Here is a 115,343-nt window from a genome sequence, read left to right as displayed (position 1 = left end):
GAAAGCGATCAGCAATAACTGTATGCGGCGATCATCGGTGATACCGGTCAGGCTGTCCTGCAATACAGAGAATGAACCGTTTTCTATGGTCAACTGGTGCAGGAAAATAATATTCAACACGATCCAGCCAATGGGCAGCAGACCAAATGCCGCGCCAAAACCTGCCGCATTCCATGCCAGCCCGGCAGGCATGCCGAAACCAAAAATCGACACTGCTAACGCGCTCGCTAAACCAAGACCCGCAGCGTAATGCGCCTTCATATGACCAAATGCAATACATCCCAGCATCACAACCACAGGTATCGCCGCCATGAGGGCGGACAACCATATATTGCCTAGCGGGTCGTAAACCTGACTCCAGACCATTTCTATCTCCATTGTTTTAAAAGCGCGTGCGGACAATTGCCGCTATAGCGGCGATAGTACGACAGGAAGCAGCTCAGTTTTCGCGTTGCACAGATGAAATGATTTTCAACTATTGTTGAATAATTCGATGCTTTCCTTAAAACAGAATTGCGCTTTAGTTAAAGCTGCCTTATTTGATGCGGCAACGTTGCACACCGCAAAACCGTAAAAAGCAACAACGCGATGCCGCGCTGACGTTATAGTGCGCGGCCAAAGTGCCGTATATGCCTGCGGCAATTGACGTGATCGCGCTAACCGGGGCGGCTTCAGAACAATTTTTCTTTTCAGGTTAATATCTTTCGCACAGCTGCTCACCCGTTTGCAGCTTTCCCCCAAAAAAACCACCGGAGATCACCATGCAACTTGAAAAAGACTGCCGCAGCCTGATCGGGCATACGGATGTTGATGAAGGCATCAATCGCAGAAATTTTATTCAGACAGCAGTCGGCGTCGGCTTTGCGGCAGCAGCACTGCCCGTGTTTGCGCAAAGTGTGATTAAAACCGATACCAAAGGCTTGAGTGCAGGTGTGGTTTCGCTCGACATCAATGGTCAGAAAGTACCGCTCTACTATGCGCAGCCAGAAGGTAAAAGTAATCTGCCGGTGATACTGGTGATCTCGGAAATATTTGGCGTGCATGAGCATATCGCGGATGTGGCGCGGCGCTTTGCGAAACTGGGTTATCTGGCTCTGGCACCGGAATTATTTGTCCGTCAGGGTGATGCCAGCAAATATACTTCGATTGCGGAACTGATGAAGGAAGTCATTTCCAAAGTACCGGATGCACAAGTCATGAGCGATCTGGATGCTGTGGTTGCCTGGGCGGGCAAGAATGGAGGCGATTTGCAACGTCTTGGTATCACCGGTTTCTGCTGGGGCGGGCGCATCACCTGGATGTATGCGGTGCATAACCCTGCCGTCAAAGCGGGCGTCGCCTGGTATGGTCGCCTGAGCGGTGACGCCAGCGCACTCACGCCCAAGCACCCTATGGATATCGCTGCCAGCCTGAAAACACCGGTACTCGGTTTGTACGGGGCGAAAGACACGGGCATCAGCGTGGAATCAGTCAAGAAAATGGAGGCGGCGCTGGCGCAAGGCCATAGTCACTCTGCGTTCAACATCTATGAAAATTCCGGTCACGCTTTTCATGCAGATTATCGGGCTAGCTACGTGGAAGCTGATGCCAAAGATGGCTGGAGCCGTTGTGTCGCCTGGATGAAAGCCAACGGCGTCGCCTGATTGCTGCTGTAAAAACACGGGGTGCCATCAATATTATGAGTATTGAGGCAACCCGCAAAAGCATGCGTGCATTTGCGTAAATCGCCAGCCTGTGCTTTAATTTGCAACCTGGTTGCAAATTATCCCCGAGGCTCAAAATTCACTCCACGCTGTTATCCATCCTTTTTACCACCGCGATTGCCGGGGTATTAAGTATTTCTGCCGCTGCCATTTTTTCATTTTCACTGCTGACCAAAATGGTCGAGCGCATGGTCAGCCTGTCTGTCGGCATCATGTTGTCGACATCCTTGTTGCACGCATTACCAGAAGCGTTTGAATCAAAAGCCGATACGCGTTCTTTATTCGCCTGTTTGCTGGCGGGCTTACTTGGATTTTTTCTGCTGGAAAAATTTGCTGTTTTACGCCATTCACATCATCACGAGGGCGATGGACATCATCACGAACACGGCCATGATGCACACGAAGCAGGCAAAGCTGGCTGGATGATACTGGTCGGCGATGGCATGCATAATTTTACCGACGGCATCCTGATCGCAGCAGCATTTCTGGCCAATCCTGAATTAGGCTTTGTCACCGCATTTGCCATTATTGCGCATGAAATTCCGCAGGAAATCGGTGACTTCATTGTTCTGCTGAATGCCGGATTCAGCCGCATGCGTGCCTACATGTACAACCTCGCCTGCAGCATGATGGGCGTGCTGGGCGGCGTGATCGGTTACTTCACACTGGAACGTGCGAGCAATCTGATTCCGTATGTATTAGTGATGGCATCGTCCGGCTTTATTTATATTGCCGTCAGCGATCTGATGCCGCAAATGCAGCGCCGCGCAACGATGCGGGAAACGATAATACAAGTGATACTGGTCACCATGGGAATATTGCTGGTGCTGTTTGTCACGCGCCACAGATAAAACACAGCGGGCATAAAAAAAGGAGCTGAATAAGCTCCTTTTTTTATGCCTTAAACTGAGTTAAACGGTACAGCCATGCATCAACGCGCAACCGGACGCGACGCATCGGCGCACCATTCACTCCAGGAACCCGGATACAAGGCTGCACCCGGTAATCCGGCCACTTCCAGCGCCAGCAGATTATGGCAAGCCGTCACACCGGAACCACATTGCATAATCGCTTTGCCTGGATCCGGCAATAACGCCCGCCATTCAGCGTTTAACTCAGGCGCTGTTTTAAAACGGCCATCGGCTTGTAAGTTATCTTTGAAAAAGCGATTCAGCGCACCGGGAATGTGTCCACCGACCGGGTCTATCGTTTCATTTTCACCGCGATAGCGATCTGCTGCACGGGCATCAATCAGCTTGCATTCCTGAGTGTCTATATTTGCCAATACCTGATCCACATTCACTTGCCCGACTAGCGACGTCTGAACGCAGATATTACCTGGGCGTACAGAAGGCAGCGCCGTTGTCACCGGCAATTGCTGTGCTGTCCACACCGGGAAGCCCCCATCCAATACGGCCACCGCCGCGTGTCCGACCCAGCGCAACATCCACCATAAACGTGCCGCAAACATTCCGCCCTGCGCGTCGTAAGCGATGACCTGACTGTCATGATTAATCCCCAGATCGCGCAAAGTCTGAATAAACGCCTCTTTCTCTGGCAACGGGTGACGACCGCGGAACACACCGTTGGCGGATAATTTAGGTGCGGATAAACGCTGATCGAGATGAACAAATTGTGCGACTGGCAAATGCCCCACGTCGTATGCTGTCTGGCCTGCATCCGGATTCATCAGATCATGGCGGCAATCCAGCACGATCCAATTATGGCCTGCATCGCTGCTGAGTTGGCTGCTGAGTTGGCGGGCCAGATCTGCAGCACTGATCAAGGTGGTATACATCGTCTTCTCCTAAAAAATACATCGCGGACAATCAGGTAATTTTATTCTGAACAAATCGCATCTCTGTGAATCGGTGACCGGTCTGCTCTGGCATTATAAAAAGTGGCAATTAAGCCGCTGCATAAAATCACAGCGATGCCGACCCAGCTTAACCATGCCAGACTCTCATCCCATAACAACATATCCCACAAACTGGAAAACACGATGCCCACGTATTGCAGATTCGCCGTCACCAGCGTATTACCAAGGCGATAAGCACGGGTCATCGCCATCTGCGCTGAAGCGGCGGTAAGGCCTATCGCCAGCAGCAAGAATATGCCGCGGCTATCCAGATGATGCCAGACGATTTCTTGCGCGGAGGCTTGTGCGGATTTAGCAATCAAAGTACCGAGCACACCAGCAATTGCACAAGTCATGGAAAAATAAAATACCACGCGGTATTCCGGCTCACCCATCAATCCCATTTTTCTGACTTGCATATACGCCCATGCGGCCAGCATGCCAGAAACCAAGGCGATAATGCCACCCACCACCTGATCCGCATGTATGCTTGGACGCAACAACAGAACCACGCCGATGAACCCCAGCAAAATGGCGACGATAGGTTGCCAGGTCAGGCCGCGCTGCTTATGCCACCATGCACCGATCAGCATCATCGCAGCGATCCATATCGGTGACATGTAATTCAGGGTAACGGCCATCGCCAACGGCAACTTACCGATAGAGTAAAACCATAACCATAAGGCCAGCACACCCACCGCACCGCGCACCAGATGCTGAGACGGCATCGGTGTCTTCAAGGTCCCGCCCTGAATTCTGGCCAGCATGGCAATCATCAGCATGCCGATCAGGCCGCGATAAGCGACGATTTCAGATGTCGAATAATCCGTTGAGGCCAGTTTGACGCAAACACCCATAATGGAAAACAAAAAACTGGCAAGCAACATCCACAAAGACTGCATAAAGACCTGACTCCAAAAGACAGGGGAGGCACGCGCCTCCCCTCTTCAACTATCTGAACGACCTCAGATTTCTATTTTTTTCCGGTACCACTCATGGAAATGCTGCATGCCGTCTTCCATTGGTGACTGATAAGGCCCGACTTCGTTTTCACCGCGATCCAGCAGGATTTTACGACCGGCATCCATGCGTACACCAATTTCATCATCCTCGATACATGTCTCCATATAGGCGGCACGTTCAGCTTCGATGAATTCGCGTTCGAATAAAACGATTTCTTCCGGATAGTAAAACTCGACCACATTTCTGGTCTTGCCGGTGGCAGTCGGCCACAGCGTGGAAACGACCAGCACATGCGGATACCATTCGACCATGATATTCGGATACAAGGTCAGCCAGATTGCACCGTACTTAGGTGGCTCGCCGTTGCGGAATTTCAGCACCTGCTCTTGCCAGATTCTGTATTTCTCGGAACCGGATTTCAGCAAACCACTGTTCACACCGACAGTCTGCACACTGTAATCTTCGCCGAATTCCCAACGCAGATCGTCACAGGTGACGAAGCTACCCAGGCCAGGATGAAATGGTTCGACGTGATAATCTTCCAGATAGACTTCGATGAACGTCTTCCAGTTGTAATCGCATTCGTGAACCTCAACGTGATCCAGCATGTAGCCAGTAAAGTCGAGATCTTTGGTGACGCTGAGCTGCGCCATGCGCTCCATGACGTTGTAACCATTTTGCTCAAACAGCAAGCCATTCCAATTCTGCAATGGCGTGCGCTTCAGATTCATGCAAGGCGTATCTGAAAAATGCGGAGCACCGATCAGTTCACCTTTGAGATCATAGGTCCAGCGATGCAGCGGACAAACAATATTATTTGCATTGCCGCGGCCATTAAACATCAGCGCCTGACGATGACGACAGACGTTAGACATCAGCTCGATACCCTGAGCGCTGCGGACCAGCATGCGCCCTTCGTTTTCGGACGCTAAAGTTGCGAAGTCACCGAGATTCGGCACCATCAACTCGTGACCGACGTAACGAGGACCAGAATGGAACAAGTCTTTGATTTCGCGCTGTAACAGCGTTTCATCAAAATAGACATGCACCGGAAGTTGCGCGTCAGAACGCGCGAGTGTAGACAAAGAAGCCAGATCGGACATCCCCACCCCCCAAATTAATTTGCACCAACCTAAGAGAGAAAGAATCCACAAAAACCTGTTTTCGCACGGGGTTTCAATCCACGCGAAAGTTCAAACGATCAAACGACTTGAAGAGGAAATTTTGGACAGAACCGCGGATTATACCTGAATCGTCGCAGGTTCGCCCCGCAAGCAATGATTTCCTGAGAAAAATCAAATAATTAAACCAATACGGCGCACGTCTCAACGCAGACCGCTCTCATCGGCAAACAAACAACATCGATGCTTTTTAGATTAGATCGTCTAATTTCACTCTTTCACCGCATCAAAAACGCTAGTTACCACCCTCCTCACTCTGAAGAAAATTTGCTGCAAGTGCAAATATATGAAGAAAATTATTAATTACATTAACCAAGTCCAACTTTTATGCTGCATAGCAGCTTGTCTTCACCTTTCTCTGAACTTAGCCTGATTCTGGCTGATTTGACCAGAACTCGGAGAAGTTCAGTGCAAACACGCTCCCATCCGGTTTCATTTGAATTAACTTATTCGAAAGAATCAACATGAAAAAAACACTGATAACAAAGCTGATGGCGATTTTGTTTGCCATCTGCGCCCTGCCTGCTCAGACATGGGCGGCAGGGTATACGGAGACAAAATATCCTATTGTGTTAGTCCATGGTTTATTTGGATTTGACAATATTGGCCCGGTTGACTACTGGTACGGTATTCCATCGGCCCTGCGCTCAGACGGTGCGCGCGTGTATGTCACGCAAGTCGCGGCGGCCAACAGTACAGAAGTGCGCGGTGAACAATTGCTGACGCAGGTTAAGCAAATTCTTGCAGTCACTGGTGCCAGTAAAGTGAATCTGATCGGTCATAGTCACGGCGGTCCAACGACCCGCTATGTGGCATCGGTCAGGCCAGATCTGGTCGCATCAGTCACCTCAGTCGGTGGCGTCAACCGGGGCTCCGCTGTGGCAGATATTATTTTGGGCATCGCGCCGCCGGGCTCTGTGACGAACAGCGTGCTTGTTTCCGTGACTAACGGTCTGGCAAAAGTCATCAGCTTCTTGTCGGGTCAGCCTAATTTATCGCAAGATGCACTGGCTGCAGCCAATTCCCTCAGCACCGCTGGTTCGCTGAAATTCAATAGCAAACATCCGGAAGGCGTACCGACCACTGCTTGTGGTGAAGGCGCATATCAGGTCAACAATGTTGCGTATTACTCGTGGAGCGGCGCAAAACCGTACACCAATGTTCTTGACGTCGTTGATCCGGCCTTATCACTGACCTCGCTGGCCTTTGGCGGTAGCAAAAACGACGGACTGGTCAGCAGTTGTTCATCCCATCTCGGCAAGGTTATTCGTGATGACTACGCGATGAATCATCTTGATGAAGTGAATCAGACCATAGGCCTGGTCAATATTTTTGAAACGAATCCGGTGACGATATACCGGCAGCATGCAAATCGCCTGAAAAATAGCGGCTTGTAAGCAGAAACACCAGCGCTGAAGATTTTCTGAATATACCGGATCGGGATTTTATGAAAACAAGAAATCTGACTTTTCTGGCAGCGACGCTCAGTCTGATCGTCGCCTCTTTTTTTCTGATGTCGAAACAAGCTAGTCACGAAGAGCAGGCCATCATGCTGACGCCACAAGACCGCATGTTTTCATTCGTACGATCGATGGAAGGCACCAGCGTAGATGGACAAGCGACACAAGCAGACGATGGAAATCTGGTCGTCAACGCTGAATTACGACTGATGTTTGATTATTACCTTGCTGCGACTGGCGAGAAAAGCATTCCGGACATTAAACGCGAAATCGAAAACGTACTCAATCAGAAACTCAAGCCGCATGCAGCAGCGCAGGCAAAAGAATTACTGGCACGCTACCTTGGGTACAAGCAGGCATTACTCGATCTGGAGAAAAATACCGGAGCATCAGCGACAAGACACACAAATAACATGAGCAACGACATGATCTCAGCGATGCAGAACCGTTGGCAAAGCATGCAGAAATTGCGTTTGCAATTTTTTAGCACTAAAGACAATCAGTCGCTGTTTGGCTTTGATGATGCTTACGATATGGATGCACTGGCACGATTAGAGATTAGTCAAAACCCTGCCTACAGCGATAAACAAAAACAGGAAAAACTCCAAGCCCTGGACGCCACAATGTCACAGGAACTTCGCGAAGCGAAGAACGCACCATACCAGATCATACGGCTGGAAGAACAGGCGCAGCAATTACGTTCCAGCGGTGCGAGCGAAGACGACATTTACCGGATGCGGGCAGCCGCTGTCAGTCCTGAGGCAGCCAACAGACTGGCCGATCTGGACAGGGAAGAAGCAGAATGGAAAACACGGATCGCAAACTATCTTGAGCAAAGAAGGCAGTTGCTGAGCAGGGATGAAAATAAAAGTACGACTGACAAAATCGCGGCACTACAACAATTACGGGATCGGTATTTCAGTATTCAGGAACAAAATCGCCTGGCGGCGTATGAGTAAATATATCTGATGAAACTGGTTCCACCTCAGCCTGAGCAGCAATCAATCAGGCTGCTGGCTCGCCTTCCAGCTGTGCGTCCGGCGAATCCGGCAACGTCGCCAGCGCTTCTTGCAATGCGCGATCAACGACTTTATCTAACTGTAAAATCTGAGCACGTTTTTCACGGAACGCCTGTTCCAGATTTTTTGCGGAGACAGAAAAACTTTTTTCTTTTTCACTCGCGGTAAAAATATACAGGCTGCGCATAGGGCTGACCCATGCAAGCCTGACTCTGGCTATCTGCGCATTCTCCTGGGTGAACTCTATCCAGATACCACGTTCCAGCTGATGCACAACATCGACAAATTCATCGTCAGTGGTAAGCTCTTCTTGCGAGGCATTTTTCTCAGCTTCGGCACGTTTTTCCAAGCGACGTTCGGTCGCTTGCTGCGCAGCTTCAACGGCAAGTTCCAGTTGTCTGTCTGGCGACAACTCTAACGGTGCGCGCACGATAGACGCGTGGCACTCAGAAAGCTCAGCAAAAAACTGTACGCGATCGGCATCTTCCCATTTAATCAGACTCAGCCATTTATTCAGACGTGCCAGAATCGCCGGCAGACGATTTAATAATTCCTGCCGGTCTTGCAAGGTGAATTTTGGCTTCACGCTCCAGATCAGGTCATCCATCGTCTTGATCGCATCTTGCACCGCATGTGGCTTTTCATCTCTGACACTGTAAGCCAGCGTCAATACCTTAATCCACCGGCTTTCAAGGAAAGTTTCGACAAAAGCCACGACCTCGCCAGAACCAACACGAATCGCGACTTCCTGATTCGCATGTATGCTCGCCTGCTTAATTTTTTCCTTGCGGATCGCACTCTTGATCGGTGCTTCTAATGCTTGCGCATTTGCCTGCTCTTCTTTTTCGATGAAAGATTCAAGATCAGTAACAACCTCGTCAAACAAGGCAATTTCCTGATCAAACTCTTGCGACACTCGTTCGACATTGCGCTTCATCGTCTGGAACAGAGGATCTTGTGCGCCTTTGTTCTGATCCAGGGACAAACTGTAACGGGACAACAAATCAATCAGGCGACGTGCCGGATGCTGATCTTTAAAGAAAAATTCTTTATCAATTAATGCCGCCTTTAATACCGGTACCTGCAGAACGGAAATCAGTTCTTTTACCGGTGCGGGAATTGCCTGATTACGAAAAACATTATCAAAGACCTGCGACAACAAATCGAGCGTATGTTTTTCAACGCCTGTCGTCGCTACGTCTGCAACATGTTCGCGCATTTGCGACAAGCGCATTACCTCGCCTGCGCCAGACATCATCTGATTGAGTTTCAGATTCTGTTGAAATTCTGCCAGATGCTGAAACAGGCGGGACTCAGCAGGATTGGATGTAAATCCGGGATGGTCAGAGTAATTTCCGTTACTGCGCGGTGCTTGTTGCTGATGCTGTGCACCGGAAAAATAACGCTTCAGCTTTTGCGCTATGTCTTGTGAATGACTTTCCTGTTCCGCGTTTTTAGCTTCCGTTTCGTCATCCACCGCGGTGGACGTCTTGTTTTGATTGCGACGAATTTTGTAAGAATCCTGCAAATCAGGCAGGATTCCTTTCTTCACCAGAGCCGAATTAATCTCGTACAAAATCGGCTCAAGATCAAACAAAATATCTGCACGTAACAAAGGCAGTACCATTTCATGCGTTCCCACCTCAGGATCAAACTGACACCATGCTGAGTACAAAGCATTCAGCAAAATATCCGGGCGGAACGGATTCTGGGCAATACTTAATGTTTCTCGTCCAAGCAAATGCGACAGCCGCATGTTTAATGCCGCATATTGCTCTGCGCTATCAAGTTCTATTGTGCGGCTGACTCTGCTGAGAGCCAGCTTTTTATCCATTTCTTCATAACTGATCAGACTCAAATCTGCATCCGGCGCCGTACTTACTCTGTTTCCAGATTGCTTGGGTGAAATCAGCAGATCCACTTCCTGGCGAAATGCTTTTTCTACATCGGCAGACGATAAATGATAAAACGCGTACGCATTTTTTTTCAGTATCTGCCCGGCATTGAAACTCAGATTTGCTTCGCGCGAATCCATGCTTTGCTCAGACATCGCCAGGAAAGCATTCGACAAACGTGAAGAAAATGCATCCAGTTGCGACACAACCAGATGCGTTGCCAGCGGAATCAATCCACGCAACACGTCCTCAGCGGCGGCAGAGCCCGTCGCTGTTTTTACGTGTAATGGATGAAGACCGCTCATAATTGAAAAGAAAACCTTATCAGATGCAACAAATGTAGAAAATGAGACTCATATTTACGGCACTCAATAGTGGAAGTTGAGGAATTGCGCGTATCACGGATGAAATCTGATTATTTCAACAAGATCAGTGACTTACGATGCAATATACAGTCAATAAAAAGGCCATTGAGCACACTATATACGCATATTTTCCACATGGAAATGTTTTGAATGCAATTTCAGATTGCGTTCAGTATAAATCCCTACTCGCAAGCACACCGGTTTCCCAACTGAAACAATTATTTCAAATTGTAAGTAAACATCGGGACTAAAAAAGCAGAATCACCGCCAAGCTGACTTGTTTGCTCTAAAATAGAACGTTACATTTCTTTTTTGCGTAATTTCACGCGCTGTTAGTCATTAAATATCAATATGCCTAAAAAAAACGCTGGCGCAAACCAGCCGGATCCCGCCAACACGCCAGTCTCTTTTGAGGCAGCAATGAATGAACTAACCGGATTGGTGGCAAAAATGGAAGCCGGGGATCTGCCGCTGGAAGCCTCTGTCATTGCTTATCAGCGTGGCGCTGAATTAATTCAATTTTGCACTTCACAGTTGGATAAAGTGGAGCAACAAGTCAAAGTATTGGAAGCCGGAATGTTGAAATCTTTCCATGCAGACAATGGGGATGAGGATCTCACATGAGCCAACAATTCCGTGTCTGGATGCAACAAAAACAGGATCAATGCGAACGTGCGCTAGCGGCTTTCATCCCGCAAGCCTCCGTTGTTCCGCGTCATTTGCACGAAGCTATGCGTTATGCCGCGCTGGATGGTGGTAAGCGCGTTCGCCCATTACTGGTCTATGCAGCCGGACAATTATTCGATGCGCCGCAGGAAGCGCTGGATCGCGCTGCCGCCGCAGTCGAAATGATTCACGCCTATTCGCTGGTACATGATGATATGCCATGCATGGATGACGATGCGCTGCGCCGCGGCAAACCGACCGTCCATGTAAAATATGACGAAGCAACCGCCTTGCTGGTTGGCGACGCGTTGCAAGCACAGGCGTTTCTGGTTCTTTCCGAAGGAAATAGCAGTGCAGAAACCAGACTCGGACTGGTGCGCCTGCTTGCCCATGCTTCCGGCTCGGTCGGCATGTGTGGTGGTCAGGCCATTGATCTCGCCAGCGTTGGTCTGGCGCTGACACGCGAACAGCTGGAACAAATGCATCGCTTAAAAACCGGCGCTTTGCTACGGGCTTCGGTACTCCTGGGTGCCTCCTGCGGCAAAACATTAAATCCGGAAGAAACTGCTGCGCTGAATACCTATGCTGCTGCGATCGGTCTGGCGTTTCAGGTCGTCGATGACGTGCTTGATGCGACGGCTGACTCTGCAACACTCGGCAAAACAGCTGGTAAAGACGCCGCGGACAATAAACCGACGTATGTCAGCCTGCTGGGTCTGTCTGCATCGCAGGAATTAGCCCGGCAACTCTGCCGCGAAGCACACGGCGCGCTGGATTCTTTTGGCGAAAAAGCACAACTGCTCCGGGATCTGGCTGATCTGATCGTGCAGCGACAAGCATAACTAGCATCTAACTATGACGAATTTACTGCAAAAAATTAACTCTCCTGCCGATCTGCGGCTGTTGTCGCGCCATCAGTTAGCGCCGCTGGCCGATGAATTGCGCCAATACGTGATTGATTCCGTTTCCAAAACCGGCGGGCATCTGTCGTCCAATCTTGGTACGGTAGAGCTGACATTGGCGCTGCATTACGTATTTAATACACCTGAAGACCGTTTGATCTGGGATGTTGGCCATCAGACTTATCCGCACAAAATTCTGACCGGCCGACGTGATCGCATGCACACTTTGCGTCAGTGGGAAGGCATCTCCGGCTTCCCGCGCAGAGATGAAAGTGAATACGATACCTTTGGCACTGCGCATTCATCGACTTCAATTTCTGCGGCATTAGGTATGGCTCTGGCCGCCCGCACGAAAGGTGAAGACCGGCATGCGGTCGCCATTATCGGTGACGGTTCCATGACGGCAGGCATGGCATTCGAAGCTCTGAACAATGCCGGGGTGCATGAAGACATCAATCTGCTGGTGGTGCTGAATGACAACGATATGTCGATCTCGCCTCCGGTCGGTGCACTGAACCGCTATCTGGCACGTCTGATGTCCGGTAAGTTTTACGCAGCAGCGCGCAACGTCGGTAAATCGGTACTGCCTTCACCTGTGCTGGAACTCGCCAAACGCTTTGAGGAACATGCAAAAGGCATGCTGGTGCCAGCGACCATGTTTGAAGAATTCGGTTTCAATTACATCGGCCCGATTGATGGCCACGATCTCGAATCACTGATTCCGACACTGCAAAATATCCGGCAACTCAAAGGGCCGCAGTTTTTGCATGTGGTCACCAAAAAAGGTCAGGGATATAAACTGGCGGAAGCCGATCCTGTGTTGTATCACGGCCCTGGCAAATTTAATCCTGCCGAAGGCATCAAACCAAGCACGTCCGCGAAACAAACCTATACCCAGGTTTTCGGGCAATGGCTGTGCGATATGGCCGCCAGCGACCAGAAACTGGTCGGGATTACGCCGGCCATGCGTGAAGGCTCAGGCATGGTGGAATTTGAAAAGCAATTTCCTAAGCGCTATTACGATGTCGGTATTGCTGAGCAACATGCGGTGACATTTGCCGCAGGTCTCGCTTGCGAAGGTCTGAAGCCGGTTGTGGCGATTTACTCGACCTTCCTGCAACGCGCTTACGATCAGTTGATCCACGACGTCGCCCTGCAAAATCTGGATGTGACCTTTGCACTGGACCGCGCCGGGCTGGTTGGCGCCGATGGCGCCACCCACGCTGGCAATTACGACATTGCCTATTTGCGCTGCATTCCTAACATGGTCGTGATGGCTGCTTCTGATGAAAATGAATGTCGCCAGATGCTGACGACCGGGTACAACTACCCCGGGCCTGCCGCCATTCGCTACCCGCGCGGTGCCGGTATCGGCGTCAAACCGGATACTGAATTGAGCAGTCTGATTATTGGTAAAGGCGAAGTCAGACGCGAGGGCAACAAGATCGCAATTCTGGCCTTTGGCTCTATGCTGCAACCATCGCTCCACGCCGCTGACATTCTGGATGCGACCGTGGCGAATATGCGTTTCATCAAGCCGCTTGATGTCGAATTACTGAAAACTCTTGCTGACTCGCATGATGTTCTGGTGACCGTAGAAGAAGGTTGCAAAATGGGCGGCGCCGGATCGGCCGTTGCCGAAGCGATGGCCGAAGCTGGCATCTGCAAACCTTTGCTGATCCTTGGTTTGCCGGACAAGTTTATCGACCATGGCGATCCGGCATTGTTATTGAGCCAGTGTGGTCTCGACAGCAATGGCATCGTGCAGGCGATACGCGAACGCTTTAAACTCAGCGCCACATCAACACCAGCGCAAGCAGCCTGATTACCGGCACCGGCGCGATCAACGAAAAATGGCTACCGCACGGTAGCCATTTTTTTGCCTGATGGAGATCGGCGGCTGGCGAAAGACGCCTATTGAGGCAAACCGAAGCCGCTGAGATCCTAAATATACTCCCCCGAGTATATTTTAAGCCCCTTTATTTACGCTGAGAATAAGGGTATTTTACGACATACTCCCCTAAAATCAGGCAGCCGCCCATTCACGCGAGGCTTGTCCGGAATAACTGACGGGCGCGTTCTGCGCATCGTCAAACGTCACAATCTCGTACGCATCCGGCTGTGATAACAGCACCCGTAACAACTGATTATTCAATCCATGGCCGGATTTGTGTGCGGTGTAGCTAGCCAGGAAAGGATGTCCGATCAGATACAGATCACCGATGGCATCGAGTATTTTATGGCGCACGAATTCATCGTCAAAACGCAGACCGTCTGAATTCAGTATCCGGTATTCGTCCATTACGATCGCATTTTCCATGGAACCGCCACGGGCAAGGCCGATACCGCGCAGCATTTCTACATCCTGCATGAAACCGAAAGTGCGCGCTCTGGCGACATCTTTGACAAACGAGACTTTTTCAAAGTCGACCTCTGCTGTCTGCACAGTGCCATCCACTGCGGGGTGATTGAATTCGATAAAAAAATGCAGTTTGAAACCGTTATAGGGTTCCAGTCTCGCCCATTTTTCAGCGGCCCCTTTGCCCTCGCGGATTTCCACGGGTTTCAATACGCGGATAAATTTCTTGGCAGCATCTTGCTGTTGCAATCCGGCTTCCTGTAACAAGTAGACGAACGACGATGCGGAGCCATCCATAATCGGAATTTCTTCAGCGCTGACATCGATATACAAATTATCGATACCGAGTCCTGCACAGGCAGATAACAGATGCTCGACCGTAGAAACCCGTTCGTCACCGTTGGACAAAGTTGACGCCATGCGGGTATCGCCGACACCGGTTGCGTTGGCAGGAAAAACTAATGGCGGGGTCAGATCCGTACGGGTAAAAACAATGCCGGTATCCACCGGTGCCGGGCGCAAAACCAGCTCGACCTTGGTACCGGAATGCAGGCCCACGCCTATGGTTCTGACTTCTTGTTTGATAGTGATTTGCTTTAACATCTTCGTATTATAACGAGTCACGCCAAGCCGATGTGCTGGCGCTGTCATTCGCTGTTGCAAAAACAGATAAGCCGCAAACGAACGGTAAAAAAATCATTTATATAAAAAAACAGCGCCAGCCAGAAATGGCGGCGCTGCTCTCATGGAAACTGAAAATTAAGCGAGTTGCGCTAACAAGGTTTCCACATTGGATACTTCAAATTTTCCGCCAGCTTCCACGTTCAGTTGCTTGACGACACCGTCAACTGCCAGCAAAGAATAACGCTGGGAACGAATACCCATGCCAAATTTACTGAAATCTGCATCCAGACCCAGCGCTTTGCTGAATGCAGCATTACCGTCGGCCATCATACGCACGACGCCGGTGGCTTTCTGATCGCGGCCCCACGCACCCATCACAAATGCGTCGTTCACGGAAACACACCATATTTCATCAACGCCTTTGGCTTTTAATTCGGCAGCGTGCGCGATGTAGCCAGGAAGATGTTGTGCCGAACAAGTTGGCGTGTATGCACCTGGCAGACCAAAAATGGCAATCGTTTTTCCTTTGACCAGATCAGCAACCTGGAAAGTATTCGGGCCAATACTGCAACCTTCGCCAGCAACCTCGACAAATTCTGCCAGGCTGCCTGCCGGTAACTGTTCGCCAATTTGTATGCTCATCATCATTCCTTTCGTTTAATTCAAATAATTAACTATCTTGCGATAGCCCGGGACGCCAGACCAATCCGGCGATCAAGCTCGCAGTATGCCTGAGCTGTCGAAAAGCTGCTGACGCCGTCCCAAAGTCAATTCAGGAAAACCAAAGTTGTAAAACTTTTTACATTTTTATAGGTAATTTCCCAACAGTAAGTTCTGCAAATGTAATGCAGATGCTAGGATAGCCCAATTAATTACTTAAATATCAATAATTCGGACTGGTAATTCCCATTACATGGAGGGGTGCATACAAATGAAGCAATCCAAGGCAAATGGCAGTATTCACAGGAAATATCTTGCAAGCGCACTGATCAGCATCGGCGTCAGTTACGGGCTTTCTGGTTGTGGCGGTGGCAGCAGTGCACCGGCGGTGGTCGCGCCACCCACACCACCAACCGTCAGTATCGATGTTTTCGGCGCGCGTGGCGCGCTGTTAACCGCAATCGTCAGCAGCACGGACTGCGCCACGACGCCAACAGTCAGTTGGCAAAATTCTTCTGGCGTTGCGGTGGGCAGCGGCACCAGCATTCAGGACACACAACCCAATTCCATTCTGACTGCGACGGCAAGCTGCTCAAGCGCTACTGCCAGTCAGAAGCTCGCAGCGAATTCTGTGCACACTGCACTTTCCGCTTTTGCGGTACTACAAAATGGCAGCGCCGTGGCCTGGGGCAATCCGGTCTGGGGCGGACAAACCAGCACCGCTGCGGCAATCACGGGCATTTCTCAGTTATACGCGTCCGAGCGCGGCTTTGCAGCGCTGCTCAGCGACAATACACTGAAGGCCTGGGGCAGCAGCTATGTCGCTGTCACCGATCCGAATTTAGTCTATCCGGCAACAGGCGCGATCGCTACCAGCCCACTGACCAACATCGCTACCGTCATGCCAGGCAGACTCGCCTATTTCGTGACAAAAAAAGATGGTTCGATTGCTGCCTGGGGAAATTTCCGTGGCGTGACCGATGGCGTGGACGGCTATATCGGTGATGCGAAAACTGGTCTCAACCCTGTCACGCTGGCGTTGCTGACCGACGTCAAAGCGCAGGCTTCGACCGAAGGTGCATATGCCTTACTGAAAGGCGACGGTACTGTGGTGACGTTTGGCGATCAGGATGCGGGCGGGAACTCGTCAGCAGTTCAGCCCTTACTGGTTGGCGTAACGCAGATCGTCGGGAATAACTTTGACTTTGTCGCCTTGCGTAAAGATGGCAAGGTAGTGACCTGGGGTTACGGCTACGCGGCAAAATCAGGCGATGCTGAAATTAATCCAACGCTGGCAGACATCTCGAAACTTTATGTCAGCGGTAATGCGGCGGCGGCAGTATCCAACACCGGAGCCGCATTTGCCTTTGGTTTTACACCCCAGATTGAAGCAGCCGATTCCAGTTCACTGACAGCATCACTGACCAACGTCAGCAATATCTATTCAACGCAAACGGCATTTGCCGCATTGCGAACTGATGGCACCGTTATCAGTTGGGGTGATCTGCCACGGATGGGAAATAGTCTGAATGCCGTTCAGTCTTCCCTGACGAACGTAAAATCAGTACAGGCGACAGAATATGCATTCGCTGCACTGAAAGGCGATGGTACGGTCGTCAGTTGGGGCGATCCGGAACTGGGCGGGGACAGCAGCGCAGTGAAAGCGCAGTTAACCAACGTTGTTGCTCTCAGTGCCAACAAATATGCATTCGCCGCACTGAAGTCAGATGGCAGCGTGGTGACCTGGGGTATGAAAACGAAAGGCGGCGACAGCAGTGCGGTCGCGGCAAAATTAACCAATGTCCGCGCCATTTATGCCACTGCATATGGTGCGTTCCTCGCGGTGAATAAAGACGGCAGCTTCGTTACCTGGGGCGATCAGTGGGCTGGCGGCGGAACCGCTCCGGCAACATTGACAAAAATCCCTTACATCGGCTGACATCAGCGTCATCCGTCGCATCAATGCCATGAATAGAAATGGAGAACATCGTATGAAATTTTTCGCTTTCAAAGCAAAACCTCTGATCGCAGCCATACTCGGCACCATGATATCTGCGTCAGCGCACTCCACCGTCAGAGAGCAGGACAACACGACAGCCACGCCCCGCAGAGAAGCAGAAAATCTGACCCAGATCATAGTGAAGTACCGCAATGAACGCAGCAATGCAAACGAAGCGGCCAGCCTCAGCGGCAATAAAGCGGCGCTGGCACAAGTGCAGACACAAAGAATATCGACACTACAATCAGTTGCCAGAACTTATAACGCCACATTTGCATTAAAGCGTCAGATCGTTACCGGCGGCTGGGTGTATCGCGCAAATACTGCGTTAAAACCTTCGCAAATGATGGCACTCGCTGCGAAACTGCAAGCAGCCGACCGCTCTATCGAATATGCAGAACCAGATTACATTCTGCGCCCGGCGTATACCCCGACCGACCCGCTATTTACCTCGCAATGGGATATGCAGGAAAGTGCCACACAGCCAGGCGGTCTGAATCTGTCTGCCGCCTGGGATATCAGTAAAGGTGACAAAGTCACCGTTGCCGTCATTGATACCGGCTACCGTCCACATCCGGATCTGCTGCAAAATCTGATCCCGGCACCAGGCGGAAGCGCAAATCAGTATGGCTACAACTTTATCAGCAAGGCCTCGACAGCCCGCATTACGTTGCCAAAGGATGTGAGCAGCGCGCGCGGTCCGGATGCGATTGACCTCGGTGACTGGGTAGAAAAAACGGATACAGATTGCCCGTCTCACGCACAAGATAGCAGTTGGCATGGCACACATGTGGCAGGCACAATTGCAGCGGCAGCCAACGGTACCGGAATTACCGGTGTCGCACCGAACGCCCGGATCTTACCGTTAAGAGCCCTGGGTAAATGTGGTGGAGAAACTTCAGATATTGCCGATGCCGTCGCCTGGGCTGCAGGTTTGCATATCGAAGGCGTGCCGGATAATACCAACAAAGCGAATGTCATTAATCTCTCTCTTGGCGGTACACATGCCTGCAGTAAAACAAATGCAGCAGCCTATCAAAGTGCGATCGCGAATGGAGCAGTGATTGTTGTTGCTGCCGGCAATGAAGCGCTTGACGCGCGCCTGTCGAGTCCGGCGAACTGTCCGGGTGTGATTACCGTCGCATCAAACTCGATCACCGGTGGTCGCGCAAGTTATTCAAATTACGGAGCGACCGTCAGCGTCACCGCGCCGGGTGGAGGTTTTACGACAGCGGCAGACAGAATCCTCTCAACACTGCCAAGCGGAAAAACCGTCGCGACGGATGACACCACGTATGGTTTGATGGCGGGTACCTCGCAAGCGACACCGCATGTGGCAGGTGTGATCGCGCTGATGATGGCAGTCAATCCTAAACTGACGTCCGCGCAGGTGCGCAGCATACTGATCAAAACCGCGCGCCCGGCGCCGGCAAACTGTCCTGGCTGTGGAGCCGGTATTGTTGACGCGGCTGCAGCCGTCAAAGCGGCCAGCGGAAACTAAAAAATAACGCCCCGGATGTATCGGGGCATACCTCGATTAATTTTGCCAAAAATTAAAAAAGCCCGCATTGTATGCGGGCTTTTTTAATGAGTACGACAGATAAATTAGTCTGCCTGCTTACGCAAAAATGCTGGAATGTCGTACGTTTCCATGCCATTTTTTTCCAACGCACGCACCGTGTCTGACGCAGATTCGCGACGCCATACTGCAGGCTTGCTCAATCCGTCAAATGCTGGTGCAGCGCTTGCCATACCATTCGACACTGTCGTTGTAGCCATCGCCGCAGCCATCATCGGCTCATTATTGGTACCGGTACGCAGCATCGGTGTTTGCACCAGCTGAATATTTTTCTTACCACGTCCCAGTCCTGTCGCAACGACCGTCACACGGATATCGTCACCCATGGTGTCGTCGTATGCGATACCTTGAGCAATCGATGCATCCGGTGCTGCGAATGCGCGCACAGCTGCCATGACTTCTTTAATTTCTTTACCTTTAAGGCTGCGGCTGGCAGTCACATTCACCAATACACCACGCGCACCGGACAGATCAATACCATCCAGCAAAGGTGATGCGACAGCTTGTTCGGCTGCAATGCGTGCGCGATCAACACCGGATGCTGTCGCCGTACCCATCATTGCTTTACCTTGCTCACCCATGATCGTTTTCACGTCATTGAAGTCAACGTTGATATGACCCGGTACATTGATGATTTCAGCAATACCGGCGACGGCATTATTCAGCACATCATCCGCATGTTGCAGCCATTCGATCATGCTGTCGTCTTCATAAATCTCTTCGAGTTTTTCGTTGAGAATGATGATCAGCGAATCGACGTGCTGGGTCAGCGCATCCAGACCTTCATCGGCGATGTCCATGCATTTCTTACCTTCGTAAGAAAAAGGTTTGGAAACCACCGCCACGGTTAAGGCACCAAGCTCTTTCGCCACTTGTGCCACGACTGGTGCTGCACCGGTACCGGTACCACCGCCCATACCGGCAGCGATAAAGACCATGTGTGCTCCACGCAATGCGTCTTCAATGCGGGCTCGTGAATCTTCTGCCAGCTTACGACCGACTTCCGGTTTCATACCAGCACCCAAACCGGTTTCACCGATTTGAATCACGTTATGCGCTTTGGATTGCAGTAATGCTTGCGCATCCGTATTTGCAGCGATGAATTCAACGCCGCAAACACCTTTATTGATCATGTGCTGAACAGCATTGCCGCCGGCACCACCCACGCCAACCACTTTGATTACAGTACCTTGTGTGGCGTTATCAACCATATCGAACTCCATCATGACTCCTCCAGATAGGCAGTTACCAGTCGCTAATGATCACAAGATGTGACGACTAGCGACTAATAACTGTAGATCAAACCATTATAAAATGAGTACACCAATTACGATACAAAAAGCTACTTAAAAATTCCCCAAAAACCACTCTTTCATGCGCTGCCAGACTGCTTTTGCTGAACCTTCCTGCCTTGTCACAAGATGACCGCGCAAATACTGCTTCTTCGCTTCCAACAACAACCCTAAAACAGTGGCGTAACGCGGACTTCTGACAACATCAGCAAGTTGTCCGCTGTACGCTGGCATCCCTAATCTCGTTGGCTTTAAAAATATATCTTCAGCCATCTCAACCATGCCTGGCATCGCTGACGATCCACCTGTTAAAACGATGCCTGATGAGAGCACATCTTCATAACCGGATTCACGTACCACCTGATGCACCAGCGCAAATAACTCTTCAACACGTGGTTCGATCACTGCCGCCAACGCCTGGCGTGACAACGAGCGCGGACCACGATCACCCAGCCCCGGCACATCCAGCGTATCCGCCGGATCAGCCAGCACTTGTTTGGCAACACCGAAACGCACTTTGATTTCTTCCGCTTCCGAAGTCGGTGTGCGCAAAGCCATCGCAATATCATTCGTGATCTGATCACCTGCAATCGGAATCACAGCCGTATGACGAATCGCGCCTTCACTGAAAACCGCCACATCTGTCGTGCCGCCGCCAATATCAATCAGAACAACGCCGAGTTCTTTTTCGTCTTTCGTCAGCACCGCTTCTGCCGAGGCCATCGGTTGCAGAATCAGATCGGATACTTCCAGTCCACATCGGCGCACGCATTTCACAATATTCTGTACAGCAGAAACTGCGCCGGTCACGATATGTACTTTGACTTCGAGGCGGATGCCGCTCATACCTATCGGTTCACGTACATCATCCTGACTATCGACAATGAATTCCTGAGGCAAGGTATGCAGCAGCTGCTGATCTGTCGGAATGTTGACCGCTTTTGCCGTTTCGATTACGCGCGACACGTCGGCGGCGGTGACTTCCTTATCTTTAATCGCCACCATGCCGCTGGAATTAAAGCTGCGGATATGACTACCTGCAATGCCGGTATAAACACGACTGATCTTACAATCCGCCATCAGCTCGGCTTCTTCAAGCGCACGCTGTATCGATTCGACGGTCGCCTCAATATTCACGACCACGCCTTTTTTCAGGCCTTTCGATTCGTGCTGTCCCAGGCCGATCACTTCATGCCTGCCATCCGGCATGACTTCAGCGACAACCGCCACCACTTTGGAGGTTCCGATATCGAGACCAACGATCAGATTTTTTGCGTCTTTTGTCATGTCTTTCCACTTGCTTTTGTTTGCTTTTTCAATCCCATGGAACTGTGGCTGGATTTCAACGCCAATCCATTTGGATAACGCATATCTACACTTTGAATACTATCTTCCAGACTCGATATCAATTGCGGATAAACCGTCATCAATTTATCCACTCTATCCTGCAAAGTCTTACCGTCCTGCACCCTGCCCAACTCTACCTGCATACCATTATTTAACTTGACGCTCCATGCATACCGACTGGAATATTTCACTTCGTCCGGTTCAAGATTAATTCTGGAAAACCATTTTTTAAATTCCTGATACTGCGTCAGCACTTCTTTTTCACTGCCATCAGGGCCGCTCAGGTTAATCAGATCAGCGTCTTCTTCTGCTTCGGCAAGATTGGCGGTAAACACATCACCATTCACAGAAATCAAACGACCGTCATCCCCCCAGGTGCCCAATACAACATGCTCGTCCAGTTTCACAATCAGCTTATTCGGCCACTCTCTCTGAATACTCGCTTTTCTTACCCATGGAACGCTTTCGAAAGCACCGCGTACTGCATCCAGATTCGCCGTAAAAAAATTTCCTCTGATTCGTGGAATGGCTGAATTTTTAATCGTCAACGCATTCACGTGTTTTAAGGCTTGCGAACTCATGCCTTCCACCCGGATCGAGGCCAATGTGAACATCGGGCGTTGTATCACCCACCAGACACCAGACATCATCAGAATGAACAGCACCATGCCGAATAAGGCATTTGCCGTGTTGTTCATCAGTTTGACGTCATGCCACATCAGTTATTCCTTTTTTACTTTGTTTCAGTACGGATTTTCAAGCGCGCAGTTTTTAAAATTTCAACGCACAGATCCTCGTAACTCATCCCGGTTGCTTTGGCAGCCATCGGTACCAGTGAATGCCCTGTCATACCTGGCGAGGTATTAATTTCCAGCAAAAATGGACGCTGATCCGAATTACGTACCAACACGTCTATCCTTGCCCAGCCTTCACAATCTAATGCGCGATAAGCCTCCACAGCCATTTGCTGAATCGCTGTTGTCAGTACCGCATCCAGTGGTGCGGGACAAAGGTATTGCGTATCGTCGGTAAAATATTTGTTCTGATAATCATAGTTACCATCCGGTGCAACGATTTCAATGATGGGCAACGCATAAGCCTGCTCACCTCTGCCGAGCACGGCAACAGTGAATTCACGCCCTTCAATAAATTCCTCCGCCAGCACGACTTCATCAAACTGCGCGGCAAGCGTATAAGCCTGCTGCATTTCAGCAGCAGTATTGACTTTAGTAATTCCTATCGTCGAGCCCTCGTGTGGCGGCTTCATGATCAGCGGCAAACCCAGGTTCTGGGTAATCGCTGCCAAATCAGATTGCGCGTTCAACACAGCGTAGCCCGGCGTGCTGATGCCATGGGTTTGCCAGATGCGCTTCGTAAAAATTTTGTCCATGGCAATCGCAGATGCCATGACACCGCTGCCGGTATACGGAATATTTAACTGTTCCAGCACACCTTGCATACTGCCGTCTTCACCATATCGACCATGCAATGCGATAAACACGCGATCAAATTTTTCAGCAGCTAATTCCGCAATACTGCGTTCAGCAGGATCGAAGGCATGCGCATCAACACCCTTGCTTTTCAGCGCTGCCAATACGCCGCTGCCAGACATGATGGAGATATCGTGCTCAGCAGAACGCCCGCCAAACAAAACGCCAACTTTACCTAAAGATTTATAATCAATTTCGCTCATGATTTTGTATCACTTCATTTATTTTGCCTGTGCCAGTTTTGCCGGCACTGCACTGATAGATCCTGCACCCATCACAATCAACACGTCACCATCTTTTAGGACGTGTAACAAGCTTTCCGGCATCTCTTGTATTTCCTCAACAAATACCGGCTCTATTTTTCCCATCACCCGCAAGGCGCGTGCCAGTGAACGTCCGTCAGCGGCGAGTATCGGCGCTTCGCCTGCGGCATACACTTCCGCCAGCACGGCAGCGTCAGCTGTAGAAATGACTTTAACAAAATCCTCAAACAAATCCCGCGTCCGGGTATAGCGGTGCGGCTGAAATGCCAGGACTAAACGACGTCCCGGATAAGCGCCACGCGCGGCCGCCAGGGTTGCTGCCATTTCGACAGGATGATGACCATAATCATCTACCAGTGCGAAACTGCCGCCACCGGCCAGAGTGATTTCACCATAGCGGGTAAAGCGACGACCCACACCATTGAATTCGCTCAATGCTTTTTGTGTCGCTTCATCTGCGACGCCGACTTCACGCGCGATCGCAATCGCAGCGCAGGCGTTCTGAACATTATGCATACCAGGCTGATTTAAACTCACTCGCATATCAGCATAACCGTCCTGTACCACGGTGAAATGCATCTTGCCATCGGCAGCAATCGCGTCAATCGCGCGGACATCTGCATCTTCCCGAAAACCGTAAGTAACGACCGGCTTAGAGATAAACGGCATGATTTCACGTACATTCGAATCATCTACGCACAACACAGCAACACCATAAAATGGCAGGCGCTGCGTGAATTCGATGAATGCCTGTTTCAGTCGCGCAAAATCATGCCCATAGGTTTCCATGTGATCGGCATCGATATTCGTGATGACTTCTATCACTGGCAACAAATTCAGAAATGAAGCGTCCGACTCATCCGCCTCGGCAACGATGAAATCGCCACTTCCTAATTTAGCATTGGCACCAGCACTGTTAAGGCGTCCACCAATCACAAACGTAGGATCAAAACCACCTTGCGCCAACACGCTCGCCACCAGGCTGGTCGTCGTCGTTTTCCCATGTGTGCCGGCAATCGCAATGCCGCTCTTCAGACGCATCAACTCTGCCAACATCAGAGCGCGTGGCACGATAGGAATGTGCTTCGCTCTGGCAGCGATCACTTCCGGGTTATCTGCTTTCACTGCCGTTGATGTCACAACCGCGTCCGCTCCTGCAATATTTTCCGCCGCATGCCCGATCTTCACGTCTGCACCGAGGCTTGCGAGACGCTGCGACGCAGAGTTGCTACTCAGATCTGAACCTGAAATGGTGTATCCGAGATTGAGTAAGACCTCGGCGATACCGCTCATGCCTGAGCCGCCAATACCGACAAAATGAATATGTTTAACTTTATGCTTCATGCTAATGCTTCCAGAATTTTTGCAATGTTTGCATTCGCTTCGCGTTGACCGAGTGCATACGCTTTCTCTGCCATCTGCAAACATTGGTGGCGATCAAGTGCCTGTAATTTTTCAGCCAACAGTGCTGGTGAGAGTTCTGATTGCGGCAGATAAACTGCGGCCTGCTGATGTGCCATCCACGTGGCATTTTCTTTTTGATGCGACGTACTGGACGCCATAAAAGGCACGAGCATGCTGGCGACACCTGCTGCTGTTAACTCCGAGACCGTAATTGCGCCGGCGCGGCAAATCACCAGATCTGCCTCGGCATAACGCCGCGGCATGTCGTCGATAAAATCGAGTATCTCGGCCTGCACACCGGCTTGTGCGTAATTCGCCTGCAAAGCATCAATATTTTGTTTGCCTGACTGATGAGTTAACGTCGGACGCTGCGCTTCCGGAATCAATGCCAGTGCTTTTGGCAGACAATCATTCAACACTTTTGCGCCAAGGCTACCGCCGACAACCAGAATACGTAAAGCACCTGTACGCTGCGCATAACGCAAAGCAGGTGCGGGCAAAGCAGTAATTTCCTGGCGTACAGGATTACCGGTCAAAGCAATTTTTCTATCAACGGATAAACGCTCAGACGGCAGTCCAAATAACAGTTTGCTGGCAAATGGTTTCAACGCTTTATTCGACAACAACAATACGGCATCTGCATTCATCAGTACCAACGGCGTACCACGCAAGGCCGCGACAACACCGCCTGGTACCGTCACATAGCCGCCCATACCAAGCACAACATCAGGACGACGCTGACTGAAAATACGTGCACAGTGGAAAAAACTGGCGATCAGTTTGTATGCCCCGGTCACGCTGTGTTTCCAGCCTTTACCTCGCAAACCGGTGAAGTCCAGACTATCCATAGGAATTTGATGCTTAGGCACAATCTGGCACTCCATGCCGGTCATGGTTCCGAGCCAGGACACTTCCCAGCCGCGTTCCCGCATCAATTCTGCAATTGCCAGTCCCGGGAAAATATGACCACCAGTACCCGCGGCCATAATCATGAGTTTTTTCGAAGAGGTTGAAGTCATAAGCGGCCTCCACGCATCAAAACGCGATTTTCATAATCGACCCGCAGCAAAATAGCCAGTCCCACACAATTAATTAACACACCAGAACCACCATAGCTCATCAACGGCAAAGTCAGACCCTTGGTTGGCAACAATCCGAGATTCACGCCCATATTGATAAACGCCTGTACACCAATCCAGATGCCGATTCCCTTCGCGGTCAGACCGGCAAAAGTCTGATCAAGTGCGATCGCTTGTCTGCCAATTTCAAATGCGCGTTTGATGATCCAATAAAACAATAAAACGACGACAGTCACACCGACGAAACCCAGCTCTTCACCGATCACGGCCAACAGAAAATCCGTATGTGCCTCGGGTAGGTAATGTAATTTTTCAACGCTGGCACCCAAGCCGACACCAAACAACTCGCCACGCCCGAACGCAATCAGCGAATGCGTCAATTGATACGCTTTGCCAAGCGCATGATCATCGTCAAACGGACTCAGGTAGGCAAAGATACGTTCGCGGCGCCACGGCGACAGCAAAATAACCATCGTGAAAATACCCACCAGCGTTGCGGCAATACCACCGAACCAGATGCCATTAATCCCGCCCAGAAAAAGTATGCCCATCGCAATACAGACAATCACACCGAAAGCGCCAAGATCGGGCTCCAGCAGCAGCAACAATCCCACGACGCCCACAGCTGCCAGCATAGGAACGAAGCCTTTGGTCAGCTTGTGCATATATTCTTGTTTACGCACCGTATAGTCAGCGGCATACAGCACCATGAATAACTTCATGAACTCGGATGGCTGCAAATTAAATACCTTGAATGAAAGCCAGCGTTTCGCGCCATTCACACCCTTACCAAGTCCTGGGACCAGAACCGCGACCAGCAAAATCAAAGTGAAGACGAACAAATACGGCGCCAGTTTTTGCCAGGTCAAAACGGGCATACGAAATACCAGTGCAGCTGCGATAACCGAGACCAATACAAACATCGCCTGGCGCACCAGAAAATGCGAATTCTTATAGCTCGCATATTTAGGTGAGTCTGGCAGAGAGATCGATGCCGAATACACCATGACCATGCCGAATAACATCAGTATCATGGTGACCCATACCAATGGCTGATCGTAGTTCATCATTTTCGAGCGGTTCACCAGTTGCGTCTCCGGACCCGGAGCCGAAAATGGCAGCCATCGCTGTATTGGCAGGAGCAATTGCTTCATCAGCAAATCTCCCCGCGTGACAATGCTACTTCACGCACTGCATCAGCAAAGACCTCGGACCGGTGCGCATAGTTACGGAACATGTCCAGACTCGCACAAGCAGGGGACAGCAGAACAATATCGCCCTCTTTTGCAACATCTGCCGCCGCCTGCACCGCAAGCTCCAGACTGTTAAATTCCTGAGTCTCAACCTGCGTTGTAGAAATCGCCTGACGAATATCGTCCTTCGCTTTACCGATCAACAATACACTCTTCGCATATCGTCCGACCACATCTGCCAATGGAGAAAAATCCTGTCCCTTGCCCTCACCACCCGCAATCAGAATGATACGTTTGTCGAATCCGTCAGCCTGCTGCCCCAAGCCTTTTAAGGCGGCGACAGTTGCGCCGACATTCGTTCCTTTACTGTCATCGATGTAATCAACACCGCCAACACTATTGATGAGTTCAACCCGGTGCGGCTCGCCTTTATATTCACGTAAGCCGTGCAGCAAAGGCGCAAATGAAAGACCTATGCCACGACATAATGCCAGTGCTGCAAGCGCATTCGCTGCATTGTGCTGCCCGCGAATCTGCAAAGCGTCCGTTGGCATCAGTCGCGTGATCATGCACGGAATTTCTTCTGCTTCTTTTTTCTTCCGACGACTGGTGACGACGGGTACATCTTCCGCCGCAACAGAAACCGCCAACCAGCCCATTCCATGTTCATTCAGCAGACCAAGATCACCGATATGCTCTGGTGCATCAACACCAAAACTGATTACCGCCGCCTGTGGCTTCAACATAGACATCACCAAAACGTCGTCACGATTCAGGACTTGTATCGTTGTCTCACCGAAAATCCTCGCTTTATCAGCGCAATAGGCTTGCATGCTGCCATGCCAGTCGAGGTGATCCTGGGTGATATTAAGCACGGTCGCCACATCCGCATTCAGACTGAATGTCGTGTGCAACTGAAAACTGGATAATTCCAGCACCCATACTTGTGGCAGAACGTCTTGTTCCATCACTTCGTACAAGACATCAAGAACTGCCGGACTGATATTACCAGCGACACGGGTTGATAAACCAGCGCGTTCGCACAATAAGCCAACCAGACTGGTCACTGTAGTTTTACCATTCGTACCGGTAATCGCAATCACTTTTGGCTGATAAGCACGCTCTTCTTTCAGCGTCAGCAAGGCTTGCGCAAATAACTCGATCTCGCCCCACAGCGGGATATTCTGCGCAGCAGCCGCCGGAATGATGTCACGCAGTTCGCGCGCGGGAGCAAGACCGGGGCTGACTGCCACAAAATCTATATCGTTCAGCAATTCTGCAGAAAACTCACCGCAAATGAACTCAATCTGATCGCTCAAAACGCGTAACGCCGTTAAACGTTCCGGTGCAGAGCGGGTATCCGCAACACGCAGACGAGCCCCGGCACGCAACAACCAGCGTGCCATTGCGAGACCGGATTCTCCCAGTCCCAGGACTAATACGTGTTTTTCAGAAAAATTCATAAACCCTTACTTCTGCCAGAAAATAACAAAACCAGACTTCAACGTAACTTCAGTGAAGATAAGCCAACCAATACCAGCAACATCGTGATGATCCAGAAACGCACGACCACCTGCGTTTCCTTCCAGCCTTTTTTCTCAAAATGATGATGCAGAGGTGCCATCAAAAATAAACGGCGGCCCTCACCAAATCGTTTTTTAGTAAATTTAAAGTAAGACACTTGCAAGATAATCGACAGTGTTTCCGCGACAAAAATGCCGCCCATAATGAACAGAACGATTTCCTGTCTGACGATTACCGCTAGCGTGCCAAGCGCACCACCCAGCGCCAATGCACCGACGTCGCCCATAAACACCTGCGCCGGGTGAGCGTTAAACCACAGGAATGCGAGACCGGCACCGGTCATCGCGCCGCAGAAAATCAGCAATTCACCTGCCCCCGGGATATGCGGAATCAACAGATATTTCGAGTAACCGATATGTCCGGACAAATAGGCAAACAAACCTAATGCTGTACCAACCATAATCACTGGCATGATGGCAAGGCCATCGAGTCCATCCGTGAAATTCACTGCATTACTGGTGCCGACAATCACGCAATACGTCAGTGCGATAAAGCCCCAGACGCCGAGTGGATAGCTGATCGATTTAAAAAACGGCACAATCAAATCTGCCTTCGGCGGTAAATCCATACTGAAACCCGATTGCACCCACGCAAACAGCAATTCAAGAATCTTGGAATTACTTGGTGCCGATACCGAGAATGCGAGATAAAACGCAGCAGCAATACCGATCAATGATTGCCAGAAATATTTTTCGCGCGAACGCATACCTTCCGGATCTTTGTAGACTACCTTGCGATAATCATCAACCCAACCGACCGCACCGTAACCAAGAGTCACGATCAACACGACCCAGATGAAGCGGTTACTCAAGTCAGACCACAGCAGCGTGGACACCGCAATCGAAATCAAAATCAACACACCGCCCATCGTTGGTGTACCGGACTTCACCAGATGCGTTTCCATGCCATACGAACGCACGGCCTGACCGACTTTCAGGCGAGTCAGCATACGGATCACCGCTGGCCCGGCAAAAATGCCGATCGCTAACGCGGTCATGGTCGCAAATACTGCGCGGAACGTGATAAAACCGAAGACGCGTAGCAGCCCCAGATCCTGTTTAAAAATTTCTGCCAACCAGAGCAACATGCTAATGAGTTCCTGTTATTTTTTGTTGTGTTGAAGTGCCGTCGTCCGCCGCCAACAAATGGCTGACAACGCGTTCCATTTTCATGAAACGTGAGCCTTTGACCAGTACTGTCTTTTCCTGATGAATACCGCTGTCTAAGGCTCTGAATAAATCCTGTATATCGGTGAAATAGTGTGCCCCGGCATATGCCCTTGCCGTATGGGCGACCAGATCACCAAGTAAATACAGCTCTGTAATACCCTGAGCTTTGGCATATTCGCCGATCTCTTTATGAAACTGAGCGCCGTTTTCGCCCACTTCACCCATGTCACCCAGTACCAGAACAGTAGCTCCGCCGATCTGCGTCAGCACATCGATTGCGGCACGTACAGAATCCGGATTGGCATTGTAGGTATCGTCAATCACCATCGCGCCACAGCTGGCTTGCTTACGCTGCAAACGGCCATTCACCGGGCTGAAATTCTCCAGGCCAGCAACGATTAATTCGTCAGAAATTCCTATCGCGTGGCAGCACGCGGCGGCAGCGAGCGCATTCAATACATTGTGCTGACCGGCTGCCTGCAAATGAACCTCAGACGAGCGGCCTGCTATATGCATGTTGACTTCACTACCGAATGGGGTCGCCACAAAACTGGCATGGACTTCGACATCGCTGTTTAAGCCAAAGCGTATGACCTTACGTTGGCCGCGTTCTGCCGCATATTGCTGCCACAAAGAACAATATTCATCCTCTGCAGGAATAACAGCAACACCGTCATCTGGCAGCGCTCTTATAGCTGCACCATTTTCTTCAGCGACAGCTTTCACCGTCTGCATAAACTCCTGATGTTCACGCTGGGCGTTATTAACCAAGACGACTGTCGGCAGCGCAACTGAGGCCAGCAAGGCAATTTCCCCGGGATGATTCATACCCATTTCTATCACTGCTGCCCGGTGCGATGGGTTGAGACCAAGGATAGTCAGCGGTACGCCGATTTCATTATTCAGATTGCCGCTGGTCGCTAAACGACATTCGACACCAAAAGCCACGCTCAGAATCGATGAAATCATTTCTTTAACGGTCGTTTTACCGTTACTGCCAGTCACCCCGATGACAGGCAACATAAATTGTTGTCGCCAGTATCGGCCGATTTCAGCTAATGCCAGTTTGGTATCCGGCACGATCAGTGCAGGTAAAGTGAAATGTTCCGGAATCCGCTCTGCCACGACGGCGACTGCGCCTGAATTGGCAACCTGCGTGAGGAAATCATGGGCATCAAAATTTTCACCACGCAAGGCGACAAACAAATCCCCCGCCTTAATTTTGCGGCTATCGGTGGTTAAACCTGTGACCGCTGCGTCCGCTGTCATGGTCGCGGATGTCAGCACTGGCTGCAATTGTTGAAGAGTAAAATGCATCAGCTACCTCTCTTCATGTTGCCGCTGGTTGCCACGGTTGCCAGCGCAAGCGCAGCATGTTCTTCATCTGAAAATGGCCATTTCTTACCATTGATATCCTGATAGGTTTCATGGCCTTTGCCTGCCAGCAGTACCACATCCTGATCACCAGCGTGTTTAATTGCGTACAAAATTGCGTTTGCCCGGTCTTCGATGATGTGGGGAGTTTTACTCATCCCTGCCACAATCTGCCCGATGATATTTGAGGGATCTTCGCTGCGCGGATTGTCGCTGGTGACAATCACGTGATCCGCTTGCTCCGATATCCGTCCCATCTGTGGACGCTTGCCTGGATCTCGATCACCGCCACAACCAAAGACACACCATAGTTGTCCACTGCGCTCATCCGCGACGAGGCGCAAAGCTTCAAGAGTCTTTTCAAGGGCATCCGGTGTGTGGGCGTAATCAATCACGACCATTACATGTCCGGCAGTACCGGCTAATTGCATGCGACCTGGCACCGGCGGTAATTTCTCTATCAGCGCCAACGCTTTCGGCAAAGGAATTCCTTTGCTCAGCAGAACAGCGAGGACGCCAAGAATGTTGCTGACATTAAACCGGCCTATCAGTTGTGTTTTCACCAGACCGGAGCCAAACGGCGATTCGAGATGAAAGCTGGTTCCGGCATGCGTTGTTTTCAAATTACTGGCGCTCAGTAAAGCAGTACCTTCGTAACTTGATTTTTCTAGGCTGTAAGTCATCAAACGCACGTCTGGCCGTGCCTGCTGCAAATGCGCTAAAAGTTGAAGCCCGAACACGTCGTCGAGATTGATGATGGCGGTCGTCAAACTATTCAAGTCAAACAAGCGTTGTTTGGCGGCGGCATAGGCATCCATATCACCGTGATAATCAAGGTGATCGCGTGTCAGATTAGTGAATAAAGCGACGTCAATATGTAAGCCATTCAGCCGCCCCTGATCCAGACCAATGGAGGATGCTTCTATCGCCAGCACCTCTGCACCATTCTTCTGCATCACAGACAACTCGCGTTGCAAACTGATTGCGTCTGGCGTTGTAAAGCCCGTTTCTGATAACTGTCCTAATACACCCTGATGATAAATGCCGATTCCCAGTGTGCCTATCACTGCGGTGTCACACTTTTCCATTGACAGCGCTTTTGCCAGCCACTGACTGCAGGATGTCTTACCGTTGGTGCCGGTCACAGCGACGCTGAACATAGCCCGATCTGGATTGCCATACCACTCGTTGGCGATCAACCCGAGTTGCTGAGATAAATCCGGCACTGCAAAATGCGGAACAGAAATCCTCTCATCCCACACGAAAGTGTCGCCATCCGCAACGTCATATACAACTGCAATTGCGCCACGAGCAAGCGCATCAGGAATATATTTGCGGCCATCACCATGATGCGTGCGGGCAGCAAAAAACACATCGCCAGTAATGATTTTTGCCGAATTCGAGCACAACTGTGCGTCAGGTGCGACTTTCCGCAGCCAGTTAACAATCTCGTTAATGGATATTTTTTTATTGGTCATTACATGCTCTCCTGCACGCTATTGTCAGGAATGATGCTGGTGACAGATGAATCAGGTGGCACGTTCATAGAGCGCAATACGTTCGCGGTGATTGCAGCAAAAACCGGGGCGGCGACGATACCGCCAAAATGACCGCCAGCGCTTGGTTCATCAATCATCACAGCAACGATGACTCGTGGATTCGATACCGGAGCAAAGCCAATAAAGTCGCCGACATATTTATTCACGTAGCGACCACCTTCTATCTTATGTGCAGTACCGGTTTTTCCGGCAACGCGATAGCCGGGCACACGCGCCTGCGTTGCGGTACCACCCGGCTGTGTTACCGATTCCATCATGACGCGCAATTGCTGCGCTGTTTTGTCGGAAATGACCCGCTGCGCTGCCGGAGCATCACTAGTTTTTTGAAATGTGATCGGTATCATGTCGCCGTTGCGCGCAAAAATCGTATACGCACGCGCCATTTGCAGCAAGGACACCGACAGTCCATGGCCGTAGCTCATCGTCGCCTGCTCGATGGGCCGCCAATTTTTATAATTACGCAAACGACCGGCAACGGCACCGGGAAAACCAATTTTCGGCTGCTGACCAAAACCTAAGGTGGTAAACAACTCCCACATTTCCTTAGGTGGCATTTGTAACGCCATTTTGGCGACGCCGATATTCGAGGATTTCTGGATAATCTGCGCAACGGTCAGCACAGATTCTTTATGGGCGTCATGAATTACAGCAGGGCCTATCGTCATATAACCCGGTGCGGTCTGAAATACGGTATCCGGAGTAACCCGTCCGGTCTCAAGCGCCAGTGCAACGGTGAAGGGCTTCATAGTCGAACCCGGCTCGAACGTATCGGTAATAACGCGATTACGCAACTGCGCACCGGTCAATACCGAGCGGTCGTTCGGGTTATAGCTGGGCAAATTCACCAGAGCCAAAACCTCTCCGGTGTGTACATCAAGCACAACGGCGCCGCCAGCTTTTGCCTTGTGTTTTTCTACTGCATCTTTTAAATGGGTGTAAGCAATATACTGAATCTTACTATCCAGCGACAAGGTCAGCTCTTTGCCATCATGTGGTTCACGAATAGCACGGATATCTTCAACGATGCGACCAAGGCGGTCTTTAATGACGCGACGGCTACCCGTTTTGCCTGCCAGATTTTTTTCCGAGGCAAGCTCAATTCCTTCCTGCCCGATATCTTCCACATTCGTGAAGCCGACGACGTGTGCCATGACTTCCCCCTCAGGATAAAAACGCTTGTACTCTTTGCGGGTTTCAACACCAGGAATAGCAAGCGCCTGAATTTTGTCGGATATTTGCGGTTCTACCTGCCGCTTCAGATACACAAACTGGCGATCAGAATCGAGTTTCTTACGTAACTCAGCCTCACTCATATCGAGTAAGGCTGCGAGTTGTCGGATTTTATCTTTGGGCGCTTCCAGAACATCGTCGGGGATCGCCCATATCGCCTTTACTGGTACCGATGACGCCAGCACCTGACCATTCCGGTCTGTGATTTTTCCGCGGGTTGCCGGTAGCTCTAATGTGCGGGCATATCGATTAGCTCCCTGCTTCTGCAAAAAATCCGTCGTCATTCCCTGCAGCCACAAAGCACGGGCGATCAGCGCAAAAAAAGCGCCGAATAATAAAAATAAAACCAGCCGGGAACGCCAGATAGGCAATTTCACTTCCAACACCGGATTGGAAGAAAATGAAACACCGCGTGAAGCAGCTGTGCGCGACATGTTCCCAGCACGGCTCATTTCAGCTCCGCCGCTTTCAGATATTGGGTACGCGCCGGCGTGACCGGCACCATGTTCAGTTCCTTGCTCGCGGTTTCCTCAATGCGCGAGTGTTTACCAAAAGTGGATTGATCCAATTTCAATTGGGTCCATTGCAATTCATATTGTTTGCTGAGACTTTGCTCACGCTCGAGCTCAATAAACAAACGTCGAGCCTGATACTGAGAATTAATCAGAGACAAAGCGCAAGCGATCAATGCGATTGCCAGAAAAAAGTTCACGCGCGTGATCATTTCAGCACCTCTGGCAAACGTTCAGCAATACGCAAGATCGCCGAGCGCGCACGAGGATTAGCAACCACCTCGGCTTCAGAAGGCTTAATCCGGTTCAGTAAACGCATTTGTGCTTGCGGTAAATCGACGTGACGGATAGGCAAGCGCCGGTCTGGCTGCTCAAGTTTCACTTTAGAAGCAAAAAACTGCTTCACTATCCGGTCTTCCAGAGAATGAAAACTGATCACTGACATTCGCCCGAAAGGAGAGAGCGCAGCAAAAGCAGCATCAAGACCTATCTCGAGATCTTCAAGCTCCTTATTGACGAAAATCCGTATAGCCTGAAAGGTGCGAGTTGCCGGGTCCTTGCCCTTCTCGCGAGTTTTGACGGCGTGCGCGACAAGTTCGGCGAGTTGTCGGGTTCCAGTAATGGACTCCGTTTGCCGGCGAGCAACAATCGCCTTTGCAATCTGAAAAGCAAACCGTTCTTCCCCATAATTTTTTATCACCTCCCTGATTTTTTCTTCTTCTTCCACTGCCAGCCATTCAGCAGCAGACATGCCACGACTGGTATCCATCCGCATATCAAGCGGACCGTCTGAGCGGAAACTAAAACCACGGCTCGCGTCATCCACTTGCGGTGATGAAATACCCAGATCCATCAAGATACCGTCCACTTTACTGACGCCGAGTTCTTCGAGCGCAGCGGTCATTGCCGCAAAACTGTCATGCACAATATGAAAACGGGGATCGCTGATTTCAGCTGCACTGGCAATCGCCTGCGCATCTTTATCAAAAGCAATCAGACGACCTTTCGGTCCGAGCTGTTGCAGGATCAGGCGACTATGCCCACCTCGCCCGAACGTGCCGTCAATGTAGATACCATTTGTCCGTTCACCGGCTATGCCGAGTGCATCCACTGCCTCATTCAAGAGCACAGTTGTATGGGTATATTCTGTCGCCTGCTGTATCGTCATTGCCCGCGATCAGAAAGTAAAATTGTTTAATACATCAGGAGCGCCAGCCGCTTTCGCGTTGGCTTCATTTTCGGCAAGCTTACCGGCATCCCATATTTCAAAATGGCTACCCATGCCCAGCATCATGATGTCGCGCTGAATACCAACGGCATTACGCAGCTCTGGTGCCAGCAAAATACGGCCAGCACTATCCATATCGACGTCAAATGCATTCCCCAGAAAAATACGCTTCCAGTCACGCGCCTGGATAGGCCAGGCGGCGATTTGCTCACGATGAGATTCCCAGGTCGGACGCGGAAACAGCAACAGGCACCCGTCAGGATGGCGGGTCAGGGTGATGTGACCCTCGTATTGTTCGCTCAGGGCATCACGATAGCGGGCAGGAATTGACATTCTGCCTTTCGCATCGAGATTGAGTGCGGATGGACCCTGGAACACGCTTTTACCTTTTACCTGGACTTGGATTGATATGACTCAGTTTGCGAAGATAAATGAAAATTAGGGATTTATCCCACAAAATTACACTTTCTCACACTGTTTCCCACTTTAGAGGATGCTATCAACATGGTCAAGTGAAATTACTCAGAAAAACAGCAGTTTCTTTAATGAAGTCAATGACTTAGCGCAACTATCGAGAAAGTTAATTTATTCAAATAACTGAATAAAATTAATGAGTTACGGAAGATAGTGAAAGTGGCTTGTAATACGCGGAGGAATAAAGAGCTTAAAATCCTGCGTCATTGGATCTCTTAGGGTAATTTTGAGGATGTTGCGACCGTGTTTGCCGACGTTCGCCTTCATTTCCAGCGACAAAGATGAAATGAGAGAGATCACAAGTAAAGATCGCCTTTTGAATAAGGCGATGACTTTAATTCACTTGCTGTTGCAGCAGTTGAAGAAATTCTTTTGCAGGCACCGCTTTACTAAAATAAAAGCCCTGATATTCGTCGCACTTAAAGTCAGTCAGAATTGCCAGCTGCGTCTGCGCGTCGACACCTTCAGCAATAACTTTTAGTCCCAGGGTGTGCGCCATCGCGACGATGGCTAATACGATCGCGGTGTCATTCGGGTCATCCGGGATATCTTTGATAAATGAACGATCCACCTTCACACTATCAACAGGAAATCGTTTCAGATAAGCCAGGGAAGAATAACCGGTACCGAAATCATCGATGGAAAGGCTGAAACCCGCCGACCTGAAGCCATCCATCAACACTATCGCCTGCTCACGGTTATGCATCACCATACTTTCCGTGATCTCAAATTCAATGGCATCGGCAGGCACCCGCCAGAAATCGACGATACCCTTAATTTCATCTAAAAGCTGAGGATCATTGAATTGCGAGCCTGATAAATTAATTGCAATCCGCCCAAAATCACTGTCCATCTGACGGAAGCTCAGCACATCGCGACAGGCAATATCGAGCACGAGCATGCCGAGCCGGCTAATTAAGCCCGTCTCTTCCGCCAATTCAATAAAATCTCCGGGATAAAGAATTCCACGCTCAGGATGATCCCAGCGAACCAAAGCTTCGGCTCCGACGATCTTTCCGGTCTGCAGTGAAATCTTAGGCTGATAATACACAACAAATTCCAGTCTCTCTAAAGCCTTACGCAAACGAGCCTCAAAAGCTAACTGCTCAATTGTGTGCGTATTCATTTCAGATGCATAAAACTGGTAATTATCCTTGCCCTTATTTTTGGCTCTGTACATCGCAATATCCGCATTTTTCAGCAGAGTTTGCGCATCGTGTCCATCTGCAGGGAAAGTGGCAATACCAATGCTGGCGCTGAGTTGACATTCCTGACCATGAATTTCAAATGGTTGCGATGCTTCGAATAACAGTTTGTCCGCGACGTCCCCCAAATCACGTGGGTCACTGAATTGATCAATCAGCAAAATAAACTCATCACCGCCAACTCTGGCAATAATGTCCGATTCCCTTAAGACCTGTCGGAAACGTTGAGAAATACTGCGCAAGACACGATCACCTTCATCATGACCAAAGGTGTCGTTAATATTCTTAAATCGGTCCAGATCGAGAAAAAGCACCGCAAGCTGACAGTTGTTTCGCTCCGCCAGTGCCAAAGCTTTGGCGAGATGCTGATGATATAAAAAACGGTTGGGTAAACCAGTAAGCTCGTCATAATGCGCAAGTTGCAGTATTTTTTTCTCGGAGCGGCGACCTTCAATCGCGATCGTGGCGATCTCGATCATGATGCCAATCAAACTCATATCGTCATCGCTTAATTCTTGCGATTCCGCCAGTAACACCGTGAAACTGCCTAATATGTGGCCATGCTTATCCATCAACGGCCATGCACTGCCAGCATTTATTTTACCCAACGCTTCCAGATCGTTGACGAACTGCATCGATGGCGCTTGCTGAAAATTACTGAGCTGCACCGGGCAGGCGACTAATACAGCTTCGCTCCAAATCCCACTGCCATGCGCAACCGGCATATCGACGATCTGTTTCGATAATATGTCAGGAAAACCGCGTCCGACACTTTGAATAAAAGTTCTCTGATCATCGGCCAGTAACTGAATTCCCACACACCAGAATGGCCGTAATTTTTCGACAAAATCACAGACTGAGCTCAGAATAAACAGCGGATCTTCATTCGCACCGATCAGTTGCAACAGATGATTCTGTGCCTCCAGCAATTGTTCTGAATATTTCTGGGCGCTGATGTCTCTCTCGGTACAAAACAACAGCCTCTCGCCATTTAACTCAACCAGGCTGAGAGTCACCTCGTTGTACAGGGTATTTCCCTCTCTCTCCATGATCGATTCAAAACGCTGAGGAACACCATCAAAAGCACGTTCGATGAATTGATCAATCAAGGTATCACCGTCAGTTTGCGACGTGCCCGGCATCGCTTGCAATATGGATGAAAACTCACCCGCTTTGTGACCGACGATATCGGCGACACTGCTAACGCCAAACAACCTGACGGCAGCGGGATTGCAATCGACATAACGATGATCCTGATTAATCAGCAAAATCGCATCTTCTGCGCCGCTAAACAGCAACCGATATCGCTCCTCACTTGCCTCTATCCGGAGGCGGGAGTGATTTAACTGCTGCACCTGCCTTAACAAGAGCCAGATCAAAATGAGGATAAGAATAAGCGTCGCTGATGTGTACAGCATTTTATGCCTGACCCTGTTCTTCCAATCAGACAAAATATTTTCGACATTGCGTGCATATAACAGCGTCAGTGGGAATCCTGCGACTTTCCGGTAGGTATACAAAAATTCACCGCTGCCGTCCTGTAATGCACCACCATAAAGCGATCCCTCTCTGGAGCCATCGACGATCGCCGACAATAAAGCTGGCTGCTTAAGACTACGATTAAAAATATAATTATCAGCTGGTGCCCCGGTCAGGACGATTCCGTTCAAATCATGAAGTGAGACCGATGCCACGCTGCCGCGTGCAACCAATTCATAAAATTCTTGTAGATAGTTGAGGCGCATTTGCACTTCAAGAATGCCAGCACGCTGGCCATTCAGCCCCATCACGTTTCTCGCAACCGGTAATATCCACTGATCAGAACCTGTCAACTTGATCGCGGCCCCCACTCTTAATTGCGTATCGGCGGGATTACTGATGAGCGATGTCACATGCAACTGTGGCGATAACGGTGGTGTTGCCAGAAGCTGCTGAGATGAGCTATCGATAAAATCAGAAGCAATATGCCGCCCCTGTGTATCAAACAGCGATACCGCACTCAATAACTGCGAATGGTGACGTTGATTCGCTAAAATCTGTTCCGACGTGCTTTTCTGGGTATCTTTTTCAGGCGGGTAAGTAACGACCTGTTCACTGATCGCATCCATCAACTGAACAACTTCACTTAATGCGCGATTGGCATGCTCTTCAAGAATACGGACGGTGAAGTAACTATCCTGCTGGGCGTCAGACAAGGTCAGATTTTTATCTTCGGCAATCGACCACCAGCTCTGCGCCACAATGATGGCAAGAATCAGACAAGTGCAAAAGGCAAATATCTTCAGGGGAATAATCCGTTCTTTATTTTTGCCTCGGTTTTCCATGAGTCTGGAATAATTTATCGTTAATAGGTATTCAGAACAGGCGTTTGCAATTCTCAGACAGGATATTAGCCAGCAAGCTGTGCATATAAACCGGATTGTATTGCGGCAAGTGAGTGTAACACCAGTTTTTTTGAATTAGTCCGATTTACAACAAACAGAAGCGCAATCGCGTAATGCTGCAAAAAATGAACATGGTGCGGTATCTGGAGTTGTGTCAGAGATGATTCTGACAGATAGCGGTCGTCTGCGCCTGGCGACGACCAATGGAAAAAGAAGTAAAGCAGGCCGGTAGGCCGGATTCTGTTACGGTCTTTCATATTGCTATGACCGACTATGACAATCATTCCTCTAGGCGATGGATTGCTCCGCCGCTCAAGCTTTCTACCCGCACGCTCCGCGAGCCACCTCAACGCGTGCCTATTTGAAATTGCTCCGGGTGGAGGTTACCGCGTTTCACCGTAACTTAATACGCTCGTCTCTGTGGCCCTATTCCTCGTCTTATACCTTGCGGCTTTCAACGTACGGCCGTTAGCCGTCACCCTGCTCTATGGAGTCCGGACCTTCCTCCCGTCACCATATTGCTATGGCAACCAGCGATTGTCTGGCCTGCTTCGGGCGCTATTTTACTCTACTCACCCGCAATTCGTTCGCAATTCGTCGTGACTCATCAATAGCGCTGCAAATTCGGCAAGCTTTCTGTTAGCGTATGGTTTTTCCTTTTTAGCTATTACTGTCATGTTGAAATCTCGCTCGGGTGGTCAGTTAATTGTCGATGCTTTGCAAATTCACGGTGTCGATACTATTTTTGGTGTACCCGGCGAGAGTTACCTGCCAGTGCTGGATGCGCTGCATGACAGCGCGATACGCTTCATCATTAACCGCCAGGAAGGTGGTGCGGCATTTATGGCCGATGCCTATGGCAAGATGACCGGCAAGCCCGGTATCTGCTTCGTCACGCGCGGGCCGGGTGCCACCAATGCCTCGATAGGCGTGCATACCGCGTATCAGGATTCGACACCGATGATCTTATTCATCGGTCAGGTCGGCAATGATTTTGTGGAGCGCGAAGCCTTCCAGGAAATCGATTACCGCCGCATGTTTGGCCCCATGGCGAAATGGGTGGCACAGATAGACCGCGCCGACCGTGTACCTGAATACATTGCCCGTGCCTTCCAGGTCGCCACCAGTGGCCGGCCCGGCCCAGTGGTGCTGGCACTGCCGGAAGACATGCTGGCCCAAACGGTGGAAGTGGCAGATACCCTGCATTACACGCCGGTACAAGCTTATCCTTCACCAGCACAACTGGGCCAGCTGCGCAGCATGCTGGAGGCGGCTGAGCGCCCCGTGCTGATTCTGGGCGGCAGCGGCTGGGATCAGACCGCCTGCACGCAGCTGCGTGAATTCGCAGAACTGAATCATTTGCCGGTCGCCTGCGCTTTCCGTTTTCAGGATTTGCTGGACAATGCGCATCCTAACTACATCGGCGATGTCGGCATCGGCATCAACCCACAACTGGCAAAACGCATACAGCAAGCCGATCTGGTGATCGCGATCGGCCCGCGTCTGGGTGAAATGACGACCGGCGGTTATACCCTGCTCGAAGCGCCGCTGCCAAAACAAACTCTGGTACATGTACACAGTGATGCGCTGGAGCTGGGGCGCGTGTATCAGGCACCACTGATGATCAACAGCGGCATGAAGGAATTCGCGCATGCGCTGTCGGAACTGGGCAAACAGGGCAAGTTAGAAAGCGCCCCCCGCTGGCAGCACAGCGTGGCGGAAGCCAAAGCAGAACTGCACGCCTGGCAGCAGGAACCCGCCATTTTTGCCAAAGAAAATGCGCCGCTCAATCTGTGGCAAGTGGTGCAGAACATTATGCAGCTGGCACCGACGGACAGCATCATCACCAATGGCGCAGGCAATTACGCGACCTGGGCTCATCGCTACTTCCGTTATGCCGGACTGCGCACCCAGCTGGCACCGACGTCAGGCGCGATGGGTTACAGCGTGCCTTCCGGCATAGCGGCCAAACTCATCGCACCGGAACGTTGCGCGATCACATTTGCCGGTGATGGGGAATACATGATGAATGGCCAAGAGCTGGCCACCGCCGTGCAGTACCGCGCTGGCGTCATCATTATCGTATTCAATAACGGCATGTATGGCACCATACGCATGCATCAGGAACGTGAATTTCCGGGACGTGTGTCCGGCACGGAATTACGCAATCCTGATTTTGCCGCACTGGCCCGCGCTTATGGTGCGAGTGGAGAAACCGTCCTGACGACAGCTGAATTCGGCCCTGCGCTGGAACGCGCTCTAAAGCATACGCACGATCACCAGTTACCGGCTGTGATCGAACTGCGTTACGACGGCAATCTGATCACCCCGGGCGCCACGCTGGAAACTCTGCGACAAACAGCACGTAATGCGGGAAAATGATCAGTACTGACCAGATCCGTTTCAGATAAATTAAATTCCTGCATTTATCGCCATTGGCGCAGATGATTTTCGCTTAACACACATGACACGTCCCCAAATTCCCAGAAGTATCTGGATCCTCGGTTTCGTCAGCATGCTGATGGATATTTCTTCAGAAATGATTCATAGCCTGCTGCCGATGTTTATGGTTGGAACCCTGGGGATCAGTGTGTTTGTGGTGGGCGTGATTGACGGTATCGCCGAATCAACGACCTTGCTGGTTAAAGTATTTTCCGGTGCACTCAGTGATCGTCTCGGAAAACGCAAAATGCTGGCGGTGTTTGGCTATGGGATCAGTGCCTTCTCCAAACCTCTGTTCGCACTTTCGCAGGGGATGGGGCTGCTGTTAACCGCCCGCCTTCTCGACCGTGCTGGCAAAGGTATCCGTGGCGCTCCGCGCGATGCACTCATTACGGATATTACGCCGGAAGAAATCCGTGGCCAAGCCTTTGGCTTAAGACAATCGCTGGATACGATAGGTGCCGTCGCCGGACCACTGCTGGCTACGGCGCTGATGCTGCTATGGGCAAACGATTTCCGCCATATTTTCTGGCTTGCAGTGATACCGGGTCTGGGTGCAATGTTGCTGCTGTTTGTCGGTGTGCAAGAGACGGATACCAGACCGCAAACCAGCCTTGGCAACCCACTCAGCAAGCACAATCTGAAACGGATGGGGCAGGAATACTGGTGGGTGGTTTCTCTCGGATGTTTGTTTACGCTCGCCCGATTCAGCGAAGCATTTCTGATTTTACGGGCACAACAATTATCCGTTCCTGTCGCGCTGGTGCCACTTGTGATGGTCGCCATGAACCTCGTCTATGCGGCGACAGCTTATCCATTTGGCAAATTGTCAGACCGACTATCTCATCGCCATATGCTCGCTGGCGGATTAGTCATACTGATTGCCTCTGACCTGATACTCGGATACAGCCAGAGCTGGAGTGGATTGTTAGCTGGCATCACGCTCTGGGGCATACATATGGGAATGACGCAAGGCCTGCTGGCAAGTATGGTTGCCTCCAGTGCACCATCCGATTTACGCGGCACGGCATTTGGCTTTTTCAATCTGGTCAGCGGTATCGCATTATTGCTAGCCAGCGTGGTAGCGGGTCTTTTGTGGGATCAGTTGGGTTCCACTTTTACTTTTTATACCGGCGCAGCATTTGCCACCGTCAGCCTGATTGGTTTATTGGTGCATTCAGCTCGCAACGCGCCGTTACTGTCTGAAAAAAAATAAACGTAAACATCGGATCCCCCCAAAAAAATCAGTCGGTGTCATCCCCACCGGACCGACCAGATAACACACCATGCAAGCGTTGCTTGTACTTTCGCCGTTCTGCCCGCGCCGGTTGAGATGCGCCATGCGCCCCGCCTTTACGCTGTTTCACTAATACAGCCAAAGGATTGCGCGGTTTTGGCAATTTGACTCTGATCTTCATCGATGAACTTCCCTGAGAAATGACCGGGGTGTTAGTGGCATACGTCTCGCCAGCACACACCTTACGAATAGCAGCACCTGATTAAATAGTGAGCAAACCAATGTTCGGTAGTGCGACTCTACTGCACGGAAGCAAATAAATAAACACAACTGAGATTTGTTGCCGTTAAAATTCGTGTCGGAAATGTGCTGCTGCACTTTCTCTTCGCTTCACTCTCCCGCTTTGCTGATGGCCGCGTGGTTGTATGAGTTGCGGTTTTCAGTACCTGTTTTTCTTTTGATTTTCGCGCATAAAATTCATGTTCAAAAAGTTTATTTTCGCGTTAGCGTTAGTGCTATCGTCGTCTGCCAGTTTTGCCGCCCCGCCATTTTCAGAATGTCGCCAATTTTTTTCCAGAGGACAGATTCCCGTTATCCCGCATGAAACCGAACTCAATGCACGGGCATTGTGCTATTCATCGTTCGCGATCCTTCATTCGGCCAAAAGCCACACACCGATTTATGTCGCAGAAAAACTCAACCGGCAAACCATCATCGATGCGAAAGGAAACGAAAGAACGAATCGTTTTTTTGCCGACGCCCGTTTGCCTCGCGCTGAACGCGCTGAACTGAGCGATTACAAGAACTCCGGCTATGATCGTGGTCACATGGCGCCGGCAGGAAATATGGCAACACCGGAGGCAATGGCGCAGAGTTTTTCTCTTGCAAACATGGTTCCGCAAGCACCGGAAAACAATAGAAAGACCTGGGCGTCGATAGAAAATGCGACGCGTAAATATGCGATGCGTGCCCGTGGTGATGTCTATGTCCTGACTGGTCCGGTATTTGAAGCCAGGCCGACAACGATAGGAGAGAATAAAGTCTGGGTACCCAAATATCTTTTCAAACTGGTCTATGACCCGTCAGAAAACAAGAGATGGGCTTACTGGGTCGAAAACATCGACAACACAAAAGCAGGAAAACCGATCACCTATGAAGAACTGGTCAAACGCACAGGCATACAGTTCTTTACTGAGAGAATGTAAGCGCCAAAATAAAACAGCCCGTTCAGTTAAATGAACGGGCTGTTTGCGAGTTGCTTTATGAGTTGATTTATAAGCTGATTGGTCAGCTGAGTCATCAATTGAACTGACTGAAATCCGGTTTGCGTTTCTGGAAAAAGGCCATGAATGCTTCTTTGGCTTCTGGGCCATTCAGCATCGCCGCAAAATGTTTATTCTCTTCCAGCATTTTTGCATTCACTTCGGCAGGCTGATTCGCTTTCATCAGACGTTTAGTGACGCGTATCGACGCTGCGGGTAAAGCCACAATTTTTGCAGCGACTTGCTGCGCATACGGTAACAACTCGTCCAGCGGTAAGACTTTGTTGACAAATCCCATCTCCAACGCTTCCTGCGCGCTAAACGGTTCACCCAGCATCAATTTCTCAGCGGCACGCTGATAGCCGACGATTTTCTGGAAAATCATACTGGAAGCAAATTCCGGGCATAAACCCAATTGCGTGAATGGCATGGATAACTTCGCATTATCGGCAAGATAAATCAGATCACAATGCATCAGCAAGGTCGTACCGATGCCGACGGCTGCACCGGAAACAGCAGCAATTACCGGCTTGCCCGATTCATTCAATGCCTGCATGAACTGATAGACAGGAGGTACAACCTCTGGTGAAGCAAGTGAAGAGGCATTTTTCATGAAGTCTTCAAGATCATTACCGGCAGTAAAAATTTCTGGCTTACCGGTAATCAGAATCGCCCGCACGGCATTGTCGCTCTCGGCGTCACGCAATGCGTCAGCCATCGCCTGATACATTGCCGCGGTAATCGCATTTTTCTTTTCAGGGCGATTGAAGCTAATCGTCAGAATGCCATTTTCTTTGTGAGTCAGGATATCCATTATTTTGTCTCTTCAAATCGATTATTTTTTTGGGGTGTTATGACCAGTAATTGTAAAGCCTGCTGTCAACAGTATGAAGTTTTTCGTCATCCATCGTGCACTGGCGGCAGTAACAATTTGTCTCGCCCGTATGAGGGCAGATTCCAGATCATTTCACATACCTTTAAAAAAAACGCGCAGAAAAACTATTCTGCGCGTTTTGATTGCGGCCAGGGCTTAAGGCTTACATACGTTCGAAGATACCAGCTGCACCCATGCCGGTACCAACGCACATCGTCACCATACCGTATTTCAGGTTATTACGATGCAATGCATGGATGGTGGTTGCGGAACGGATCGCACCAGTTGCACCCAGTGGATGACCCAATGCAATCGCGCCACCCATAGGATTCACTTTCGCTGGATCGAGGCCGAGGTCTTGCACCACTGCCAGCGATTGCGCAGCAAATGCTTCATTCAGTTCGAACCAGTCGATCTGATCTTGCGTGATACCAGCGGCGCGGCAAGCAGCCGGAATCGCTTCTTTCGGGCCGATACCCATGATTTCCGGTGGTACGCCACGCACGGCGAAAGACGCGAAACGTGCCAGCGGTGTCAGGTTGAATTGCTTCAGGATTTTTTCGCTGACGATCAGCAAAGCACCTGCGCCGTCGGAAGTCTGCGAGCTGTTACCGGCAGTAACGCTGCCTTTGGCGGCGAACACGGCTTTCAGTTTTGCCAGACCTTCGAGAGATGTATCAGGACGTGCACCCTCATCGCGTGTCACGGTACGGGTTTTCAGTTCAATTTCGCCAGTCGCCAGATTCGGCACACGGTCGATGATATCCACAGAAGTGGTTTCCGCATCGAAGTAGCCCGCGTTTTGCGCAGCGATTGCACGTTGATGCGATTGCAAGGCAAATGCGTCTTGTGCTTCACGGGAAACTTTCCATTGCGCAGCAACTTTTTCCGCTGTCAGACCCATACCGTAAGCGATACCGGCATTTTCATCTTTCAGAATCGCCATATTCATCGATGGATTGTTACCCATCATCGGTACCATGGACATCGATTCGACACCGGCAGCAATCATCACGTCGGCCTGACCAACGCGGATGCGGTCAGCCGCCATTGCCACGGCAGTGATACCGGATGCGCAGTAACGGTTAATCGTGACGCCACCGATAGTGTTAGGCAAACCTGCCAGCAATACACCCATACGCGCCAGATTCAAGCCCTGCGCGCCTTCCGGAAACGAGCAGCCGACAATCGCGTCTTCGATCAGTTTCGGATCGAGATTAGGTACCTGTGCCACTGCCGATTGCAGTACGCGCACCAGCAGATCATCAGGACGGGTGTTACGGAACATACCGCGACCGGATTTGCCGATCGGGGTACGTGTAGCAGAGACGATGTATGCGTCTTGAAGTTGTTTAGTCATTTTGAGTACTCCTTTTGAGTAAAGTCAATTTGTATCCGGAAGGAGAGCAAGGCGCGCTATCGAAGACGGTACTTTAGTACGGCAAGATTGCGTAACGCAGCTATCGTTCCGGTGACAAATTGATTAATTGCGTACTGGTTTGCCGGTTTGCATCATGCCCATGATGCGCTCTTGCGTTTTCGGATGATTCAGCAATTCCATAAACGCCTTACGTTCCATGTCGAGCAACCATTGTTCGCTGACCAGACTGCCATTATCGATATCACCACCGCAAACCACTTCTGCAATCATTCTGCCGAGTTTGAAGTCATGCGCAGAAATGAAGCCGCCGTCACGCATATTGATCAATTGCGCACCAATTGTTGCGATGCCATGACGACCAGTGACCGGCACCAGTTTTTTCATCGGTGCACGATAGCCCGCATCAAACATCGCACGTGCTTCTACCTTCGCTACATGCAGCAATTCATAAGGGTTGAACACGACGACATCGCTGTCAGACAGGTAACCCATTTTCTTCGCTTCCAGTGCCGATTTGGATACTGCTGCAGTCGCTGCATTGGTGAAGTAGTTCTTCAGGAATTGCAGCAAGTCTGTGCCTTTAGCATCCGCTGCAGCGCGCACTGCTGCTTCTTTCAGACCGCCACCGCCAGGAACCAGACCAACGCCGACTTCAACCAAACCGATGTAGGATTCTATCGACGCCACGCGTTTTGCTGCGTGCATCATCAATTCGCAACCGCCACCAAGTGCCAGGCCGGAAACAGCTGCCACCACAGGAATGTTCGCGTATTTCAATGCCTGATGCGCATTTTGCAGACGGGAAATCGCAGGCTCGATCGCTTTCACACCACCGGACATGAACAGCGGCAGCATCGCTTGCAAGTCAGCACCGGCAGAGAACGCGCCGCCATCAGCTGCATCGGCACTCCAGATCACCAGACCTTTGTAATTCTTCTCAGCTTCGGCGATCGCTTTTTCCATGCCTTCGATCACGCCTGGGCCAATCACATGCATCTTGGTTTTCATCGACAGAATCAGCACGTCGTCATTCTGATGCCAGATACGGACGGAGTCATCTTCGAAGAATGTTGTACCAGCTGTTGCACCAGTCGCGGCGCCAGTACCGAGTACAGGAGCGCGAAATGCCTGACGGTCATACACAGCGAGTTTGGAACGCGGAACATAAGTGCTGCTTGCTGGAGACCAGGAACCTTCGGCTGTATGGACACCGGTGCGGCCATCAAATACCCACGCTGGCAATGGAGCATTACACAATGCTTTACCAGCATCGATATCTTCCTTGACCCAGCCAGCTACTTCCTGCCAGCCTGATGCCTGCCATGTTTCAAACGGACCTACCTGCCAGCCGAAACCCCAGCGCATCGCAAAGTCGATGTCGCGTGCATTGTCGGCAATCGTTGCGCCATGCACAGCGATGTAATGGAACGCATCACGGAAAATCGCCCACAGGAACTGCGCCTGTACATTGGTCGATTCACGCAGGGTCTTCATTTTTTTGACCGGATCTTTTTCTTTCAGCATGCGGGCAACAACGTCATCTGCTTTCGCGCCGCCAGTCACGTATTGTGCTGTCGCGAAGTCAAGACGCTGAATGTCTTTACCCACTTTTTTGTAGAAACCGGCACCGGTTTTAGAACCGAGCGCACCGGCTGCGACTAATTTCGCCAATACTTCCGGTGTTTTATAGACCGCGAAGAAAGGATCATCCGCTAAGTTGTCCTGCATGGTCTTGATCACATGACCCATGGTATCCAGACCAACCACGTCGGCAGTACGGAAAGTACCGGACGACGCGCGACCGAGTTTTTTACCGGTCAGATCATCGACAACGTCAACGGTCAGACCAAATTTTTCTGCTTCGTAAATCGTTGCCAGCATACCGAAAATACCAACGCGATTAGCGATAAAGTTCGGTGTGTCTTTCGCACGAACGACGCCTTTACCCAGCGTTGTTGTCAGGAAGCCTTCGAGCTGGTCGATGATTTCCGGACGGGTAGCCACGGTAGGAATCAGTTCCACCAGATGCATGTAACGTGGTGGGTTGAAAAAGTGCACGCCGCAGAAACGCGCTTTCAGTTCTGCGTCAAAGCCTTCGGACAAAGCTGTGATCGACAGGCCGGACGTATTCGAAGCGAAGATCGCAGTTGGCGCAATGTGTGGTGCAACTTTTTTGTACAGATCATGTTTCCAGTCCATACGTTCAGCAATCGCTTCAATGATCAGATCACATCCAGCCAACACGTCGAGATTGTCTTCGTAGTTAGCGACTTCGATCAGCGCAGCGTCGTCTTTATTGCCAAACGGTGCAGGATTGAGTTTTTTCAGGTTGTCGATCGCACGCAGAACGATGCCGTTTTTCGGGCCTTCTTTGGCCGGCAAATCAAACAGAACAACAGGCACTTTTGCATTGACGCAATGTGCAGCAATTTGCGCACCCATGACGCCAGCGCCGAGAACAGCGACTTTTTTAACGATGAAATTGGTCATTTTTAACCTCGGTTAAATTCGTAAAACAACGAAAAGCAATTTTTTCAGATGACCCCTCTTAGCGAGAGGATGGGAACGGGTGACAGATGAAGCAACTCCGGTTGATATTCTGCTACCGAAGAGCTTCAATCTGATGACATCATTTCATCCGTTACCAATAACGCTCTCCGTTTGACGGGAGAGCGCATTTGCATCAGAACAGATCAGCTTCGAGAGACAACAGATTAGCGGAGCCGGAACGTGCCTGACGGATCAGCATGGCTGTTTCAGGATACAGGCGGGCAAAGTAGAAACGTGCTGTAGCCAGTTTCGCTTTGTAGAAGGTATCGCCGGAATCTTGTTTTGCCAGAGCGATTTTTGCCATTTGTGCGAAGAAATAGCTGTACACCAGATGGCCGACCACACGCAGATAAGGCACAGCAGCAGCGCCGACTTCATCTGGGTTCTGGAAGGCTTTCATGCCGATTTCCATCGTCAGCTTCGTCACTTTGTCACCGATTTCAGCCAGTGGCGTGATGAACTCTGCCATCGCTTCGTCTGTACCGTTCGCTTCGACAAACGCCTGTACTTTCGCGCCGAATTTACGCAGTTTCGCGCCGTTGTCCATCAGGATTTTACGACCCAGCAAATCGAGTGACTGAACGGTGTTTGTGCCTTCGTAAATCATGTTGATACGGGCATCACGCACGTATTGCTCCATGCCCCATTCAGCGATGAAACCGTGGCCACCGTAGACTTGCAGACATTCGGAGGTCGCAGTCCATGCATTGTCTGTCATGAAGGCTTTGATGACCGGTGTCAGCAACGCAACTTCATCGGCACAGTCTTTACGTACTTGCTCGTCAGGGTGATTCAGTTCTTTATCCAGTTGCAGGGCAACGTAGGAGCTGAATGCACGGCCAGCTTCTGCGTAGGCTTTTGCTGTGAACAGCATACGACGCACGTCAGCGTGAACGATAATCGGATCAGCGGCTTTGTCCGGTGCTTTCACGCCAGACAGACTACGCATCTGGATACGGTCTTTCGCATACACCAGCGCGTTTTGATACGCGACTTCAGTCAGACCCAGACCTTGCATACCAACGCCCAGACGCGCTGCATTCATGAACACGAACATCGCGTTCAGACCTTTGTGCGGGCCACCGATCAACCAGCCAGTTGCACCGTCCAAATTCATCTGGCAAGTGGAGTTAGCATGGATACCCATTTTTTCTTCGATCGCGCCGCAGAAAATCGGGTTGCGCGCGCCCAGTGTGCTGTCTGCATTCGGCAAGAACTTCGGTACGATGAACAGGGAAATACCTTTTGAACCTTCCGGTGCATCTGGCAAACGTGCCAGCACCAGATGAACGATATTTTCGGCAACATCATGTTCACCGGCAGAAATAAAGATTTTTGCGCCTGTGATTTTGTAAGAGCCGTCTGCCTGTGGTTCAGCTTTAGAACGCAGCAAGCCCAGATCGGTACCGCAATGTGGTTCGGTCAGGCACATCGTACCTGTCCATTCACCGGAAACCAGCTTAGGCAGATACAACGCTTGTTGTTCTGGTGTGCCATGTTCATGGATACATTCGTAAGCACCGTGCGACAAGCCTGGGTACATCGTCCAGGCCTGGTTCGCAGAATTCATCATTTCATAGAAAGAATTGTTGATGACAACAGGCAAGCCCTGACCACCGAATTCCGGATCGCAGGACAATGCTGGCCAACCAGCTTCCACGTACTGTTTGTACGCTTCTTTAAAGCCTTTTGGTGTCGTAACGGTGTGGTTTGTTTTGTCGTGGTGGCAGCCTTCGCGGTCACCGGAATGGTTCAGCGGAAAGATGACTTCAGAACTGAATTTGCCGCCTTCTTCCAGAATCTGATTGATGATGTCAGCATCGACTTCAGCATGCTTAGGCAGTTGCTTGAGTTCAGATTCAACATTCAATAATTCATGCAACACGAACTGCATATCACGCAATGGAGCGATATATTGACCCATGATTTTCTCCTGACGGCAAAGTTAGTACATTAGATTGAGAAACAAAATTTGGCTTGCAACAACAACGACAGCCGCCTCAGACTTTTGAAGCTGCTGGCGCGTAATATTCGATCATTCGTTCAAATCCGACCTGTGCCCTATCCACACTTCCTGGTTTGCGCAAGAAACGCGCATCATGGTGCAGAGCGAGTATCAGTCCATACATTTCATACACGATCTGATCGGCATCCACATTGGCATTCAGATGACCAAGCTGGATGGCCTGACTTGCTGCGCGGTGCAATGCGCCTTGCCAGGCTTTCACCATGCCGACCAGTTCATCACGGATAGGTCCCTGCCGATCATCGTATTCGGCCGCGCCACTGATATAAATACAACCAGAGGCAATTTCAACCGTCACGCGTTTAATCCACAATGCAAACATCGACTGCAAACGCGGCAAGCCACGTTCTTCTTTCATGCTCGGGTAGAACACTTCCTGCTCAAAGTGATGGTGATATAACTTCAGCACTTCGATCTGCAAATCCTCGCGCGAGCCGAAATGAGCAAAAACGCCGGACTTGCTCATGTTCATCTTGTCGGCCAACAAACCTATCGTCAGACCTTCGATGCCATCACGACTGGCGGCGTCCAGTGCAACATCCAGAATGGCGGCGCGAGTCAATTCTCCCTTACGCATGAATTTCGATGTCATATTCATATTACATTGTTTTTATTGAAATGCTTCTTGCTTACATAAAACATGTAAACCAGTGAATTAATCGAACGCTCGTACTATTAAGCAGAGCGCATTAAAAGTCAAACCCGATTCCGTCTTTAGAGGAGAGTATCTACTTGTTTTGCAGGCCTGACGGCTGCCGTTTTTTTACTCCTTTTTGGCCGTATTTCCCTCTGAAATTCCAACCTCCACAATATTGCTGTCAAGCTGCCCCGTCGCGCTGCAATAGAGCTTTTCTTCAAATTAGCCGCGGGTAAAATCGATTTGCCGCCGGTCACGCTTGGTCGGCCGCCCCTGCAGTTGAGCGGCAGGTTCGCGGAAGTATTTTCTGTCTTCCGCTGCCTTACTGCGTTTTGCCAGACTCTCTGCCGTTTCTTCATACATCGTTTGCGCGACCGCTGCCGGTCCGCGCACATCAGAGACGCGCAGCACTTTGATCTGCCAGATTTGTTCGCCGTGCTGGACTTCGATCAGATCACCGGCTTTCACACTATGCGCTGGCTTGATACGCTGTTCGTTCTGCAAAACCCGACCCAGCTCGACGGCATGCGTGGCGAGGCTGCGGGTTTTAAAAAACCGCGCGGCCCATAGCCATTTATCGATACGGATCGTGTCGTTCTTCTCGTTCTTGTCGCTCATGTCTATCATTTTGTTCTGACGGCTGGCAGACCTGTACCAGGTGTGACTGGCGACTGAAAAGGCGCCGCTGCCAAATCCGTACGTTCATTCTATTTTGAAGCAATGTATTGCAGCCCGACGGCAAATACAAGGCATTTATCTTGCCAGCGCAGGAACAGCTGCGGATTCCGTTGCTTATGTTGCGGCGCGCATAGACAAGAATTCGCACGACCGTACAATTCACGACACCTTACTGTTGGCATAGACGTTTGCACCTTGGGATCTGTGATGAGCTCAGTTGATGATTTGAACGGAAAAAAGCGTGCCATTCTGATCGCTGCCGAAAAATGCTTTGCAGCGCAAAGCTACGAGGGCGTATCGATTCGCGACATTGCGCATGAAGCCGCAGTTCCTGTTGCGCTGGTCGGATATTACTTCGGTGCCAAAAATGAGTTGTACCACGCGATCTTTGAATATCACAGCAGTTATCTGGCCGAGCGCCTCGACAAATTACGTCATGCGCGCCAACAGGCAAGGAACGACAGCATGCTTGATGCCGTCATTGCCGCCTTCATTTTGCCTACCCTGCAACTGAATCAACACCCGGAAGGCAAGTATTTCTGCCGCATGGTCATGCGCGGCGCCATCGACCAACACGAAGCCAGCGAACGGATTTATCAGGATTTTTACGAACCGATGGCGAAAGAATTCATCGCCGCCCTGCGAGACGCGCTGCCCTACGCCAGCGCCGACAGCATTTGCTGGAGTTATCAATTTACGCTGGGGGCGCTGCTACACCATGTCGTCGATACCAGTCTGCCGCGTCTGGCGGGTACGCCGTACGCTGACAAGCTGAATCTGAACGCCGCGCCCTATTTGCTGAAATTCATCAGCAGCGGCATACGCGCCACCACCGATACGGGTGTCGCAGAAGAAAATTAAGGATACTCCCCCTGTTTTTATTAAAAACGCCTTCATCTCCTTGAGAATAAAGGGCTTTAAAACATACTGGGGGGAGTATATTTAGCATCAAAAACCGCTGAATTTGCACTTTACGGCGTCAACGCCGGATATTCGTTCAACGCTGGCTGACATCAGCCACAAATCCGGCATTTGCCAGACCAGATTCAGGCACCGACGATCCAGCCTTCGAGCGCATCAAATACCGGCAAACCATAATTCTGCTCCCGCCGTTGCCACGCCCATGCGGCGAGCATCAGACAGAGCACGGCGTCGAGCAGATCGGCGCTGCCATCATCGATCAGCGCATCGCGGAACTGTCCGGCATCCAGCCGAATCTGCCACGGGGTGGCGCCCTGCTCCAGCGCAAAAACGATGCGCTCACGCGCAAGGCGGCGTTCCGGTGTCTGCTTCGCCTTATCGTCGCTCTTGTACGAAGCGCTGGTAATACTGCGCGCCACCATGCCCGGATAAGCTTCCAGCGCAATGCGTTGCGGATCACCGGCAATCATGCCGGGAATGCTGACCTCGGCGGCCAGCAAGCGCGGCGCACCCGCATGCAACATATACGCGACCGGCGGATTGACCCATTTCATCGAGGGCGACGAGCCTGCCGGAATATCGGTCGCCCGGTGCGCGAACTTACCACCGACCGGACGGGCATCGCAAAAAGCCTTAAATTGCAATCGCATCTCTGCGCGCGTGACGGTAGTCAAATGGTGTATCAGGGCTTGCCACTCCAGCGGCCAGCACAAATGCGTCAGCAATTCCCGTGGTAAAGAAAATGGCAGATCAAACCCAGCCAGCCACGGCCCGTCATGTCTTAACCATGCGTCAAACGCCGCAAAACTCATCAGCGATTGCAAGCTGTCGAGACATAAAACGCCAGATCTCAGCGCGCCGCTGGCGATGGTGATCGCCTTGCGTTTCGTCGGTGCAGAAGTGAAATCAACGCCGTGCAGCCTCATCCGTAGCCACCCAGCGTGACAATGCGCATCAGACCGCGATACAGCAGATACACGCTGCCATACCAGGCACGCCGGTACCATGCGCGGCTGACATAATCTTCCAGTAATACCTCAACGCCATCGTCAATGCCTTGTTGCAACTCGGTCGTCAGGCGCTGGTTAAAATATTTGTCACGAATCACGATATTGGCCTCATGATTAACAAACAGGCTCAGCCCATCAAAGTTACTGGAGCCGACCGTCGCCCAATCATTGTCGATCACAGCCACTTTCGCATGCAATTGTGTTTTCCTGTATTCAACAATGCGCACGCCTTTGCTGAGTAACTTTGGATAGTAAGAATGCGCGACGGCGTCTTGCAAAACAAATTGATTCACGCCGATCAGCAGCGTTACATTCACGCCGCGTGACGCCGCAGAAATCAGAGCACTCCGGAATTTTCTGCCGGGCGCAAAATAAGGTGTCACCAGCACCGCGCTCTGGCGTGCGTTGCCCAGCGCATGTAAATAAGCTTTTTGTATGGTGGCGCGGTTACGCAGATTATCGCGGACAACCAGCGCCGCCCGGCTGAGGTGCCGAAGCTGGCTGCGCGAGACTTTTGCGTCGGTGCGCAAATCACGCATCAGACCTATCCGGGACAGCAAATCGAGCCGGCCTGTGCGCCGCCATTGGGCATCGGCTTCCAGATGAATATGCGTGACCAGCGGGCCACTGATCGCGACCGCAAAATCCCAGCGTGGAAACGGTAAGGCATCCGCCCAGCCATCATCTGAAATGTCGTCGCTGATAATATTAAAGCCGCCCAGAAACGCACGCTGCCGGTCGATCACACAAATTTTTCTGTGGGTGCGCGCCCATCCGCGCCGGAACCACGGATTAAAGCAGCGACACTCTACACCGGCAGCGACCAGCAAGGCAGTCAATTGCAAAGCCTGATCGCGCCCGCTGCCCAGCCAGTCGATCACCACCCGCACTACGACGCCGCGTTGCGCGGCCGCAATCAGCGCATCACGCACCTGCGTTGCCGTTACGTCGCTCGCAAAAATATAGGTTTCCAAACAGATTTCATGTTGCGCCTGCGCTATCGCCGCCAGCAAGACAGAAAAATATTCCCCACCAGAATGCAATAGGCGGACGTCATTACCGTCGATGTAGTGAAGCTTTTTCATGCCTCAAACCATCAGCGAAGCTGGCGCAATTCAAGATGCGCCATGATGGGAACATGATCTGACAATTTACGCCAGGGGTCGCCAGTCATCACATTGGCGGCAGAGATATGAAAGCCGCGCAGATACACGCGATCCAGACAAAGCCATGGAAAGCCCGCTGGAAATGTGCGGGCATGAGCAGAGGCGGACTGCGAAAATAAATGCGCCAGACCTTTGCGCTGGAATTTATCAATACCATGCTGACCATCCACATCAAAGGCTTCCACCACGCCTAGCTGTTCATATAAAGCAGAACTGAGGCGTTGATTCCAGTCATTAAAATCCCCCGCGATGATCAGTGGCGCATCGGCTGGCGTATCTCTTTGGATGGTGTCAATCAGCGCTTGAATCTGGCGCCGGCGGCTGGCGGCAAATAAGCCCAGATGAATCACAAAACAATGTATATCGACCTGATCTGCGCGTACCACGGCATGCAAAATACCGCGTTGTTCATACGCGTGATCCGAGACATCATGATTCACCTGAGTGGTAATCGGAAAGCGACTGAGCAAGGCATTGCCGTGATGCCCGTGGTCGTACACCGCATTCATTCCGTACGCGACATGATGCGATGCCCCCGCCAGAAATTCATGCTGCCCTTCTTGCGGCCAACTGAGATGTTTTCTGGCGTGCATATCGTGCTGCCCCTGCACTTCCTGCAAAAACACCATGTCGGCATCCAGCGCAGCAATCGCGTCTTTAATGCTGTGTATGCGCTCATGCCGGCCAAAAGCACTGACGCCTTTGTGGATGTTGTAGGTCGCAATGCGTAGCTTCATGATTTCAGTTCTGATTAAATTCTGGCAGCAGCAATATCGCTTCTGCATTCGATGCTGAAAAACAGCGGTCTGCAGCGGCTTGCCACGGCAACCATTGATATTGCACATGTTCACGCGGGGCAAGGCGCACCGTGACATCCGGGCTGACACATAAGCCAAATACGTGTTCCGTATTGTGCGTCACACCCGGCGCATAGCGATGACGCCAGACCGGATAAATTTCATACACATTCGATAATTGCCAGTCGCGCAGCGCAAATTGCGTAGCGTCGATGCCAGTTTCTTCTGCCACTTCACGTATGGCGGTGGTAAGCAACGCTTCGTCCGGCGTATCTTTAGAGCCAGTGACCGATTGCCAGAAACCGGTTTTATCAGCGCGTTCAATTAAGAGTACATCGAGTGCCGGGGTGTAAATCACAACCAACACAGATTCAGGAATTTTATACGGGGACATTATGCTCGTGGGTGCTTATGCTTATACATACATGTGTCGTCAACCACACCATTCTAGCGCCTTTAGCTGCCGTTTTTTTTCTTTCGCTGAAAGTAAAACGCTGCTCCGGAACAAACTTTCACGGAACAGCGTTTTACTTTTGTCAGATCAGTACCCGCGTTTTGCAGCTGGCACTTTCCTAAGCAAATTATTTGGCAACGTAAGTGCCGACACACACGATGGTATCGCCCGCACCACGTTCGCAATACGAACGTTTCAGATCATACGATTTGGTCGCCGGATTATTGAACTTATACGGACCGTACCAGCCTTTTGACGATGCTTTGACGGTATCGATCATGCCTTTGATAAATGCATTGCCATCAACGTCTTTCATCGACAACAGATTTTTACCAACCATCTTGGCATTCGCACCCTGTGCCAGACAGTTGCCTTCAAAGTCGTACACGAAGACATACAGATCTTTATGGTTAAACGTTGCGTCTGGATGCTCGGTGAATGCTTTATAGGCTTTTTCCGGACCGGCTGATTTCACCAGCGCCACCGCTTTTTTTACCATCTCTTGTGCTTCCGCTTCAGTCCCATGATCCGTCGCATACGCGACAGACGACAATGCAACACTTGCCAACATGGCGACCGGCATGATTTTTGTTACAAAACTGCTCATTTTCCACTCCCTGAAATTAATTATTGTTCTGACCAGATACCAATATTCCTTGTAACTACAGGATAGTTATAGCAGTTTTTTATTGCTTAATTGCATCTGGAAACAAGAATTCACATTGTCGTATCGATGTCGTTGTGACGGTATGTAGCACCAACGCTAAGCGTGACAAAATGCACTCCCAGCTTCGTGCAACAATATTTTTCAGTTCGCTCAATGGGTATTGAAGCTGTGCCTGTAAGGCTGAATACGGCGGATCAATTCAGCAGTAAACGGGTTTCACGAGAATGTTCATTTCAGGAAAATCAATATGCAACAGCGCCCACAACGTAAAAGGGTTCGCCATGCGAACCCTGAATGAACTTTTTATCACCCGAAAAAAATATATGCTATTTCTTCAGCGGCACAGCAGGTGGTAATTCTTTACTCTGCAACTGCCTGATCTGCGGCACCAGTTTATTGTGTGCATCAAGAAAGGCGGCAACAATCACTTTGGCTTCGTTGGTATTGCTCCATCCAGCCCCTAAGCCGCCTATGCCACCACCAAAACTGAGTCCGCCGATACCAAGATCAGTCGTCTTCGCAGCGCCCGTTGACGCAGCAATTTGTTCGGTTGTCTCGTTATCAGTTAACAATAGTGCGACCTGCGCTTCTTTAAAACTGACCTTTTCTGCATATCCGGTATAGTTTTTCAGGAAAGGAACCATACCCATAATGACTCCGAGCACGCCGCCAGCTTTGCTTTCGGAAAATGTCAGGCTCGGCGTCATGGTGTATTGCGCTTCATAGCCTTTGCCTTTTTGCACGGACGTGTTCTTGCGAATGATGCCCTGCGCCTGTAAATCCTGCTCTTGTATCACGGCCTTCAGACCTGACGCCCGGTCAACGACGCGGAAACATCCGCTTTGCTGCGCCAGCAAACGAATCAGCGGTACAGGCGAAGTCGGCAAATTGTAGGAGCTTTGCAGCGTATAACCATTCGGATTTTCCACCAGCGCCAGCGTGGCGACAGGTGCATCACACTTCACCAGCGATTTGTTTGCTCCCATTGCACCGACTGGCCCCGCAGCACCGGTGACTTCCGACGAACCTTGTCCCAGCTCGGTCTTTTTTTCACCACAGGCACTCAGTACGAATGCAGTAAGCCCGAGCACAACACAGACACCGCAACGAGATGCAGACAGACGATATTTCATCACTACGAACCCAATCTTCCAAAAAATGAACCCGCCGAATTTACACGAAATTGCACTCCGCAACGCCAAACCTGATATGTAAAATTCGTAACAATTTATGTTTCAGGGCGTTGACGATAGCGCTCCGCGTCTCTGCGCTGGTTCTTGCGCTGTGTCTGGTGTTTGTAACATGATCCAATTTTTATGCCGGGTCTCTCCTAAGTCAAAAAAGATCTCGCCACATTGCTGGTATTGATGTTTCTGATAAAACTGCATCGCTTTGCTATTTTCCGCATTGACACTCAACCACAAGCGGCTGCCTTGTGCCGCAGCCAGTTGTCCGGCACGTTGCAGCAATGCTGTACCAAGACCATTGCCAGCAAAATGTGCCTGCACATATAAAGTCTTCAATTCAACATGGCTAGCGTCACACGTCGGACATGCACTATCAGTATCCACCAATGCCAGTGCGAGCAAATGTTGCTGATGTTCCGCCACCAGCAGTTGCTGCGATGCCTGTTGTATAAATTGCAGAAAATAAGCAGGCGTCAGATTCTTCAGGACGTAGCTGGCAATCTCATCATTAATGCCCTGCTTCGCATAGGTATGCGTCCAGACCTGCGTTGCAAGCACGGCCAGACGCGGTGCATCTGCCGGATTGGCAAGGCGAATCTGCGTGGTCAAATTCAGCATAGTTCAATTTTTCAAAAAAGATGACGAAAAAAAAAGCGCGGAATCCGCGCTTTTTTTAATCTGAAATAATTCAGGCTTTGATTGCTGGCTCTGTCGCACGCAGACGGATGTGCAATTCGCGCAATTGCTTTTCGTCGACTTCCGATGGTGCTTGCGTCAACAGACATTGTGCACGCTGAGTTTTCGGGAAAGCGATCACATCGCGAATCGATTCTGCACCAGTCATCATCGTGACGATACGATCCAGACCAAACGCCAGACCACCATGCGGAGGCGCGCCGTATTGCAATGCGTCCAGCAAGAAACCGAATTTCAATTGCGCTTCGGCATCGTCGATCTTCAATGCACGGAACACTTTGCTTTGTACATCTGCACGGTGAATACGAACCGAGCCACCGCCGAGTTCCCAACCATTCAGCACCATGTCGTAAGCCTTGGCGATACACTTGCCCGGATCACTTTCCATCAAGTCTTCATGACCATCTTTCGGAGCAGTGAACGGATGATGCGTTGCGGTCCAGCGATCATTTTCTTCGTCATGTTCAAACATCGGGAAATCAATCACCCACAATGGTTTCCAGACATCTTCAAACAAGCCGTTGGCTTTGCCGAATTCACTATGGCCGATCTTGACGCGCAGCGCACCGATCGCATCGTTAACAACTTTGGCTTTGTCTGCACCAAAGAAAATCAGATCGCCGTCTTTGGCACCGGTGCGATTCAGAATTTCTGTCAATGCAGCGTCATGAATATTTTTGACGATAGGCGACTGCAGACCGTCACGGCCTTTTGCCAGTTCGTTGACCTTGATGTAGGCCAGACCTTTAGCGCCGTAAATCGCAACGAATTGCGTGTACGCATCGATCTCGGAACGCGGCATGTTCGCGCCGCCAGGCACCAGCAAACCAACCACCCGACCATTGTTCATGTTAGCGGCACCAGAGAACACTTTGAAATCCACGTCCTTCATCACATCCGTCAATTCAGTGAATTGCAGCTTGACGCGCATATCCGGTTTGTCGGAACCATACAGACCCATCGCTTCGGCAAAGTCCATCACTGGGAATGGATTCGGCAGGTCGATATCCAGCGTGTTTTTGAAGACCAGACGGATCATGCCTTCAAACATGTCGCGGATTTCCTGCTCATTCATGAACGATGTTTCGCAATCGATCTGAGTAAATTCTGGCTGACGGTCAGCGCGCAGATCTTCATCACGGAAGCATTTGGTGATCTGGTAGTAACGGTCAAAGTTGGCCACCATCAGCAATTGTTTGAACAACTGCGGCGACTGTGGCAACGCAAAGAAGTTACCCGCATTCACGCGAGATGGCACCAGATAATCGCGTGCGCCTTCCGGTGTGGATTTGGTCAGCATCGGTGTTTCGATATCGATGAAGCCGTTTGCATCGAGGAACTTACGCACTTCCATCGCGACTTTGTAACGCAGACGCAGATTGTTTTGCATTTGCGGACGACGCAGATCGAGTACGCGGTGGGTCAGGCGTGTAGTTTCAGACAGATTGTCGTCATCCAGTTGGAACGGTGGCGTAACGGAAGGATTCAGCACTTCAACGTTGTGTGCCAGCACTTCGATCTTGCCGGATTTCAGATTGGCGTTACCGGTTCCCTCAGGGCGGCTGCGTACAACACCGGTGATACGCAGACAGAATTCATTACGCACAGATTCAGCGGCAGCGAAAACATCTGCACGATCAGGGTCGCAGACCACCTGCACCAGACCTTCGCGGTCGCGCAGATCAATAAAAATCACACCGCCGTGATCACGACGACGATGAACCCAGCCGCACAGGCTGACGGTTTGGCCGAGTAATTCCTCAGTAGTGAGGCCGCAGTAATGGGTACGCATGGACATAATTTCTTACCTGTCTGTATTCAAAATTTAAAATGAGTTGATCAAGCGACAGCTTGTGGCTGCAAGATCTTTATTTCTTCTCGGTGGGGAGATGCTCGGGAGCCACCACGCCCATGGAAACAATATATTTGAGCGCCGCATCGACACTCATATCCAACTCTATCGCATCCGCCTTCGGCACCATCAGGAAAAAACCTGAGGTCGGGTTCGGCGTTGTCGGCACATACACGCTGACAAAATCACCTTGCAGATGATTGACCACATCGCCGCCAGGCACACCAGTCAGAAAACCGATGGTCCAGCAATCACGGCGCGGATATTCGATCAACACGGCTTTACGGAAAGCATTGCCGGATGACGAAAACAAGGTATCGGAAACCTGTTTAACGCTGGAATAAATCGAATTCACAATCGGAATCCGGTTCAGCAAGCCTTCCCAGATACGCACAACATAATTACCGATGAAATTTCGTGTCAGCAAGCCTGTCACAAAAACAATCAACACTGTCAGTAAGGCACCGAGGCCGGGCACCTTGGTACCAAACACCACTTCAGGCCGCCATTGCTCCGGCAGCAGCAGCAAAGACTGATCCATGGTCGTGATAATGGCGTGCAACACCCAGAAGGTGATACCCAGAGGAACCAGAATCAGCAAACCGGTAATAAAGTATTTACGCATAGTGTTCAGTCAAGCTCAGTCTAAGTAGTGTTTCATGTGCATCGTTGACAACGATCAGGTCGATGTCTTGTCGCTGGCCGCAGCCGGTGCTGCTGGTGTGGCCGATGATTCTGTCGCCGTTGGGGCGCTTCCTGCGGCACTACCGCCATCTGTCGGCACAGCCGGTGCTGAGGTTCCCGCAGAACCACCGGAACCACCACGGAAATCAGTAACATACCAGCCCGAGCCTTTGAGCTGAAAGCCAGCGGCAGTGACTTGTTTCTTAAATGATGCTTTGCCACAAGAAGGGCAATCTGTCAGCGGTGCATCGGAAATCTTTTGCAATACATCTTTGGCAAAACCACACTCTTCACAACGGTAAGCGTAAATCGGCATACTCTCGCCCTAAAAAAACTGATAAAACCCTGAATTATAAAGGTTTTCAACTGAAATTTGCGCATTGCATCAACATGCGGTGTGCGCAGTAGCGCTGAGCCTGCCCACGTCACTGGCTGGCGACATCGCTGAGACGGACAAAAAGCGCCGCCACAAGCTGGAAATCAGCGCAATGACGTTTTCGCCCGCCCCTTATATTGTGGCAGCAGCGAACCGACGATCATTCCCGCCATGCTCATCAACACGCCGACCAGTTGCGGCGGCCAGAAACCTTCCGGCGCGGTCAATTCCAGCGCAACCCAGCAAGTAATGCCGAAAATAATCGATACCAGCCCGCCCTGCGCCGTTGCCCGTTTCCAGTACAAACCAAATGCCAGCGGTACAAACGCAGCCACCAGCGTCACTTTGTAAGCATTTTCCACCATCTTATAAATGCTGGACTCGGTATTCATGGCAAAGATAGTCACGATTGCGGTAAATACCAGTACCACGATCCGCATCATCAGCAGGAACTGTTTATCTGACTGTTGAGGGAAAAATGGCTTCAGTATATTTTCTGAAAAAGTAACCGATGGTGCCAGCAAGGTCGCACTGGCGCAGCTCTTAATCGCCGACAACAAAGCGCCGAAAAACATCACCTGTGCCAGCATCGGCACTTTATTCATGATCAGCGTCGGTAAGATCAACTGCGAATCTTTATCGATCAGACTATTCACCATGCCAGGGTCGATCAGCGTGGCGGAATACGCGAGAAACATAGGAATAAACGCAAAGCAAAAATACAAAATGCCGCCGAGTATCGATGCGTTACCTGCAATTTTTTCGTTTTTCGATGAGGCTACGCGCTGGAAAACGTCCTGCTGCGGTATTGACCCCAGCATCATCGTGATCCATGCGGCAAAAAACCACAGCATTTCCCGCGCTGTCGGCGATGGCCAGAATTCAAATTTACCTGCCGCTGCCGCATGTTCGATCACAACGCCTGCACCGCCCACCATGCCGGAAACTTCCCAGCCTATGTAGACCATGCCGACCACGATAATGATCATTTGCAGAAAATCGGTAATCGCCACCGACCACATACCGCCCATCAGCGTATAAATCAGCACGCTGGCTGCACCAATGATCATGCCGGTTTCCATGGCTATGTAGCCACCTGAAACCACGTTAAACACCAGCCCCAGCGCCTTGATCTGCGCCGCAACCCAGCCCAGATAAGAAATCACGATACACAAAGTGACCAGAATTTCGACTGTGCGTCCAAATTTATTCCGGTAATAGTCGCCTATCGTCAGCAGATTCATGCGGTACAGCGGTTTGGCAAAAAACAACCCGACCAGCACCAGACACAAAGAGGAACCAAACGGATCTGCCACCACGCCTTTTAAGCCTTCTTTGACGAAAGTGGAAGAGATGCCCAGCACCGCCTCAGACCCGAACCAGGTCGCGAATACAGTGGCAGTCACCACGTACATCGGCAAAGAGCGTCCGGCAACAGCAAAGTCCTTAGAGTTATTCACATAGCGCGCCGCATACAGGCCTATGCCAACCGAGATAACCCAATACAGGATAACGAACCAGATAAGTGTATTCATGAAGTTGCGTGTGTCAGGAAACCAATAAAAAAACCCGCGAATTTTGAGCGGGCATTATAAAGACATAGGAATGAGAATATACAGTGAATAATCACTATTTATATAGAGAAAATCATCAGTTTCCGGCATCACCGCGATGATCTGCACGTACATTCAAGCTTTGCAGCGGTATGCGTGCATACAGTTCGAATCATAACTGTCATACCCACGTAACACTCAGCATATATAGTGCGCGTCAGACATGTGAACGTCTCCCCTCGGATTAAACATCCATTCGGCAGCCTGATAAGGCTGCCTTTTTTTTGCTGGTTTCGACAGAAAACGCCGCCCGTAGACAGACTATGACTGCGAACAGCGTCGCCATCACAACGGCAACAGTTCAACAATCTCGCAGAAATCGTCATAAAACAACATTTGCCACACCAAATAGCTTGATGGGTGCAAGCGCTCATCGTTGTTATATTTAAATTGCAAATTTGTCACATTGCCGTCATATCCTGACGGTAACTTTCTCAAGTCGCCGCACTGGCGATAAATCCGGCGCATTCATGTCTCAGCGATGCGTTTTCACCTCACTGGCATCTCAGTGTATTTTCGCTTTAAAAACAAATAAACATTAACCTCAGGGAAAATCTATGTTGTCTAAACTTATCAAGGCGTCAGTCGCTATATGTGTTTCTATGCTGGTCAGCGTTGCGGCGCAAGCGCAATCGTATGACTTCGTTTTACTTGCTGCGTCCTGGCAGCCTGGCTTTTGCGTCACCCACAGCAGCAAACCAGAATGCCAGAATCTGAAAGGCACTTACGCTGCCACGCATCTGTCTCTGCATGGCTTGTGGCCAAATGCCTACGATGGCAACCATCCACAATATTGCAATGTTCCGCAAAAAGATATCGATCTGGATGCCAGCAGCGCCTGGTGCAGCATGGATTCTTACGGCGCCAGCAGTTCCACCTTGTCGGTGCTGAGCACTTATATGCCAGGCGTGCAATCCTGTCTCGACAAACATGAATGGTTCAAACATGGTAGCTGCAGCACCAAAACAGCCGACAACTACTGGGGCGATGCCAGCAGCCTGAGCAATCGTCTGGGTCAAACCGCGCTGAACACGCTGATCGCGAATAACATCGGCAAAACTTTGTCGCGCTCGCAATTGCTGGCAGCCGCGAATACATCATTCGGCAGCAGCGGCTCATCCGCAGTGTCGCTGAAATGTACCAAAACCAACGGCGTCAGCTATCTGACTGAAGTCTGGGTCAATCTGAATAAAAATAATCTGAGCCAATTCCCGGCATCAACATCGCTGGTCACGAATGCGAATGTTGCTGGCACCTGCCCAAGCACCAATATTTTTATCGCTAAACCATAATGACTATAGAGTTGCGCTGCTGACGACATTCGTCATGGTCGAATTATCGTAGATCGAAAAATTTACGGTGACGCAGTACGCAACGCAGGTCAAAAATAAAAACGGCTATCCGCTTGCATGACGGATAGCCGCTTCACAGAACACCAATCAAAACATCAATACAACATCAATCCGCCATCGACAGTCATTTCATGTCCCACAAACAATTGCTGGCATTCTCTTTATTTCTCAGCAGCGTCGTGCTGATGCTGGTGTTCGCCACACAAAATTCTGGCGACAGCGATCATGCGCCGATCAGATTAGTCATGCACGGCAGTTCATCGGCACCAAGTGGCGACAGCAATCACCTGAACGATACGCACCTCACCGAAACGCTGACGACAAATACCGTCATTGCTGACCCGCTGGAACAAAGCAAAGATTTACGCGCGATTTTTGAACAAAACAAAAATGCGCAGGATGCCGCACGCCAGCAACTGGCTTATCGTGCCTGGCGCACCTGCCTGCCGAATTTTGCAGGCACCGGTGGCGATACTCTGCGCCAACAAATGCAATCACTGGCGGATAACACGCCACAAAAAATCGCATATAAGCAATTGACAGAACGCTGCAAAAATTTCGATCAACTCTCTACGGATGAGATACGGCAACAGCAACAGATACAGCAAGCGCATTGGTCCGACGGCATGGTCAGAACAGCGGGCGAACGCGCAAGTCAATTGCTGCAGCAAGAGCAGTACGTTGCCTCCATGCAAGCGGCCAACACTGCCTTAGCGACGCGTAACCCGCAGGCGCTGGAATCCTTGCGCGGCTTTGTCAACGCCTATCTGCGCAGCAATAGCCTCGATGAAGAACAACAGGCAGCACTCAGTATACGCGCGCAGGCATTCACGCTGGCGGCCTGCCAGCTCGGCTATCCATGTGCTGCAGACAGCCTGCAGGCGACTGAGCAATGCGCGTACAGCGGCGTCTGCGAAGGAAATATCCGTGAACGATTACTAGCGGCATTTCCGCATGATGCTGGCGGCGACAGACAACGCCAGCAATTATTAAGCGACAGCGCCCGCATCCTCAAAGAGTTGCAAGCACCGCACCCGGATCTGCAAACGCTGCTGAATCCCTGAATTAATATGCGCGTTTCCAGCCATTTTTGGTCTGTGAAGCGCATAAAATATAGGGCATTCATCGTCAGGTTTTCTGCCATCTCGTCCGCCACTTTACAAGCAGCTCTGGTAAAGTCATCGCTATACATTTAAACGCACAGCGATGTCCGCCGCGCTTTGGAAAGCCACCGCAACATGGCAACCCGGGCAGATTGACATCGCACCGCTACCGCATTAAAAGGCTTCCCTTGCGCATCATTCATACTTCCGACTGGCATCTCGGCCAGACTCTGCATCAATTTGACCGCAGTGTTGAACATCAGGCTTTTCTCGACTGGCTGAGCGACACACTGGTCAGCGAGCAAGCCGATGCCTTGCTGATTTGCGGCGATATTTTCGATACTGCGAATCCATCTGCCGCCGCCCAAAAGCAGTTTTACCGTTTTCTGCAGCAAGGCAAAACCCGCCTGCCGCAATTACAGATCATCATCATTGCGGGCAACCATGATTCGCCGGGGCGTCTTGAAGCACCTGCTCCTTTACTCGATAGTCTCGGTGTGACTGTGATCGGTTTCGTGCCGCGTCTTGCCGATGGCAGCATCGACATCGCATCGTTGCTGGTGCCGCTGAAAAATGCGCAGGGCGATATTGCCGCATGGTGCATGGCCATTCCCTTCCTGCGCCCGGGTGATGTGCCGCGCATAGAACAGGCCAATGATCCGTATATGGAAGGTATTGCGCTGTTGTATCGTCAGGTCTTGCAACACGCCATCGACATACGCGAGCCGCAGCAAGCCATCATCGCGCTGGGTCATTGCCATATGGTGGGCGGTGAAATTTCTGAAGAATCCGAACGCCGTATCGTTATCGGCGGCACCGAAGCTTTATCGGCGACTATTTTTGACAGCAACGTCGCTTACGCAGCGCTGGGGCATTTGCATCTGGCACAAAAAATCGGTAAACAGGAACACTTGCGTTATTGCGGCAGCCCGCTGCCCTTGTCGTTCGCTGAAGTGGATTATCGCCATCAGGTATTACGCGTCGATCTGCAGGAAAATCAGGTCAGCGCGATCACGCCGCTGTATGTGCCGCGTGCAGTCGCCTTATTGCGCGTGCCTGAAAAACCAGCACCGCTGGCGCAAGTGCTGGTGGCACTGACCGCGCTGGATATCCCGCACGATACACCCGCCGAACGTATGCCGTTTCTGGAAGTGCGCGTGCGGCTGAACACACCGGAACCCGGTTTGCGCGCAGCGATAGAACAGGCCATCGAAGGCAAACCCGTGCGGCTCGCTAAAATCGACACCAGCTTTGCGCAAAGAGACGTCAGTGCAACATCCGATGTTGCACTAGCCGAGCTGGAACGCCTGCATCCGGATCAAATCTTTGATCGTCTGTATCAAAGTAAATTCGGTGATGAAAATCAGAGTGGAACACCACCGGAAATCAGCGCGGCCTTTGCTGAATTAATGCTGGCAACACCGGAGGTGCAGGCATGAAAATTCTGGCACTCCGGGGTAAAAATCTGGCCTCACTGGCCGGGGAATTTGTCATCGATTTTGAACAGGAACCCTTGCGTTCCTCGGGTTTATTCGCCATCAGCGGTGCCACTGGTGCGGGTAAAAGCACGCTGCTCGATGCGCTCTGCATGGCCTTGTATGAAAACACGCCGCGTCTGGTGAAAGCCGGTGGTAACAAAACCCTGCCGGACGGGAAAGAACTGATCTCGCAACAAGACACCGGCAACCTGCTGCGCCGTGGCACTGGCGAAGGTTATGCCGAGGTGGATTTCACTGGCAACGATGGCATCCGCTATCGTGCGCGCTGGAGCGTGCGCCGTTCGCGCAACAAGGCTAATGGCAGCTTGCAACCAACCACGATGACGCTGCATCAATTGCCAGAAATGCTGGCGATCGGCGGAAAAAAAACGGAAGTCAAAGACGAAATCGTCAAACGCATAGGACTCAAATTTGAACAATTCACGCGCGCTGTTCTGCTCGCACAAAATGAATTTTCCAGCTTCCTGAAAGCCGATGATAACGAGCGTGGTGAATTACTCGAAACACTCACCGGCAGCGACATTTATTCTGTGCTGTCGAAACGCGCTTTTCAGCGTGCCAAAGACGAACGCGAAGCACTGGAACGTTTTCAAAGTCGCCTGACCGACAATCAGCCATTGAGCGATGAAGAACGCGCGTCTCTGGAACAGCAGATCACCGCCGCACAAACAACACTGGAAAAACTGAATGCCCACAGCGCTGCGATTGAACTGCATCTGCGCTGGCATCAGGATGCTGAAAAATTCGCGCAAAGCGAGCAAGCCGCGCTATCCGATTTGCAGGAACGCGAGCAGGAGTCTGCCGCCAGCATGCCGCGCCAGCGCTTGCTGGAACAGCTTGATCAGGTGCAAAGCGCCCGCCCGCTGGTCGCCGATATCACCCGTCTGCAACGCGAGATTGTGCAAGATCAGGTGACGATAGAAGATGCGCAGCATCAACTGCTGCAGGCACAACAGGTGCAACAACAAGCGCAGGCAGCGTTCCTTCTCGCGCAAAACGAATTGCAAAACCGAGAACAGGAACAAGTTGCCGCTGCTGTCTTGCTTGATCAGGCAAAAGCGCTGGATGCCAGCATAGAAATTATGCTGCCTGCGCATCAGGCTTTACAGCAAAGTAAAGAGCAAGCTGATCTCGCATGCAGTGACGCCAACACGACAGTTGAAAGTAAGCACAACGAACTCATGCAGCTGCAAAAGCGTCTGGCGAACTCGGCGCAATGGTTGCAACAACATGCCACGCTACGTTTGCTCGCTGAACATTGGGATAAATGGGATACCTTGTTATCCCAAGCCGCCGTCGCCCGCGCCGACCACGAACGCTATCAGGCCAATATCCTCGCACTGGATGCAAAACAGGCGGCGCAGCAAGCGCAGGCAGCGCAACACGCAGCTAGCCTGCACAATGCAGAAGAGGCGCTGGCTGCCGCTGATCAGCAACGCCAGCAAACCGCGCAGGCATTCGCGTTGATCGATATCGACGCACTCCGTCGCGACAAACAAAGCGCGGAAGAAAAACGCGAACAACTCAGCAGCGGCATGCAATTATTGGCACAGTTGCAGGAACGTGATGCGCGTCTGCATCAGTTGCAGACACAAGCAGATCAGGCGCGACTGGCGATCTCTGCAGCACAAACCGCCAGCGTGCAAGCGAGCACGACCTTGCCGGCATTCAGCGCCGCTTTGCAGCAAGCGGAACGCGCACTCAGAAGCGCAGAAGCAGCCTGCGCCGACAATGTAGAAAATCTGCGTGCGCAATTACAGGACGAAGCGCCCTGCCCTGTGTGCGGCGCGACGGCGCATCCGTATGCACAGACCGACAGCAATCCGCAACTGCATGCGCTGCTCACGCAACTGCAAGCGCAGGTGCAGGATTGCCGTCAACAAGAACAACTCACCCGCGAACAAGCCAGCCACCACCACACACTGGCCACTCAATACAGCCAGCAGCTTGCACAACTTCAGCAGGAACTCAGTACCCTGCACGAGCAGATCGCACACCAGCAGGCGCAGTGGCAACAACACGCCATGTTTGCGTTCGCCGCATCTGATGAATTACCTTATCTGCAAACATGGCAATCACTGGAACAACAGCAGCAAGCCCTTCACATTCATATCGCAGAAATACAAAAAAGCGAGGCCGTTTATTATCAAGCCCTGCAGGCCAAAGATGCCGCACAAGCCGCATGGGATAAGGGGCATCAGTTATATATCAGTTCAAAAGAAGCGCACAGCATCGCTCTGAACGCCCTGGCGAACACCGTCGCAGAGCGTGCGACTAACACGGAACAGGCGATACACAGCCGCACCCGCCTTGACGACATATTGAATGAGCTTGATACCGCTTTTGCCGTCACGGATGTCGTTAGTGAAGACGGCAACGATGCGCAAGTCTCCTGGCGCGATCACTGGCATACATCCACCATCGCCTTCCAGCAGCAGTGCAAACAGAATGCCCTCGCCTGGCAACAGCAGCAGCAAACGCATCAGCAAGCTGAACTTGGCATTGCAACGCTGAATATCAGCCTGGAAAACAGCCGCATTCAGCAGCAAAAGGCAAGCGACGATCAGCAAGGTATTGCGCTGGCACTCAGCAACAGCGAGCGCGCGCTCAGCGATAAACAACAGCAACGCCGCACGCTGTTTCAGGGTGAAGCCGTGGCGGCTATCAGCGCGCGTTTCGCCAATGCCATACAAGCAGCAAAAGACCAGTTGGCACAGCACACGATCGCCGCCAGCGCCAGCCAGCAGCAACTAAGCCGCAGCACCGAAGCACTCGCCCAGGCACAAGCACGGTGCAGCCAGCATCAACAGGAAGCCATCAACGCACAAACGCAACTGACTGCATGGCTGTCGCACTACAATGCAAAGGCTGCCAACGCCAAGCACAGCGAGGCCGAAAGTGATCATAGCGATGACGATGCCAATAGCGGCAGCATCCTCACCGAAGCGCAGTTGCGCACGCTGCTGGAGCATGACAATGCATGGATCAGCGCCGAACGCAGCGCACTGCAAGCGATTGCCAATGCGCGTCAGCAAGCGGCCACGGTGTTGCAGGAACGCCGCCAGCAAAGCAGTGCCCATCAATTACAGCGACCACCAGCGTTGCCACAGCCAGATGTTGCTGACACCGAAGATAGCGACAACACCACAGCAACCAGCAACAGCGTTGACGACAACGCTCCGTTGGCAGAACAAGCCGCAGAAGAAGATAGCAGCAATGCGGCACACGTCACCCGTTTGCAACAACGCCTGCACACCCTGCATAGCGAGCGTCAGCAAGCGCAACAGCATCTGGGTCAACATCAGCTTGCCCAAGCACAGGACGATGCACGTCGCCAGCAGTCCGCCGATCTGCTGCAGGAAATGCAGCAGCAACAAAACCGCCAGCGCATCTGGGCGCAGCTCAACGACCTGATCGGTTCGCAGGACGGCAAGAAATTCCGCAATTATGCGCAGCAATACACACTCGATGTGCTGCTCGCTTACGCCAATCAACATCTCCATCAGCTGGCGCGGCGTTACCGTCTGCAACGCATACGCGACAGCTTAGGCCTGATGGTGATTGATCAGGATATGGGCGACGAAAACCGCTCTGTACATTCGCTGTCCGGCGGCGAATCTTTCCTCGTTTCACTCGCCCTCGCACTCGGTCTGGCATCGCTGTCGAGCAACCGCGTAAAAGTCGAATCGCTGTTCATCGACGAAGGTTTCGGCAGCCTCGACGCCGATACCCTCAGAGTCGCAATGGATTCCTTAGACAGCCTGCAAGCCCAGGGTCGCAAAGTCGGCGTCATCTCGCACGTACAGGAAATGACCGAACGCATCGCAACGAAAATCATGGTGCAAAGAACGGCGGGAGGACGGAGTTTGGTGGAAGTGGTATAGCAAGTCGCCTGTTAGAAGATGGTATCTATGCCACAGTCAGTAACTATTGCCGCACCACTCTGAACGACGCTCTCTCGCTAAAACTCTTTCTCGTTATTGACACTCATTCAGGCTGACGCCATCTCAGCAGCAAGGGCTGAGAATAGAGTAACAAAATTGATAGAGATGCGTATTTTTATCAAATAGCGAGCAAGTCTATCTCCATAAAACGATAACAATGATCAGCGGAAACGACGCTTTATGCCGACCTTCCGCTCCTGATTCCTACATTACTTCCCCGCCACTGAATACGAGACATAAAAGCCAAGTCCCGCCCTCACATCTGATGTGACGCCCGTAACATCACATCGCTACTCACTCATCTGTTTAACAACACTGCCTCAATTCACTGAGAGTCGCTTCAGTTCTGAAGCTGGCTTCCTCTTGTTCATTTACTCCACAGAAGAAAACGTCTGCGCTGTTTGTATTTGCATCGCCGCTTGTCCTCGAAGCTATACGTTGTTTGAATAATTTTTATTTTTTCTTATGTGTGACAACGTACATAAATTGCCTTCCCAAAAGAGGATAAGAAAAGAGCTGATGCAATTAATAAGCAGAACCGCAGGCCAGATGTATGTGAAAGAAAACGTTCTTATAAACAAAAAAAAGTTACGAATACACCGTCGCATTACTGATATTCAACGCACGGAATAACGACACTTTCAGGCACTTGATTTAACCGAAAATAGGGGAAGAAAATGAATATACTAAAGCGTTATCTGAAGCCGCTTGCGTGCTTATTTGCCATGCTAATTACAACGTTAGTCGCCGGCTGCGGCGGAGGCGGAGGGCGTGACCCGATTTTAGGCTTGCCTGCTGCGACGTTATCCACCATTACAGTCAGCCCGGTTACAGCAACGATACCCATCGGTGGTGTTCAGAAATTTCTGGCGACGGCAACATATAGTGATGGCGCGTCACAAGATGTGACTGCCGCCTCAGCCTGGTCCTCTGGCACTACAACTGTCGCTACCGTTAACGCGACCTCCGGAGTTGCCAGCGGCGTAATCGGTGGCACTGCAGTGATCACGGCCAGCTTCGGTGGCAAACTTGGATCAGCGACTCTGACAGTGTCTCCGGCGTCATTGTTATCGATTAAAGTTTTACCTGTGAATCCATCAATTCCTATCGCGGCTAAACAACAATTCACTGCGATGGGCACTTTTTCTGATGGCACAACGAGCGACATCTCGGCGATTTCAACATTCACTTCAGCATCCCAGAACATCGCTACGATCACTAATTCAGGACTTGCCGCTGGTGTGATCGCAGGAAATTCTGTGATTGCAGCAACGTCTGGTACGAAAACCGGATCGACTGTATTGACTGTCACACCAGCAGTACTTTTATCGATTGCGATGACGCCGGTAAATCCGATTTTGAAAATTTCAACGACACAGCAATTAACGATGACGGCAAGTTATACGGATGGTACGAGCAACAACGTAACAGCTCTCACCAGCTTTACCTCTGCGGCTCCGACAATAGCTAGCCTCATTTCAACAAATGGACTGGTCACGGCTGTTGCAGCAGGTTCCTCACTGATGACTGGCACTGTGTTTGGAAAATCTGCCACAACGACAGTAACAGTCAGTTCGGCAACACTATCTTCAATTGTCGTGACGCCTCCGACGGCAAGTATCGCGACCGGAAGCGTAAAACAATTTATTGCGACAGGAAACTATACTGATGGCAGTAGTGCCGATATCAGCAGCAGCGTTAAATGGACTTCAGGAACAGCCAGCGTTGCGATTGTGCTACCTGGTGGTGCTGCAAACGGTTTGTCGGGTGGTACCTCAACGATCACAGCAACTCTTGGCAGTCTTTCCGGTACGGCAGTGCTGACGGTTGTAACGCCAGCGGCAACGCTGAGTTCGATCACGGTAACGCCTCCATCGGCCAGTATCGCGATTGGAGCGACACAAGCCTACATTGCCACTGGCAATTATTCCGATGGCACCAGCAACAATATTACCAATACGGTGACATGGTCTTCCGGTACAACGTCTGTTGCAACGATCGTCTCGACCGGTATTGCCAGTGGCATTGCCAGCGGGACGTCGGTCATTACGGCGACATCCAGCGGCAAATCAGGTACAGCCACATTAACCGTGCAGGCAGGCCCGATACTGAGCTTGATTAACGTCACTCCCGCTACCTCATCTGTTGCCATCGGCGGCAAACAGAGTTTTATCGCAACAGGCGTTTACTCGAATGGTGTCAGCGCCGATATTACCAATAGCGTGACCTGGGCTTCTGGTACAAGTGCAATCGCAACCGTCTCGCCAACAGGTGTGGCTACTGGCGTATCGCTAGGCACAACTGCGATCATCGCCATATCCGGATCGAAATCAGGAACAGCTGTACTCACCGTGCTGCCGGCAGCGACGCTGACATCAATTGCGGTCACACCGGCCGCAGCGACTATCGCCATCGCTGCCACTCAGACATTTGTGGCAACCGCGACGTATTCTGATGGTTCATTAGTCGATATCAGCAATATCGCTGTCTGGTCATCCGCCAACCCAGCTGTTGCAACAGTCTTGCCGGGCGGTATTAGCAGCGGCGTATCTGGTGGTTCTTCAGTAATTGCAGCAAGCCTCGGTGGAAAATCAGGGAGTGCGACCTTAACGGTAACACCAGCAATTACCCTGACCGGCATTAATATCACGCCAATCAATCCGACAGGGCTGGTCGGTTCATTGCAGCAGTTTAATGCTATCGGCAATTATTCAAACGGTACCACAAGCAATATTACAGCGACAGCGACATGGCTCTCGAGCGTGACTTCGGTAGCGACTATTTTACCGTCAGGTCAGGCATCCGCTCTCGCTGCAGGCGTGACGAATATTTCTGCCACTCAGGGAGGAAATAGTGCAATGACGAGCTATACGGTAAACGCGGTTGCGCCGGGTATTAACCTCGGCGGTGCAACCAACTTTGCGGTGCTGGCAGGTACCTCCATTACCAATAACGCCGGCGGAATTACCCTGGTTACAGGCGATGTCGGATCGCCATCACAAACCGTTGATCCTGTGCAGACAGCTGGATTTACCAACTACAAATCAGGGGCAATTCTCACCACAGCACTGGCCGACTTGCAAATAGCGATCACTGATGCCAACAGCCGCCCATGTGATGTCAGCTCTCCCGGTGGGATTGACTTGGGTGGTCAGACATTGGCACCCGGAGTGTATTGCTATGCAGGTGCTATTACGATCACAGGTACGTTCAATATGAATGGATCCGGGCTGTATATCTTCCGCACCGCCTCCACGCTCAACAGCACTGCAAATTCTATCGTGGCGTTGAATGCAGGGGCCACTGCTGACAATGTGTTCTGGGTACCGCTGGGTCCTACGACACTTGGCGCTAACAGCGTATTCAAAGGAACAATCATGGCGCAGTCCGCCGCGATTACCTTAGGTGATACAGCAACGTTGCAAAATGGACGCGTCTTATCTGGTAGCGCGGTCACACTCAAAAATAACGTGATTTCGCGCTAGTTGTTTATCTCTATATAAGGAAGGGGTGGAAGCCCCCTTCCGTCTTGTAAGTTTATGAACTGACTTTTATTTCAGCAGTTCCCCAGGAGAAAGATATGATGTTTTCAAAAAAAACCATTCCACTCAGCATCATGTGCAGCATGCTGTTTATAAGCCAAGTCGCCCTTGCCGATGAACCGTGGAATAACCCGGATTGGGCAGACTCAGCATGGTACATCGGCGCTGGAATCGGACGTTCGAAAGCGACCATAGACAAGGATCGTTTAACTCGCAGCCTGTCAGAGAACGGTGCCACCAATGTACTTTTCAATGGCAGTGATCGTGACGATGCCTACAAGTTAATGCTTGGTAAGCAAATGAACAGATATTTTGCGATCGAAGGTGGTTACTTTGATTTAGGTAAATTTGGTTTTGACGCAACTGCGATGCCTGCAGGGTCACTCAATGGCTCTGCCAGCTTTCGGGGACTGAATCTGGATCTGGTTGGCCAGCTACCTTTGTCTGAACGCTTTTCGCTGTTGGGTCGTATTGGTGGCAACTATACAAAGGCGAATGTTCACTTTACGGGTAATCGATTATTCGCTGTGACAGATCCAAATCCGACGGAAACAAAACTGAATCCGAAAATTGGCGTGGGTCTGGAATACAAATTGACTGAAGCGCTCGCGGTACGTGGTGAGGTCGAAAGATATCGCGTGAATGATGCTGTTCATAACCGAGGTGATATCGACTTTTACTCGGTTAGTCTGGTGTACAAATTTGGGCAAACTGCGGCTCAACCACCAGTGCGGACAAACGTCGCTCCAATGCCAATTGCCCGCACTCCTGAACCTGCGGCTGTCGTTCTCAGCCAGGCACCGCCCCAAGCACCGCAACCGGTCTCTGAAAAAATAACGTTCAGTGCAGAAGCCTTGTTTGATTTCGACAGATCACTGGTCAAAACCGAAGGCAGGCTTGCGATTGATGATTTGTTAGAAAAGCTGCGGGGAATGAATACAGAAGTAATGATCACTGTTGGACATACTGATTCGATTGGCTCACCAGAATACAATCAGAAACTATCGGTTCGCCGGGCAGAAGCAGTAAAAGCATATCTGGTGACGAAAGGCATAGACGCTTCGCGGATCTACACCGAAGGCAAAGGAGAAACACAGCCGGTTGCCGATAACAAAACACAAGAAGGACGTGCAAAAAATCGCAGAGTAACAATCGAAGTTGTCGGTTCGCGATAGTTGTAAACCAGCGCTAAGTTGGTAAGATATTTCGGCATGCAAGACTTTCCGTGATTCAGCAGACGTTGAATCATGTCAAACATGGAGAAGTAAGTACAAAGACTATTCTTCCAGACATCAGACCTGGTTCTGAGAAATTGCAGATAGTGTTATAGCCAGGTAAATTTTGTAAACAACTTACAAAATTTACCTGGCTATTTAATTTTGAAATTAAGCACATCAAGCTTCATTGCCATTGCATTTTTTCGCTGTGGACTTTTACGCAAACATCAAATCTCATCACGCTTTAGAATACTGCTTTTTCAGATTGACCGACGAGATTGCTGTTCGTGACTCGCCTGCTCGATCAGCTTATTTATATCGAAGGAAGCCCCATGCAATTCAGTGAAGTCTTAGCCACCCTACCCAGCATTAACCATATCGCCGCGCTGGAATTATCTGATGGTGATGTACTCATCGCCAGACTGGAAAACAAGCCTGGCACGGCAGGCAGTGTGCGTGTCTATCATGCGCTGGCGCAGGAGTTTGGCGAGATCAATGCCGCAGCGGCAGAAAAAGGGCTGCGCTTGTATGCGGAGCACACCGCCGATGCCAAAACGTTTCCGGGCAAGCATCCGAATATCGACCGCTTGCTGGCATTGATCAGCAATACCGCTGACCATGCTGGTACGCAGTCTCTTGCGGTCAAACTGATTACACAATAAGACACAGGAAGTGGCGATGGGCGGCGCTGATGTGCCGCAGGCTATCCCCTAATAAAAATGCGTCTCGCAAGTCATTAATGGCTGGCGAGGCGCATTTTTATTAGGGGATGAGTTTTGCTTCTGATTTTCTTGATAGAACAAAATCCTGTGAATAAAATGCAGTGAGCATTACTCTCAGCGAATGTCAGGCAAATCTGATCAACTGAGAAATCATGACATTCGCGGGTCTGGTCTCAGCCGCGCCTCCCACCGCAGAAATATTGGCAACATCTGCCTGCGGAATATGAAATTGCCCGTCACTGCCACCAAAGCGATAACCGATCACGGCAAATAAAACGGGATACTGCGCAACGTTCAGCACTCTGCCATCGCATACCATCCAGCCTGATGGCTCGATCATGTTCTGTGTCACATCTCCGGCAAATGCCACGATACTGCCGACAGGTGGTTCAGTACGGATAAATCCTGGAATTCCGGACGTATTGGATGTCATAGTGCCTGATGTTTTCATGGTGACCTCTTTCAAATATTACTGACAGTTCAGGAAGAAATTGGGAGATAGTGCTCTGAGCCAGATGCATTTCACCCTGTTTAAAACAGAGCAATGGGGCTCGCTTAAGCTAACAAAGAATCCGTCATCATCGATGCGCTTTTCGGGCGACGCAACAGATCGGTCAGTACCTGCCAGCGCAACGCCTGATTATTTGTTCCGGCGCGTTTTTCTATGTAGGCTTGCACCACATCCTGACCAAGATTGTAGTTAATGACATATGAACGCAGATGTTCAATAAAACGTAGCCGCTGCGCTGAACGGTCTGCATCCGAGAGGCTGTATTTCATCAACATTGCCAGCGCGTGTTCTTTATCTATTTCGCCATCAAGATACTGTTGCGCCACCATATTGCCAGCATACGACAGCTTTTGTAATACGGCTTGTATCTGGTAATAGCGTTCGGCTTTGGCGGGATCAATACCGGCCAATGGGAACAAAACTTCCTGTTCAAACTGCATGCGTTCTGCATGCGGAAAGGCGACCTCGATACCGTAATTCGCACTGCCTTCGGCAAGAAATGACATCGGTGAATACAGTGGATAAATCGCGTATTCGATCCAGCCTTTTTCTTTCACTAATTCATTTTCGATCAGCACATTAAAGACATGGTGACCGGGATAGGCTTCGTGGCTGGCGAGATCAATCGCGCGGCTGATGAACATAGGAAAATCGGTGTTGACTTCGATCAGGCTGTGGCTGTTTCCCTTGTACCAGTTATACGCACTCCAGACTTTGTCAGTCACATAGGCAACCTGAAAACTTTCATGCTCAGGCAAGGCGATATAGCGTCTGGTGCGGGCGCGCGCTTCATTAATCGCGGCAGTGAAAACGGCATCGAGTTTATCGCGCGGAATTTCAAATGCTTTGTTATAAGCAGACAATCTCGCATTCAGATCGCTGCCCTGAATTTCCACAGGTAAAAGTGTCGCCAGTTCTGCCAACGTGATGTCGAGGTCCGCTTTGGTCAACGCTGGGGATACTGCATCGTATAAGGCTTTCGATTCCGCATCGAATGGCAATTTGCTGCCATTCAGTTGCGCAATAAAAGCTCTTACTGCATGTAACTGCAAGAGTAAAAACTGCTGACGCTCTAGCTGATCTTGCGGTGGCGTAGGCAAAGCATCTGCCTGCTGCAATAAGGTATCAGCTTGCGCCAATAAGTCTGAAAGAGACGTTGCTGGCGACTGTTGCGCTTCGGTTTGCCAGGATGGCGGGCCGATATAGGCATCAACATAACCGGCGTCATGCTGACCTACAGCAAGGACGAGTTTGACGTAGTGTTCCGCAATCTGATTCAGAGTCATGGCGTTTAAGAAAAAAGTAAGTGTGGAAGGCAGAGCTGAGACGATATCACGCCAGCGTCGTTGCGCAGGCTTGAAGTATAAGCATTTTACTTTTGATGTTCACACATCCGCACCGACCGTGTATGAATGTGATTGACGAGTCGCTTATTTGCTTTATTCCCGCATCCGGCGTTTAATTCGTTTCGCACAGAAAAGAGACTGACAAAAAATTGACGAGACAAGATGTGGCGGCAAAGCTAATACAAATAGCCGCGATGCAGTCCGAAAGATGGACAGCAGCTTCTCATAATGAATCCTCTGGTGTAACAGACCAGACTGAATGAAAAAAGAAAAAACGATGATAGATGGATTAATCGCCGGGCGCATGTACGGCAGCGCCGAAGAACGTAGCGGACAAGCTGGTTCAGCATATGTGACTTGTAAGGTGCGTGCTGCGACAGATGACGGTGACACAATCATGTGTAATGTGATCGCCTTTAATGACAAGGTACGGCAGGCCTTGCTTGCGCTGAACGATGGCGACAGTGTCTCGTTGTCCGGCGCTTTAACACCAAAAGTCTGGGTTGATAAGCAAGGAAAACCCAGACCCGCCATTGATCTGATTGCGCATCAGATTCTGACCGCCTATCCATCAATGGCATCTGCCTGAGTAAGCAGATGCGCCATCCTTCGCGGTGCGATTGATCTGCTGAAAAGCAGATCAGGTTATCCCGACAACCGCGCGTCGCGCTGGTCTTGCCCCGTATTCTCCCGGCGATAAGTAACTCCGCATATACAAAACTGCGTGCTTCTGACCGGCACCAGGAATCTCATGCGTCCGTGACATTTGAGTCATGCATCCGTTAAATGTGATTTCAGAAAAACATCTGCGGCTCATCCGGATACCCGATGGGGAAACGATCAATCTATTTAACTTGCTATTTCATCAATTCCAGCTACACTGAAAATCTTACATAAAAAGTAAGATAAAAAAGCAATAACCCCGTTGGCACTGTTATTCAACGTTCCACGCTATCGGGTTCCGTTTCAAGCCTCAGATCAACCTTACGTCGTTCGCAGTAACATCACAGGGAGAAGGTATGAAAACGCATCTGAAATTCGATCATTCCAATAAGACCAAGCTTCGGCAGATACGCATTTTCTGCTCAGCAACGATGGTCGCTGGCTTGTTGAGCAGTCAAACGCTACATGCACAAACGATGCCTGCGGATAGCGGCAAATCCAATGTCATTGTCAGCTCTTTTAAGCCGGTTCCACTACCAGATCCTAAAATCCCCGGTTATACCTACCCGGTCGCAGCAGACACGATTACTGCCTGGACAAAATCTCCGAAAGGACAAATTGAAATACAAAAACATGCATGGGGTATCTGGACGGCGCTGACACTCAATTCAGGCGAGACCTATCAGGGGCAGCCTTTGCGCGTCTTTGAAACCTGGGAAACGCCAGACGATATTATGACCGCCAGTTCGCAAGCATTAATGAATAAGCCACGTGTTCCCAACGTACTCACACCATTTCATCAATTGAACCACGCCGGATTATTGAAGACCACCCAGGGAAAAGAAACGGTGCTCGGCTTTGTCAAATATGATCCGATTGCCGCAGCGCATATCCGCGCGAATAATCTGTTTTCCATCGCTGCATTAAACAAAATGCTGGCAGCGAATGAGACCAGCATTCCGGCTTTTCCTGCACCATCCCTCTCGCTGAAACCAGTATTTCAGACTTTAAAAAGTAAGAGTCTGGTTCAGGGAAGATATTTTCAATTATCGGTCTGGCCCGGACCACCAAAAACTCCGGTTCCATTTCCGTCTTCCGACTGGAAAACATGTGTTTGGATAGATACGCAGGATACTGGCACAGAGAAATTATCAGGTGGTGTTGATAACAAATGTGCGGCCGATGGTTCGTCACGTACAGCGGCAAACACATATGGTCTGAAAAATTTTATTCACTTTAAAGTGGATGCTGCCAATGCAGAATTGCTGAACAAATCGACTGAGAATTTCAAAGGTATCGCAGCCGGTGATTATTCAGTGCTCGTCGCTATGCATGTCGGTAGCCGTGAAATTACAGAATGGACCTGGCAAAGTTTCTGGTGGACGCCAGCACCCGATTTACCGCCAGCACCTAGTTCAGCAGCGATAGCAAAACTGCGCCCTGCCGCACTGCAAGGTGCACCGCGCCATTACGCGCATTGTGCGGCCTATCAGACCTTGTCTCCACCACAACCTGAAACTGGCGGCAAAAATGTCGGGGAATCCGTTTACTGCTACAACCCGTATCTGGAAGCAGGATTTGGCCCGAGTGATTTGCCCGACTCCATTCCGGGTAAATATAAGGGACAAAGCGTTGCCAATAACGTCGGTGTTCAAACCAACTGTATGAGCTGTCACGCAGCCGCAAATTTCAATCCTAAAAACCTTACGACTGCACCAAATTATTCCGGTGATCGCTACCTTGGTTTAAACGATCCGCGCTTTAAGGGAACTCTGCAAGTAGATTTCTTATGGTCGATTCCTGGTAATGCTAAATAAAGCGGCTTAAGCCCGTGCCAGCCTGTGTAGCGGTAGCGTCAGTTTTGATGCAGGAACGCAGGCTGGTGCCGTTGCAGACAGTATCTGAGCTCTCTCTCACCACAGTTTCGTGACAAACGGCGTGGCATTCTCCCCACATTTTCTTTCCAGGTTGCATTACACATCAGAATCAGCCAACATTAAATCGTGAAGACGATGCCACTGGTGCGACATCGTTGACTTTATTTAGCACGGTGATAAGGGCTGACATGAGGTTTTTCCGGATATATGTATTGCTAAGTTGTCTGCTGACGAGCTGGGAAGCGCAAGCACTGGAACTCTTGTTTCATGTTTCAGCGTTACCCCCGTATGTCAAAGACGATCCACGTCGGGGTCTGGTGCCGGAAATTGTTACCCGCGCCTTTGCCACGCAAGGCATACAGTGCAGGTTTATCCGCTCGAATAACAAACGTATGGAAACTGAGGTGGAAGCGGGAACTGCAGATGCGGGGTTTGCCGGAATTCCGGTGAATAACGCGAAAATCTTTTTCTCAGACACTGTCCTCGAATTTGAGAATGTGGCTGTCACGCTGAGTGATAAACACTTACAGATCAATACCCTATCTGATCTGTCAGGCAAAAAAATCGTGGCGTTCAGCAACGCGCAAAAAGTGCTTGGCCCAGAATTTACGATGGCAGTTAAAAACCATCGATCATATTCAGAAGTAGGCGATCAGGCTTCTCAGGTACCGATGCTGGATGCTGGCCGGGGGGACGTTATCTTGCTGGATTTACGAGCTTTCCTGTATTTTGCGAGGTTATTGCATGGCAAAACAGAGGCAGCGAACCGTTATACGGTACATCATTTATTTAAACCGACTCCACGCTTGCTTGGTTTCCACAAAAGTGAACATCGTGATCACTTCAATAAAGGACTGAAAGCAATACGGCAAAGTGGCGAATATGCCGCAATTCTGAATAATTACCGTAACGACTGAAACAAAATCAAGGTGACCGAAACCACAAGGTCACCAATTTCATAGGTATCAGCAGCTTATCGTTCTTGCTGCTCTTCTTCACGCATGTGCGATAAGAAATAGCGAATAAAAAATATCCCCATGCAAATCATAAAAATGATTCCGGCAATACTCATCAGGCCGTAGTCAGTAGAAAACAAGTCGATTAACAGTTTCATTTCCGTTCTCCTTTAAAGTTTTTACTGCAGGAAGTATGGAATGCTTACTCTCGCCTGCTGTTGATTTGCATCAAGGGACGACCGTGGCAGATTCAGAGCACTTTACGTGTACGAAAGATAAGGTAATACGGTAACCAGAGAAATCTAAGCAGCCAATCTAAAGATGAGCTTATTGATACTCGCCATTCTCCCTTGCAAAAAGATAACTTTTATGGGATAAGTTACTTGTTTCAGTTTGTAACGTACCCTATCAAACAGGCAAACAGATAAAGTTAAATCAAAGCAATATTTTAGTTTCTGTGAGCTCGCCACAATTATCTTCGATGCACAACCTCAAACAAATCATCATCACCAAAGAAAAAGATTTCGAAGCTCTTGCGACAGCATGGCGAGCTTTAGAGACGAAAGTAAACTATCTGCTCCCGTTCCAAACCTACGACTGGAACTGCGCGTGGTGGAAAGTTTTTTCTGGCAAATCATTCTTTCATCAACATGAACTGGCTATTTGTGCCGTGTACGATAACGATCAGTTGGTTGCAGTAATGCCGCTGATGGACACGCATGTAGGCTTGCATCGTTTTTTCCTGTATCGCTATGTACGGCCTTTCGGCGGTGACCCCAATCTGACCGAACTACGTGTTCCCCTCACCTTGCCGGAATATGCTGAGAAAGTTCTGCAACTCTGGGAAAATTTAACTCGGTGCGAGACCTTCGGACTCACTGAGTTTCAGATCATCGGAGCTAAAGCTCCCGCAGATCATTTCATCCAGAATAATAAGTCGCTCTTTCCTCTGACTGACCGCACTATTCCTAACTTCGTACTGACGCTGGGAGAAGACTGGGATAACTTTAAATCCGGGTTAAAGCGCAACATCAAAGAATCCCTGCGTCGCTGTTACAACTCACCCAAACGAGACGGTCTGGACATGAATTTCCGCGTTCTCCAAGGGCGTACCGCTATCGTTCAACAATTACCGATGTTTTATGCGCTGCATGGTGCACGTGCGTCAGCGAAAGAGACGATAGAACATCCTGATTATTTTTCTCATCCACGACACAAGGCGTTGCTGGAAAATTTGCTTGATACGCCTTTTGCTGATCGCATGTGTTTGTTTTGTCTCGAGTTGAATGGCAAAGTCGTCGCGCTGCGACTGGCATTCAATATGGGTGATGAACTCTATTTATATTATTCAGGCTACGATCTGGATTATGCGCAATACAGCGTCATGACGACCTTAGTAGCAGAAGCAATCCAATGGGCAATCGGACAAAAAATTCAACGACTGAACCTGTCAATTGGCGAGGATGTATCCAAAACCCGCTGGGGTCCTACTGTGATTAACTATGTTGAATATCAATGCGTCAAAAACAGTGCGTGGCGCAGGTTTGTCGGAAAGCAGATTTTCCGCTTGAGAAAAATCAGAAATAATCAGAGATCTCAACTCAGCTCTGCCAACGAAGACAAGCCAGGCTGATACAGATGGTAAAAAAGAATCATTGTGACGATGTGTTACATTCACAGTGATTACCTGAAATCCTCTGGCTCTGACTGTGTAAACGGTTTACATTGGCAATATGTGTGCACTCATTTTGTTGTTCACTCCAATTTGCCAACAATTTGCCGCTGATGATGATCATGCTCCGCATTTGCTGCCGCCCACCAATCACTACCCGCTGTCGCACATTCGTAGCGATATGCCTGTTATTTTTCTGTTCTTTGTCTGATGCACAAGAGTTACAGATCCTGACTGAAAACTGGCCCCCGATTTCTTTCGGCAACGATACGAAAGCAGAAGGTATGGCGGTAGAAGTCGTCAAGGCAATACAAGCAAAAACAGGGAATACACAAGCCATTCAGGTGGTGCCATTTGCAAGAGGATACAAAGCCTTACTGGATGAGTCTAACGTTTTACTTTTCACGGTAGGACGCTCGGAAGAACGCGAAAAACTCATGCACCTGGTGGGTCCGGTTGCGATCTCCTACATCACGCTGTACACCCGTAAAGGAAATGCGGCAAATTTGCTGCGTCAGGGAGACGCTATCCGCAAACTGAAAGTCGGTGCTTATCGCTCCAGTATTTTTGCCGACACAGCACGTAAAAAAGGTTTTTTCAATCTGGAACTGGCCGTATCACCTCTGGTCATCGCAAATATGCTGATGGCCAAACGTTTTGACTTATGGGTGGAAGGCAGCGTTGTTGTACCCTCGATTCTGAAAGACATAGGCTATTCCAGCGATGATGTTGAGCCTGTCATGGTGTTTGATGCACTGGAGCTATATCTGGCGTTTTCCGCTAAGACGCCAGCCTCGACTATTAAGATATGGGAAGATGCATTACGCGCCATCAAGAAAGACGGTAGCTTCGCAAAAATCTATCATAAATGGTTGCCTGACGAAGTCCCGCCCATGCAAGTCATTCATACCTCGCCGCCAACACAACCTTAACTTCTACAGCACCCGGTAAGCCAAGCGATCCAGTCTGATGGTACTCAGGCGTGTCAGTAATTTCCGGACTGGTTCCGGATAATCTTTTACCTTCTCCAAAGAACGATAATCGCTGATCAGCGTCGTATGCTCAACGATGCTCGCCAGCTCTGCATTTCTTTGTGCCAGTAACTCTTGCCGCGGATCATGGATTAACAGCGCATTTTCCAAATCAAGACGGAATGCCCTGGGATTCAGATTATTTCCGGTCATCAGTGCGTAACACTGATCTATCCACAATCCTTTCAGATGATAGGTATTCTCCCCGTCTTTCCAAAGGCGTAATCTGAGCCGATTTTTTTGGATATCAAGCTGATGCGCTTTGGCGAAACGCCTGAGGTTGACCTCATAAAGATAAGGGAGAGCCGAAATGACTTTAAAAGGCTGCTCCGGTGGAATAAAAAAATCATTCGCAACTTTATCGCCGACGATGATATCAACGCTCACTCCGCGTTTCAGCGCGCGATTCACTTCTCTGGTCACAGCACGGGGAAAATTGAAATAAGGGGTACAGATGATAATCTGCGTCTTACTCGCCGCAAGCAACTGACATATCGCTTTATTCAGTGGATTATTTTTACCAACACCAACCAATGGCGTCACACTCAGTGCTGGTGGCGTCTCTGAATACTGTCCTACAAATTTTTCATTGAATTGATAGCGTGCCTTTTTTAACTGCTCGCGAAAGCGGCGAATGTCATTACGAATGCTACGTGTGGCAGGAATTTCCGGCTTATCGAGGCGATGTACCGCTGAGGCTAACAGCAAGTGCTGACGTATAAAATCGACCATCGTGGTCGCCAATACAGAATTCTGGATCAGTAAATAACGGTCGTGCCGGTATTTATCTTGCTTATGCAGATACACGTTATTAATACTGGCGCCGCTGTAAATCACCACATCATCAATCACAAAACCTTTAAGGTGCAAAACACCAAACAACTCGCTGGTCTGTACCGGAATACCATACACTGGTACGCCTGCAGCATGCGCCAGACTTAGTTTTTGATACCAGGCGGCATTTCCGGTTTGTTGCCCTGCCTGCCTGCGCTCTCCGATCAAACCACGTTGCGCGCGATGCCAATCCACCAATACCGCAATGTCCAATGATGGGCGTGCGGCTTTAGCAGCATACAAAGCCTCCATGACTTCGGCGCCCGCCTCATCATTTTGCACATATAAACTGCACAGATAAATTCTGTGTTTTGCACTGGCAATCTGTTTCAACAATTCGACCCGGTATGCAGCCGCACCAAATAAAGTTCTGACCGCCTCCGCCTGCAACGGAATTGCGGGTAACTGCTCAGTGCTCAAACGGGGATTCAGATAGCGCATAAGTGGGTATCACAAATAAGACACGTGCTGATAGTAGCACCGAAGATCATCGCTAAAAAAGGATTACTGGCCATTCGTCGCGTGACTCCGCTGCCAGATCTGCCAACGCTCACGGCCTTCGAATACGGCGATCGAGTCGTTCACAGCCCGATCTGTCAATAACGTGAAATGAGGCGCCATTAACTCTTGCCAGACCTGATCCGATATAGGAAAAGGCGGGCCTTTCTTGCTCGCGTCAGCATTCGTATCAAAGAAAAAGTATCCTGCCAGCAAAGCACCGGTAGGCAGAAGTTCAGCCCAGCGCTGGACGATATCCTGTCGCCGCTCCGGCGGTAAGGCACAGAAGAATGCGCGCTCGTAAATCAACTCCGGCGGCTGTGCGGGTTGATATTCAAAAAAATCCGCTTCAACGACATGGCGGGACCACTCGCCTATCGCCATCTGCGCACTTTTCACTGCTGCCGGTGAGAAGTCGATTGCAGTCACGTCCCAGCCAGCCTGCGCCAGAAAAGCCGCTTCGTAACCGTTACCGCATCCTGGTATCAGCGTTCGCATTTTGCCGGTGGCTGTCAGCACAAAATCGCGTAAGTCCTGAGGAACCGCCCCTTTATCCCAAGGCGTAAAATTTTTGCTGAAACGCTCGTCCCAAAAACATGAATTATTCGGATCTCTGCTGACAAAATCTGCCATGACTCAGCCGATAAAATAAAAATGAAGTAATAGCTGCGCCGCGATGACACCGGCGAACAAACCACCGCCGAAGTAAATAATAACTTTCAGCAAAGTATTGGTGCTGCGCTGCTCCGACAATAATGCAGCAAGCATTTCATTACTATTATTTTGTTCGCCAGCCCGGCTCAGAGCCTGATGCGCAAGCCGCGGCAATTGCGGGAAGATGTGACTGTAACGTGGCGCTTCCGCTTTCAATTTATCAATCAACCCGCGCCAGCCCACTTGCTCATTCATCCAACGCTCAAGATACGGTTTAGCAGTTTTCCATAAGTCCAGCTCAGGATCGAGTTGACGTCCGAGACCTTCAATATTCAACAAAGTCTTTTGCAATAAAACAAGCTGAGGCTGGACTTCAACATTGAAACGGCGCGATGTTTGAAACAAACGCAACAACACCTGACCAAAGGAAATATCCTTCAGCGGTCTATCGAAAATCGGCTCACAACAGGCGCGGACGGCCGCTTCCAGCTCATCTACCCGCGTATCCTTAGGCGCCCAGCCAGATTCGATATGCGCTTCGGCTACACGTTTATAGTCACGTTGGAAAAATGCCAGAAAATTTTGCGAAAGATAGTCTTTATCAAAATCATTCAAAGTGCCGACGATACCGAAATCGAGCGCAATATAGCGCCCGAAAGTGGTAGGATCAGTCGAAACCAGAATATTCCCCGGATGCATATCCGCATGGAAAAAACCGTCGCGAAAAATCTGTGTAAAGAAAATCGTGACGCCGTCGCGTGATAATTTCGCCAGATCGACACCCGCCGCCTGTAATTTATCGATTTGCGAAATCGGTATGCCATTCATGCGTTCCATGACGATCACGGATGAAGAGCAGTAATCCCAATACATTTCCGGTACCAGCAACAAATCAGAATTCTGAAAATTCCGCCGTAACTGGCTGCCGTTCGCGGCTTCCCGCATCAAATCGAGTTCATCATGCAAGTATTTATCAAACTCACCGACCACTTCTTTTGCCTTGAGACGCTTGCCATCTGCCCATAAAGCTTCCAGCCATCCGGCGGCTACCTGCATCAGTGCAACATCTTTATCGATCGTGTCCTTCATGCCGGGACGCAGCACTTTCACTGCGACTTCGCGACCATCTTTCAGCGTAGCAAAATGCACCTGAGCAATTGATGCCGATGCCACAGGAATGCGTTCAAAACTCGCAAACAATGTATCCGGATGCGCGCCTAATGACTTGGTAATCTGCGCTATCGCCAGATCAGGATCAAACGAAGGTACACGATCCTGTAACTTCGCCAGTTCATCTGCGATGTCAGGAGGCATCAGATCACGCCGGGTCGAAAGTACCTGCCCCAGTTTCACAAAAATCGGTCCCAGGTCTTCCAAAGCCTTACGTAAGCGTTCCCCACGGGGAGCCGATAAATCGCGCCAGAACAGCAGCGTCTCTATCAGGCGTGCAGTACGCGGGACTTTAAGACCGGATATGGCGATTTCATCAATCCCGTAACGTAACGTCACGCGAATAATTTTAAAGAGCCGTAAAAACTTCAATATCATCTGCGCGTCCTTTCGAGTTTCTCGATGCGCTTGATGAGACGCTCGACATCATCACGAGTTTTATTCACTTCTGTAGCAAAGCCCTGCACTGCGACCGGACGAACCAACATGGGGGTTTCTTCGAGAAAATATTCCGCCAGATTTTCCTGAATTTTAAGATGCGTCTGCTGTGCGGTTTTGAGCATCGATTTAGCGCCACCGACCATACGAACCGCAGCGATATCACCAAATATTTTACTTAAATCGGCTTCGGCTTCCCATTTTAATTCCTGACTCAAGTGGGAAATCGTATTTGCAAAATCAGCATCTCCTTCAATCTTGACATAAGAAAATGCACGTTCACGATTCTGCGCCATCAATGGCAAATCGCTCAGTCTGGCACGGATAGTCACATCGGGAGACGCCTGCGCATCAGCAGATTCAAGGTATCCGTCAACACCGACTTTCAGGCGCAATTGAAATGCATGCAGATCAATACAGGCGATTTTTCCAGCATGTGGCAGGAGCTTATTTCTGGCCCAGGTTTCCTGTGCCAGCAAATGATTAATGAAGGGAGCAGTTGAAATCATATCGTTGAGAAAAGACTGACTCAGGTTTGTGCAATAAGCAGCTACTTTGTCGAAACAAGATCCCGGCGGATCAATCTGTGTCATTCTTAATAAAAAACCGCCCGACAAAATGACGGGCGGTCTTTAGTTTAACAGCTTATGCAGCCTGTTATGTTCGATCTGCATCAGGACTTATACGAATCAGGCTAAGTCCTGTTGACATCATAATTGCTGAATACCTGCGAGTACCCAACCGCCCTGACCATTCACAGGTTTAGACAAGTTCCAGACCTCGGCAAAAGCTTCTGCCGGCGCATTGGCGGCTTCTTTGATCATGCCTGTAAATTTAACGCTTGCCAGATGATCATTGCCGATGTTTTCTATACCCAGCAATTCAGCATCAATCGATACGACATCCGTCACGTTGGCAGTTGCGCCACGTTCCTGAATTTCCAGTTTCAGCTCTGCATACATTTCAGGTGTCGTGAACTCACACAAATCATTGATATCAGCTTTATCCCATGCAGCCTGCAAACGAATGAAATAAGTTTTCGCGCTACGCAGGAAAGCAGGCACATCAAAATCAGCAGGAATACCCCAGCTTGCTGCGGCTGGTGCTGCGGCTGGTGCTGCGGACGAAGAAGAACCAGATTGATATGCCTGCGGCTCCAGACGCGAACCAATTTCTGGCGTCGCAGAGGAAGGCACACCCGCATAAGCCGGCGGAGCAAATGCCGAAGGTGCATTCGTATTCGCTTTATTGCCGCGGAACAAACGGATAACAAAGAAAATCGCAAACGCGATCAGCGCAAATGTCAGCAAAGACCCTAACATGCTGGCCATCGCGCCACCCAGTCCGAAGTGCGACAACGCTGCACCCAACAATGCACCGCCGATCAGCCCCCCAACGATGCCTTTCCATGGGCTTGCTGGTTTAGGTGGAATCGCTGGTGCAGGCGCTGCGGCCGGAGCCTGTGCTGGCCGGGCCTGATTGGCATTATTGGTATTCGACGGTGGCGTCGCCTGACGCGAGACATTGCTTGACTGGCGACCGATAGAACCACCACTGCCCAGACGTTTGGCGTCGGCATCATGCATCGTCATTGCGAATGTGCTGGCAACCATCACCATGGCGAGTAAAAATTTCTTCATTGATGTCACTCCTTTTGCTTCGTCAGCGATTTAAAGTTTAATACCAGTGTGTAATGCGGCCACACCTGCCGTCAAATTAAAGTACTGCACTTTTTCAAGACCCGCCGTTTCCATCATACCTTTCAGCGTTTCCTGATCAGGGTGCATGCGTATCGATTCTGCCAGATACCTGTAACTGTCCGCATCACCCGCAATTTTTTGCCCCATCCATGGCAAAAAATTGAATGAATATAAATCGTAGGGCTTTTGTAAAATTTCCGGCACTTTAGAAAATTCCAGCACCAGCAATTTACCACCCGGCTTTAACACACGCTGCATCTCGGCTAAAGCCTGATCTTTATGTGTCATATTGCGCAAACCGAAAGCCACCGTGACGCGATCAAAATAATTATCCGGAAATGGCAGTTTTTCTGCGTCACAAAGTAACGTGGGGGTGATCAGGCCTTTATTCAAGAGGCGATCCCGGCCAACCCGTAGCATGGATTCGTTGATATCCGTGTGCCAGACTTCACCGGTCTTGCCAGCTTGTTTGACAAATTCTTTCGTCAGATCGCCAGTGCCACCGGCAATATCCAGCACCTTGAATCCAGGACGTACACCTGCCTGTGCAATAGTGAACATTTTCCAGATACGGTGCAGACCGGCGGACATCACGTCATTCATGATGTCGTATTTCGCGGCCACCGAATGAAATACCTCGGCAACTTTATGCACCTTCTGGTCTTCTTCGACAGTGGTATAACCGAAATGGGTAGTATTACTCATGATCTCAAGGCTCCTATACGAAGTCGCATTATAGGGGAACTGAGACTGGCTTGGCAGCAGATTGGCTGAAAAAGGCTAGCCGGCCTGACCTTAGTCAGAAGGCGGAGAATGCAATCAAAACCAGCGGGGGCGCTTAAACAAAGGCCTGATCCGCCGCGACTCAGGAATGCCAGCTTTTCCCGAAGGAATTTTTATCCGGCACGCTGCGGCAATGCAATGCTGCGGATCTGAAAGCGTCCGTCATCGTTAAATAACCATGTTTCCGACACTTCAAGGCGCCCGCTGCGCAACAACTGCGGATGCGGTTTAGGGAGTGGCGCACTATTTTTCAGACTCGCCAGAGCAGTCTTTTCCGTCTCATGATCTTTATTGCTGCGCTGAATCTGGGCGTTGATCAAGCTGCCATCTGCATTAACTGAATAACGCACAACGACGACTGAACGTAATAATGGCTGAGGGTTTTCAGAATAAACCTGCTGCCGGTGCAGGTGGCTGATACGGTGCGCCACTTCCGCCTTGTACGCATCGACAGTGCGAGACGCTGATGCCGCCGGAATCAGCACGCTTTCCTGCGTCGTTTTGCCAGACGGTGTCCCGTTGATAGCGGTACCCGGGCTGTGTCTTGTTTCATTCGTAGAACAAGCGGCCAGCGCGCAGACGGCGGCCATGCTCAGTGTGCGTATTTTCATACTTATCGCTCCCTGGGTATTGATGTTGATGCAGCAAAAAAGATTCGGAATACCAGAATCAGATTGAAGAATCACCTTACTGCCAGGTTTAGCAATAGCCAAATTTTTATCGTAAGCAAAAGTAAAAAATGCGTCACGAAGACGCAATTTCTAATCAGGACTGACGCAAAATTGCCCCGGCAAGGCATGGCGACGAAGACAGTACGAATAGTACGGCCAGGAGTCATAACGCCGCTGGGACGGTTTTGCGTCAGTCCGACTAATGATGGTGGCCGCAAGCGCTGCCGGACTTTACCGTCATCGGCACATCCCTGCCGGTTTCCCCCGGATGCCCGGCTTCCTGCAAGCGTGCCAGATAGTCCTGCCAGAGCTGTGCCTGATTCTCGCCCAGCCAATATAAGTAATCCCACGAAAATATTCCTGAGCTATGTTCGTCAGAAAATACTGGCTTGACAGCATAATTACCAACGGGTTCCAGCGCGACCAGGCTTACTTCTCGCTTACCGGTTTGCAGCGTTTCTTGTCCCGCGCCGTGTCCCCGCACCTCCGCTGATGGCGAATACACCCTTAACAGTTCGAACGGTAAAGAATATTCTTTACCGTCGTCGAAAGAAATTTCCAGCACCTTCGATTGGGTGCGCGCGTACAGGGATGTTGGTTGTGGCTTACTGTTACTCATTATTTCTGCCTAATAAAAACGGGAAACAAGCGCTGTACGTAATGCCGGCAGCAGCGCACGACGCGCATTCAATGCAGCCGCATCAACAGCGGTCTTTTTTTCTGATGCCCATATGGGATCAGGAAAATGCAGGTCATCGGTGTAACGCGGGATGACATGCCAATGCAAATGCGGAACCATATTCCCCAGACTTGCCAGATTGATTTTCTGTGGTGCCATGACATCACGAATCGCCTGCTCTACTTTGCATACCGCCTGCATGATGGCAGAACGATCCTCTACCGATAAATCGGTCATTTCTTTCGCATGAGCATTCCAGATCACGCGGCAAAAACCCGGATAATTCGCATCATCCACTAAGACAACGCGCAACTTATCTGTTTTAACGATGAGTTCGCCACCATCCACCTCGCATAATTCACAAGGAGGGACGTCAAGATTGATTAAGGTGCTCATCGTTTATACCAATACTCTCTCAATACCGCCGTTATTCGCTCTTGCCACATACTCGGGAAGCCAGTTCTCACCCAACAAATGACGAGCCATCTCGACGACGATGTAATCAGCTGTCGTGTCGGAATCGTCGTTATAACGGGATAAACCTTGCAAACACGAAGGGCATGAAGTGAGGATTTTCACATCGCCATGAAAACCGTCTGCCCGCAATTTATCTGCACCCTTACGCATTTCCTCTTCTTTGCGGAAACGTACTTGCGTAGAGATATCCGGGCGGGCAATCGCCAGCGAACCAGACTCGCCACAGCAACGCTCACTTTTTTCGATCTTGACATTACCCTCAGTCGTAATCAGCGTATTCACCGTTTTCACCGATTCCTGCAACTTCATCGGATTATGGCAAGGTTCGTGATACATGTAACGCGTACCTGTGACACCTTCAAGCCTGACGCCTTTTTCCATCAGATATTCATGAATATCAATGATGCGGCAACCCGGGAAGATTTTTTCAAACTCATAGGTTTCGAGCTGGTCGTAGCAAGTCCCACAAGACACAACGACGGTTTTGATATCCAGATAATTCAGCGTATTCGCCATACGATGGAATAACACGCGGTTATCCGTCATCATCTTTTCTGCTTTATCAAACTGACCGCTGCCGCGCTGCGGATAGCCACAGCAGAGATAACCCGGAGGCAATACCGTCTGCACACCGACACTCCACAACATCGCCTGCGTAGCCAGCCCTACCTGCGAGAACAAACGCTCAGAACCACAACCGGGGAAATAAAATACGGCTTCCGTATCTGAGGTCGTTGTCTGCGGATCGCGAATAATCGGGATGATTTTATCGTCTTCAATATCAAGCAAAGCTCGCGCGGTTTTCTTCGGCAGATTGCCCGGCATCTTTTTATTGATGAAGTGAATCACCTGCTCTTTAATGGGCGCTTTGCCAACAGTCGCCGGCGGCATACGGGTTTGCTTTTTCGCAAATTTCTTCAGCAAATCATGACCGAAACGCTGTGCTTTGTAACCCCAACCTATCATGACCTGGCGCGTCGCATTGATCGTTGCCGGATCAGTCGCATTCAAAAAGAACATCGTTGCAGCCGAACCGGGATTAAAGGATTTTTTCCCCATCTTCCGCAACAGATTACGCATGTTCATCGACACATCACCAAAGTCGATATCGACCGGACACGGGTTCACGCATTTATGGCAGACGGTGCAATGATCTGCGACATCTTCAAATTCTTCCCAGTGTTTGATCGATACGCCGCGACGGGTTTGCTCTTCGTACAGAAAAGCCTCAACCAGCAAGGATGTCGCCAGAATTTTGTTACGTGGTGAATACAGCAGATTGGCGCGCGGTACATGCGTGGCACAAACCGGTTTGCACTTGCCGCAACGCAGACAGTCTTTCACACTATTCGCAATCGCCCCGATATCGCTTTGCTGCATGATCAGCGATTCATGTCCCATCAGGCCAAACGACGGTGTGTAAGCGTTCCTCAGATCGGCAGCAAAATCCGGCAGGTTCAGCAGCTTGCCTTTATTGAAGCGGCCTTCAGGATCAATCCGTAATTTGTAGGCGCGGAAATCTTTGATCTCATCTTCGGTCAGGAATTCCAGTTTGGTAATGCCGATACCATGTTCGCCGGAGATCACGCCATTCAGCGAGCGCGCCAGCACCATGATGCGGGCAACCGCATGATGTGCGACCTGCAGCATTTCATAATCGTCTGAATTCACCGGTAAATTGGTATGCACATTGCCATCACCGGCATGCATGTGCAAGGCGACGAACACGCGGCTACGCAATATTTTTTTATGCAAAGCAACGCACTCATCGAGGATGAGTTTGAATGCCGCGCCGCTGAAAATCTGGCGCAATTGCGCGCGTATTTCCGTCTTCCATGAAATACGGACTGTTCTGTCCTGCACGATAGAAAACACGGTGGCGTCAGGCTGACGCTGCAAACGCTCATCAAACACAAAAGCCAGTTTATCGAGACCCAGTGCTATCAATTCAGCTTTTGCGTCGATCAGCGGTTTGTCGAGATTATTCAGCACATAGGTCCAGCGGGCATGCGTTGCATCCAGCAAGGCTTCGGTCTGATGAACCCGATCTTCCAGCAATTCGGTCGCAGGAATATCGTCGCCATCAACGTCTTCACTTTTACCTAATGGCAGATTACCTTTTGCAAAAAAATCCTGCAGCGCGGCGACTAAGGCGAGTTTGTTTTGTATCGAAAGCTCGATATTGATACGCTCAATGCCATCTGTGTATTCGCCCATACGATTGAGCGGAATGACCACGTCTTCATTGATTTTGAACGCATTCGTATGCTTGGAAATCGCCGCTGTTTTAGCACGATCCAGCCAGAATTTTTTACGCGCTTCGGGGCTGACTGCAACAAAACCTTCACCAACCCGCGTATTCGCCATGCGCACAACTTCAGATGCCGCCTGTGCTACCGCATTTTCATCATCACCAACGATGTCGCCGAACAAGGCCATCTTAGGCAGCACGCCGCGTTTCGATTTCGTGGTGTAACCCACCGCGCGCAGATAACGTTCGTCCAGATGTTCAAGCCCGGCAAGGATAGCGCCGCCTTTTCTGGTTTCGCCATCGAGATAATCTTTAATCTCAACAATACTCGGAATAGCGTCGCGTGCCTGTCCAAAAAATTCCAGACAAACAGTGCGGGCAAATTTCGGCATCTTGTGCAATATCCAGCGTGCCGACGTGATCAGACCATCGCAGCCCTCTTTCTGCACGCCGGGCAAACCGGCCAAAAATTTATCGGTGACGTCTTTACCCAGACCTTCTTTGCGGAAAACACGACCCTTGATATCAAGCTGTTCGGTTTTGAACGGTTGTTTTTCGCTGGGATGTCGCCATTCGAGCCGGAACTTCGCGACTTCGACATCATGAATTTTGCCGAGATTGTGTTCCAGACGGGTTACTTCCAGCCAGTCGCCATTCGGATCGACCATTTTCCATGACGCGAGATTGTCTAATGCCGTTCCCCACAACACCGCTTTCTTGCCCCCCGCATTCATCGCGACGTTACCGCCGACGCAGGAAGCCTCGGCAGAAGTCGGATCAACCGCAAAGACAAAGCCAGCTTTTTCTGCCGCGTCCGATACACGCTTGGTAACGACACCAGCACCGGAATAAATCGTTGCATAGTCACGATCCACACCTGGCAAGCGCGTCATTTCGACCGCACCAAGCTGTTCCAGTTTTTCAGTATTAATCACCGCAGATAAAGGGGTCAGCGGAATAGCGCCACCGGTATAACCCGTACCGCCGCCGCGTGGAATGATCGTTAATCCAAGCTCAATACAGCTTTTGACCAACCCGGCCATTTCATCTTCCGTGTCCGGAGTCAGTACCACAAACGGGTACTCAACACGCCAGTCGGTGGCGTCGGTGACGTGGGAAACACGGCTCAGGCCATCAAACTTAATATTGTCTTTGGCGGTGTAGCGCGATAACAGCTTATTCGCCTTTTTACGTAAATCATAGGTGTCACGGAATTCCTGCGAAAAATCGGCGACAGCTTTACGAGCCGCCTGCACCAGCGTTTCCACACTGTTGCTGCGCTCCGCATCGTCATCGTTCGCAGTGTTCAAACGGCGCTTTTCCACTTCGCCCAGACGATGGTTCAGTGCATCGATCAGATCCTGACGGCGCTTGGGGTTATCCAGCATATCGTCTTGCAAATACGGATTACGACGTACTACCCAGATATCGCCTAACACTTCGTACAACATGCGGGCGGATCGTCCGGTCTGGCGTTTGCCACGCAATTTATCGAGCAACTGCCAGGCGTCTTCACCAAGCAGGCGGATCACAATCTCACGATCAGAAAATGATGTGTAGTTATAAGGGATTTCCCGGACACGGGTAGGCGAAGCGCCCTGCGGCGACTCGGCATGCAGGTGAGGTATCTGGACTGGAGCGTTCATGTATGGCGTGGTTTGGCGATGACAGACAACGCAATCAAACTGCCGGCAAACCACCGCCAGCTCAATGCCTTACATCCGTCTGAGGTTTCTCAAAGGCTTATTCTAACTTATTGCGATGCACCACGCGGCAACAGCCTTGAAGTTTGTACGGCTATGGGCCTGTTTTGTGGCTATTCACCAAAGTTTATTTCGCCAGAAGTAGAATTTCTGGTGAAATAAATGAAAATTTAGTCGTCACACCAAATTCACTAGTGGAAAAATTTGACCATTTTTAATCATATCAACTTTAAACGAAGTCACTTGTAAGGTATGTCGGCCTGAGCTGTAATCGTCAGATTGCCATCCCTCTTCAGTTAGTTAAGTAGATTCATCTGAATAGCATAGTCACGTTTTATGCCATATTGCAATCATGACATGTTATGCCTTGCTTATATCGTTCAGTTACTGATCAATTGACTCTTATTAAACTGGTTGATCGTAGACAGAGGACAAATGGCATAAATGCACTTCGGATGGCGCGAATAAGCGTATCGGCAAGTCACTCATACCAATGCCTCGACTAGTCAGCAGTTGGCGTTGATCTGGTAAAGCAAAAACACCGTGGGCAAAGCGACGTTCGCCCGAACCTGGCGGCAAAACGAAGGGCTTACCGGATGGCATAGCAATTTGGCCGCCATGCGTGTGACCACAAAAAGCGATTGCAAAGTCATGATCATTGACATGCCGAAGTCCCAGGGGCGAATGCATAAGCAACAAGCGAACATCGCAAGCACCAGCAAAAGTCTGCTCAGCGTCCGGCATGCCAACACCTGGTTCATCCAGCCCGCAAACAGAAATATCGGCATATGGTAGAGATAAACGTCTGTTTTGGTTGACTAGCACATCGACACCAGCGTGCTGCAGGCATTCGACGATATGTTGATCACTCAGCCATAAATCATGATTGCCAAGAACAGCAAACTTAGGAGTAGAAGGATTGAGTAAAGTGAGAGGCTTTAACAAATGTCGCATATGCCGCGACTCCAAGGACACATAATCACCGCCAAACAAAATAACATCGGGTTCAAATTCTGCGACGGACAACAATGCTTTTTCCAACAAGCGTACATCGGTCAATGGGCCGGCATGCAAATCGGAAATAAATGCCAACTTGCAATCGAATTCCTTTGCCACAGGCAGGTAAAAATTCCGCCGGTCGATATGTAAAGTCCCTTGGAACTTTAAAGAATAGGCTATTCTTGCAGCCCAGCATTCCTGATAAAAAAAGGCTTCGAGTTTCTCGCCTGCGCGACGCCACCATGTGTAATATTTACCCCGCCCCATAGCTGGTCGCAGACTCAGGAAATAAGTTCAGCAAGCCTGTGCCAGAAACCATCCGGCACACTGAGCAGTAAAGAACTGACCGTCAGGTAACGCAGGAATTTTCCCAGTGCCATGTAGGCGATGCTGGGCCAGAAAGGCAGCTTCAGCCACCCGGCCAGCGTACAGATAGGATCACCGATGACAGGAAGCCAGGAGAGCAACATAGTCTTCGCTCCGAATTTCTGTAACCAGGCAAACCAGAAACTCTGACGTTCATGATGAAATGCACGGTTCGCGGCATAGCCCATCGCATAATCAACAACGCCACCCAGCGTGTTACCCAGAGTCGCGATCAGCATCGCAGGCCAGAATAATTCAGGGTTGGCTTTAATCACCGCAAATACGGCGGGTTCCGAGCCCATAGGAATCAGCGTCGCAGAAATAAAACTGATAATAAATACAGAGCTGAGCCCTACTTTGGGTAGAGCTAATACGCTAAACAACCATTGCACACCTGCTTCTATCATGTCATTCCAAAGGTCAGCTGAAATGACATCCATTATAATAGGAGCCATGTTTCCCACCATCCCACTCACTTTCTCAAGCATATGAGCACTGATTATCTGAAAAAGATCCTGACTGCGCGCGTCTATGACGTTGCATTTGAAACACCGCTGGAATTCGCTCCCAGCCTGTCAGCGCGGATGGATAATCGAATTATGTTCAAGCGCGAGGATATGCAAAGTGTCTTCAGCTTTAAGTTGCGCGGCGCTTACAACAAGATCGCCCATCTGACACCGGCCCAACTCAAACGCGGTGTCATCTGCGCTTCTGCCGGCAATCACGCGCAGGGGGTCGCCCTCAGTGCGAAACGCGTCGGTTGTAAAGCGGTGATCGTGATGCCGACCACCACGCCGCCAGTCAAGATTGATGCGGTTCGTGCGCATGGTGGTGAGAATGTCGAGATTGTGCTGTTTGGGGATTCGTATTCAGACGCGGCAGCCTATGCGTCTGAGCTGGAAAAGAAACGTAAATTGACGTTTGTGCATCCGTTTGACGATCCTGACGTGATCGCCGGACAAGGCACTATCGGCATGGAAATTTTGCGCCAGCACTCTGCACCTATCCATGCAATTTTTGTCGCTATTGGCGGTGGCGGTCTGATCTCTGGTGTGGCGGCATATGTGAAAGCGATACGCCCGGAAATCAAAATTATCGGCGTGCAAACCGTCGATTCAGATGCAATGGCACGCAGCCTGAAAGCGGGCAAACGCGTAGCGTTGACCGACGTGGGCTTGTTTTCTGACGGCACCGCGGTCAAGCTGGTCGGCGAAGAAACCTTCCGACTGGCAAAAATGTACGTCGACGAGATCATCACTGTCGATACCGACGCTGTCTGTGCCTCGATCAAGGATGTATTTCAGGATACCCGCAGCATTCTTGAACCTGCCGGTGCATTGGCGGTCGCTGGTTGCAAGGCGTATATCGAACGTGCCAAAGCGAATAAAAAGCCACTGAAAAACGAAACACTGGTAACCATCGCCTGTGGTGCGAATATGAATTTCGACCGCCTGCGCTTCGTTGCTGAACGTGCCGAAGTCGGTGAAGCGCGCGAGGCAGTGTTTGCCGTTACTATTCCAGAGGAACGTGGTAGTTTCCGGCGTTTTTGCGAACTGGTCGGTGACCGTAATGTCACTGAGTTTAATTACCGCATCAACGACGAGAAAAACGCGCATATCTTCGTCGGCATACAAGTCAATGGTCGCGCCGAATCTGGAAAAATCGCCAGAAATTTTGAAAAACATGGTTTCCCAACCTTAGACCTGACGGATGACGAGCTGGCAAAAATGCACATTCGCCATCTGGTCGGCGGTAAAAGTGCACTGGCGGAAAACGAATTACTGTACCGCTTTGAATTCCCTGAACGCCCTGGCGCATTGACCCGCTTCCTCAATAGCATGGCGCCGAACTGGAATATCAGCCTGTTCCACTACCGTAATCATGGTGCGGATTACGCGCGGATTCTGGTGGGATTGCAGGTACCAAAAAAAGAAATGCGTGCTTTCCGCGAATTTTTATCCTCACTCGGCTATCAATACTGGGATGAAAGCAACAATCCTGTCTATCAATTATTTTTAGGCCAAAAGCCAAACTGACTTTGCAATGACTGAATCAACATCCGGTAATCTGCCCGAGCAATCTTTACTCGGGAAAGTCGCCACCTACAAAGCAGAATATGATCCCTCGCTGCTGTTTCCGATTCCCCGCTCGGGTAAACGCGAAGAGATAGGCGTCGGTAATACCTTGCCTTTCTTTGGCATCGATATCTGGAATGCCTACGAGGTGTCGTGGCTGAATTTACGCGGCAAACCGCAAGTCGCGATTGCCACGGTCACGGTGCCGGCAGATTCGCCAAACATCATCGAATCCAAATCATTCAAGCTGTATCTGAATTCGTTTAATCAGACAAAACTGGCAGGCAGCGATGCATTAATCAGCTTGCTGCAAGCCGATTTATCCGCGGCAGCCGGTGCGCCTGTGCATGTGCAACTGACGCTGTCAGACAATTTTGGCTCGCTGACGATGGCAGAACTTGAAGGTACTCTGATCGACAGACTTGATATCGAAGTCGATTCTTACACGCCTGCACCGGAATTGCTGCGTGCCAATCAGGCAGAAGCGATCGTTGAAGAAACTCTGATTTCACATTTACTGAAATCCAACTGCCTGGTGACTGGCCAGCCAGACTGGGGCAGCGTACAGATTCACTATGTCGGTGCGCAGATTGATCAGGAAAGCCTGTTGCGCTATCTGATCGGTTTCCGTAATCACAACGAATTTCATGAACAGTGTGTCGAGCGTATTTTTGTTGATATCATGCGCCACTGCAAACCGCAGAAGTTATCAGTTTATGCACGCTATACCCGCCGCGGCGGACTTGATATCAATCCCTGGCGCAGTAATTTTTCGACAGGGAAAAAACCTGCAAATGACCGGAACGCGCGGCAATAAGCTGCATTACAGGAAACTTTGCATCTTTTTTATATTTTTCTGAATTGATTATGTCTATTTCTAAAATCTCATTTTTACATCGTTTTTTTTGCATATCAGGTTTGCTGATGGCGTTAAGCTCATTCAGCGGCACTGCACAAGCGCAACAAAAAGAAGACGAAAGCTGGTGGGACAGCGGTAAAGCGAAAGCTGAAAATATTCTCGACAAAGGTGATTTGTCTTTACTGCTATCCGGTTACGCTCATCATGGTCGCAACACGTACACTCGTGAGCGCCTCGCAGAATTGAATGAACGCGCATGGGGTTTAGGTTTTGCCAAAACGATACGGAATGAAAAAGACAATGAAGAATTGTTGTACGCAATGATTATTTCTGATTCTCATTTCAAACCGCAACCGATGGCAGGTTATGCCTATCAATGGATGAAGCCGCTGTCTGAAAAACTGGAAGTCGGCGTTGGTGCTACCGCCTTGTTAATCAGCCGCGCCGATTACTTCTCAGGTGTTCCGTTTCCTGCAGTATTACCGATTGCCTCCATCGGTACCCGCAAAAGTAAATTAATGGCATCCTATGTGCCGCGCATCTCGCAAAATAAAGGGAATGGCGACGTCTTGTTGTTATTTGTGCGTCTGGATTTGAACTAAACAATTGACGAAGCGACTAAGAGTTTGTCATTATTGATGGCGCACATTGCCATAGTGCAACAACCGAAGTTCGAACAGATTCCAGAATTGTTGTCGTGAAATTGCCTCCACCACTCCTGAGTAGCAACATTCCTGCGTACATCCTTGATGACGAATGGCATGCAACCTTGTTGGAACAGCATCCTGACGCCTTCTATGTCCTGATCGACAATCGCATCGCTTATGCAAATCCGGCCGGGCTGGCTTTAATAAAAGCCGCTGATCTGGTACAAGTGCTGGGCTTAAAGCCTGAGGCTTTCTTACTCGCCAGACAACCCAGTGCGGGAACCATACCGACACCCGGCAATCACGACGATCTGCACTTTTATCAATGCATCGCACTCGATGGTCAACAACAAGAAATTGAAGTCCGCAGCGTTAGCTTTGACTATCAGGGGCAGCCAGCAATATTGCTGAGTGCCCGTGAAACGCACCGGCATGGTCTTCAGGTATTCAGCCGCAACGGAAATGACTCCCTAGACGCAAAAGCCAGCAGAATTCACGAAGCACTGCATCACGAGAAAGAGATTCTCGAGATGATAGCGCTGGACAAACCCTTGGTACACATACTGGAAGATGTCTGTGACCGCATGGAACGCTTGCTGGACAACAACGCCCTTTGCGCGATCAGCCTGTTTGATCATTCAAGCAAGCAAATCACGATAGGTGCCGCGCCCTCTCTGCCGGAAACATTCACTTCCCTGCTCAACAATATTGAAGTTGGCACAGACAGCTGTACAGCCGCCGCCGCAGTCCATTACAACCGCCTGACCATCGTTCAGGACATCGCACATAGTCCGATGTGGGAAAAATTCAAAGCCAGCGCGCTGGAACATGGTTTGCAAGCGTGTTGGTCGTATCCTATCAGTACCGCTTTTAACAGCGTTCTGGGAACGGTGGACGTCTATTACCGGCACCGGCACAGCCCGGGTGAGGATGAGCAGGCCATGATCATTGATGCCTGCGATCTGATCGGTTTGGCGATCGATAAAAAGAACATGGAGCAAACGCTGGAAGAAAGCGAAGAACGCTATCGCTCCGTTGTCACTAATCTGTCCGAAGGCATTATGGTGATTGCGCCAGGAGGACAAATCCTGACCAGTAACCCCAGCGCACTCAGAATTTTAAAGATAGACGATATTACTAAAATCAGTCGCCGCCACCGTTACTTCAAACGCCTGATGAGCGAGGATGGGAAAGATATCCGACTCGGTGACGATCCGGCATCTACCGTTGTTCGCACCGGCAAACCGATATTGAATTTATCAACCAGCGTGGAATTAAGTGATGGTTCTATCGTCTGGTTACTGATCAATTGCTTCCCGATTTTTAAAAACCGCAGCACTTCCGTTTCGGCCGTTTTACTGTCGTTCACCGATACCACCCAAGTCAGGGAAACGCAGCAGCAGTTAAAGTTCATGGCATCGTTTGACGCGCTGACTGGCCTGCCGAACCGTCATCAACTGAATTTAAGACTGACCCGGGCGCTCACTGATTCGCAGCAAAAAAAGCAACGCGTGGCGATATTATTTCTGGATCTCGATCGTTTCAAATACGTCAACGACACGGCAGGACATGCCGCCGGAGACAGCTTGCTGCGCGATGTTGCAAAACGCCTGAGCTCATGCATACGCACCACCGATCTGCTCGCCCGCTTAGGTGGTGATGAATTTGTGATCGTTGCCGAAAATGTCGAAGATGTGCAATACCTGCGCGACCTCAGCGAACGCGTTCTGGCAAGAATGCGCGATCCTTTCATCATCGATGGCAATGAATATTATCTCGGCACCTCCATCGGTATCAGCATCTCGCCGCATGATGGATTGGATGCCTCTACGCTGATGCTGTGCGCGGATTCCGCGATGTATCACGCCAAAGAATCAGGCCGGAATAACTATCAGTTTTTCACAACGGAATTAAATACTCGCGCCCAGCATCGGTACACGCTGGAAACGAATCTGCGACGGGCGCTGACCGAGCAGGAATTCCTCGTTTATTATCAGCCTAAAATTTCTCTGCAAACATCGCGTATCGTCGGCGCTGAAGCCCTGATACGCTGGCAAATGCCCGGCCAGGGTTTAATTCCTCCGAATGAGTTCATACCGATTTCTGAAGAAATTGGACTGATTCTGCCGATAGGGCGCTGGGTACTGGAACAAGTCTGCCAGCAAACAAAATACTGGCGGGACAATCTGGTTCCCGATCTGGTGGTCAGCGTGAATATTTCTCCGCGTCAGTTTCAGGACGTGACGTTGTGCGATTTTATTGCTGCAACCCTGCAAAAATCCGGCTTACCGCCTTCGGCTTTACAGCTGGAAATCACCGAAGGTTTGCTGATGGGTGAGATTGATCGCCTGTTGCCGATGTTCAACGCAATCAAAGCGCTGGGCGTGAGTATCTCACTCGATGATTTTGGTACCGGCTTCTCCTCTTTATCGTATTTACAACGTTTCCCTATCGACAACCTGAAAATTGATCGCTCCTTTATCAGTAAAATTCCGGAAAATCAGGATTCTGTCGTCCTCACGCACGCGATTATTGCGATGGCCAACGCATTGGGTATGAGTATTACCGCCGAAGGTGTGGAAAATGCAGAGCAAATGTTTTTCCTGACCGACTCCGGATGTCAGGAAATGCAGGGCTATTATTTTAGTAAGCCCTTACCCGTTGAGCAGTTTGAAAAACTGTTGAAGAACAACAGACAGCAGTGAAGTTGCGCTAATTTGCCGCCCCCTCCAAAAGCAGCCTATAATTCGGTTCGCACCGGACTCGCCTTTGCACACCAAACCCTCTGCTGTAACCCGATCTTGCACTATGACGAATATCGCAAAAATTCTTCCCCTCGCCAACGTACTGCTGGACCTGGAAATTTCCAGTAAAAAACGTGCATTCGAGCAAGCAGGCCTGTTATTTGAAAATAATTGCGGCATCGCCCGTTCTACCGTCTCCGATAATCTGTTTGCGCGCGAACGCTTAGGTTCCACCGGACTGGGGCACGGCGTTGCCGTCCCGCACGGACGCATCAAGGGTTTGAAAACTCCGATCGCAGCATTAGTCAGACTGAAAGACGGCATTCCGTTTGAGTCACCGGATGGGCAGGCTGTCAAACTGCTGATTTTCCTGTTAATGCCAGACAATGTGACGCAACAACATCTGGAAATACTGTCAGAAATTGCCGAGATGTTGTCGAATGAAAGCTTCCGTGACGAATTAAACGCAGAAGCCAGCGCCAGCGTTGTGCACGAAAGAATCCTCGCCTGGCGTCCGGACGTTTCCGCCGTTTCCTGACACACCATTTTGTTGTCGTCTGATTTTTTTTATTGCTTATCCATGCCCTTACTCACTGAATTAACGATACAAAAAATTTACGATGACAATCGCGACATCATGCAACTCGGCTGGTTCGCCGGCTTTGCGGGTGCCGATAAACAAATCATCGGCGATGCAGCCTCCTCTGCTGATCAGGTTGGCCATTTAAATCTGATTCATCCGGGTCGCATTCAGGTGCTTGGACCGCAGGAGTTAGCCTACTTTGAACGTTTATCCAGTGCATCCCGCGCCAATCTTTTCCGGGAACTGGTGGCTGGTGAGCCACCAGCTCTGATCGTCGCTCAGGGACTCGATTCTCCACCGGAATTTCTGACTGCCTGTGACGATAACAACATCGCCCTGTTTTCCACACCTTATCCTTCGGCGCAGGTGATCGATTATCTGCGCGTGTATCTGTCGAAAAAACTGGCACAGAAAATCACCATGCACGGCGTCTTCATGGACGTGCTGGGCGTGGGTGTACTGATTACCGGTGAATCCGGTTTAGGTAAAAGTGAGCTGGGTCTGGAACTGATTTCCCGTAGCCACGGTCTGGTGGCGGACGATGCGGTTGAGTTTTCCCGCATTGCGCCGAACATGATAGAAGGCCGCTGCCCTGAGCTTTTACAAAATCTGCTGGAAGTCCGCGGTCTGGGTCTGCTCGATATCAAAACAATTTTCGGTGAAACAGCAGTACGCCGCAAAATGCGGCTGAAACTGATAGTGCATCTGGTTCGCCGCAGCACACTCGAAGAAAATTACGAACGCCTGCCTATCGATTCACAAACCGAAGATGTGCTGGGACTACCGATACGCAAAGTCGTGATCCCGGTTGCGGCGGGTCGTAACATCGCCGTTTTGCTGGAAGCAGCGGTACGCAATACGATCTTGCAATTGCGCGGTATTAATACACTGGAAGATTTCATGGAACGCCAGCGCCGCGCAATGGAGGCGGGAGACTGAGATGCAAATCCTGCTGATCTCCGGTATTTCCGGCTCAGGAAAATCGGTCGCGCTGAATGTACTGGAAGATGCGGGCTATTACTGCGTCGATAATTTACCGCCCAGCCTGTTGCCGGAATTAATCACAACTTTATCGAATGAACCGCTGGTGGCGGTTGCGATTGACTCGCGCAGCGCCAGCCAATTGACTGGTGTCCTGCAGACCAAGCAGATTTTATCGAAGGCCGGACACGAAGTCAGAATGCTTTTTCTCACGGCCAGCACTGATTCGCTGGTCGCCCGTTTTTCAGAAACGCGGCGCAGCCATCCGCTATCGCACCGGCTAACCCGGGAAGATGCTTGTGTCGAGAAATTAAGCCTGATTGAATGCATAGAAGAAGAGCGTGAAATTCTGGCGGAAATTCAGGCCTTAGCCCATGTCATCGACACGACCGATCTGAGTGCCAATCAGCTGCGTAGCTGGGTCAAGAACATGATAGACATGCCGCACGCGCCATTAACGCTGATGTTTGAATCATTTGCGTTTAAACGCGGCGTACCGCTTGATGCTGATTATGTCTTTGATGTCAGGATGCTGCCGAATCCTCATTACGATCTGGTGCTGCGTCCGCTGACCGGGCGTGATGCCCCTGTTGTTGACTATCTGGACAATCAGGCCATGGCGCAGGATATGTATGCCGATATTCTGGCTTTTCTGACGAAATGGATACCGTCGTTCAAAGACGACAATCGCAGTTACCTGACTATCGCCATCGGTTGTACCGGCGGCCAGCATCGCTCGGTCTACATGGTAGAAAAACTGAGCCGCCATTTTCAGCAGTCAGAGCAGGTGCTGGTCAGACACCGCAGGCTGCACTGAGCATTTTTAGCAAAAATATACTCCCCCGGAGTATATAAAAACCCCGTTTATTCATAAGGACATCAACGGTGTTTTCTTAAAAATAGGGGGGAGTATCGCAAAAATACGCGTTACACCATCACTACCTTGCGCATTTTCTGCGCAATATACATCAGACAAATCACGGTAATCAGAACGCAGGTGGCAAGCGCCATACCAACCGTCAGCGGGTGCAGCACCTCGCCTTTTAACACCTGATTCATCATCTGATTCTGCGCCAGCACCGGCACCCATTTGAACCACGCCGGTTCGCGACCCGGGAACAAAATCGGAATCAGGCTGACGAACGGAATGAACATGGTCACGATCTGATTGCGAACCTGTGCTTCTTTGTAGCTTTTACAATCGAGCGCAATCGCGATCTGTAACGCCGCCATGCTCGCCGCCAACGGCAATAGCACCATCAGAAAACCAATCGCATCCTTGATACCGAATTGAAACTCGGCGCGCAAAGTATCATTTTTAATCAGCCACTGCGACGGAAAGAAGCTGAAGATCGTCAACACCACAACGCCCATTCCTACCGCCGCCACCGCGCCCCATTTACCTATCGCCAGTTGCCAGCCACTGACCGGATTCATCATCAGCGGTTCGAGCGAACCGCGCTCACGTTCACCCGCCGTGGTATCAATCGCGGCATACATGCCACCGATGATAATCGCCATCAATACCATCATTGGCAGCATTTCCGTGATCGATGCTTTGCGTTCTTCCGGCTTTTGCAAACGACGTTCCCTGACCTCAATTCGCTGCAATAATTCGGTGGAAATGCCGCGCATGGTCAAGCCCATCAGCGTGGTTTCCTGTGTGAAGGCTTCCAGCAAACGCTTGAGTGGTCGCAAGCCGAATTCGGCCTGACGATTATTACTGTCATACGCGACTTCGAGAATGGCTTTATCGCCCGTCATCAGTTTCTTTTCAAAATCCTGCGGCACCAGTAACACCGGCTGATCCAGCTCTTTACTACGTGATTTGGCCTCATAATCCACCGGTGCAGCTTTGATCTGATATCCCTGCCGCAAAATGAAATTTTCCAGTTGCGGCGCATATTCGATACCAACCGCCAACACTGTGCGTTTCTCTTCCTGTGACTCAACCTGCGATAACACAGCCGAGAAAATAAACAGCATCAGAGGAACGCCAAGCAAGGAACTCAGCAAGGCAGTCATCAAGGTGCGGCGGTCGCGCAAAGCATCTTTTATCTCTTTGCGAAAAATCGTTAACATCGCTTTCATCCGCGCGCTCCCATCGTCACATTAGTCGTCACATTTTCGGTCTGCAAAAATGCCAGCTTCACGAAGGCATCTTCAAAATTGTTTTCTTCCGCTTGTTGCAACAAGCCGGCAACGGTGCCGCGCGCAACATTTTTTCCTTGTGCCACGATGACGACATCGTCACACAGACGCTCCACTTCCTGCATGATGTGAGTGGAAAAAATAATGCATTTGCCGCCACCTTCAGCAGAACGCAGCCAGCGCAAAAATTCCCGCAACGCGCGTGTCGCCACAACATCCAGACCATTGGTAGGCTCGTCAAGAATGATGTTCTTAGGATCGTGCACCAATGCCCGCGCCAGTGCTGTTTTCATGCGTTCGCCCTGACTGAAACCATCGGTACGTCTGTCCAGTAACGCACCCATTTCCAGCCAGTGCGACAGCTGCTCGGTGCGCTGTGCCGCCTGCTCTGCGGACATGCCATGCAACAGACCATAGTAGTGAATATTCTCGCGAGCCGTCAGTCGCGGATACAAGCCGCGCGCATCGGATAACACGCCCATCTGCGATTGCGTCGATGAAATGCCCGCCTGCACCTTGATGCCATCGACGGTAATGTCACCGCGATCGGGATTCAGTAAGGCGGCGACCATGCGTAAGGTGGTCGTTTTACCGGCACCGTTGGCGCCAAGCAGGCCAGTAATCGCGCCGTCCTGCGCAGTAAAGCTGACGCCATTGACGGCATTCACTACTTCATTTTTTTTCTTCATCAGTCCCAGCATACGCGCAATATCTGCCGCATTTTTTGCGCTGGCTTTTCCTTGCCTGACGAAGGTCTTATGTAAATCGTTGACGATAATCATGGCTGCACCTCCTTTCCGGCTTGCAGAGCTTGCCACGCTAATGGGCGTGGAATCTGACGTACACAACTGCTATCAACTTTCAGCGCATCGGTATTTTCTTTGGCGTTCAGAAAGCGATAAACCACGTCCCGCACGCAGCCTTGCGCCAGCAAACCATGACCAGCGTTCTCTATCGTGATATGCAGCGCCTGTGAACCCAATGCTTTCGCAACGGCTGCACCATGACGTATAGGCGTGACCGGATCAATGCCACCGCTCAGCAACATGACTGGCGACTGTGCAGCAGGAATCGAGAAAAATTCCGCCGGAATACTGGCGCGCGGCCAGTTTTTGCAAGTGCGCTGATACATATCCGTCATCAGCTTTTCAAATTCATCTTTAGGAGGAGCTAAGGGGCGCGCAAATATCTCGGAACACCAGACCGAAAAATGCATGCCGTAATTAATTCCTGCCGCTCCGGGCAGATTCGTAGCGCCACTCAAAGTAACCAGCGGCTGGTAGTTGCCCTGACCTGCCTGCGTCAGCGCATACGGCAAACCGGCGAGCGTTGTCGGTGCATACAAGGTCTTATGCACCAGACTCAAAAGAACGTCATGCGTCATATTGAATTTCAACGGTGTACCCAGGCGAGGATGCGTGACACTGACAGTCTGCGGCATGCGCGTGCTTAAACTTTTCCATTGCTGTGCCAACACCGGATAAGCCGCGTTGCACGATGCTTGCCGGGCGCAATCCTGAAACACACCATCCAATGCGACCTGTGCATCCGCGGCGGGCAGACTCATATCCGGCGGCACCACGCCATCAAGTACCATGCGCTTCACTGAAAGGGGAAATTGTCTGGCAAATTCAAGACCTACGCGAGTGCCATACGAAGCACCGACCAGATTAATTCTGTCGTACGCCTGTTGCTTGCGCACCGCTTCAATATCCTGCACCGCGATACTGGTACTGTAAAAACGCAGATCACCGTGCGGCAAGGTTTTTAAACGCGCCAGACAAGCATCAGATTGCTTTTGCATCTGCACGTCATCGGCAACGTCTGGTGAATTTTCAAGTTCAGGGCAGGCCAGCGAGGCGCTGCGTCCGGTACCACGCTGATCGACAAAGACCAGATCACGCCGCTTATTTAAACGACTGAACATGGCCTGACCAAAGCTGGCGAGATTAATCGCACTCTGCCCCGGCCCACCGGCAAGCAAGAACACCGCATCAGGCAGTTTATTTTTATCCTGCGAAGGCAATACAACGTAATGCACATCGATTTTTTTGCCCCCCGGCTCAGCCGGATTCAACGGTCGTTGAACTTTTCCACATCGCAATTCCTGAGGAAATTCAGGTAAACGGCAGGGGCTGGTTACGGTATCAGCGGCGAACGACGCACCGGCTGAAAAAATACCAAAAACCGCAAGGAAAATATGCTTTCGCAAGGTGGTCTCCTGAATAAACAATATCGAGGAGCGTAGTGTAAAGCGAACAATATATAAAAAGTCCGTCTTGCGACAAAACAACGAAATCAGCGACGAAAACCACGGATAAGAGGATGAGTTCGCGATTGCCTCGCGTGGCAAAGAATCATCTCCGCAACAAAACCGCGACAAACAATTAAAGCTGCAACTCCGCTTGCGCTAAGGAATTCAGCAAAGTTTTGATCGGCGCTGGCAGACCCGCATCAGCCGCCTGCTTCAAATCCAGCCAGACATAATTGGCGTCGGCCACTTGTGGTGCATGTTGCGTCAGCTCGGCCACCACTGTATGAATATGCAATTTAAAATGTGTGAATACATGCTCAATCACTGGCAATTCACGACGGATTTCAACCTCGCCAAATCGCTCAGTCAGCGCCAACAAGGCGGGTGTCTTCACCTGGAAAGTCGTACCTGCATCGCCAGCATCATCCTCAGTCGCGATGTGTTCCTGCATGCCGTCAACTTCGGGCAATGACAGTAAGCCGCCCCAGATGCCACTGTCGGGGCGCCGCTCTAATAAAACACGATTCTGATCCAGCAACAGCAGCATCACAGCGCGCTTTTCTTTTGCTTGTTTCTTCGGCTTGCGGGTAGGCAATTCGGCAGTACGGCCTTCGGCAAAAGCAACACAGCGTGCCTGCAAAGGACAACGCCCGCAAGCAGGGCTGCTGCGGGTACACAAGGTGGCGCCGAGATCCATCAGACCTTGCGTGTACGATTCAATGCCCTCTTCCGGCAACAGCGCTAACGCACGTTGCCACATACTGTCTTCGATAACTTTGGTACCAGGATAACCGGCAATACCGAATACCCGCGCAAAGACACGTTTGACATTGCCATCGAGAATGGCCGCCACCGTGCCATACGAAAATGCCGTAATGGCGGCGGCAGTAGAACGACCTATGCCCGGCAATTGTTCGAGCAAGGCCTGATCCGCGGGAAACTGTCCCTGATATTTTTCCACAACTTGCTTTGCGCACTGATGCAGATTGCGGGCACGGGTGTAATAGCCGAGTCCGCTCCAGTGCGCCATCACATCTTCAGCGGGTGCGGCGGCAAGATCAAAGACGGTAGGGAAACTTTGTAAGAATTTCTGGTAATACGGAATGACCGCGCTCACCTGCGTCTGCTGCAACATGATTTCGGATAACCAGACGCGGTAGGCTTCGCGGCTTTGCTGCCAGGGTAATCCATGTCTGCCATGTTGTTTCTGCCACCGTATCACCGTTGCAGAAAAATCGGGATCAACAAATTCAGGGTGAATAAAATTGGCGGCCGCAGCCGCCGGAATACGACGTTTCATTAATTCTCGACTTATGCCGCGACCTTCAGGTTTTTCAAGTCTGCGCTCAATGCTGCTTTCAAATTGTCCTGCATCTGTTGCAAACCCTGCTTCTGTGCATCCACCTCGGCTTGCAGCGCTTCGAATGAGGCAATTTTATCTTCCAGGCTATCGGTCGCAACGTGTATCCGTTGTATCGACTGCATGCGGTTTTTCAGTTGATTTTTGTGTTCACGGATTTGCGCTTCTAACGGTGCCATCACCACTTTCTGCCAGGCTTCCACATCTTTATTTGCCTGTAAAAAGTTTTGCTTTACGCGCGCCGCAACAGAATCGAAAAACTTACGCATCAGGGCGACACGGGTGTTCGTCAGCATGGTCGTCGCGTTAAATTGTTTTTGATATACGACTTCGATTGCGTCCAGTTCTTTGATGTATTTATCCAGAGAAAACGGCATTGGTGCGGATAAGGCCAGACCATGTTCGGTCGAGAATTTACGGTACATCACGACCATCATTTCTGATATTTCATCCGTCTTTTTATTGGACTCAATCAGATTCAGGCGCACCTGCGCAAAAAAATGCTTGATCGACTCACGCAAACCCACCGACAAATAACTTTTTTCCATCGCTTCACGGGTCTTGCGTATCTCTTCACGCAAAATATCCATGCCGAGATTGGTGTAGACCTCGGTCGACAGGCGAGTAAAGACGGAACGTGTTCCCTGCATACGGATCAAGCTCGCATCAAATTCTTTTTTCTCTGCGTCGACACGCTTCATCATGTGTTCGATCACATTCATGTTTTTGCCACGCAAACCTTTGAGTTCCAGCATTTGCTCCACGACGTTCCGGCCGCGCGATGAAATGATGGCCTGTTGCGTAGCAGCGATTTCATGGATATCGGATTCCAATTGGGCGCGGATGATGTCTTGTTTAGCCGGAATCAACTCTTTCGATAACGCGTATTCCAGTGCGGGCAAACGGGTTTTTGCCAGTAAAGGCGCATCTTTGTTGATCTTGGCGACCAGCCCTTTTTGTGCCGACACAGGAAAAATCTGCTTTTCTTCAATCGCCAGCGTATGCGCAACGGTAGTCACCTGACGCGACAACTGCTTTTCAATTTCTTCCGGTGTACGCAACTCGTCCCACATGCTGTCGATCTTATTCAGTACGACCATGCGTCCTGGCCCGCCACCGATATGGTTACGCCAGACATCAATATCACTCTTGGTCACACCGGTATCAGCTGCCAGAATAAACAAGACGGCATGCGCATTCGGAATCAGATTCAGCGTCAGTTCAGGCTCGGTACCGATCGCGTTCAAGCCCGGCGTATCAACAATGATCAGGCCTTCCTTTAACAAAGGATGAGGGAAGTTCACGATGGCATGGCGCCATTGAGAAATTTCCACCATGCCGTTTTCGTCAACTTCCAGCGCGGCATCCGGATCATCTTCATCAAACAAGCCATATTGCTTGGCCATCTCGATACTGACTTTCTTTGTCAGACTGACTTGCTTGAATGCTTCCAGCATCCCATCACCGGAACTGATATTCAGCGGCAGCACTTTCCAGACGTGGCTCTGACCTTTGTATTCGCTGGTGGACTGTGCCTCTGCGCGGGTCTCTATCGGCAACAGGCGGATACATGGCGGAATCGTGTCGTCATACAGTAATTCTGTCGGACACATCGTCGTGCGCCCTGCTGAAGAAGGCAGAATGCGCTGACCGTAATCAGCAAAAAAAATCGCGTTAATCAGTTCAGATTTACCGCGCGAAAATTCCGCCACAAAAGCGATCGACAACTTATCGTCAACCAGACGTTCCATCAGGCGCGCAAGTCGCTGGTCTGTCGCCGTATCGGCCATATCCGATCCATTCGTCCAGGCGCGATACTGTTCAAGTGCACGTACAACTCCCTTGCGCCACTCACTGTATTCTTGGAATTTTTGGACCAGATTGCTCATGTTTCCCTCGGTTAATTTCTTATTCGTTCAAGTATATATGGATGGACGAAAAAATACCCGTAAATCCAGCTTTCACTCACAATTCGAAACACAAATGCCACAGGAATTACGTAAAGTTGTGCTAGCCAGGCTAAAAAGTTTTTTTCTGCTTTGGGAAACATCGCTGGTAAGCAATGTCCGTTTCGCCAGCAGGCAACATGTTGCCTGAAACCCTGACTACACCATGGCGACGAAGACAGTACGAATAGCACGGCCACGATTCATAACGCCGCAGGGGCAGTATTGCGTCAGTCCTATGCGATTTACTTCTGACAATGCGGACAATAAAAGCTGCTGCGCTGCCCTTGCAATATTTTGCGCACAGTATGCCCGCAAAGCCGGCAATCTTCACCTGCGCGATCATAGACGAAGTAATTTTGCTGAAAATAGCCGCTTTGTCCGTCAACTCCGACGAAATCTTTTAAGGTGCTGCCGCCCTGCTCTATCGCTGCGGCCAAGGTTTCGCGTATCGCCTCGGCCAGCAAACGATAACGGACAAGGCTGATGCGTTTCGCCTGAATTTTTGGGTTAATTTTTGCTTTAAACAGACTTTCCGATGCGTAAATATTGCCA

Annotated in this window: 95 protein-coding genes and 1 other RNA gene (2 of these 96 only partly in view); 33 read left to right on the top strand and 63 right to left on the bottom strand. The window is 50.4% G+C overall.

What is annotated here, in order from left to right:
- On the bottom strand, positions 1-366 hold the 5' portion of the coding sequence (locus tag Undi14_RS03595) for an L-lactate permease (protein ID WP_200177927.1). 1,332 nt of this gene lie to the left of the window's left edge; 366 of the gene's 1,698 nt are visible here — the first part of the coding sequence; the start codon lies at positions 364-366; the stop codon falls past the left edge of the window.
- 395 nt (positions 367-761) lie between these two features.
- On the opposite strand from Undi14_RS03595, the gene Undi14_RS03590 reads away from it, so the two are divergent.
- Positions 762-1,643, top strand: a complete 882-nt coding sequence (locus Undi14_RS03590; protein ID WP_200177926.1) for a dienelactone hydrolase family protein — start codon at positions 762-764, stop codon at positions 1,641-1,643.
- A 209-nt stretch (positions 1,644-1,852) separates the two neighbouring features.
- Positions 1,853-2,554: a ZIP family metal transporter gene (locus Undi14_RS03585; RefSeq protein ID WP_317889242.1), complete on the top strand. Its 702-nt coding sequence runs from the start codon at positions 1,853-1,855 to the stop codon at positions 2,552-2,554.
- A gap of 80 nt (positions 2,555-2,634) precedes the next feature.
- Here the strand turns inward: Undi14_RS03585 and Undi14_RS03580 are convergent, their stop codons facing one another.
- From Undi14_RS03580 to Undi14_RS03570, 3 genes are all read right to left on the bottom strand, one after another.
- On the bottom strand, positions 2,635-3,501 hold the full coding sequence (locus Undi14_RS03580; protein WP_200177925.1) for a sulfurtransferase: 867 nt from the start codon (positions 3,499-3,501) through the stop codon (positions 2,635-2,637).
- A gap of 41 nt (positions 3,502-3,542) precedes the next feature.
- Complete coding sequence (locus Undi14_RS03575) at positions 3,543-4,463, bottom strand: DMT family transporter (RefSeq protein WP_200177924.1); 921 nt, start codon at positions 4,461-4,463, stop codon at positions 3,543-3,545.
- Between the two features lie 63 nt (positions 4,464-4,526).
- Positions 4,527-5,627, bottom strand: a complete 1,101-nt coding sequence (locus Undi14_RS03570; RefSeq protein WP_186896396.1) for an SRPBCC family protein — start codon at positions 5,625-5,627, stop codon at positions 4,527-4,529.
- 542 nt (positions 5,628-6,169) lie between these two features.
- Here Undi14_RS03570 and Undi14_RS03565 point away from each other — a divergent pair.
- Positions 6,170-7,102, top strand: a complete 933-nt coding sequence (locus Undi14_RS03565) for a triacylglycerol lipase (RefSeq protein ID WP_200177923.1) — start codon at positions 6,170-6,172, stop codon at positions 7,100-7,102.
- A 50-nt stretch (positions 7,103-7,152) separates the two neighbouring features.
- Positions 7,153-8,124 carry a lipase secretion chaperone gene (locus Undi14_RS03560; protein ID WP_200177922.1) on the top strand — a complete coding sequence of 324 codons (972 nt, stop codon included), beginning with the start codon at positions 7,153-7,155 and terminating at the stop codon, positions 8,122-8,124.
- Positions 8,125-8,170: 46 nt separating this feature from the next.
- Here the strand turns inward: Undi14_RS03560 and Undi14_RS03555 are convergent, their stop codons facing one another.
- On the bottom strand, positions 8,171-10,384 hold the full coding sequence (locus Undi14_RS03555; protein WP_200177921.1) for a DUF1631 family protein: 2,214 nt from the start codon (positions 10,382-10,384) through the stop codon (positions 8,171-8,173).
- Positions 10,385-10,795: 411 nt separating this feature from the next.
- On the opposite strand from Undi14_RS03555, the gene Undi14_RS03550 reads away from it, so the two are divergent.
- Genes Undi14_RS03550 through dxs form a run of 3 tightly spaced genes read left to right on the top strand, consistent with a single transcriptional unit; the run spans position 10,796 to position 13,837 of the window.
- A complete protein-coding gene (locus Undi14_RS03550; protein WP_186884790.1) occupies positions 10,796-11,068 on the top strand; it encodes an exodeoxyribonuclease VII small subunit in 273 nt (90 codons plus the stop codon).
- On the top strand, positions 11,065-11,952 hold the full coding sequence (locus Undi14_RS03545) for a polyprenyl synthetase family protein (RefSeq protein ID WP_200177920.1): 888 nt from the start codon (positions 11,065-11,067) through the stop codon (positions 11,950-11,952). The genes Undi14_RS03550 and Undi14_RS03545 overlap by 4 nt, the downstream gene beginning before the upstream one ends.
- A 13-nt stretch (positions 11,953-11,965) precedes the next feature.
- A complete protein-coding gene (gene dxs / locus Undi14_RS03540; RefSeq protein WP_200177919.1) occupies positions 11,966-13,837 on the top strand; it encodes a 1-deoxy-D-xylulose-5-phosphate synthase in 1,872 nt (623 codons plus the stop codon).
- A gap of 201 nt (positions 13,838-14,038) precedes the next feature.
- Here dxs and lpxC read toward each other — a convergent pair whose 3' ends face one another.
- Together lpxC and Undi14_RS03530 are read right to left on the bottom strand one after the other, a co-directional pair.
- Positions 14,039-14,974 carry a UDP-3-O-acyl-N-acetylglucosamine deacetylase gene (gene lpxC, locus Undi14_RS03535; RefSeq protein WP_200177918.1) on the bottom strand — a complete coding sequence of 312 codons (936 nt, stop codon included), beginning with the start codon at positions 14,972-14,974 and terminating at the stop codon, positions 14,039-14,041.
- Positions 14,975-15,130: 156 nt separating this feature from the next.
- Positions 15,131-15,637: a peroxiredoxin gene (locus Undi14_RS03530; protein ID WP_200177917.1), complete on the bottom strand. Its 507-nt coding sequence runs from the start codon at positions 15,635-15,637 to the stop codon at positions 15,131-15,133.
- A gap of 289 nt (positions 15,638-15,926) precedes the next feature.
- On the opposite strand from Undi14_RS03530, the gene Undi14_RS03525 reads away from it, so the two are divergent.
- Positions 15,927-17,594 (top strand): hypothetical protein, encoded by a 1,668-nt coding sequence (locus Undi14_RS03525; RefSeq protein WP_200177916.1) that lies wholly within the window; start codon positions 15,927-15,929, stop codon positions 17,592-17,594.
- A gap of 52 nt (positions 17,595-17,646) precedes the next feature.
- A complete protein-coding gene (locus Undi14_RS03520) occupies positions 17,647-19,155 on the top strand; it encodes a S8 family peptidase (RefSeq protein WP_200177915.1) in 1,509 nt (502 codons plus the stop codon).
- Positions 19,156-19,259: 104 nt separating this feature from the next.
- Here the strand turns inward: Undi14_RS03520 and ftsZ are convergent, their stop codons facing one another.
- The 17 genes from ftsZ to rnpB form a co-directional block, all read right to left on the bottom strand.
- Positions 19,260-20,456, bottom strand: coding sequence for a cell division protein FtsZ (ftsZ, locus tag Undi14_RS03515; protein ID WP_186884961.1), 1,197 nt, complete (start codon positions 20,454-20,456; stop codon positions 19,260-19,262).
- Positions 20,457-20,579: 123 nt separating this feature from the next.
- Positions 20,580-21,812, bottom strand: a complete 1,233-nt coding sequence (gene ftsA, locus Undi14_RS03510; protein WP_186884784.1) for a cell division protein FtsA — start codon at positions 21,810-21,812, stop codon at positions 20,580-20,582.
- Positions 21,809-22,591 carry a cell division protein FtsQ/DivIB gene (locus Undi14_RS03505; protein WP_186884783.1) on the bottom strand — a complete coding sequence of 261 codons (783 nt, stop codon included), beginning with the start codon at positions 22,589-22,591 and terminating at the stop codon, positions 21,809-21,811. The genes ftsA and Undi14_RS03505 overlap by 4 nt, the downstream gene beginning before the upstream one ends.
- Positions 22,592-22,605: 14 nt before the next feature.
- The gene (locus Undi14_RS03500; RefSeq protein ID WP_200177914.1) at positions 22,606-23,565 is read right to left on the bottom strand and encodes a D-alanine--D-alanine ligase; all 960 of its coding nucleotides are present in this window, start codon (positions 23,563-23,565) and stop codon (positions 22,606-22,608) included.
- A gap of 18 nt (positions 23,566-23,583) precedes the next feature.
- Complete coding sequence (gene murC, locus Undi14_RS03495; RefSeq protein ID WP_200177913.1) at positions 23,584-24,969, bottom strand: UDP-N-acetylmuramate--L-alanine ligase; 1,386 nt, start codon at positions 24,967-24,969, stop codon at positions 23,584-23,586.
- Positions 24,966-26,048, bottom strand: coding sequence for an undecaprenyldiphospho-muramoylpentapeptide beta-N-acetylglucosaminyltransferase (murG, locus tag Undi14_RS03490; protein ID WP_200177912.1), 1,083 nt, complete (start codon positions 26,046-26,048; stop codon positions 24,966-24,968). Before murG ends, murC begins: the two co-directional genes overlap by 4 nt.
- Positions 26,045-27,178: a putative lipid II flippase FtsW gene (gene ftsW / locus Undi14_RS03485; RefSeq protein WP_234030414.1), complete on the bottom strand. Its 1,134-nt coding sequence runs from the start codon at positions 27,176-27,178 to the stop codon at positions 26,045-26,047. Before ftsW ends, murG begins: the two co-directional genes overlap by 4 nt.
- A gap of 83 nt (positions 27,179-27,261) precedes the next feature.
- Positions 27,262-28,764 (bottom strand): UDP-N-acetylmuramoyl-L-alanine--D-glutamate ligase, encoded by a 1,503-nt coding sequence (murD, locus tag Undi14_RS03480; protein ID WP_200177910.1) that lies wholly within the window; start codon positions 28,762-28,764, stop codon positions 27,262-27,264.
- Positions 28,765-28,802: 38 nt separating this feature from the next.
- Complete coding sequence (mraY, locus tag Undi14_RS03475) at positions 28,803-29,972, bottom strand: phospho-N-acetylmuramoyl-pentapeptide-transferase (RefSeq protein WP_186884777.1); 1,170 nt, start codon at positions 29,970-29,972, stop codon at positions 28,803-28,805.
- A gap of 1 nt (position 29,973) precedes the next feature.
- Entirely contained in the window at positions 29,974-31,371 is a 1,398-nt protein-coding gene (murF, locus tag Undi14_RS03470; RefSeq protein ID WP_200177909.1) for a UDP-N-acetylmuramoyl-tripeptide--D-alanyl-D-alanine ligase, read from the bottom strand.
- Positions 31,371-32,906: a UDP-N-acetylmuramoyl-L-alanyl-D-glutamate--2,6-diaminopimelate ligase gene (locus tag Undi14_RS03465; protein WP_200177908.1), complete on the bottom strand. Its 1,536-nt coding sequence runs from the start codon at positions 32,904-32,906 to the stop codon at positions 31,371-31,373. The genes murF and Undi14_RS03465 overlap by 1 nt, the downstream gene beginning before the upstream one ends.
- On the bottom strand, positions 32,906-34,669 hold the full coding sequence (locus Undi14_RS03460) for a penicillin-binding protein 2 (RefSeq protein WP_186896381.1): 1,764 nt from the start codon (positions 34,667-34,669) through the stop codon (positions 32,906-32,908). The genes Undi14_RS03465 and Undi14_RS03460 overlap by 1 nt, the downstream gene beginning before the upstream one ends.
- On the bottom strand, positions 34,666-34,941 hold the full coding sequence (gene ftsL / locus Undi14_RS03455; protein WP_200177907.1) for a cell division protein FtsL: 276 nt from the start codon (positions 34,939-34,941) through the stop codon (positions 34,666-34,668). The genes Undi14_RS03460 and ftsL overlap by 4 nt, the downstream gene beginning before the upstream one ends.
- Positions 34,938-35,897, bottom strand: a complete 960-nt coding sequence (gene rsmH / locus Undi14_RS03450; RefSeq protein ID WP_200177906.1) for a 16S rRNA (cytosine(1402)-N(4))-methyltransferase RsmH — start codon at positions 35,895-35,897, stop codon at positions 34,938-34,940. The genes ftsL and rsmH overlap by 4 nt, the downstream gene beginning before the upstream one ends.
- 9 nt (positions 35,898-35,906) lie before the next feature.
- Entirely contained in the window at positions 35,907-36,335 is a 429-nt protein-coding gene (gene mraZ, locus Undi14_RS03445; RefSeq protein ID WP_186896379.1) for a division/cell wall cluster transcriptional repressor MraZ, read from the bottom strand.
- 430 nt (positions 36,336-36,765) lie between these two features.
- A complete protein-coding gene (locus Undi14_RS03440; RefSeq protein ID WP_200177905.1) occupies positions 36,766-39,960 on the bottom strand; it encodes an EAL domain-containing protein in 3,195 nt (1,064 codons plus the stop codon).
- A 273-nt stretch (positions 39,961-40,233) separates the two neighbouring features.
- An RNA gene (rnpB, locus tag Undi14_RS03435) (RNase P RNA component class A) lies at positions 40,234-40,573 on the bottom strand.
- A 122-nt stretch (positions 40,574-40,695) separates the two neighbouring features.
- On the opposite strand from rnpB, the gene Undi14_RS03430 reads away from it, so the two are divergent.
- A complete protein-coding gene (locus tag Undi14_RS03430; RefSeq protein ID WP_200177904.1) occupies positions 40,696-42,402 on the top strand; it encodes a thiamine pyrophosphate-binding protein in 1,707 nt (568 codons plus the stop codon).
- Between the two features lie 82 nt (positions 42,403-42,484).
- Positions 42,485-43,678, top strand: coding sequence for an MFS transporter (locus tag Undi14_RS03425; RefSeq protein WP_200177903.1), 1,194 nt, complete (start codon positions 42,485-42,487; stop codon positions 43,676-43,678).
- 28 nt (positions 43,679-43,706) lie between these two features.
- Here the strand turns inward: Undi14_RS03425 and Undi14_RS03420 are convergent, their stop codons facing one another.
- A complete protein-coding gene (locus Undi14_RS03420) occupies positions 43,707-43,880 on the bottom strand; it encodes a hypothetical protein (RefSeq protein ID WP_186884767.1) in 174 nt (57 codons plus the stop codon).
- 298 nt (positions 43,881-44,178) lie between these two features.
- Here Undi14_RS03420 and Undi14_RS03415 point away from each other — a divergent pair, with 298 nt between their 5' ends.
- Complete coding sequence (locus Undi14_RS03415) at positions 44,179-44,904, top strand: DNA/RNA non-specific endonuclease (protein ID WP_200177902.1); 726 nt, start codon at positions 44,179-44,181, stop codon at positions 44,902-44,904.
- Positions 44,905-44,998: 94 nt separating this feature from the next.
- Here the strand turns inward: Undi14_RS03415 and Undi14_RS03410 are convergent, their stop codons facing one another.
- The 6 genes from Undi14_RS03410 to Undi14_RS03385 all read right to left on the bottom strand — a co-directional run bounded on the left by Undi14_RS03410 (position 44,999) and on the right by Undi14_RS03385 (position 53,047).
- A complete protein-coding gene (locus Undi14_RS03410) occupies positions 44,999-45,775 on the bottom strand; it encodes an enoyl-CoA hydratase (RefSeq protein WP_186884765.1) in 777 nt (258 codons plus the stop codon).
- Between the two features lie 223 nt (positions 45,776-45,998).
- Positions 45,999-47,195: an acetyl-CoA C-acyltransferase gene (locus tag Undi14_RS03405; RefSeq protein ID WP_186884764.1), complete on the bottom strand. Its 1,197-nt coding sequence runs from the start codon at positions 47,193-47,195 to the stop codon at positions 45,999-46,001.
- Between the two features lie 123 nt (positions 47,196-47,318).
- The gene (locus Undi14_RS03400) at positions 47,319-49,706 is read right to left on the bottom strand and encodes a 3-hydroxyacyl-CoA dehydrogenase/enoyl-CoA hydratase family protein (RefSeq protein WP_200177901.1); all 2,388 of its coding nucleotides are present in this window, start codon (positions 49,704-49,706) and stop codon (positions 47,319-47,321) included.
- Positions 49,707-49,899: 193 nt separating this feature from the next.
- The gene (locus Undi14_RS03395; RefSeq protein ID WP_186884762.1) at positions 49,900-51,690 is read right to left on the bottom strand and encodes an acyl-CoA dehydrogenase C-terminal domain-containing protein; all 1,791 of its coding nucleotides are present in this window, start codon (positions 51,688-51,690) and stop codon (positions 49,900-49,902) included.
- 76 nt (positions 51,691-51,766) lie between these two features.
- Positions 51,767-52,369: a TetR/AcrR family transcriptional regulator gene (locus Undi14_RS03390; protein ID WP_186884960.1), complete on the bottom strand. Its 603-nt coding sequence runs from the start codon at positions 52,367-52,369 to the stop codon at positions 51,767-51,769.
- 282 nt (positions 52,370-52,651) lie between these two features.
- Positions 52,652-53,047, bottom strand: a complete 396-nt coding sequence (locus Undi14_RS03385) for an RNA-binding S4 domain-containing protein (RefSeq protein ID WP_186884761.1) — start codon at positions 53,045-53,047, stop codon at positions 52,652-52,654.
- A gap of 267 nt (positions 53,048-53,314) precedes the next feature.
- Between Undi14_RS03385 and Undi14_RS03380 the strand changes: the two genes are divergently transcribed.
- Complete coding sequence (locus tag Undi14_RS03380) at positions 53,315-53,968, top strand: TetR/AcrR family transcriptional regulator (RefSeq protein ID WP_200177900.1); 654 nt, start codon at positions 53,315-53,317, stop codon at positions 53,966-53,968.
- Positions 53,969-54,153: 185 nt separating this feature from the next.
- On the opposite strand, the gene Undi14_RS03375 is transcribed toward Undi14_RS03380, so the two are convergent.
- The 11 genes from Undi14_RS03375 to Undi14_RS03325 all read right to left on the bottom strand — a co-directional run bounded on the left by Undi14_RS03375 (position 54,154) and on the right by Undi14_RS03325 (position 64,452).
- Complete coding sequence (locus Undi14_RS03375; protein ID WP_200177899.1) at positions 54,154-54,954, bottom strand: DUF429 domain-containing protein; 801 nt, start codon at positions 54,952-54,954, stop codon at positions 54,154-54,156.
- Entirely contained in the window at positions 54,951-56,123 is a 1,173-nt protein-coding gene (locus Undi14_RS03370) for a phosphatidylserine/phosphatidylglycerophosphate/cardiolipin synthase family protein (protein WP_200177898.1), read from the bottom strand. The genes Undi14_RS03375 and Undi14_RS03370 overlap by 4 nt, the downstream gene beginning before the upstream one ends.
- Before the next feature lie 11 nt (positions 56,124-56,134).
- Positions 56,135-56,941 carry an endonuclease/exonuclease/phosphatase family protein gene (locus tag Undi14_RS03365; protein WP_200177897.1) on the bottom strand — a complete coding sequence of 269 codons (807 nt, stop codon included), beginning with the start codon at positions 56,939-56,941 and terminating at the stop codon, positions 56,135-56,137.
- Positions 56,942-56,945: 4 nt separating this feature from the next.
- On the bottom strand, positions 56,946-57,395 hold the full coding sequence (nudB, locus tag Undi14_RS03360) for a dihydroneopterin triphosphate diphosphatase (protein WP_186884756.1): 450 nt from the start codon (positions 57,393-57,395) through the stop codon (positions 56,946-56,948).
- A 187-nt stretch (positions 57,396-57,582) separates the two neighbouring features.
- Entirely contained in the window at positions 57,583-58,062 is a 480-nt protein-coding gene (locus tag Undi14_RS03355; RefSeq protein WP_234030383.1) for a cache domain-containing protein, read from the bottom strand.
- Between the two features lie 386 nt (positions 58,063-58,448).
- Complete coding sequence (locus Undi14_RS03350; protein WP_200178218.1) at positions 58,449-59,255, bottom strand: CsgG/HfaB family protein; 807 nt, start codon at positions 59,253-59,255, stop codon at positions 58,449-58,451.
- Positions 59,256-59,357: 102 nt separating this feature from the next.
- Positions 59,358-59,927, bottom strand: coding sequence for a GNAT family N-acetyltransferase (locus tag Undi14_RS03345; protein WP_200177896.1), 570 nt, complete (start codon positions 59,925-59,927; stop codon positions 59,358-59,360).
- A 70-nt stretch (positions 59,928-59,997) separates the two neighbouring features.
- Complete coding sequence (gene aspS / locus Undi14_RS03340; protein WP_200177895.1) at positions 59,998-61,803, bottom strand: aspartate--tRNA ligase; 1,806 nt, start codon at positions 61,801-61,803, stop codon at positions 59,998-60,000.
- A 70-nt stretch (positions 61,804-61,873) separates the two neighbouring features.
- Complete coding sequence (locus tag Undi14_RS03335; protein ID WP_186896366.1) at positions 61,874-62,482, bottom strand: DUF502 domain-containing protein; 609 nt, start codon at positions 62,480-62,482, stop codon at positions 61,874-61,876.
- Positions 62,483-62,536: 54 nt separating this feature from the next.
- Positions 62,537-62,857 carry an FmdB family zinc ribbon protein gene (locus Undi14_RS03330; RefSeq protein ID WP_200177894.1) on the bottom strand — a complete coding sequence of 107 codons (321 nt, stop codon included), beginning with the start codon at positions 62,855-62,857 and terminating at the stop codon, positions 62,537-62,539.
- Between the two features lie 164 nt (positions 62,858-63,021).
- Complete coding sequence (locus tag Undi14_RS03325; RefSeq protein WP_200177893.1) at positions 63,022-64,452, bottom strand: sodium:solute symporter family protein; 1,431 nt, start codon at positions 64,450-64,452, stop codon at positions 63,022-63,024.
- A 635-nt stretch (positions 64,453-65,087) separates the two neighbouring features.
- On the opposite strand from Undi14_RS03325, the gene Undi14_RS03320 reads away from it, so the two are divergent.
- From Undi14_RS03320 to Undi14_RS03290, 7 genes are all read left to right on the top strand, one after another.
- Positions 65,088-65,822 carry a ribonuclease gene (locus Undi14_RS03320; RefSeq protein WP_186896363.1) on the top strand — a complete coding sequence of 245 codons (735 nt, stop codon included), beginning with the start codon at positions 65,088-65,090 and terminating at the stop codon, positions 65,820-65,822.
- 191 nt (positions 65,823-66,013) lie between these two features.
- Entirely contained in the window at positions 66,014-66,946 is a 933-nt protein-coding gene (locus tag Undi14_RS03315; protein WP_200177892.1) for a hypothetical protein, read from the top strand.
- 227 nt (positions 66,947-67,173) lie between these two features.
- Entirely contained in the window at positions 67,174-68,424 is a 1,251-nt protein-coding gene (locus tag Undi14_RS03310) for an exonuclease SbcCD subunit D C-terminal domain-containing protein (RefSeq protein ID WP_200177891.1), read from the top strand.
- The gene (locus Undi14_RS03305) at positions 68,421-72,368 is read left to right on the top strand and encodes an AAA family ATPase (protein ID WP_200177890.1); all 3,948 of its coding nucleotides are present in this window, start codon (positions 68,421-68,423) and stop codon (positions 72,366-72,368) included. Before Undi14_RS03310 ends, Undi14_RS03305 begins: the two co-directional genes overlap by 4 nt.
- 737 nt (positions 72,369-73,105) lie before the next feature.
- The gene (locus Undi14_RS03300; RefSeq protein WP_200177889.1) at positions 73,106-75,913 is read left to right on the top strand and encodes an Ig-like domain-containing protein; all 2,808 of its coding nucleotides are present in this window, start codon (positions 73,106-73,108) and stop codon (positions 75,911-75,913) included.
- A gap of 95 nt (positions 75,914-76,008) precedes the next feature.
- Positions 76,009-77,145 carry an OmpA family protein gene (locus Undi14_RS03295; protein ID WP_234030382.1) on the top strand — a complete coding sequence of 379 codons (1,137 nt, stop codon included), beginning with the start codon at positions 76,009-76,011 and terminating at the stop codon, positions 77,143-77,145.
- A gap of 374 nt (positions 77,146-77,519) precedes the next feature.
- Entirely contained in the window at positions 77,520-77,849 is a 330-nt protein-coding gene (locus Undi14_RS03290; protein WP_200177888.1) for a DUF2322 family protein, read from the top strand.
- A gap of 184 nt (positions 77,850-78,033) precedes the next feature.
- Here Undi14_RS03290 and Undi14_RS03285 read toward each other — a convergent pair whose 3' ends face one another.
- Together Undi14_RS03285 and Undi14_RS03280 are read right to left on the bottom strand one after the other, a co-directional pair.
- Positions 78,034-78,360 carry a phage tail protein gene (locus Undi14_RS03285; protein WP_234030381.1) on the bottom strand — a complete coding sequence of 109 codons (327 nt, stop codon included), beginning with the start codon at positions 78,358-78,360 and terminating at the stop codon, positions 78,034-78,036.
- Between the two features lie 104 nt (positions 78,361-78,464).
- Positions 78,465-79,706, bottom strand: coding sequence for a hypothetical protein (locus Undi14_RS03280; RefSeq protein WP_200177887.1), 1,242 nt, complete (start codon positions 79,704-79,706; stop codon positions 78,465-78,467).
- Positions 79,707-80,025: 319 nt separating this feature from the next.
- Here Undi14_RS03280 and Undi14_RS03275 point away from each other — a divergent pair, with 319 nt between their 5' ends.
- The 3 genes from Undi14_RS03275 (at position 80,026) to Undi14_RS03265 (ending at position 83,223) form a co-directional block, all read left to right on the top strand.
- Positions 80,026-80,355, top strand: a complete 330-nt coding sequence (locus tag Undi14_RS03275) for a single-stranded DNA-binding protein (RefSeq protein ID WP_370589874.1) — start codon at positions 80,026-80,028, stop codon at positions 80,353-80,355.
- Positions 80,356-80,785: 430 nt separating this feature from the next.
- The gene (locus Undi14_RS03270) at positions 80,786-82,246 is read left to right on the top strand and encodes a hypothetical protein (protein WP_200177886.1); all 1,461 of its coding nucleotides are present in this window, start codon (positions 80,786-80,788) and stop codon (positions 82,244-82,246) included.
- Between the two features lie 272 nt (positions 82,247-82,518).
- Positions 82,519-83,223 (top strand): ABC transporter substrate-binding protein, encoded by a 705-nt coding sequence (locus Undi14_RS03265; RefSeq protein WP_200177885.1) that lies wholly within the window; start codon positions 82,519-82,521, stop codon positions 83,221-83,223.
- 56 nt (positions 83,224-83,279) lie between these two features.
- On the opposite strand, the gene Undi14_RS03260 is transcribed toward Undi14_RS03265, so the two are convergent.
- Complete coding sequence (locus Undi14_RS03260; protein ID WP_186884739.1) at positions 83,280-83,420, bottom strand: DUF3149 domain-containing protein; 141 nt, start codon at positions 83,418-83,420, stop codon at positions 83,280-83,282.
- Positions 83,421-83,743: 323 nt separating this feature from the next.
- Between Undi14_RS03260 and Undi14_RS03255 the strand changes: the two genes are divergently transcribed.
- A complete protein-coding gene (locus Undi14_RS03255; RefSeq protein ID WP_200177884.1) occupies positions 83,744-84,895 on the top strand; it encodes a GNAT family N-acetyltransferase in 1,152 nt (383 codons plus the stop codon).
- Between the two features lie 152 nt (positions 84,896-85,047).
- Positions 85,048-85,866 carry an ABC transporter substrate-binding protein gene (locus Undi14_RS03250; protein WP_200177883.1) on the top strand — a complete coding sequence of 273 codons (819 nt, stop codon included), beginning with the start codon at positions 85,048-85,050 and terminating at the stop codon, positions 85,864-85,866.
- A gap of 3 nt (positions 85,867-85,869) precedes the next feature.
- On the opposite strand, the gene pssA is transcribed toward Undi14_RS03250, so the two are convergent.
- The 10 genes from pssA to Undi14_RS03200 form a co-directional block, all read right to left on the bottom strand.
- Complete coding sequence (gene pssA / locus Undi14_RS03245) at positions 85,870-87,240, bottom strand: CDP-diacylglycerol--serine O-phosphatidyltransferase (protein ID WP_200177882.1); 1,371 nt, start codon at positions 87,238-87,240, stop codon at positions 85,870-85,872.
- Positions 87,241-87,303: 63 nt separating this feature from the next.
- The gene (locus Undi14_RS03240) at positions 87,304-87,930 is read right to left on the bottom strand and encodes a methyltransferase domain-containing protein (RefSeq protein ID WP_200177881.1); all 627 of its coding nucleotides are present in this window, start codon (positions 87,928-87,930) and stop codon (positions 87,304-87,306) included.
- A 3-nt stretch (positions 87,931-87,933) separates the two neighbouring features.
- Positions 87,934-89,499: a ubiquinone biosynthesis regulatory protein kinase UbiB gene (ubiB, locus tag Undi14_RS03235; protein ID WP_200177880.1), complete on the bottom strand. Its 1,566-nt coding sequence runs from the start codon at positions 89,497-89,499 to the stop codon at positions 87,934-87,936.
- Positions 89,496-90,068, bottom strand: coding sequence for an SCP2 domain-containing protein (locus Undi14_RS03230; RefSeq protein ID WP_200177879.1), 573 nt, complete (start codon positions 90,066-90,068; stop codon positions 89,496-89,498). Before Undi14_RS03230 ends, ubiB begins: the two co-directional genes overlap by 4 nt.
- A 201-nt stretch (positions 90,069-90,269) precedes the next feature.
- On the bottom strand, positions 90,270-91,199 hold the full coding sequence (locus tag Undi14_RS03225) for a Tim44 domain-containing protein (RefSeq protein ID WP_200177878.1): 930 nt from the start codon (positions 91,197-91,199) through the stop codon (positions 90,270-90,272).
- 30 nt (positions 91,200-91,229) lie between these two features.
- A complete protein-coding gene (gene ubiE / locus Undi14_RS03220) occupies positions 91,230-91,964 on the bottom strand; it encodes a bifunctional demethylmenaquinone methyltransferase/2-methoxy-6-polyprenyl-1,4-benzoquinol methylase UbiE (RefSeq protein ID WP_186884731.1) in 735 nt (244 codons plus the stop codon).
- A 191-nt stretch (positions 91,965-92,155) separates the two neighbouring features.
- Entirely contained in the window at positions 92,156-92,653 is a 498-nt protein-coding gene (locus Undi14_RS03215) for a TonB family protein (RefSeq protein ID WP_200177877.1), read from the bottom strand.
- 259 nt (positions 92,654-92,912) lie between these two features.
- Complete coding sequence (locus Undi14_RS03210; RefSeq protein ID WP_200177876.1) at positions 92,913-93,332, bottom strand: gamma-butyrobetaine hydroxylase-like domain-containing protein; 420 nt, start codon at positions 93,330-93,332, stop codon at positions 92,913-92,915.
- A gap of 9 nt (positions 93,333-93,341) precedes the next feature.
- Positions 93,342-93,788 carry an HIT family protein gene (locus Undi14_RS03205; RefSeq protein WP_200177875.1) on the bottom strand — a complete coding sequence of 149 codons (447 nt, stop codon included), beginning with the start codon at positions 93,786-93,788 and terminating at the stop codon, positions 93,342-93,344.
- Between the two features lie 3 nt (positions 93,789-93,791).
- Positions 93,792-97,766, bottom strand: coding sequence for an FAD/FMN-binding oxidoreductase (locus Undi14_RS03200; RefSeq protein WP_200177874.1), 3,975 nt, complete (start codon positions 97,764-97,766; stop codon positions 93,792-93,794).
- Between the two features lie 18 nt (positions 97,767-97,784).
- On the opposite strand from Undi14_RS03200, the gene Undi14_RS03195 reads away from it, so the two are divergent.
- Entirely contained in the window at positions 97,785-97,985 is a 201-nt protein-coding gene (locus Undi14_RS03195; protein ID WP_200177873.1) for a hypothetical protein, read from the top strand.
- A gap of 243 nt (positions 97,986-98,228) precedes the next feature.
- Here the strand turns inward: Undi14_RS03195 and Undi14_RS03190 are convergent, their stop codons facing one another.
- Both Undi14_RS03190 and Undi14_RS03185 read right to left on the bottom strand, forming a co-directional pair.
- Positions 98,229-98,915, bottom strand: a complete 687-nt coding sequence (locus Undi14_RS03190; RefSeq protein WP_234030380.1) for a metallophosphoesterase — start codon at positions 98,913-98,915, stop codon at positions 98,229-98,231.
- Positions 98,916-99,103: 188 nt separating this feature from the next.
- Positions 99,104-99,595, bottom strand: coding sequence for a YqaA family protein (locus Undi14_RS03185; RefSeq protein ID WP_200178215.1), 492 nt, complete (start codon positions 99,593-99,595; stop codon positions 99,104-99,106).
- A gap of 81 nt (positions 99,596-99,676) precedes the next feature.
- On the opposite strand from Undi14_RS03185, the gene ilvA reads away from it, so the two are divergent.
- The 7 genes from ilvA to rapZ all read left to right on the top strand — a co-directional run bounded on the left by ilvA (position 99,677) and on the right by rapZ (position 107,894).
- Positions 99,677-101,224: a threonine ammonia-lyase, biosynthetic gene (ilvA, locus tag Undi14_RS03180; protein ID WP_200177871.1), complete on the top strand. Its 1,548-nt coding sequence runs from the start codon at positions 99,677-99,679 to the stop codon at positions 101,222-101,224.
- 7 nt (positions 101,225-101,231) lie between these two features.
- Entirely contained in the window at positions 101,232-102,080 is an 849-nt protein-coding gene (gene queF, locus Undi14_RS03175; RefSeq protein ID WP_200177870.1) for an NADPH-dependent 7-cyano-7-deazaguanine reductase QueF, read from the top strand.
- A 50-nt stretch (positions 102,081-102,130) separates the two neighbouring features.
- Positions 102,131-102,724 (top strand): hypothetical protein, encoded by a 594-nt coding sequence (locus Undi14_RS03170; RefSeq protein WP_200177869.1) that lies wholly within the window; start codon positions 102,131-102,133, stop codon positions 102,722-102,724.
- Positions 102,725-102,819: 95 nt separating this feature from the next.
- The gene (locus tag Undi14_RS03165) at positions 102,820-105,474 is read left to right on the top strand and encodes an EAL domain-containing protein (protein ID WP_200177868.1); all 2,655 of its coding nucleotides are present in this window, start codon (positions 102,820-102,822) and stop codon (positions 105,472-105,474) included.
- A gap of 103 nt (positions 105,475-105,577) precedes the next feature.
- Positions 105,578-106,051 carry a PTS sugar transporter subunit IIA gene (locus Undi14_RS03160; RefSeq protein WP_200177867.1) on the top strand — a complete coding sequence of 158 codons (474 nt, stop codon included), beginning with the start codon at positions 105,578-105,580 and terminating at the stop codon, positions 106,049-106,051.
- Positions 106,052-106,093: 42 nt separating this feature from the next.
- Positions 106,094-107,035, top strand: coding sequence for an HPr(Ser) kinase/phosphatase (gene hprK, locus Undi14_RS03155; protein ID WP_186884720.1), 942 nt, complete (start codon positions 106,094-106,096; stop codon positions 107,033-107,035).
- Position 107,036: 1 nt separating this feature from the next.
- On the top strand, positions 107,037-107,894 hold the full coding sequence (gene rapZ / locus Undi14_RS03150) for an RNase adapter RapZ (RefSeq protein ID WP_200177866.1): 858 nt from the start codon (positions 107,037-107,039) through the stop codon (positions 107,892-107,894).
- A 110-nt stretch (positions 107,895-108,004) separates the two neighbouring features.
- On the opposite strand, the gene Undi14_RS03145 is transcribed toward rapZ, so the two are convergent.
- The 6 genes from Undi14_RS03145 to mutM all read right to left on the bottom strand — a co-directional run.
- Entirely contained in the window at positions 108,005-109,159 is a 1,155-nt protein-coding gene (locus Undi14_RS03145; protein ID WP_200177865.1) for an ABC transporter permease, read from the bottom strand.
- A 5-nt stretch (positions 109,160-109,164) separates the two neighbouring features.
- The gene (locus Undi14_RS03140; RefSeq protein ID WP_200177864.1) at positions 109,165-110,010 is read right to left on the bottom strand and encodes an ATP-binding cassette domain-containing protein; all 846 of its coding nucleotides are present in this window, start codon (positions 110,008-110,010) and stop codon (positions 109,165-109,167) included.
- Complete coding sequence (locus Undi14_RS03135) at positions 110,007-111,440, bottom strand: alpha/beta hydrolase (RefSeq protein ID WP_200177863.1); 1,434 nt, start codon at positions 111,438-111,440, stop codon at positions 110,007-110,009. The genes Undi14_RS03140 and Undi14_RS03135 overlap by 4 nt, the downstream gene beginning before the upstream one ends.
- 175 nt (positions 111,441-111,615) lie before the next feature.
- Positions 111,616-112,782: an A/G-specific adenine glycosylase gene (gene mutY / locus Undi14_RS03130; protein ID WP_200177862.1), complete on the bottom strand. Its 1,167-nt coding sequence runs from the start codon at positions 112,780-112,782 to the stop codon at positions 111,616-111,618.
- A gap of 11 nt (positions 112,783-112,793) precedes the next feature.
- A complete protein-coding gene (locus Undi14_RS03125; RefSeq protein WP_200177861.1) occupies positions 112,794-114,731 on the bottom strand; it encodes a dynamin family protein in 1,938 nt (645 codons plus the stop codon).
- Between the two features lie 302 nt (positions 114,732-115,033).
- On the bottom strand, positions 115,034-115,343 hold the 3' portion of the coding sequence (gene mutM / locus Undi14_RS03120) for a bifunctional DNA-formamidopyrimidine glycosylase/DNA-(apurinic or apyrimidinic site) lyase (RefSeq protein ID WP_200177860.1). 512 nt of this gene lie beyond the right edge of the window; 310 of the gene's 822 nt are visible here — the last part of the coding sequence; the start codon falls outside the window, past its right edge; it ends in the stop codon at positions 115,034-115,036.

Source organism: Undibacterium sp. 14-3-2 (assembly GCF_016595265.1).
Lineage (GTDB): Bacteria > Pseudomonadota > Gammaproteobacteria > Burkholderiales > Burkholderiaceae_D > Undibacterium > Undibacterium aquatile.
This window is presented reverse-complemented; position numbering and strand designations above follow the sequence as displayed.

What these genes read in the sequence shown, in the direction of transcription:
- Undi14_RS03590 (WP_200177926.1), top strand. Translation starts at nt 762, where the DNA reads ATGCAACTTGAAAAAGACTGCCGCAGCCTGATCGGGCATACGGATGTT.
- Undi14_RS03580 (WP_200177925.1), bottom strand. Translation starts at nt 3,501, where the DNA reads ATGTATACCACCTTGATCAGTGCTGCAGATCTGGCCCGCCAACTCAGC.
- Undi14_RS03575 (WP_200177924.1), bottom strand. Translation starts at nt 4,463, where the DNA reads ATGCAGTCTTTGTGGATGTTGCTTGCCAGTTTTTTGTTTTCCATTATG.
- Undi14_RS03570 (WP_186896396.1), bottom strand. Translation starts at nt 5,627, where the DNA reads ATGTCCGATCTGGCTTCTTTGTCTACACTCGCGCGTTCTGACGCGCAA.
- Undi14_RS03565 (WP_200177923.1), top strand. Translation starts at nt 6,170, where the DNA reads ATGAAAAAAACACTGATAACAAAGCTGATGGCGATTTTGTTTGCCATC.
- Undi14_RS03560 (WP_200177922.1), top strand. Translation starts at nt 7,153, where the DNA reads ATGAAAACAAGAAATCTGACTTTTCTGGCAGCGACGCTCAGTCTGATC.
- Undi14_RS03555 (WP_200177921.1), bottom strand. Translation starts at nt 10,384, where the DNA reads ATGAGCGGTCTTCATCCATTACACGTAAAAACAGCGACGGGCTCTGCC.
- Undi14_RS03550 (WP_186884790.1), top strand. Translation starts at nt 10,796, where the DNA reads ATGCCTAAAAAAAACGCTGGCGCAAACCAGCCGGATCCCGCCAACACG.
- Undi14_RS03545 (WP_200177920.1), top strand. Translation starts at nt 11,065, where the DNA reads ATGAGCCAACAATTCCGTGTCTGGATGCAACAAAAACAGGATCAATGC.
- dxs (WP_200177919.1), top strand. Translation starts at nt 11,966, where the DNA reads ATGACGAATTTACTGCAAAAAATTAACTCTCCTGCCGATCTGCGGCTG.
- lpxC (WP_200177918.1), bottom strand. Translation starts at nt 14,974, where the DNA reads ATGTTAAAGCAAATCACTATCAAACAAGAAGTCAGAACCATAGGCGTG.
- Undi14_RS03530 (WP_200177917.1), bottom strand. Translation starts at nt 15,637, where the DNA reads ATGAGCATACAAATTGGCGAACAGTTACCGGCAGGCAGCCTGGCAGAA.
- Undi14_RS03525 (WP_200177916.1), top strand. Translation starts at nt 15,927, where the DNA reads ATGAAGCAATCCAAGGCAAATGGCAGTATTCACAGGAAATATCTTGCA.
- Undi14_RS03520 (WP_200177915.1), top strand. Translation starts at nt 17,647, where the DNA reads ATGAAATTTTTCGCTTTCAAAGCAAAACCTCTGATCGCAGCCATACTC.
- ftsZ (WP_186884961.1), bottom strand. Translation starts at nt 20,456, where the DNA reads ATGGAGTTCGATATGGTTGATAACGCCACACAAGGTACTGTAATCAAA.
- ftsA (WP_186884784.1), bottom strand. Translation starts at nt 21,812, where the DNA reads ATGACAAAAGACGCAAAAAATCTGATCGTTGGTCTCGATATCGGAACC.
- Undi14_RS03505 (WP_186884783.1), bottom strand. Translation starts at nt 22,591, where the DNA reads ATGTGGCATGACGTCAAACTGATGAACAACACGGCAAATGCCTTATTC.
- Undi14_RS03500 (WP_200177914.1), bottom strand. Translation starts at nt 23,565, where the DNA reads ATGAGCGAAATTGATTATAAATCTTTAGGTAAAGTTGGCGTTTTGTTT.
- murC (WP_200177913.1), bottom strand. Translation starts at nt 24,969, where the DNA reads ATGAAGCATAAAGTTAAACATATTCATTTTGTCGGTATTGGCGGCTCA.
- murG (WP_200177912.1), bottom strand. Translation starts at nt 26,048, where the DNA reads ATGACTTCAACCTCTTCGAAAAAACTCATGATTATGGCCGCGGGTACT.
- ftsW (WP_234030414.1), bottom strand. Translation starts at nt 27,178, where the DNA reads ATGATGAACTACGATCAGCCATTGGTATGGGTCACCATGATACTGATG.
- murD (WP_200177910.1), bottom strand. Translation starts at nt 28,764, where the DNA reads ATGAATTTTTCTGAAAAACACGTATTAGTCCTGGGACTGGGAGAATCC.
- mraY (WP_186884777.1), bottom strand. Translation starts at nt 29,972, where the DNA reads ATGTTGCTCTGGTTGGCAGAAATTTTTAAACAGGATCTGGGGCTGCTA.
- murF (WP_200177909.1), bottom strand. Translation starts at nt 31,371, where the DNA reads ATGCATTTTACTCTTCAACAATTGCAGCCAGTGCTGACATCCGCGACC.
- Undi14_RS03465 (WP_200177908.1), bottom strand. Translation starts at nt 32,906, where the DNA reads ATGACCAATAAAAAAATATCCATTAACGAGATTGTTAACTGGCTGCGG.
- Undi14_RS03460 (WP_186896381.1), bottom strand. Translation starts at nt 34,669, where the DNA reads ATGAGCCGTGCTGGGAACATGTCGCGCACAGCTGCTTCACGCGGTGTT.
- ftsL (WP_200177907.1), bottom strand. Translation starts at nt 34,941, where the DNA reads ATGATCACGCGCGTGAACTTTTTTCTGGCAATCGCATTGATCGCTTGC.
- rsmH (WP_200177906.1), bottom strand. Translation starts at nt 35,897, where the DNA reads ATGACGATACAGCAGGCGACAGAATATACCCATACAACTGTGCTCTTG.
- Undi14_RS03440 (WP_200177905.1), bottom strand. Translation starts at nt 39,960, where the DNA reads ATGGAAAACCGAGGCAAAAATAAAGAACGGATTATTCCCCTGAAGATA.
- Undi14_RS03430 (WP_200177904.1), top strand. Translation starts at nt 40,696, where the DNA reads ATGTTGAAATCTCGCTCGGGTGGTCAGTTAATTGTCGATGCTTTGCAA.
- Undi14_RS03425 (WP_200177903.1), top strand. Translation starts at nt 42,485, where the DNA reads ATGACACGTCCCCAAATTCCCAGAAGTATCTGGATCCTCGGTTTCGTC.
- Undi14_RS03420 (WP_186884767.1), bottom strand. Translation starts at nt 43,880, where the DNA reads ATGAAGATCAGAGTCAAATTGCCAAAACCGCGCAATCCTTTGGCTGTA.
- Undi14_RS03415 (WP_200177902.1), top strand. Translation starts at nt 44,179, where the DNA reads ATGTTCAAAAAGTTTATTTTCGCGTTAGCGTTAGTGCTATCGTCGTCT.
- Undi14_RS03410 (WP_186884765.1), bottom strand. Translation starts at nt 45,775, where the DNA reads ATGGATATCCTGACTCACAAAGAAAATGGCATTCTGACGATTAGCTTC.
- Undi14_RS03405 (WP_186884764.1), bottom strand. Translation starts at nt 47,195, where the DNA reads ATGACTAAACAACTTCAAGACGCATACATCGTCTCTGCTACACGTACC.
- Undi14_RS03400 (WP_200177901.1), bottom strand. Translation starts at nt 49,706, where the DNA reads ATGACCAATTTCATCGTTAAAAAAGTCGCTGTTCTCGGCGCTGGCGTC.
- Undi14_RS03395 (WP_186884762.1), bottom strand. Translation starts at nt 51,690, where the DNA reads ATGGGTCAATATATCGCTCCATTGCGTGATATGCAGTTCGTGTTGCAT.
- Undi14_RS03390 (WP_186884960.1), bottom strand. Translation starts at nt 52,369, where the DNA reads ATGCGTAAGGGAGAATTGACTCGCGCCGCCATTCTGGATGTTGCACTG.
- Undi14_RS03385 (WP_186884761.1), bottom strand. Translation starts at nt 53,047, where the DNA reads ATGAGCGACAAGAACGAGAAGAACGACACGATCCGTATCGATAAATGG.
- Undi14_RS03380 (WP_200177900.1), top strand. Translation starts at nt 53,315, where the DNA reads ATGAGCTCAGTTGATGATTTGAACGGAAAAAAGCGTGCCATTCTGATC.
- Undi14_RS03375 (WP_200177899.1), bottom strand. Translation starts at nt 54,954, where the DNA reads ATGAGGCTGCACGGCGTTGATTTCACTTCTGCACCGACGAAACGCAAG.
- Undi14_RS03370 (WP_200177898.1), bottom strand. Translation starts at nt 56,123, where the DNA reads ATGAAAAAGCTTCACTACATCGACGGTAATGACGTCCGCCTATTGCAT.
- Undi14_RS03365 (WP_200177897.1), bottom strand. Translation starts at nt 56,941, where the DNA reads ATGAAGCTACGCATTGCGACCTACAACATCCACAAAGGCGTCAGTGCT.
- nudB (WP_186884756.1), bottom strand. Translation starts at nt 57,395, where the DNA reads ATGTCCCCGTATAAAATTCCTGAATCTGTGTTGGTTGTGATTTACACC.
- Undi14_RS03355 (WP_234030383.1), bottom strand. Translation starts at nt 58,062, where the DNA reads ATGAGCAGTTTTGTAACAAAAATCATGCCGGTCGCCATGTTGGCAAGT.
- Undi14_RS03350 (WP_200178218.1), bottom strand. Translation starts at nt 59,255, where the DNA reads ATGAAATATCGTCTGTCTGCATCTCGTTGCGGTGTCTGTGTTGTGCTC.
- Undi14_RS03345 (WP_200177896.1), bottom strand. Translation starts at nt 59,927, where the DNA reads ATGCTGAATTTGACCACGCAGATTCGCCTTGCCAATCCGGCAGATGCA.
- aspS (WP_200177895.1), bottom strand. Translation starts at nt 61,803, where the DNA reads ATGTCCATGCGTACCCATTACTGCGGCCTCACTACTGAGGAATTACTC.
- Undi14_RS03335 (WP_186896366.1), bottom strand. Translation starts at nt 62,482, where the DNA reads ATGCGTAAATACTTTATTACCGGTTTGCTGATTCTGGTTCCTCTGGGT.
- Undi14_RS03330 (WP_200177894.1), bottom strand. Translation starts at nt 62,857, where the DNA reads ATGCCGATTTACGCTTACCGTTGTGAAGAGTGTGGTTTTGCCAAAGAT.
- Undi14_RS03325 (WP_200177893.1), bottom strand. Translation starts at nt 64,452, where the DNA reads ATGAATACACTTATCTGGTTCGTTATCCTGTATTGGGTTATCTCGGTT.
- Undi14_RS03320 (WP_186896363.1), top strand. Translation starts at nt 65,088, where the DNA reads ATGTTGTCTAAACTTATCAAGGCGTCAGTCGCTATATGTGTTTCTATG.
- Undi14_RS03315 (WP_200177892.1), top strand. Translation starts at nt 66,014, where the DNA reads ATGTCCCACAAACAATTGCTGGCATTCTCTTTATTTCTCAGCAGCGTC.
- Undi14_RS03305 (WP_200177890.1), top strand. Translation starts at nt 68,421, where the DNA reads ATGAAAATTCTGGCACTCCGGGGTAAAAATCTGGCCTCACTGGCCGGG.
- Undi14_RS03300 (WP_200177889.1), top strand. Translation starts at nt 73,106, where the DNA reads ATGAATATACTAAAGCGTTATCTGAAGCCGCTTGCGTGCTTATTTGCC.
- Undi14_RS03295 (WP_234030382.1), top strand. Translation starts at nt 76,009, where the DNA reads ATGATGTTTTCAAAAAAAACCATTCCACTCAGCATCATGTGCAGCATG.
- Undi14_RS03290 (WP_200177888.1), top strand. Translation starts at nt 77,520, where the DNA reads ATGCAATTCAGTGAAGTCTTAGCCACCCTACCCAGCATTAACCATATC.
- Undi14_RS03285 (WP_234030381.1), bottom strand. Translation starts at nt 78,360, where the DNA reads ATGAAAACATCAGGCACTATGACATCCAATACGTCCGGAATTCCAGGA.
- Undi14_RS03280 (WP_200177887.1), bottom strand. Translation starts at nt 79,706, where the DNA reads ATGACTCTGAATCAGATTGCGGAACACTACGTCAAACTCGTCCTTGCT.
- Undi14_RS03275 (WP_370589874.1), top strand. Translation starts at nt 80,026, where the DNA reads ATGAAAAAAGAAAAAACGATGATAGATGGATTAATCGCCGGGCGCATG.
- Undi14_RS03270 (WP_200177886.1), top strand. Translation starts at nt 80,786, where the DNA reads ATGAAAACGCATCTGAAATTCGATCATTCCAATAAGACCAAGCTTCGG.
- Undi14_RS03260 (WP_186884739.1), bottom strand. Translation starts at nt 83,420, where the DNA reads ATGAAACTGTTAATCGACTTGTTTTCTACTGACTACGGCCTGATGAGT.
- Undi14_RS03255 (WP_200177884.1), top strand. Translation starts at nt 83,744, where the DNA reads ATGCACAACCTCAAACAAATCATCATCACCAAAGAAAAAGATTTCGAA.
- Undi14_RS03250 (WP_200177883.1), top strand. Translation starts at nt 85,048, where the DNA reads ATGATGATCATGCTCCGCATTTGCTGCCGCCCACCAATCACTACCCGC.
- pssA (WP_200177882.1), bottom strand. Translation starts at nt 87,240, where the DNA reads ATGCGCTATCTGAATCCCCGTTTGAGCACTGAGCAGTTACCCGCAATT.
- Undi14_RS03240 (WP_200177881.1), bottom strand. Translation starts at nt 87,930, where the DNA reads ATGGCAGATTTTGTCAGCAGAGATCCGAATAATTCATGTTTTTGGGAC.
- ubiB (WP_200177880.1), bottom strand. Translation starts at nt 89,499, where the DNA reads ATGATATTGAAGTTTTTACGGCTCTTTAAAATTATTCGCGTGACGTTA.
- Undi14_RS03230 (WP_200177879.1), bottom strand. Translation starts at nt 90,068, where the DNA reads ATGATTTCAACTGCTCCCTTCATTAATCATTTGCTGGCACAGGAAACC.
- Undi14_RS03225 (WP_200177878.1), bottom strand. Translation starts at nt 91,199, where the DNA reads ATGAAGAAATTTTTACTCGCCATGGTGATGGTTGCCAGCACATTCGCA.
- ubiE (WP_186884731.1), bottom strand. Translation starts at nt 91,964, where the DNA reads ATGAGTAATACTACCCATTTCGGTTATACCACTGTCGAAGAAGACCAG.
- Undi14_RS03215 (WP_200177877.1), bottom strand. Translation starts at nt 92,653, where the DNA reads ATGAAAATACGCACACTGAGCATGGCCGCCGTCTGCGCGCTGGCCGCT.
- Undi14_RS03210 (WP_200177876.1), bottom strand. Translation starts at nt 93,332, where the DNA reads ATGAGTAACAGTAAGCCACAACCAACATCCCTGTACGCGCGCACCCAA.
- Undi14_RS03205 (WP_200177875.1), bottom strand. Translation starts at nt 93,788, where the DNA reads ATGAGCACCTTAATCAATCTTGACGTCCCTCCTTGTGAATTATGCGAG.
- Undi14_RS03200 (WP_200177874.1), bottom strand. Translation starts at nt 97,766, where the DNA reads ATGAACGCTCCAGTCCAGATACCTCACCTGCATGCCGAGTCGCCGCAG.
- Undi14_RS03195 (WP_200177873.1), top strand. Translation starts at nt 97,785, where the DNA reads ATGACAGACAACGCAATCAAACTGCCGGCAAACCACCGCCAGCTCAAT.
- Undi14_RS03185 (WP_200178215.1), bottom strand. Translation starts at nt 99,595, where the DNA reads ATGATAGAAGCAGGTGTGCAATGGTTGTTTAGCGTATTAGCTCTACCC.
- ilvA (WP_200177871.1), top strand. Translation starts at nt 99,677, where the DNA reads ATGAGCACTGATTATCTGAAAAAGATCCTGACTGCGCGCGTCTATGAC.
- queF (WP_200177870.1), top strand. Translation starts at nt 101,232, where the DNA reads ATGACTGAATCAACATCCGGTAATCTGCCCGAGCAATCTTTACTCGGG.
- Undi14_RS03170 (WP_200177869.1), top strand. Translation starts at nt 102,131, where the DNA reads ATGTCTATTTCTAAAATCTCATTTTTACATCGTTTTTTTTGCATATCA.
- Undi14_RS03160 (WP_200177867.1), top strand. Translation starts at nt 105,578, where the DNA reads ATGACGAATATCGCAAAAATTCTTCCCCTCGCCAACGTACTGCTGGAC.
- hprK (WP_186884720.1), top strand. Translation starts at nt 106,094, where the DNA reads ATGCCCTTACTCACTGAATTAACGATACAAAAAATTTACGATGACAAT.
- rapZ (WP_200177866.1), top strand. Translation starts at nt 107,037, where the DNA reads ATGCAAATCCTGCTGATCTCCGGTATTTCCGGCTCAGGAAAATCGGTC.
- Undi14_RS03145 (WP_200177865.1), bottom strand. Translation starts at nt 109,159, where the DNA reads ATGTTAACGATTTTTCGCAAAGAGATAAAAGATGCTTTGCGCGACCGC.
- Undi14_RS03140 (WP_200177864.1), bottom strand. Translation starts at nt 110,010, where the DNA reads ATGATTATCGTCAACGATTTACATAAGACCTTCGTCAGGCAAGGAAAA.
- mutY (WP_200177862.1), bottom strand. Translation starts at nt 112,782, where the DNA reads ATGAAACGTCGTATTCCGGCGGCTGCGGCCGCCAATTTTATTCACCCT.
- Undi14_RS03125 (WP_200177861.1), bottom strand. Translation starts at nt 114,731, where the DNA reads ATGAGCAATCTGGTCCAAAAATTCCAAGAATACAGTGAGTGGCGCAAG.